Below are 115,343 nucleotides of genomic sequence, written 5' to 3'. Positions count from 1 at the left end.
AGAAACCGCCAGGGCGGGTGCCCAACAGGCGAAGCCGTAATTACTACCGCGGGTAATTTACCTGCAAAATATGTAATACACACCGTTGGGCCGGTTTATAACGGTGATAAAAAAGAAAAGGAACTCTTACTTGCTAACGCTTACCGCAACAGCCTTATAGTAGCAGTAGAAAATTCTATTAAAACCATAGCATTTCCTAATATCAGCACAGGGGTATATCATTTTCCTAAACAACGTGCTGCCGAGATAGCCATAACTACAGTAAAGGATTTTTTAAAAAACGATGCCCATATAGATCAGGTGCTGTTTGTTTGCTTTGATGAAGAAAATTACAGCTTATACCAAACGTTGCTTTAATTACCACCTGTTTACCAAATAATGTAGTATATACAATAAAAAAGGGACTCTGTTTGTGCAGAGTCCCTTCGTGTTTAGTTGTGTATTTTGAGGTTTAATTAATTTCACGGTTTATATAAACCCATCCGGTTTTAGATTCGTTATCAAATTCAATCACGTAAAAATATGTGCCGGTAGGTAATTCACCTTTATCGCTTTGTCCGTACCATTCGTTTTTGTAATTGGCTTTGGTGTATACCTGTTCGCCATAACGGTTAAAAATGCTTAGTTTTTTGGCATTCATATAAGAGATGTCAAAGTTGTCATTCATGCCGTCGTTGTTAGGTGATATACCCCTTGGGATGTCACAAAAACCGCTGTCAACACTAAAAGTATATGTGCCAGTACAGCCGCCAGAAGTTGTTACGGTAGCAGTAAAATCTACCGGGAAGTCTGATGCGGTGATGTTGTAATCCCTCATATATTGAGTAACATTAAACATTGTATCGCCTTCCAGTGTATTTCCAAACTGGTCTGTCCAGCTATAGGTTGCTGTAGCGGCATCAAATGAGCTTCCTGAAGCTGATATTTCAAGAATGTACCCATTACCGGTGCCAACCTCGCGGCAGCCTTCAGTACCTGTTAATGTAATGTCGCCTGTTGGTTCTGCTAAGGTAAAGCTAGCAGACTCTGATGTACAGCCTCCGGCACCAATTACGGTAACAATATATGTTCCTGGCGCTACATTATTGAATTCAGTCTCATCCTGATAACTTGCCCCATTATTAATACTGTACGAGTACTCATCTCCCAAAGGAGAAGTTATAATGATACTTCCGGTTCCTGTAGCACACGTAGGTTGTGTCAGGTTAAATTTAGCTACTTCAGGTGTTTCAGGAGCAGGGTTAATTATTATCGCCGGAGTAACAGAGGTACATCCGTTTAGATTTGTTACCGTTATAGTATGAGGGCCGGGAGTTACATTAATAAACATAGTGCCGTTTTGTTCCGGACCATCATCAAGGCTATAGGTAAAACCAGATCCTGTTGGCGAGGTAACCACAATAGTACCTGTTGCTGTAGAACAAGTAGGTTGTGTAACATCTGTAGCTGCTATGGCAGGCGCCGGAGAAGGATCAATAGTGTACGGTTGTGAGTCGGTAGTACAACCTGCCTCATTCTTTGTAGTTATTACATAAGTGGCTCCGGGTGCAAGTCCTGAAAATATAGGGCTTGACTGATAGTTTACTCCGTCAATACTATACGTGTATTCTGTACCTACAGGCGCTGTTATGGTTATTGTGCCTGTTTGTACAGTACAGGTAGGTTGTGTAAGTGTGGCAACTGCCATTATAGGCGCTGTTGGTATCGGGTTTATAGTTATTATACCTGATGTTGATGTACATCCGTTTGCATTTTTAACGGTTACGGTATAATCTCCGGGTGTTAGTCCGGCAAAAAGTGAATTACTCTGAAAGTTGGTGCCGTCTATGCTATAAGTTATACCAGTACCTGTAGGTGCGGTAACCTGTATATTACCCCATGACATAGTAGTACAGTTTGGTTGTGTAACTGTTACAGTAGGTGTATCAGGCGCATCATCAGCAGTGTTTATAGTGATTTCAGCTGTTTCTGAAGTACATCCTGATGTTGACATAACTGTAACAGTGTATGTGCCTGGTGCAAGGTTACTGAAAGTAGTTTCCGTTTGAAAGTTAGTACCATCAATACTATAAGTGTATCCTGTTCCTGTTGGAGCGGTAACTTCTATAGTTCCTGTTGGTGTAGCACAGGTAGGCTGTGTTACAGTAGTTGTTGCTACTGCTGGCGGAGCAGGTACTGCATTTATTGTTATGGTTCCGGTTACTGAAGTACAGCCGTCTGTATTTTGTACTGTTATGGTATAAGTACCTTCAGTTAAGTCAGCAAACGTAGTTCCTGTTTGGAAGTCAGTGCCATTGATGCTATACGTATAACCTGTTCCAGTTGGAGCTGTAATTTCTATAGTTCCTGTTGGTGTAGTACAGGTAGGCTGTGTCACTGTGGTGGTAGCTACTGCAGCTGTAGGAGCAGTGTTTATAGTTACAGTAGTTTGTGAAGTACAGCCATCAGCATTTTGTACCGTTACAGTATACCCCCCCTGACCAAGATCAGCAAAAGTAGTTTCTGACTGGAAGTCAGTTCCGTTAATGCTATACGTATATCCTGTTCCTGTTGGCGCAGTGATTTCTATAGTTCCTGTTGGTGTAGTACAAGTAGGTTGTGTTACTGTAGTTGTAGCTGCCACAGGTGGTGCCGGTGCGGCATCAATAGTTACAGTTCCTGTTACAGATGTACAACCGTCAGCATTTTGTGTGGTTATAGTATAATTGCCCTCGGCTAAACCGGAAAAAGTAGTTCCTGTTTGAAAATTAGTACCATCAATGCTATAGGTATATCCTGTTCCTGTTGGAGCGGTAACTTCTATAGTTCCTGTTGGTGTTGCACAGGTAGGCTGTGTTACTGTAGTTGTAGCTACTGCAACTGGAGCTACTGCATTAATTGCTATATTTCCTGATACTGATGTACATCCTTCGGTATTTTGTACTGTTAGGGTATAAGTACCTTCCGTTAAGTTAGCAAAAGTAGTTCCTGTTTGGAAGTCAGTTCCATTGATGCTATACGTGTAACCTGTTCCTGTTGGAGCGGTAATTTCTATAGTTCCTGTTGGTGTAGTACAGGTAGGTTGTGTTACTGTAGTTGTTGCTACTGCAACTGTAGGCGCAGTATTTATAGTTACAGTAGTTTGGGAAGTACAGCCATCAGCATTTTGTACGGTTACTGTATAGCTGCCTTGTCCAAGATCAGCAAAGGTAGTTTCTGACTGGAAGTCAGTTCCGTTAATGCTATACGTGTAACCTGTTCCTGTTGGAGCTGTAATTTCTATAGTTCCGGTTGGTGTAGTACAGGTAGGTTGCGTTACAGTAGTTGTAGCCGCCACAGGTGGTGCCGGTGCGGCATCAATAGTTACAGTTCCTGTTACTGAGGTACAACCGTCAGCATTTTGTGTGGTTATAGTATAATCGCCCTCGGCCAGACCTGTAAAAGTAGTTCCCGTTTGAAAGTTGGTACCATCAATGCTATATGTGTATCCTGTTCCTGTTGGAGCTGTAATTTCTATAGTTCCTGTTGGTGTAGCACAGGTAGGCTGCATTACAGTAGTTGTTGCTACTGCCGGCGGAGCAGGTACTGCATTTATTGTTATGGTTCCGGTTACTGAAGTACAACCATCAGCATTCTGTACGGTTATGGTATAGCTGCCTTCTGCTAAACCAGCAAAAGTAGTTCCTGTTTGGAAGTTAATGCCATCAATGCTATAGGTATATCCTAGTTCTAAAGGCGCAGTAATTTCTATAGTTCCTGTTGGTGTTATACAGGTAGGCTGTGTAACTATAGTTGTTGCTACTGTAATTGTAGGTATAGTATTTATGGTTACAGTAGTTTGAGAGGTACAGCCATCAGCATTTTGTACGGTTACCGTATAGCTACCCTGGCCTAAACCTGCAAAAATAGGTTCTGTTTGAAAGTTAGTTCCGTCGATACTATAGGTATATCCCAATCCTATTGGTGATGTAATTATAATAGTTCCTGTTGGTATTATACACGTAGGTTGTGTTACCGTTGTTATTGCAGTATCAGGAAGTACCGGTGCAGTATCTATAGTTATAGTTCCTGTTACTGAGGTACAACCTTCAGCATTTTGTACAGTTATAGTATAATCGCCCTCGGCCAGACCTGTAAAAGTAGTTCCCGTTTGAAAGTTGGTACCATCAATACTGTAGGTATATTCTGAGCCGATTGGAGCCGTAATTTCTATAGTTCCGGTTGGGGTGTCACAGGTAGGCTGTGTTACAGTAGTAGTTGCCACCGCTGGCGGAGCAGGCGCTGCATTTATAATTATGTTGCCTGATACAGAGGTACACTCTTCAACATTTTTTACAGTTATGGTATAATTGCCTTCTGCTAAACCTGCAAAAGTAGTTCCCATTTGAAAGTTAACACCGTCTATACTATAACTATAGGCACCGTTTATGGGAGCTGTTACCGTTATAGTACCTGTAGGCTCGCTACAGGTAGGTTGTGTAACTGTTACTTCAGGAGTTGCCGGTGGTGGCGGTACCTGGTTTATGGTTACGGTTGCTGCTGTAGATACACAACCTAATAGCGACATAACTGTTACCTGGTACGTTCCAGGGTTAAGGTTAGAAAATACAGGGCTGCTTTGGTAATCTACACCATTAATGCTGTAAGTAAAATCAACATTTAATGGGCTGTTTATTGTTATACTGCCTGTTGCGGTTGCACAGGTAGGCTGTGTAATGCTTATGTTAGCGGTTGAAGGTATTTCCGGTGCTTCATTTATAGTTACAGGAACTGTGGTAAAACATCCGGCAGATGTTTTTATGGTAAGGGTATAGCTACCCGGTACCAGGCTGCTAAAAATAGGCTCTGACTGAAAGTTAGTGCCATCAAGGCTATAGGTAAGCCCCTGCCCAACGGCTGGTACTATAATAAGGCTCCCGGTGGTAACCAAACATGTAGGCTGGGTAGGTATTACTATAGCCAATGGCAAAGGTGATACGGTAAGTTGTGCCGCATTTGTTACCAGTACACAGCCTGGTGAATTAATTTCACAATAAAACTGTGCTGAATTTAAACTTAGTGGAGCATCAGTAATAGTAAGTGTGGCTGTATTGGTACCCGAAAAATTTCCATTATCAGTTATATTACTCCAGTTTCCTGAACTGTTCAGCATTTTCCATTGGTAGGTGTAATCTACTTGATCACTTATTGCTACAGCAAATTGTGCCCCGCCCCCTTCGCAAATTGCCTCGCTTGCAGGCTGGGTTGCCACATAAGAATTGTTATCGGTGGTTATAGAATGTATGCCAAGGTTGGTGCATTCTTCAGTATTGCTAATAGTCCAGTCGGCACTGTTGTATGCTGCCGCAGGTACCGAAGCATTAGCATTACGTATCATTGTAAACCCTAAGTTTGACGGTGTATATACCCTGTCAATTACGGTTCCGTTTTTTTTGAGTTGTAATTCATCACTATCATTAAAACCTGTTGTAAGTGTTGCAGACGGAGTTCCGGACAGGCCACAAACAGGGGTGCTTGTACGTGCTATATAAACAGCATTAGGGGCAAGGGTTCCGCTTAAAGCAATATCATATGTGTTGCCGCCCCCTATTGAAGCGGAGCGTGCAATACTATATTGTGATAGATTTATGGGTGCGCCTGTTGCGTTATATAATTCAATAGCGCCACCTTCACCGGCTTCGTCATCATATACTTCAGATATAAAAAGTTCGGTAGGTGAAACAGCGCTTCCGCAATTTGATATTATTAAGTTAAAAGGAGTTGATGAATTTCCGCTACAACCATTGCTTACTACAGTTACAGTTCCTGAAGTTGCATTTTCGGGTACTATAGCCTTAATCTGGTTGTTAGAAATTACTGTGAAGCCAGGAGAAGCTACTCCATTAAATAATACAGAAGTAGTACCCGAACCAGTTTGAAAACCCGAACCATTTATTGTTATTAATGTATGTGCAGGCCCTGAAAGGGGAAAGAAAGAGCTTACTACTGTAGAGGCACAAGTACTTGTTACAATACCATTTAAGGTGAAGTCATCCAGCCTGAAAGTACCGCTGCCGGTAGCGCCGCTAAGGTTTAATTTCACAGTTACAGTACCTGTAAGGCCTGTAACTGCATTTGCTACCGGAGTAAGGCCAATTTCTTCTCCTGTAGTTTTTATATCTCCTGAGCCTACCATAATTCCGTTTATGGTCATGCTCCAGTTTTGTGCACCGGTATTACTCCTGCGTCTCCAGAAATTAAATGAGTTAATATCTAATTGTTTGCCCGGGGCAACCTGAAAATTAAATGTTATAGTAGGTGTTCCTCCACTATTTGATAACGCAATAGCTTCTCCACTTGCGCCGCTAAAACTTGTCCAGGCGTTGTTGCTATTTGTCCATGATGAGTTTGATAAAGCAGCATCTAAAACTGATGGAGTATCAGTATAAGGGTGAGTGGTAATACTACTGGTTCCAAAATCATGCATGTAAACCTGTGCATGACTTATTGTGTTTATTATAAATAAAAAAGACAGTAATAAGACATACCGTAAGGTAGTTTTTCTTTTCATAGAGTAAGGTGTTTTTTAGCTTTTAGTTGCAATTGGTGTCAAAATTATAATTCCTACTGTTTATGCCTTTATAATTAAGCTATGTTTAAGTAAAAATTAACAATTGTTTAACAAAAATAAGGCCATTATTTTAAATAAATGGTAATTTTTGAGTTTTTTATAGAGAAATAAATAAGGCACCGGAAATTTCCGGTGCCTTATTTATTAATTTCTGAAAAATCTGTATTCTAATTTATTTGACGGTTAACATAAATCCATCCGGTTTTATTTTCGCCTGCATTTGTCTCGATAGAGTAAAAATATGTACCTGTAGGAAGCTCATCACCGCTGGCAGTTTGTCCGTGCCACTCAGTTGTGTAATTAGATTTGCTGTATACTTCTTTACCATAACGGTTAAAAATAACAAGCTTTTTCACACCAAGGGCCATCAGGTCAAAATTATCATTATCACCATCGTTGTTTGGTGAAATACCGCGTTGTATGTTACAGCTTATATCGGCCACTTCGTATAACACAGAGTTTTCGCAATCGGCATATTGTACAGTAAGTACAAACTGTGCCGGTAGGGTAATGCCTGATGTTGCCGCATAATCGGTCACATTAAAAGTAGGGGAGTCATTACCTACCGGTACACCCTGGGCAGTAGTCCAGTTAAATGCTATACCCGTCTGATTAAAGGCATCGCCTGTTGGGGTTGCCGTTATAATATAAGCATTGTTTTCGCAATTGCCATTAAGGGTAAAGCTAAGGTCGTTACTAATGGTAAAGGTATCACTAAAAGTTGCCCCTTCATTACAGGTTGCTGCGTCGGCCGCTACAGTATAGGTTACTGTATATATACCAGCCGCACTGTCAGAAATATTAATTTCTCCCGTTGTTGCATTAATAGCCAATCCGTTGCTTGCTGTAAAAGTGCCTCCTGTTGTGAATCCTGGAGCAAGTGCAGGAGTATCACTGGCTGTGCCAAAGCAGTATGAATCGGCAAAGTCAAACTGTACTATAGGTACAAAAGCCGGAGATACGGTTACTATAAAAGTTGTGCTGCCCGAAGCAACGCAATTTGTACTATCTCCTCCATACGTGTATGTAATATCATATGCTCCAGGCTGGCTGGCTGAGGCGTTTATTTCACCTGTAGTTGCGTCTATAGACAGTCCTGCGGGGACAGCGGTAAAGGTGCCTCCTGCTGTAATATTTGCATCGAGTACCGGAACCTGATTTCCGCCGTTTTGGCAGAATACTGTAGGGTAGCTAAATCCGGTTACAGGCTGTACCGATGGTGATATAGTTATTGTATCAGATGTAGTGCTGGCAGGTATACAGTTATCAGGGTCGGCAGTTATGGTGTACGTTATGGTATAAGTACCCGGCAAGCTGTTTTCAACATCAATTTCTCCGGTTGCAGTATTAAATACAATCCCTGTTACATCGGACGTGAATGTTCCCCCTGTTGTAAATCCTGGTGCTTTATCAGGCATTAATGTAGGCACACCACAAATTTCTGAAGGTAATGTAAATGTTGTTACTACAGGAATGGAAGGGTTTATGGTAACGCTTACTGCTGTCCTGTCACTTTCGCAACCTTCGGCAGAAGTTTGGCTTACATAGTAAACAGTAGTACCGGTAACCGAAGTATCAGGTGTTATTGATGCTACTGCTGTGCCCCCATTTGCTACAGTGTACCAGTTAAGAGTATACCCTGGCTCTGCTGTAGCTGTTAAAGGCGTTGCTACTGTATTGGAACAATATTCAACATCATTAGCAAGTGGTGCATCTGGTGTTGGGTTTACAGTAACAGTAATTTCAGCCCTGTTGCTTTCGCAAATACTTAATGTCTGGCTAACATAATAGCTGGTTGTGCCTGCTACTGAAGTATCCGGAGTAGGGGCGCCTGCAAGAGGCGTTCCGCCTGTTGGGTCAGTATACCAATTTAGGGTATAGCCGGGCAAAGCCTGAGCGGTAAGTACCGCAGGTGCGTCATTCTGGCAATATGTTATGTCTGAGACAACTACCGGGCTGTCTACAGCAATACCGTCAAAAGTAATTTCCAGCGTACTGGTACAATAATCTGTTGTCCAGTCATAATAATAACTGCCTTCTTCTGTAAAGCCTGTAATAGTAGTGGTATTACTTACAGGGTTGGCAATTACTGTGGCGCTTGGATTATCAGTATGTGCAACCCACTCTCCGTTACCATTTGCGGCAACGTTTGCTATAACACTAGAGCAGTCTAATGCCAGCGGGCTTGGGGTGATAATACCATTGTTGGCTGTAAAGGTAATTGAATCAAGATAGTTACCTACACTTGCCCCGCCAACACTTGATACCGATTGAAATATAAATCGTGTAATAGGCTGGTTTGTAGGTACAATATAAGAACCTGTGTTAAAACTCCATGCAGTATTTCCGGTAGTTACAGGTGATCCAACATTTACATATGGTCCGCCGGGGGGGCCTGCAAGTAACTGGCAGGTATCTGTACCCTGCCTTCCGCGGTGTGCAAAACTGTAATTAAATACTGTTCCGGCAGCCGGAGTATCATAATCCTGATACACCCCGCTTACAAGGTTGGCGTTAAGTTCTATAAATTGCGAACCGCTGTATGATGGCACATTTTCGTAATTAGGCACAGGCCAAAATTCCATCATCTGGTCAGAAGCTGTAGTCCTCCAGCCCTGAACCGCATTGTGGTTAACAAATGTTGGAAAGGTACTATTGGTTACAGAAGGTAATTCAAAGTCATAATTTATAGTAGTGATAATACACTCATCCTGATTTTGGTTACTTGGGCCATTAAGTGTGTTTACACAAATATCAAATGACGTGGTAAGCGTAGGGCTGCTGTTGTTTATAGTAAGCCTTACGGTATACACAGTGCCGGGTGTAAGCCCGTTGGCATTTAATACATTGTTTACGCTACAGTCAACAAGAGAAAGGTTACCGCAGCTATCACCTTCATACAAACTTATTACTATAGGCTGTTGCGATGCTATGTTATTGAAGTTGGAAAGTGATATGCCGTGATAGGTAGAAGTAGCCTCAAAATTATACCATATATCCGAGCCGTTTATACCGCTACATGGCGCTGTTGCCGAGGCTGTTGCGCCGGTAAAGTTTGCTGTAGTAGTATCAATACAGTCTTCATCGGGATTTACAGTTAAAGCTACCGAACCAGAGCAGTCGTCATTTCCAATAGCTGTATGGAAAGCAAAAGGCCCTGCCCAGGTGCTGTTTCCGTCTTCGCCGCCACAAAGCGCGCGTACATAAAACACATAATTAGTATCGGGCGTAAGGTTAAGTGTTGAAGCATCAAACGATGTTGCAGATGCATCTTCCCCGTCTGTTGCAGCAGTTGGCGCAGCAGTACCTGCAGTTACTACATATACTTCCCAGTCAGAAGCGGAGCCCGCTTCTGTCCATCCCAATAAGGCACCCGTACTTGTAATACTAGTAGCTGTAAGTGTTATTGGTTTAGGGCATGTAGGTAGTGTAGTAAAGCTAAAAGGGCCTGCCCACGGGCTGGTGCTGTCTTCAGAACAAAGTGCCCTTACCCAAAACTGATAGGTAGTATCAGGGGTAAGTTCGTCTGCATTATAGGGGAGTGTAGTATTTTCTCCATCGGTAGCATCTGTTGGTGGTGTGCCGCCTGTTGGCTGCACTACCACTTCCCATTCGGTTGCTCCTACTGGGCCTGTCCAGCTAAGGTCTGCCGTAGTGGTATCTATATTGGCTGCTGCAAGTGCTGTTGGTGCTAAACATGCAGGGGTATCACAATCTACTGTTGTATTATATAATACAGTGTTTTGTGAACCGGTACCAGGGTTTTTGGTAAACAGGGTTTGGTCAAAACTATTTTTAATAGATACACCTACTTCTGAAGCAAAGCTACCACCAGAGTTCCAGAACAATTGAAGAGGAGCATCATTACATACCGAGAAAGTAAAGTTATTTGGTCCTGCACCGCTTGTCATGGTAAGGGTGCCAATGGTAGTGCCGTTTTGAGATACTGTCATGGTGTTGCCATTCCAGCCGTCACCCCATGAATCCCAAACTGTAAAGGTCCATATACATTGGTCTTCAGGGTTACATATAGTAGTATTAAAAGTTACCGGGGCAGACCACTGGCTTTCGTCAGTATCTTCGGTACATATTGCTTTTACATATACCTGGTAAATAGTGCCTGCAGTAAGGCCTGTGTTATATTCCAAAGGGTTATCGGTAGTAACCACGCCCTCGGTAGTAGCTGTTGGCGCCGGAGAGCCATTAGTTACCACATATACTTCCCACTGGGTAGCTGTACCGGTTTCCGTCCAGCCTATGGTAACTGTTTCCATTCCAATGGCAGTAGTAGTTATATTTATAGGTTTAGGGCAGGTAGGCAGGGTGGTAAAGCTAAAAGGGCCTGCCCATGTACTTGTACCATCAGTACAAATTAAACGTACATAAAACTGGTAGGTGGTATCTGGGTCAAGATCTTCCCCTGTGGTGGTTACTGTAGTTGCCGTTACCGGGTTGGTAGTAGTAACTACACCTGCAGTAGTAGCCGTTGGTGCGGGTGCACCTGTTGGTACCACATAATATTCCCAGTTACCTGTAGCTGGGCCTGTCCATCCCAGGTTGGCTGTGTAGGTGGTTATGCCGGTAACGGTTAAGCCGCTTGTAGGCAGGCACAACGGGGTATCACAATCAATGGTAGCATTGTAAAGTGAGGTGTTTTGAGAGCCCGTACCCGGGTTTTTGGTAAAGATTGTCTGTCCAAAATTGTTTATTATAGAAACCCCTACTTCTCCAGGAAAGCCACCACCAGAGTTCCAGAACAGCTGTAAAGGCTGGTCATCACACAAGGCGATAGAAATAGTGTTAGGGCCGGCACCACCGGTCATGGTAAGGGTACCCATGGTAATGCCGTTTTGGGATACCGTCATGGTGTTGCCGTTCCAGCCATCACCCCAGGAGTCCCATACTACAAAAGAGTAGGTACACTGGTCTTCAGCCTCACAAACACCTGTACAAAAATTTTCAGGGCCTATCCAGTCACTGGTACCACCGTCGCCACATACTGCACGTACATAAAATTTGTAGCAGGTACTGGCGGTAAGGTTTTCAACCGTTATAGGCAGGGTGCCGGTATACACAACCCCTTGCCCCACAGGTACATCGTCATCGGCTACAACCTCTACTTCCCAGCTGGTAGCCCCACTGGGGTTATCCCAGCTAAGGTCGGCTGTGGTAGCACCAAGGTTGGTGGCCGTAAGGCTGCTTTCGGTAGGGGCAAGGCATTCTGAAACTACTTTTACGTTGTCTATAAGCCAGCGGTCCATCTGGTCACCTTTCATGATAAAGGCAATGTAAACCTGGTCGCCGGCAGTGCCGGCTATATCAATTACTTTTTCAACATAATCCAGCTGAACCGGGTTTATTTCCAGTTCCGTCCACCCATCGCTGTCAATCAGGGATATAAATGTTGATGGGTCTGTAGGGTCGGTACCCATACGTACATCATAAACAGACCCCTGGTTGTTGTTAAGGGTAAGCCTTGAAAAAAAGTGCAGTTCAGCATTTTCAGGCAGTGTAAACTGTTTGGTTATCAACCAGTCTTCGGTCAGGTTGGTACCTGTACCAGGTGCATTATCACGGTCAAGGAAGGCTGCATGGCCTGAGCCTCCGTATGCAGGGTAATCTGAATTGCTTTCCTGCTGTGCCCAGAATTTTCCGGGCCCGTTGGGGGCCACATTCCTGATATACCATCCTGAAGGGCCGTAGTTGCCTTCGCCAAATCCTAAAGTAGCAGGATATGGGGTCCACGCACCTTCAAAATTCTCCTCGGCAAGCTGTGCAAAACTACATAGCGTTGATAGTAAGAAAAGAAATAGAAGAATAATTTTTTTCATAAACATTAGTTAGTTATATATTTAAATATTAGAGCAATTAGAAAATTTGTTAAAGATAATTATTATATTAAGTTTACTAAGAGTTTTCTTAAAAAAAAACAAATTGTGTTATAAACGTTAAAAATTTAAACAGTTAATGTAATTATATACCCTACCTGATTCTTTGAATTTGTTTTACAAACAGGTTTTTATTGTATTTTCGCTATAAATTTTCATCAATGTATACCCTGCTTAAAGCCTTTATTTTTACTGTTTATTTGTCTTCAGGAGTGCTGTTTGCCCAATCAGATAAAAAGCCAAACGTAATAATAATTTTAATGGATGATATGGGCTATGGAGATACCGAACCTTATGGTATGACCGGGATACCCACACCAAATTTTAATAAGATTGCTGCACAGGGTACACGCTTTACGCATTTTAATGTTGGCCAGCCTGTGTGTACTGCATCACGGGCATCATTACTTACAGGCAGCTATCCCAACCGCATAGGTATGGCAGGGGTATTATTGCCTGGAGCAGACAGGGCACTTAACCCTAAAGAAAAAACAATTGCAGCCATGCTAAAAGATGCCGGGTATGATACTGCTATGCTGGGTAAATGGCATTTGGGTAACAAACCGCCTTATATGCCTATACATTATGGCTTTGACTCTTTTTACGGTATTCCTTATTCTCATGATGTATGGCCTGTAACCTGGGACAGTATCAGGGTAACCAATCCTAAAGATATAAGGTATGACTGGCCTGCGGTACCCGTATATGATGGTGATAAAATAGTAGATTCAATTATTACGCATAAGCGTGCTTCGAGCCTTACAGCTGAGCTTACAGAAAAAGCTGTGAAGTTTATTAATGCTGAAAAGAAAAAACCGTTTTTTTTATACCTGGCGCACCCTATGCCGCATGCGCCGCTGGTGCCGTCGGATAGATTTAAAGGTAAGAGTGGCATGGGGCTTTTTGGTGATGTTATAATGGAGCTTGACTGGTCTTTAGGTGAAATTATGAAAGCACTTGATGAAAACGGTATTGCAGAAAATACTATACTTATTGTAACCAGCGATAACGGGCCCTGGCTTCATTTTGGTGATAATGCAGGATCGGCCGGTGGATTTAAGGAAGGCAAATCTACTGCTTTTGACGGTGGCACCCGGGTACCGTTTATTATCCGCTGGCCATCTAAAGTTACTGCAGGAGATGTTAACAGCAGCCTGATTACCAGTATGGACATATTACCTACTATTGCTGCTGCCACCGGGTCAAAATTGCCGGTAGAACGGATTGATGGCTTAAATTTTCTGCCTGCATGGACGGGTAATGATAAAACCGGCCCCAGAGAGTTATACTATTATTATTATGACGGTAACAGCCTGAGGGCTATACGCTATAAAAACTGGAAACTTGTTTTTGCACATACCAGTAATTCTTATACAGGGCCGCATGGCCGTGGCGGGGAGCCCGGTAAAATTATAAAAGAGGAAGAACCTATGGGGTTGTATGATATAGCTCATGACCCCGGCGAGCGTTATAATGTGTTGGACCTGTACCCCGTAGTTGTTGAAAAATTAAAAAAATATGCCCAGGAAGCACGTAATGACCTGGGAGATGGGTTACAGCACATAGAGCCTACCAATGTAAGACCTGCTGCCACAGTTAAATAATTCGTTTTAGGTTTTTATTAACTCATAAATGTATCTTAATCAACGTGATGCTTTTTTTTTGCTTAGTAATTTTATAATGAGATTATTACTAACAAAAAACAATTTATTATGCCTTTTATCAAAACAAACTCGGTTAGTTTATCAGGAAGTTATGAAGAAGTCAAATTATTTTACCAGGATATTGGCCGTGGCAAGCCTGTAGTGCTTATACATGGATGGCCCCTGAACAATGAAATGTGGGAATACCAGTATAACGAATTACCTAAACATAATATCAGGGTAATTTCTTATGACCGCCGTGGTTTCGGAAAATCGTCAAGGCCATGGGATGGTTATGATTATGACACCTTTGCACAAGACCTTAGACTTATAATTGAAGAGCTGGAGCTGACAGATGTAACCCTTGTTGGTTTTTCTATGGGTGGGGGAGAAGTAGCCCGTTACCTTTCTAAATATAATGCTGATGGACGTGTAACAAAGGCCGTGCTGGCAAGTGCAGTTACCCCCTACCTGTTACAAACGGATGATAACCCAACAGGGTTGCCACAGGATATGTTTGATGACATTAAAAACCAGCTGCAGGAAGACAGGCCGGCATTTTTGGCCGACTTTGCAAAAAAATTCTATGGGGTGCACCTGTTTAATAAACCGGTAAGTGATGCATTTTTACAACGAGACCTTATGCTTACACTTAACTCCGCAGGTTATGCTACCATCAAATCAATGGATGCCTGGGCTACAACCGATTTCAGGGCTGATGTTGACAGTATAAAAGTTCCGCTGCTTGTTATTCATGGCAAGTCTGATGAAACCGTACCTATCGATGCCTCGGCCGAAGAAACCGTAAAACGTGTTCCGCATGCAGAGTATATGATTTATGACGATGCCCCGCATGGCTTGTTTTATACCCATAAGGATAAGTTTAATGAGGATATCATCAACTTTATAAACTCTTAATTAGAAGAATTAGCTATATAGAAAAATAAAGCCGCCTGAATATTCAGGTGGCTCTCATTTTATACTTTGTTTTCTTCTTGCTCTTCTTCACAATCTTCGTCTGTATCATCACTTTTACAGTTATCAGGCGGTATATCGCCATGATATTCAACCTCTTTTTGCTCAATATATACTGCATATTCACTGGGACGTATGCGCCGGCCTTTAAAAATGGCATACATACGGGTAAATTCTGCCCCAAAATACATTATAGCAGCGGTATAATATACCCACAGCAATATAATGATAAGTGACCCTGCTGCACCATACGGAGACCCTGCACCCGTGGTACTTATATAAAGCCCTATCAGGTAACGGCCCAGCATAAAAAGGCAGGCCGTAAAGAAGGCACCGGCCCTCACATCTTTCCACTTTATGCGGGCATCGGGCAATACTTTAAATATTACGCCGAAAAGCGTCATAATAACCAAAAAGCCAATAATAATGTTTGCAGCATTAAAAATAACCAAAGTAACGTTTGGGAAATATTGTTTTAATATATCGTTAAGCGCTACCAGTGCCCCGTTAATAATAAGCGATACAATAAGTAAAAAGCCAAGTCCTATTATTATAGAACCAGACTGTAGCCTGTCTTTTAAAAGCTTTAGCCACCCTTTTTTAGGCTTAGCCCTTATTTTCCATATCATATTTATAGAATCCTGTATTTCCCCAAAAACTGTTGTGGCAAGTATTACCAGTGTAATAGCACCAATAATAAGAGAAATTGTTGTTTTGCCCGAAAGTTCCATGTTCCGTATAACTACCTGTATCTGGTCTGCCGCTTTATCTCCTAATAAATCATTTAACTCACTAAAAACCCGTCCTTCAATGGCATCACGCCCAAAAACCGCACTTGTTATAGATATTATTAATAATAATAATGGTGCAAGCGAGAAAACTGTGTAATATGACAGGGAGGCACTTAATTTTAACCCCTTATCCAGCATAAAGCCCGCACCGGCTTTCTTTAATATAGTAAACCCATTTTTGAGTGATTTTTTTGTAAAATAATTCTTCATATAACGTGTCAGCTTTATTTAAGTATAAAATTAAAATAAGGTATAAGTAAATACTATTATATTAACATAACTATACAATTTTCAGGCGCTAAAAAGTTTTATTTTATGCCAATGGCATTAGTTACAGGAATAAAGAGCCAATTATTTCATAAAATTAGCCTTACCTGCTTTTGCTGCTTTGCATGTTGCTGCTAAATACGTAATTTTATAAGGAAAATACAGTAAATTCTTAATATTATTAAAATGAAGATTGTAATTATAGGAGGTGGTTTTGCAGGTATCAACCTGGCTAATGAACTGGCAGATAATGAGCAATTTGATATTACGCTGGTAGATAAAAATAACTATAATTTTTTTCCTCCGCTTATTTATCAGGTAGCCACAGCATACCTTGAACCGTCGAGTATAAGCTATCCTTTCAGGAAATATTTCAGGGGAAAAGATAATATCCACTTTCGTTTAGGTGAATTTTTAGAAGTAAAACCCGAACAGAATATAGCGGTGCTTCATAACGGCGAAATAAGTTATGATGCCCTGGTGTTTGCCACAGGTGCCGAAACCAATTATTTTGGTATGGAGAATGTGCAAAAAAATGCCATACCTATGAAAACCCTTAATGATGCCATTGAAATGCGTAACAAGCTGTTGCAGCGTATGGAAAAGGCTACATTGCATAAAAACAGCCGTGAGCGCCGTAAATACCTAAACATTGTTGTAGCTGGGGGAGGCCCTACGGGTGTAGAAGTTTCGGGCATGTTTGCTGAAATGCGCCGCGGTGTGCTGCGGAAGGAATATCCTGAGCTGAAAACCAGTGTAAGTAACATATATCTGGTTGACGGTGGCGACGCCCTTTTAGCACCAATGAGTGAACAATCACAAAAAGATACGTATGAGGCACTTTCTAAACTGGGAGTGATTATTAAACTGAACAGCCGGGTAACCGATTATAAAGATGATACGGTACACCTGCATACCGGTGAAACCATACTTTCTAAAAACCTTATATGGGCAGCGGGGGTTTCAGCACGCGTATTTAATGGGCTGCCGGCTGAAAGCTATGGCCGGGGCAGGCGTATGAGTGTTGATGCTTATAATAAAGTTTTTAATACTAATAATATATATGCTATTGGTGATACCTGCATACAGCTAACTGATGAAGATTTTCCGCATGGGCACCCACAGGTGGCACAGGTTGCCATACAGCAGGGCAAGCACTTAGCCAAAAACTTTAAAAACACAGTGCAGAATGAGCCGCTGGTGCCTTTTAAGTATAATGATAAAGGCTCTATGGCTATAATAGGTAAAAACAAAGCTGTGGTAGACCTCCCCAAACCCAAAATGCATTTTAAAGGCTTTATTGCCTGGCTAATGTGGTTATTTATACACCTTATATCGCTTATTACCTACAGGAACAGGCTCACCACATTCTGGAACTGGATGACATCCTATTTTTCTATGGACCAGCCGCTGCGTATGATTATACGCCCTGAGAAAAAGCACAAAGAACCGATACATGAAAACAACTGATATACTTAATTGTATATGTGCAGAAAATGAGTCACTCCATTACATAAGGGTGGCTTTTTTTCTTTGTTTAAAATAAACGATATTTGCAACGTAAATTTGATTTAAATGATGAATAAAAATACAGTGCTGGCCTGGGCAACCTTTATAATGATTGTAATGGGAGTTTTGCTTATATGTATGGGAGCTTTTAAGTATGATGAAGTAGCCGGTTATGGCTTTGGAGCTGTAGGTATTGGTTTTTTGGCCATAGCCTGGGTTTTTAATGCACTCAAAGGGCGCGTATAATAAATGAAAAAGATTTAAAAACTGAAATAAATAATATGTCAGACGATAAAAAAGTAATATTCTCAATGTCCCGGGTAAATAAAACTTACCAGGGCAGCAACAAACCGGTGTTAAAAGATATTTACCTCAGTTTTTTCTATGGGGCTAAAATTGGTATACTGGGGCTTAACGGTTCGGGTAAATCTACCCTTTTAAAAATTATAGCCGGGGTAGAAAAAAGCTACCAGGGCGATGTAGTGTTTTCACCAGGTTACACTGTAGGTTATCTTGAGCAGGAGCCACAGCTTGACGAAAATAAAACCGTTATAGAAGTAGTGCGCGAAGGCGTGGCCGAAACAGTAGCTATACTGGATGAGTTTAATGCATTAAACGACCAGTTTATGCTCCCGGAGGTGTATGAAGACGCTGATAAAATGCAAAAGCTGATGGACCGCCAGGCCGAGCTTCAGGATAAAATTGATGCCAGTAATGCGTGGGAGCTTGATACCAAACTTGAAATAGCTATGGATGCCCTGCGTACACCGGAGCCTGATACCCCTATAAGTGTGCTTTCGGGTGGTGAAAAAAGGCGTGTGGCATTGTGCCGCCTGCTGCTTCAACAACCTGACGTATTATTGCTGGATGAGCCTACCAACCACCTTGATGCCGAGAGTGTGCTGTGGCTGGAACAGCACTTGCAGCAATATGCGGGTACGGTAATTGCCGTAACGCACGACCGTTATTTTCTTGATAACGTGGCAGGGTGGATTCTTGAATTAGATAGGGGCGAAGGTATACCCTGGAAAGGTAATTATTCCTCTTGGCTGGACCAGAAAGCCAAACGGTTGGAGCAGGAAGAAAAAACAGCGTCTAAGCGCAGGAAAACCCTGGAGCGTGAGCTGGACTGGGTACGCCAGGGCGCCAAAGGCCGCCAGACCAAACAAAAAGCCCGTTTACAAAACTATGACAGGCTACTTAATGAAGACCAGAAACAACTGGAAGAAAAACTGGAACTCTATATACCCAACGGCCCAAGGCTGGGTACCAATGTTATTGAGGCAAAAGGTGTTGCCAAGGCATTTGGGGATAAATTACTATATGATAATCTTAACTTTACGTTGCCGCAGGCTGGTATTGTAGGTATTATAGGGCCAAATGGTGCCGGTAAAACTACTATTTTCAGAATGGTAATGGGTGAAGAAACTCCCGATAAGGGCGAATTTGCAGTGGGTGATACTGTAAAAATTGCTTATGTAGACCAAAGCCACAGTAATATAGACCCTGAAAAATCTATATGGGAAAACTTTGCCGACGGGCAGGAACTTATAATGATGGGGGGCAGGCAGGTAAACAGCCGCGCTTACCTGAGCCGTTTTAATTTTGGAGGTAGCGATCAGAATAAAAAAGTAAATACCCTTTCAGGGGGGGAGCGCAACAGGCTGCACCTAGCCATGACGCTTAAAGAAGAAGGCAATGTATTGCTACTGGATGAGCCTACTAACGACCTTGATATTAACACACTTCGTGCCCTTGAAGAAGGCTTGGATAATTTTGCCGGTTGTGCGGTAATTATTAGCCACGACCGCTGGTTTTTAGACCGGGTGTGCACGCACATACTGGCATTTGAAAACGACTCTGAGGTATACTTTTTTGAAGGAAGTTTCTCTGAATATGAAGAAAACCGCAAAAAGCGCCTTGGTGGAGACCTTACCCCTAAGCGTATAAAATACAAAAAACTTATGAGGGGGTAATGATATTAAATATAAAATGGATGGCTATCCAGCCGGAAAATAAATAAGCCCGCTACAACATAGCGGGCTTATTTATATTATTCAGTAACGTTTAAAAATAGTAGGCCTCCATATCCTGGAGCAATGTAGGTCCTTTTGGCTGCCAGTTTAGTGTTTTTCTTGTCTTGTAGGATGATGATGAGCAATCCATCGTAGCAAAATGAGTGAGCCAGCCAAAATGGTTTTCGGCTTCTGTATTGTTTAAGCTCACAAGAGGGAGTTGCAGGTTATGGCTTATGGCTTTTGCAATTTCTATAAACGGTACGCCTTCTTCTCCCACAGCATGAAAAACTTTTTGCTCAGGCTGCTGTTCTGCAATCAGGCGGTAAAGCACGGCAGCATCAAAACGGCAAACCGCCGGCCAACGGTTAAGCCCTTCGTTAATATATGCCGACTGCCCATGTTCTTTAGCACTATTAATAATCATAGGCACAAAACCGTGGTCTCCTTTACCATGCACAGAGGGAGGAAGCCTCACTATATAGGTATTAACCCCCATCTCAGCTGCTTTGGCTGCTGCTGCTTCCGAAGCTGCCCGGGGTATAACGTCGGCACCTGCCGTAATGGTATCATCTTCGTTAACTAAACGGTCATAATGCAGTATACCAATAGCTGAGGTTATAATAAGTGGTTTATGCGTTCCAGATAAAGTTTTAGCAAAAATGTCAATAACCTTTCGGTCTGCCTCGCAGCTTGCTTTATATTGAGAGAAATCATGGTTAAAGGCGGTGTGTATAACAGCATCGCAACTAGTTGCGCCCTGTTTTATCGTGTCAGGGTCATTTACATCACCGCGAAGTACTGTGGCACCTGTTTCCTTTAATTTTTCAGCGGCACTCTCACACCGTACTAATCCCAGTACGGTGTGTCCGGCTGAAATTAACTCATTAACAATAGCGGAGCCAACAAAGCCTGAGGCTCCTGTAACAAATACATGCATAATATTAAGTTTTTTAAGTTTAGCAAAACAACTTAAAAACCGTTTTAAAAACATGGTCATCTGACCATATTTTGAACTTATGGGTGTAACTGTGCGTGACGGATACGGGTTAATGTTTTAACAGAAATACCCAGGTAAGAAGCAATTATGCGTAACGGTAAGCGGGAAAGGAGATGAGGGAACCTTTGCGTAAATTCTTCATATTTATCTTTTGGCGTGCCGCCAAGCGTAGTTAAGATTCTTTGCCGGCTGAAGTATATATTATTAGATATAACCTGTTCAGAATATTTTTTTAACAGGGGTAATTCATGCAGCAGTGTATTAAAATCAGCTTTACGCCATAATAAAACGTTGCTCGGTTCTATGGCGCCTATATTTATACGGGTAGGGGTTTCGCAATCGTAACTTTCAACATCAAGTGTCCAGCTTAATTCAGGTGAAAGCTGAAGTGTGTGTTCATTGCCGTCATCCCCGATGCTGAAGGTTCGGAGCAGACCAGTCTCAACAAAAATTTTATGGCGGCAAACCTCCCCGGGTTGTAACAGAAATTCATTTTTGTTTACTGTAAGCGGTATAGCAAGCCCTTTTATAGTATTTATTGCACTATCGGGCAGGGCTGTCTTTTCTTTCAGGTATTTTTCAAATGACAATTCCATATAGCAAAAGTATTAAAAGTCAGTAAAATCAAATTAAGCGGGAATAGAATATTTAGCTCTTTTAGTTTCTCATTTTTTTAAAAACCCAACAACTTGCTTAACTTCGCCACAGTAAATATAAATTATGGCAAAAGTTGTTTTTATTACCGGGGCATCAACCGGTATCGGCAGGGCTACCGGTGAATTTCTGGTTTCTAAAGGGTATAATGTATACGGTACCAGCCGTAACCCTGAAAAAATAAGCGATTCTCCCTTTCCGCTGGTGGCGCTTGATGTGCGTAATACCGATAGCATAAAAAGAGCAGTAGCGCAGGTAATTGATGAAGCAGGGGCTATAGATGTATTGGTGAACAATGCCGGTGTGGGCATTACGGGCCCTATTGAAGAAATTCCTTCCGAAGAAATAAAAAATAATTTTGAGGTAAACCTGTTTGGGCCTGTTGAGGTAATGAAAGCTGTGCTGCCCCAAATGCGTAAACAAAAAAATGGCCTGATTATAAATATAACTTCTATTGCAGGCTATATGGGGTTGCCCTACCGTGGTGTATACAGTGCCTCTAAAGGGGCACTGGAGCTGATTACCGAAGCCCTGCGTATGGAGGCTAGGCCTTTTGGTATTACCATAACCAGTGTGGCACCCGGTGATTTTGCCACCAATATAGCGGCAGGGCGTTACCATGCCCCTGTTGTAAAAGGATCTCCTTATGAGGCCACATACGGCGCCACGTTAAGTACTATGAACGACCATGTGGATGCCGGGAGCAACCCCCAGCAGATGGCTGAAGCTATTTATGCCGTTATGAAAGACCCTAACCCCGCTGTGCATTACCGGGTAGGGGCTTTTATGCAGAAATTTTCTATTACGCTTAAAAAGATTTTGCCGGATAAAGTGTATGAAAAAATGCTGATGAAACATTATAAATTGTAGTTTTGCACCTGTAAACTCAACAACAAACAACACATATGAAATTTTTTATTGATACAGCAAACCTTGCACAGATAAAAGAAGCACAGGAACTTGGCGTGCTTGATGGTGTTACTACCAACCCTTCGCTTATGGCTAAAGAGGGTATAACCGGTAAGAATAACATTTTAAAGCACTATGTGGATATTTGTAACATAACCGATGGTGATGTTAGCGCTGAAGTAATTGCTACTGATTTTGAAGGTATGATACGTGAGGGCGAAGAACTTGCCGACCTGCATGACCGTATTGTGGTAAAACTTCCGCTGATAAAAGATGGTATTAAAGCCTGTAAATATTTTACTGATAAAGGTATTAAAACCAATGTTACCCTTGTGTTTTCCGCAGGGCAGGCACTATTGGCTGCAAAAGCCGGTGCCACTTACGTTTCGCCATTTATAGGCAGGCTGGATGATATTTCTACCGATGGGCTTAACCTTATTGAGGAGATACGTGAAATTTATGACAATTATGCGTACGAAACGCAGATACTTGCTGCTTCGGTACGCCATACCATGCACATTGTAAACTGTGCTAAAATTGGCGCTGATGTAATAACCGGGCCACTTTCGGCTATTTCAGGTTTGTTAAAACACCCTTTAACTGATGCAGGACTGGCACAGTTTATTGCCGATTACGAAAAAGGGAATAAATAATATACCGATTTAATATATACTACGGCAGGCTATTAAGCCTGCCGTTCTTTTTTAGGCAAACTGCTCTTCTATCAGTTTTTTATTTATTATTGCCCCGGCTTTATTGCCGCTGGAAACCGCATGGGCAACTGACCGGAATAGGGAAAGGCAATCGCCTGCGGCATACACGCCCGGCAATGAGGTTTCCATATATTTTGATACATAAATAAAACCCTTATCAGTAAACTCTACCCCCAAATCTTCCGGTATACTGCACTGCTGTATAAATGGCAACTGGGTATAAATCACTTCAGGAAATTCCGGTGTTGCATCTTCAAATAGCACTTTTTTTACATACCCGTTTTCTTCTTCTATAGCACTTATAGTGTTTTCTACTACGGTAATATTAAAGGTATTTAACTTTAGTGTTTCTTCTGGTGTAAGGGTACTGGTTCCGTTGGTGAAAAGGGTGAGGTTTGCAGTCCACTGCCGTATGGTTTTTGCCATTTCATAGCCTGTATCTCCATTGCCTATAACGGCTGTTTTTTTGCCCTTGGCCTCATAGCCATGGCAATAGGGGCAGTGTAATATACTTTTACCCCAGCAGTCTGAAAATCCGGGAGTAATGGGCAGTGTATCGGTAATGCCTGTGGCAAAAAGTATTTTTCTTGAAATATAATTGTCACCACTTTCTGTGGCAACTATGAAGGTGTTATTTTTAGGCTCTACCGCAGTAGCCAGCCCTTCTATAAACGTTACGGAGGGGTAGGCAAGCACCTGCTCTTTAGCATGGTTATGTAATTCAGTGGGGGTTACGCCATCGTTAGTAATAAAATTATGCGAATGTGGGGCCAGCTTATTACAGGGGTTACCACTGTCTATGACCAGTACATAACGAAGGCTTCTGCCCAGGGCAAGCGCTGCCGAAAGGCCTGCATAGCTGCCGCCAATGATAATTACATCATAAAGGTCCTTTTCTTCCATGCTTTAAAGATACCAAACCGGATAAGCATGTCAGAATATTTTAACGTATTGTTATAAGGCTTATTCTATAACAATTTCTTTCAGTTTTTCGCGGTATGATTCCAGTATTTTGGCTTTGTAAATAAAGCCATAAAAGCGTTCATCTTTGAGTATAGGAAGATATTCGGCACCCGACTCATCAAACTTTTCCATAATCATTTCTATAGAGTCTTCAACTGATGCAATATGTAGCGGCACGGTCATAATCTCCTCCATAGTGGCATATTTTAATTTAAACGAGTTAAATACAATATGGCGGATATTATCAAAGTCAATAATACCTACAAGCCGTTTTTTCTCATTTATCACCCCAATATGGTTATAACGGTGTGCCGAGAGGAGCGAAACCACCTCTGCTGGTTTTTGGGTATCCAGTACTGTTGGCGCCCCGGTTGATACTACCTCCAGTATATCAATACTGGAAAGGATGTTTTTATCTTTATCTGAGGTAAATACCTGCCCTTTATCTGCCAGGTGTTTTACATCCATAGAATAGGTTTCAAACTGTTTTGATACGGCAAAACTTATAGAAGATACTATCATTAGCGGTACCATAAGGTTATAACCTCCTGTAATTTCACCTATAAGAAAGATAGCGGTAAGCGGTGCGTGGAAAAGCCCGCTCAAAATACCGGCCATACCTACAATGGTGAAATTACTAACCGGGAGTTCTTTACCCAGGTTAAGCAGGTTTATAAATTTTGCCATAAAAAAGCCAAGATAGGAGCCTACAAAAAGCGAAGGCGCAAAATTACCCCCGTTACCGCCACTGGCAAGTGTAAGCCCGGCTGCAAAAGCCTTAAATAACATGGTGAGACCAGTAAATATGAGCAATATCCAGCCACTGGTTTTAACATCTTCCAGCAGGGTGTTTTCTAAAAGCCCTGCGGGATTTGTAGAAAGTGTTTTAATACTCTCATATCCTTCACCAAATAGTGTTGGGAATAGGAAAATAAGCAGGGCTAACGGCAGTGCCCCATAAAGCGCCTTACGATAGCCTCCAATAGGCAGTTTTTCAAAATGTTCTTCAATACGCTGAAAAGCCCGTGCATGGTATAATGATACAAAACCGGCCAGTATGCCCAGCAAGATATAATACGGTATATTATGGTAATCGAAAAACTGGCGCTGGCTGAATGAGAGCAGCACTTCTTCATTTAGTACTATGGTGGATACTATGGCGCCCGTAGCTGCCGATATCATGATGGGAATAAAAGCGGTAATGCTTACATCGGTAAGTACAACTTCTATAGCAAATAGCACGCCTGCAATAGGGGCGTTAAATGCTGCGGCAATACCCGCGGCAACGCCACAGGCTAAAAGCAATATACGGTCTTTTTTAGAAAGCTTGTATTTTCGGGCAAAGTTAGAGCCAAATGCCGCCCCCGTTATGGTAATGGGCGATTCCAGCCCCGCAGAGCCGCCAAGACCCACAGTAAGTGAACTGGTTATAATTTGGGCATACATTTGCTTGCGTGGCATAATACCGCCTTTTTTGGCTACGGCCACCAATATGCGCGAGCTGCCTTTTTCCAGCTTGTTGTCCAGTACTTTTTTTATTACAAATACGGTAAGCAATATGCCTACTATCGGCAATATACTGTTAATGTAGGGTAGTTTAAGGTAGCCGTTTACATAGTTGGCAAACCTGAAAACATTGTGGGCAAAACTTTTTAGTATAATTACGGCAAAAGCTGTAGAGGCAGATACAAGTACACAGGAAAGATATATAAAATGCCTTTCAGACAAAAGGCTTTTAAGCAGAAACAAAAAAATATCTAACCGGCCCAAACTGTGTCGGAAATACAGCCTGGTTTTTGTAACAATGCGTCTTGGCATTTGTTTATTAAAATTTGAAGTTTTGCAATAGGTTGCAAAGGTACTTTATATTAAAGTTTTTTTGATACAATTTAGATATTTTTTAATGCCTCTCTGTTACTAAAGCAATTAGGGTAAGTAAGGCTAATAAATTGATGTACAGCTTGCGTTTGTGTTTTTTTATATACCTACCCAAGCCTATAATGCTTTTTTCTTTTCTTTTACAAAAGCGCTTATTTCTGTAAAAAAGGTATGAAATTCTTCTTCATATTCGTTGTAATATTCCTCAAGTTCATTTATGGCATTAGCCATTCCCGAATCATATTTTGTGCGGCGGTCCAACTGGCTCAGGGTACGTGCCACTCCTTCGGGCTTTGCATAGTTTACCAGCCAGTTATGCGCTATCATGTGTGGCAGCATGCTTTGGTTACGCGGGGGCAGTATGTCATAATTATCTTGTAGCAGGCTGTAGAATCCTGCTGCAAATTCTTCTAAAGGAGTAGTATGGTATCGGTGCCAGTTTTTCGCCAGGAAATGATCATAAAATATATCCATAATTACACTGGCATAATGGTGGTATACCGGGTGCAACCGTTTTGTACCCTGCCTGAAAACAGGGTGCACATCTGTAAAAGCATCAATGGCACGGTGCAGTACAATGCCTTTAATTATGCCAGGGCTAAAATCAAGCGGGTGCCCGTGTATGCCATCGGCTATAAAATTGCCGATTTTAATTTCTTCGTCATCTGCTGAAAGATATGCATGGGCAAGTATGTTCATACCCCGAAAATAGGCATTTTTTTTGGTTGGCCGGCATTTTTTAACGATGCATAAGCACAATGCTGTATCTTTGTTTTAATATAAAACAGGAATTATAATGACTTTAATAAAATCTATTTCCGGCATACGGGGAACCATCGGCGGTAAAACCGGGGATAACCTCACACCGGTAGATGCAGTAAAATTTGCTTCGGCTTATGGCACTTTACTCAAACAAAAATCCGATAAAAAAAATATAAAAGTAGTTATAGGCAGAGATGCCCGTATTAGCGGCCCCATGATACATAACCTGGTAATGAATACCCTTACAGGTTTAGGTATTGATGTTATAGACCTGGGCCTTAGCACTACCCCAACGGTAGAAATTGCCGTACCTATGGAAAAGGCAGACGGTGGTATTATACTAACTGCTAGCCATAACCCAAAACAATGGAATGCGCTGAAATTATTAAATGAAAAAGGTGAATTTTTAAGTGCTGCCGATGGTGCGGAAATACTTGAAATTGCAGATAATGAAAATTTTGATTTTGCCGATGTAGACCAGCTTGGTGAGGTAACAATTAATGATGCGTATATGGATATACACATTGATGAGGTGCTGAACCTGCCACTGGTAAATGCTGAAGCAGTTAAGCAAAAGCATTTTAAAGTAGTGGTAGACGGCGTTAATTCATCAGGTGGGATTATTATACCTATGCTCCTGGAGCAGATGGGGGTAGAAGTAGTGAAGTTGTATTGTGAGCCTACAGGGCATTTTCCGCATAACCCGGAGCCGTTAAAAGAGCATTTACAAGATATATGTAGCCTTGTGGTGAAAGAGAAGGCAGATTTTGGTATTGTGGTAGACCCTGATGTAGACCGCCTTGCTTTTATTAGTAATGATGGCGAAATGTTTGGTGAAGAATATACCCTTGTTGCCTGTGCCGACTATGTATTAAGCAAAACTCCGGGAAATACGGTTAGTAATATGTCTTCTTCGCGAGCGCTGTATGACATTACCAAAAAACACGGTGGCAGTTATGAGCCCAGCGCTGTAGGCGAGGTAAATGTGGTAGAGCTGATGAAAAAGAACAATGCCATAATAGGCGGCGAAGGAAATGGCGGAATTATTTACCCCGAACTGCACTACGGGCGCGATGCCGTTGTGGGTGTGGCGTTGTTTTTAACCTACCTGGCCGAAAATAATTATACTGATGTAGCTGCATTGCGCGCCTCATACCCGCAGTATTATATGAGCAAAAACAAAATTGAGCTTACCCCTCAGATAAATGTAGATGCCATACTGGAGGCCATGGCCGGGAAGTATATTGACATGAAAATTTCGCTTGTGGATGGTGTAAAAATTGATTTTCCGAGTGAGTGGGTACATTTACGAAAATCTAATACCGAACCTATTATACGAATTTATACCGAGGCACAAACACAGGAGAAAGCCGATGCCCTTGCCGAAAAAATTATTGGTGAAATTAAAGCCGTAGCAACCCTGTAAGTATGAAAAAATATATAATGCTGGGTGTTGCCTTACTTGTCTTTGCGTCTTTACAAGCGCAGAATATTACTGAAGCCGATAACCAACTTATAAATGAGGGTGGTGCCCAAACCCCTATGCGGGTACTGCAAACTACCAACCCGAAAGACAAGATGGTGTTGCAGACATTATCTGCCGATGTTAACTTAAAAGATGAAATGTTACCCTTGCTTATACAGCGTATGTACAGTACCGTAACCGATACGCTTAACCCCGGTGTGGGTATTGCCGCGCCACAGGTAGGTATTAATAAAAATGTTATATGGGTGCAACGCTTTGATAAACAGGGCGAACCTTTTGAGGTGTACCTTAACCCTAAAATTACGTGGCAATCTGCCTTATTGCGCAAGGGGCCTGAAGGATGCCTCAGTATTCCGGATATAAGGGGAGATGTATTGCGTAGCTATACCATACGGATTACGTATTATGATAAAGACGGAAAATATCATGATGAAATAGTTGAAGGTTTTACTGCAGTAATCTTTCAGCATGAAATTGATCACCTGCTGGGGATATTGTTTACTGACAGGCTGGAGCAGCAGGAACAAAAACACTATACACCGATAAATGGAGAGGTAAACCTTTTTCTTGAAAAACCACTGAAAAGGCAGTAAACCAAGTTGGTTTATAGAAAATATTCAAATTTCTTAAATCCCGAGTTACTTCGGGTGTTATAATAAAAAACGGCCTCAATGTCAGCAGACTATTTGAGGCCGTATAAATTTAACAGATAAGTTAAAGTATATCTTAATAACTATATCTTATTTAGTTGCTGTGGCAGCCTGATATTTTTCAGCTACAGCATTCCAGTTAATTACATTAAAAAAGGCATCTACATAATCAGGCCTTTTGTTTTGGTATTTAAGGTAATAAGCGTGTTCCCAAACATCAAGGCCAAGTATTGGTGTGCCGGATATATCTACGCCCGGCATAAGCGGGTTATCCTGGTTAGGAGTACTGCCTATGGCAAGGTTACCGGTTTTATCTACTACAAGCCATGCCCAGCCAGAACCGAATTGTGTTTTTGCAGCATCAGAAAATTTTTCTTTAAACTGGTCAAAAGAACCAAAGCTTTTGTTTATTGCTTCGGCAAGTGCCCCTGTTGGCGCCCCACCGGCATCAGGGCCCATTATTTGCCAATAAAGCGTGTGGTTATAGTAACCGCCACCGTTATTTCTAACTGCTTTATTTTGCATATCAAGCCCTTTTAAAATATCTTCTATGGATTTTTTTTCCATATCTGTGCCTTTAATGGCTGCATTAAGTTTATTGATATAGCCTGTATAATGTTTAGAGTAGTGTATCTCCATAGTACGGGCATCAATATAAGGCTCAAGCGCATCATAACCATATGGTAATTTTGCTACGCCAAAAGCGCCTTCTTCAGCTTTTACATCATCCGGGTTACCCACAGCAGGGGCTTCTTCCTTTTGAGGTTCGGGTATTTTTACTTCTTCAAGCTCTTTGTTCTCTTTGCATGATTGCATTGCGGCTATGGCAATAAATGCAGCAACATACACTTTGATTTTTTTCATAATTTATGATTTTATTTAATGAGTGAATTTATGGTTTCTATATACATTTTTTTAGCCTCATCTGCCGATAGGTGCCGTACCTGCATCCAGGCATTCATTTTAAATGCACTCCTCAGGTCCATCTCAGGCCAGTTTTTAAATCGTATATCACCTTGTGTAGCCTGCTTATAATAGGCATAAATACGCAGCATAACATCAGGCGGCAATGCCTTTTGCATTGCAGAAGCTTTTTCATAAGCTTCATTAAACAAAGTTTCTATATCTTTTTCGGGCATATCAGGCCTTAACAGCAATTATTGTTTTACCCCCAACAGCTTTTTGGTTGAGCGATACATTTATCTCTGTACCTAAAGGTAAAAATAAATCTACCCTTGAGCCAAATTTAATAAATCCGGCATCGGCACCCTGCACGGCCTGCATACCCTGCTGTGCATAGTTTACAATCCTGCGGGCAAGGGCACCGGCAATCTGGCGGTATAACACCTCGCCAAACACTACGTTTTCAATAACCACGGTAGTCCTTTCGTTTTCTTCGCTGGCTTTTGGGTGCCATGCTACCAGGTATTTACCAGCATGGTATTTGCTGAATTTTATAAGTCCGTTTAGCGGATAGCGGGTAACGTGCACATTAATGGGCGACATAAAGATGGATACCTGTAACCTTTTGTCTTTAAAATATTCAGACTCATATACTTCTTCTATTACTACCACTTTGCCGTCTACAGGTGCCAGTAATAAATGGTCTGCAGCGGTTACCGGCCTTTTTGGGTTCCTGAAAAATTGTAATATAAGTACTAAAAATACCAATACTACCAGTTGTATTATGAATTTTAACGTGGCACTGTCAATAAATTTTTCTGCTAATAAGGCTACAGCCACTGTAATAACAAGTGACACTAAAATTATGCGGGCTCCTTCTTTATGAAACATATAGTATGATTTGATAGTACAAAAATAAGAAAGGTATGGCAAATATAATACTATCTGTCCTGTCAAGTATACCTCCATGCCCCGGCATTATGGTACCGCTGTCTTTTACACCGGCATTGCGCTTCAGTTTAGATTCAACCAAATCGCCCAGTGTGCCAAACAATACCAGTATTACAGCAAAAATTATCCACTGAATGGGTGTTAAAAACTTTAAGTATAGCCCCAGTATATAAGCCGCTGCCATACTAAAAGCCAATCCCCCCAAAAAACCCTCTATGGTTTTTTTTGGTGAAATACGTTCAAATAGTTTATGTTTACCCATGCTTTTGCCCACTATATAAGCAAAAGTATCGTTAGTCCACATCAGGGCAAACATGCCCACTATTATATATGGGTTATAGGTGTTTTGTAAAAAGGGGAGTTTTATGATAAGCAAAAATGGAATAATAATGTAACCGGCTACCCGTGCCAGCTTAGCTGTAACATCTTTAGGTGCGGTAACAGTATTTTTTTTAAAAAGCTCAATAATAAGGTTTACAGAAATAAACAGCGCTGCAAAATTAAGGAGCAGGTTGGTGAGGTAGCCATTAGTTATAAAGTAGCCAAACAGTACCAGCCCTATGGAAGCCATAATTAACGGTATAGTATGTTTAAGGTTAGAGAGCCTGCAAAACTCCAGTACGGAAAGGAATAACAAAACTGAAAACAGGAGTGTAAAACTAAGAGGGGAAAAGAGGGTTGCGGCTAATAGCAGAACAATGTAAATTATGCCTGAAATTGTCCGGGTTACGTTTTCATTCATTCTTAAAGATCTTCTAAAAGCAAAAGGTACAGATTTTTTGCCACACTACCATAGTGCAGGAAATCTTCTTCTTTAGCTTTTTCAAAATATTTTATTGCTGTTATATTGGTAGGATAATCTTTATTATATTTTTGTTTTATTTGCCGTAAAGCATCGCTTTTATTGTGCAGTAACTGGCTGGTAGTGGCAAAAATCACCATGTTATCAGGCAGGTCATTAGGTTTATTTTGTTTTATCTGGTTAGATGAAAATAAAATAGCGCCTTCATCTGCAATAAGATTTTCGCACAGGGCCAGTAAAAATTTAGGATTTTTAGAGTTGGCATAGGTAAGCATGTTTTCTTCAAGCAGGGGTTGCAGGCGTGGCTCGAAACACAGGGCTTCGCACTCAAACCAGTCATTCTCTTCAAGAATATTTAAAAACTCTTCATGTACCTCTCCAAGGTTTTCGCAATATAAAAATTTACCGCCATTTTTCTTAAAATTTACGGTAAACAATTCATCGTCATATACTTGCTTGTTTTCGAGGGCAGCTCCGGCCTCATTGTTAATGTCATCATCATGTGCATCGCTGGCCGAGCCAAAAAGTTTTTTAAAAAGACTCATATGTTACTGTCCTCTTTTTGCATTTGTTAACTCAAAGATAAAAAAATCTTAATTCAATCCGGGAATTGAATTAAGATTTTAGATATTATTTAAGAAAAGGATTAAGCTTCAGTAACTACCTCAGATCCGGGTATCTCCGGTCTGTCATATGGCCTTTTGCCAAATATGCCTTCAAGGTCGTCTTTAAAGATCACTTCTTTTTCTATAAGTATGTCGGCAAGTTTTAAAAGCTTGTCTTTATTTTCATCCAGTATTTGTATAGCACGCTGGTACTGGGCCTCAATAAGTAGTGATATTTCTTTATCAATTACCTGTGCAGTATCTTCAGAATAAGGTTTGGAGAAATTATATTCGCTCTGCCCGCTTGAATCGTAATAGGTAACATTACCCAGTTTTTCATTAAGTCCATATATGGTAACCATGGCGCGTGCCTGTTTGGTCACTTTTTCAAGATCGCTCAGCGCACCGGTAGATATACGGTTAAAAATTACTTTTTCGGCAGCACGCCCTCCCATGGTAGCACACATTTCGTCCATCATCTGATCCGGCCTTACAATAAGGCGTTCTTCAGGCAGGTACCAGGCAGCACCAAGGCTTTGCCCGCGCGGCACTATAGTTACTTTAACCAGTGGTGCAGCGTGTTCCAGCATCCAGCTCACTGTTGCGTGGCCTGCCTCATGTATAGCAATGGCACGCTTTTCTTCGGGAGAAATAATTTTATTTTTCTTTTCAAGGCCACCCACAATACGGTCTACCGCATCAAGAAAATCCTGCTTGTCTACCGCTTTTTTATCCTTACGGGCAGCTACCAGTGCAGCCTCATTACATACATTGGCAATATCAGCCCCGCTAAAGCCGGGAGTTTGTTTGGCCAAAAATTCGGTATCCAGGTCCTCAGATTTTTTAAGAGGCTTAAGGTGTACCTCAAATATTTCTTTACGCTCGCGAATGTCCGGCAGGTCTACATAAATCTGCCTGTCAAAACGTCCGGCACGCATAAGTGCTTTATCCAGTACATCGGCACGGTTGGTAGCGGCAAGCACAATAACATTTGTATTGGTGCCAAAACCATCCATTTCGGTAAGTAGTTGGTTAAGTGTGTTTTCTCTTTCGTCGTTAGAACCCGAGAAATTATTTTTACCACGGGCGCGGCCCACGGCATCAATTTCATCAATAAATATAATAGCGGGCGATTTTTCTTTGGCCTGTTTAAACAGGTCGCGCACTCTTGAGGCACCCACCCCAACAAACATCTCTACAAAGTCTGAACCTGAAAGAGAAAAGAAAGGTACTTTTGCTTCGCCGGCAACGGCCTTTGCAAGCAGGGTTTTACCCGTACCCGGAGGGCCTACAAGCAATGCCCCTTTAGGAATTTTACCTCCAATGTTGGTGTATTTTTCCGGAGTTTTAAGAAATTCTACAATTTCCTGTATTTCTTCTTTGGCACCCTCAAGGCCAGCCACATCTTTAAAGGTAACTTTAATGTCGTTTTTCTCATCAAATAGGCGTGCTTTGCTCTTGCCGATGTTAAATATCTGGCCTCCGGCACCCCCGGCACCCCCACCGGCCATTCGCCGCATCATAAACAGCCACAAGGCCACCAGGATAAGTATAGGTAACAGGGTTATAAGTATATCGCCCCACATGCTTTCCGGCTCGGGGTCATAGTCGTTAAGTTTTCCTTCTTCTCGGGCTTCATCCAGCCTTTTCTGAAAAAGTTCTGAGTTACCTATTTCAAGGTTGTAGTGCGGGCCTTTGTTTTCTTCGCCAAACATATTATTACGCACCTTTTTATGTTCGGGCTTTTCGAGCGCTGTAGGTTTTAAGTATACCTGTGCCGTAGTTTTATTAAAAATAACTTTGTCTACCTGGCTGCTGTCTAAGTATTTATAAAAATTAGAAAGCGATATAGGTTTTGGGTCATGCCATGCAGAACCACCGGCCACCCAGTTTATAGCAAGGAAAATTAACAGGATTCCCCCGTAAATTAGCCACGGACTTACTTTGTATTTGTTTGGTTTATTATCTTTTGACATTGCTGTTTTTTCTCCTGTTTAGTAGTTGTTGCCTATTGAGGTTATGCGGGCATCGCCCCATAAACTCTCTATGTTATAATATTCGCGTACATGTTTTTGAAATACATGCACTACTATATTTACGTAATCCATGAGCACCCACTCTCCGTTGTCTGTACCTTCAACGTGCCATGGTTTATCTTTTAATGCTTTAGAAACTGTTTTTTGGATGGATTGAACTATAGCGTTCACCTGTGTGTTTGATGTACCGTTGCATATTACAAAATAATCGCATACGGTATTATCTATTGCCCTGAGGTCGAGAATATCTATATCATTGCCTTTAACTTCTTCAATACCTTTGATGATTTGTGTTAGTAGATCATCATTACTTACATTGTTTTTCGCCATTTAAAAAATTATATATTTCGCAAAGTTACCATTTTTTGTATTTATTTTTGAACCCAATCTTTTGTTAAAAATACAAAATACTGCGTATACTTTTATCATGAATGTTATCAAACTCAGTGCCATTAACTCTACTAATGATTATTTAAAGCAACTATGCACTACCCAATATGTTGAAAATTTTACACTGGTAGTGGCTGAAAACCAGATACAAGGCCGTGGACAAATGGGTGCAGAGTGGCAGGTAGAGCCGGGTAAAAACTTAACTTTTAGTGTTTTAGTAAAAGATTTGTTGCTGGGGATTGATGAAATTTTTAACCTTAATGCGGCTACTGCGGTTAGCATTGCCCAGGCGCTTGAAAATGAAAATATAAGCGGGATATCGATTAAATGGCCTAACGACATTTTGGCAGGCAATAAAAAAACCGGCGGCATACTTATAGAAAATAGTATTAAAAACAACGGCGAGATATTTTCTATAATAGGTATAGGACTTAATGTGAACCAGATGGGCTTTAACGGCCTGCCAAAGGCAACCTCTCTTTTTAACCATGCAGGCAGGCAATTTGACAAATATGACCTTATGGTAAAAATAGGGGAACAGCTAAAGCAAAATGTTTCACGGTTGAGAAATGATGACAGCAGCAGCATCTGGAAGTATTATGAGCAAAAGCTGTACCGCAAGGGCATACCCTCGGCCTTTGAGAAGAATAATGAACGGTTTATGGGCATTATAAAGGGTGTGGGTAAAACAGGGCTTTTACAGGTACAGCTTGAAGACGACACTATTGCCGAATACAAAATAAAAGAAGTACAGTTGCTGTATTAACAGCCTTACTGTACTTCTTTGCAATTATTAGCCGGAATATATAATACTTTTATTATTCGTCGTCACCCTCCTCATCATCTTCCTCCGGGGCATCAAATTCATTTAATAAAAAATCTACCACAAGCTCAACGGCATCGCCATCGGCATCAAGGCCCCAATAAGCAGGGTAGTACCCATCTCCCCAGCCTGATGCAAACATTATAGCATTGTTGTCTGAATCTTTGTCCGGGTGGTGGTCGTTCCAGTCGCCCAATTCGCGCGAAAAACTGTTTTTACCACTATATTGCCTAAACTCTTCTCCCAGCACTTCGTCATAATAATTGGCTTCGGGGTCGGCATCCTGCACTTCATCAATCCTTTGTGCCAGCCTTTCGCTGGTTTCTTCATCAATAAAGCAGGCTAAACCAGACTCTACAGGAAAACCATAAAATTCGTCATTGCCAAGTTCGTCCAGTTCTTTCGAGGTTAAATCTTCGGTTAGTGCCAGTATCCATCGGGTTGCCTGTTCGGGCCTGAATTTTATTTTTGCATAAGCAACACGGTGTTGCTTTCTTTCGGTTTCTGCCATGTAAATGTAAACCGGATATTTATCCGGTACAACTGTGCGGGCAAAAGGAGGCTGTTCATCAGTATAAAAAGGGTCTGCGGCTATAATTTTACCGGTAGGCAGATTTACATCGCCTACATGTATTTCTACAAACTCCTGTCCGTCCATTGCTTCTTCCAGATCGTAAGGCAACTCAAAGTTATTGATGTCTTTCATTTTTTATGAAGTATATATTGTAAGATTAAAGGTACTGAAAACCTTTTGTAAAGTTTGGGCACTTTATAAAATCTTTAACCTGATAAAAAAACTGCTATTCTTTTTCTTGGGGTGCAGGGTTGTCAGCTTCAAAAATAGGATCAGGCGCTTCGGGTATTTGCAAGTTAGGGCTAAGGCTGGGTATAAGGGTTTGCATTGCCTCAAGTGAATTGCCAGACGCATCAATAAAATACCAGTTTTTGCCTCCGTTTTCTGATAATGCTATAAGAGTAGTTATGGCAGTAAGCCTGCCACCGGGTACCTTCATTTCTATCATTTGCGGAAAGGTACACTGAAGTTCTTCTCCCGATGTTTCTATTTTTGAGAGTTCTCCAAAGTTTACAGAGAGAAATTTAACATTGGTTTCCTTTTCAAGTTCTTTTAATGATGCTATGGTTTCTTTCTTCATTTTTTCGGCACCACCCATAACCCGTATTACCGCCGGGTGGGTAAATTGAAAAAAAGTATCGTAATCTTTATCAATAAAGGCTTTTGCCATGCTATTTGCCTGCAGCATTATTGCCTTGTGTAAATCGGCATCGGGTTGTTGCGCCCGGCAGTACCAACCGGTAAATAATATAACAGATAACAAAAACCTGAATTTCATAGCAGCTATTTTGCGCTAATTTATAAAAAAAGCCTGAAAACAGGCTTTTACTAATTTTTTACGTGTGTTGCACGTGTGAGTGGTTTAATAAACAGGGTCGTCATCTGTGCCGGAGCCTGCTATAAGGGTAACAAATATTACCCCCCATGCCAAAAGGAAATTAGAAACTGTTTTCATAGCGGTTAAATTTTGGTTAGCAAAAGCTTTAATGCCCTGGCCGGGTAAGGGGCATTAAAAAAAAGCAGCACCCCCGTAAGGGAGTGCTGCTAAGTTAATTAAATTAACTATTTGGTAATAATAAAATTTAAAATTTTATTTAGAGTTTATGCATGTTGCCTGCAAGTGTTTCAATAAATTTTGTAATGGGCCCTTTTATCATCATGGCCATCATGGCATTAAATTCACCTTCAAAAAAAAGCTGTACCTGGGCAGATGTTTCAGTAATAGCATCTATATTACCTGTGAGTGTAAAAGGCAGTTTATCGCTTGCCGCCCCTAATACCAGTTTGCTAGCGGGCTGCTTTTCCTTAATCTTTAATTTAATTTCGGGCATGCCTTTAAGGGCAAAAATAAAAGAATCTTCTCCCGTTACCTCAAATTTTGCGGTGTTTTCGGGCATTAGTTTCTGAAAATTCTTTACATCACTCAGGGCATCAAAAATATATTGTGCAGGCTTATCAACGGTTACTTTCGGGCTTTCTAAATTCATAATGTGTCAGATTTTACCCCAAAAGTATTTATTTATCTTTTACCAAAAAGTTTTTCTATCTGTTTTTTGACAAACATGTTTGAAGTACCTTCATGCGTACCCTCTGCTTTAGTATTTGTATTTTAATTACAGATTACTCCTGCCCCCAAGTTGACGGGTTTTTGCGCCATGATTTTAGCAACTCTTCTTCTTTTTCAGTAATATATTGCTTTTCTACTGCTTTTTCTAAAAGCGTATCATAATTACCAAGTGTGTGTAGTGTAATATTGGCATTTTTAAAATTTTCAACCGATACATCAAAACCGTATGTAAATATGGCTACCATGCCTTTTACATTGGCCCCGGCGGCTTTTAGCGCCTCAACTGCCTGCAAACTGCTATTTCCGGTACTTATAAGGTCTTCTACCACAATTACATTTTGTCCTTTTTGCAAAAAACCTTCTATCTGGTTTTGGCGGCCGTGTTTTTTTGGCTCTGGTCGCACATACACAAAGGGTAGCCCCATATACTCTGCCACCAGCATGCCAATGCCAATAGCGCCTGTAGCTACGCCTGCAATAACCTCGGGCTTTCCAAATTCTTTTTCTATATGTTTAGAAAATTCTTCGCGAATGTAATTACGAATCGGGGGAAATGATAGCGTTACACGGTTATCACAATATATGGGAGATTTCCATCCGGAAGCCCATGTAAAAGGATTTTTTGGATTTAATTTAATTGCGTTTATTTGTAAAAGCAATTCGGCCGTTTTTTTAGCGATGTCTGTGTTGAAAATCATATTGCAAATGTATAAAGTTTTTGTGAACGATAAGCCACTTTTTTTGACCGACAGGGTTGAAAAGGAGACCGATTTCCAGATGTTTTTGTTGGAAAGTGTAGATATTGAGCAGCTTATTAAAAACATTTTTAATAATAAAGTAGGCAAGGCCTCTTTATATTATCCTGATGCCAGGGTGATATTAAAAAAGCTTAAGGAAAAAATACCGGCAGCAAAAGCGGGGGGTGGCCTTGTGCGCAACACCAAAGGTGAAGTGCTGTTTATTTTCAGGAATGGAAAGTGGGACCTGCCCAAAGGCGGGACCGAAAAAGGGGAGGATATTGAAGATACTGCGGTTAGGGAAGTAGAAGAAGAAACCGGATGCAAGGGGCTTAAAATAACCAAAAAACTGCAAAAAACATATCATATTTTTAAGCGCAATGGCCAGTATAAACTGAAAATTACCCACTGGTTTGAAATGAAAACCAGTTACGAGGGTAAATTAACAGGGCAGGCCAACGAAGGCATTGAGCAGGTAGCCTGGCTAAACCCTGAGCAGATAAAAGAAGCACTCACCAATTCTTACGAAAACATTAAGCTGCTGTTTGAAAAAGAAACTGTAGCAAAGCAGGGGCAACATCTATAATGCTTATAAATAACCGGGTGTTGGTTCAAACCAAATTTATTTTATTTTTCGGTATACCGGGTATTGCCTGTGTGCTTTTTCGTAATAGTCAGAGTGGGTATATATCCAGTCAAGCTGGGCATCGGGATTAGTGGCTAATGTTTTGTTTTGTTGTTTTTCTATTTCAAACTGTTTTTTAAGCTCCGGGTTGTCTCTGAGCAGTTGTACTGCCGTATCTTCAAAAACATAGGCTGAAAAATATTCTTTTTGCTGTAATATGCTGTCAAAAAAGTTCCAGTTAAAAAAAGAGTCAGACCCCTGTGGTTCCAGCGTTTCCATGAGATATTTTACACCGGGTTGGCGGGTGCTTACAATATAATCGCCTTTGTGAAACGTTATTTTTTGGGTAGCGGCAACAACCTGTGTGTTGTAATGCATGTAATGACCTTCATAAGGATAATCTACCGTTTCAAAATTTTCTATATGGTAGCTTTGCACTTCTATCACCGTATCTTTTTTAAGCTCATACATTTCAATATTGTTTAGCTTTAACAGTTCGGCAATATTCCACCAGGCTTTGGGCACAATATAGGCCTCCGGTATTTTTACCTGTACGGTAGGCTGGTATTCCTGGTAGTATTTAATTATTTTTTCAAATGGCCTGGCGCGGTCATAATATAACCGTGGCGCTGCGGATACTCCACTTTTTTTGTAGCCTGCTTCATAGCCTTTAAAGGGCAGGAGTGTAACCCGTGCCGAATCTGTTTTCCATTGCAGGGTATATTCATTCCCCGGTACAAAGGCATCCCTGTTTGCGGCCCGTATGTTTTTAATTGTTGTGCTGTGTGCATCCATATAGGCTATGGTTTCTGCCATATAGGTATAAGTTACGGCTACCCTGTCGGCATAGGGTTTCAGCATGTGGGTTTCGGGCATGGTTCCCGGTACATCAAACATTGAGGCATATCCGGTAGAGAAGCGGGGATAGTCCATAAACTGTGTAAATCCGTTATCCGGTTTTTCGTCATGGATGTTAACATAAGGCGTGGCATCAATGCCTTTTGCCTTCATGATGGCTAAAATTGCAGGCTGCATTTCATTTTTATAGTAATTGCCTAGGCTGCCCCCCAGTTTTTGATGTTGTGTAGCCACATAAGTAAATGTGTACTGATAATCGGCACCATTGCTTACATGGTTATCTATAAAAATATCGGGTTTAATAGTATGAAAAATCTCAGTAAAGCTGCGGGCATTTTTGGTGTCGCACTTTACAAAATCACGGTTAAGGTCATAATTACGGGCATTGCCCCTGAAACCATAACTTTCCGGCCCGTTCTGGTTGGCGCGGCTGTGGCTGTTGCGGTTTAGCGCGCCACCAATGTTATATACCGGTATGGCTACAATAACCGTATTTTTAGGCGGGGTTATTTTTCCGGTTGCTAAATCGCGAAACAACATCATAGAGGCATCTATGCCATCGGGTTCGCCGGGGTGTATGCCGTTATTAATAAGCAATATGCTTTTACTTTGGCGTAGCTTTGAAAAATCAAATTCTTTTTCGGGGTTATATATTATAATATGTAACGGTTCGCCACTATCCGTTTGCCCCATTTGTTTTAGCTGTACCGTTTCAAAATCTTTATCAAGTTTCTGACAAAACGTTATGGTCTCACTATAAGTAGCGGCCTGGTTGCCGTTACCTTTTTCAAAAGGGGTTTTATATAATAGTTTTTTCTGGCCGTGCAGCAATACCGGCAGTAATAGCAACAGTAAAAATTTCCTCATGCAAATACAATTACTTAACGCGTACCGAATCGGGTACTAAAATGGTATAATCGCCGCCATTACGCAATACATCGCGCACAATGCTTGAGCTGATGAACGATGTTTTTGCGGCTGTTAATAAAAATACAGTTTCAATTTTAGAAAGCTGGCGGTTGGTGTGGGCAATGGCCTTTTCAAATTCAAAGTCGGCCGGGTTGCGCAGCCCGCGCAATATAAATTTAGCCCCCACCTTTTTACAGAAGTCTATAGTAAGGCCTTCATACGTGGTAACTTCAACCTTTGGCTCATTGGCAAAGGCTTCTTCTATAAAACGTTTGCGTTCTTCCAGCGAAAACATATATTTTTTTTCGGAATTAACCCCAATGGCAATAATTATTTTATCAAACAGGTGAACCCCGCGTTTTATAATATCATAATGGCCTAGCGTAATAGGATCAAACGATCCTGGGAAAAGTGCTATTTTCATAACTAAAGTTAGTTTATTTCAAGACAGGCAATGTCTTTTTGTGAATTATCATGTAAAAAACTTTCAATAACAGAAGCTTTTGAAATTAAAAGTTGAGCCAAACCAGGTGTAGTTGTATTGCCACTGCGTATCCATATTATTTTTGGAGGATTTCCTTTTAAATTGCTTATATCAAAAAAGTCTGCGTCAAATGTAACTATTGTATAATTGTTTTGTTTTGCAAAATACCAGATGTCAATGTCAGTATCATTTTCAATACCTAACTCCCTTACTTGTGTTGTTTCCGGAATGATATGACTTATTTTAGCAATAAGTCTGAAAGAAATATTCTGGTCGAGCAATAACCTCACGAAGCAATACTGGTTTTGTGTTCTTTATCTGCTGCATAGGAAAGGCAGGCTTTGACTTGTTCTTCAGTCAGTTCTGGGAAATCGTTTAAAATATCGCTAATAGACATACCGTTTGCAAACCAGCTTAAAACATCATACACAGAAATTCGTGTACCGTTTACAACCGGCTTCCCAAAGCGCACATTTGCATTTATAGATAGATATTTTTTATAATCGATCATAATTCAAATATATGATATATTTTTCTAACTACTTCTTCCATAACACCTTTCTTTTCTGTGCCAGTTGTATTTCGCTTTCCAGCAATTCGGCAAACGGTATACCCGCATGCTGTGCCTGCTGCGGAAAAATACTTTGTGGCGAAAGTCCGGGGTTGGTATTCATTTCTATAAAATACGGTACGCCCTCCATAATGATAAATTCACTACGGGTAAAACCGCTCATGCCCAGGGCTTCATAAGCTTTAATGGCGGTTTGCCTAACGCGGTCTTCGGTAGTTTTGTCTATACGGGCAGGGGTAATTTCATCGCTCTTACCCTCATATTTAGCTTCGTAATCAAAAAAATCGTTGTGCGATATAATTTCGGTAATGCCCAAAACGGTAGTTTCACCTTTAAAATTCAATACCCCAACCGATACTTCAACTCCTTTAATGTATGCCTCAATAAGCACATCGCTGTCTTCTTTAAAGGCTTTTTGTAGTGCTGCATCAAACTCTTCGGGATTGTTTACCTTGCTAATACCCAGGCTGCTGCCGCTTTGGTTGGGTTTTACCATAAAAGGCAGGCCAAGTGTGGCAATTACTTCGGTAGCTGTAATAGCATCACCTTTAGAAAGGTATATGGATTTTGCCTTGGGTATGTCAAATTTATTGAGTACACTCAGCGTATCGCGCTTGTTAAAAGTAAGCGCACTCTGGTAAAAGCCACAACCTGTATAGTTAAGGCCTATGAGCTCCCAGTAGGCCTGTAGGTGGCCATCTTCTCCGGGGGTGCCGTGTATGGTGTTTATGGCTATATCGAATTGTATCTTTTTATCATCTTTTACAAAACTGAAATCAGATTTATCTATATCATACTTACTATCGTTAGCAAGTACATACCAGCCTTCGGGCAAAATACGTACTTCATAAACGGTATATTTATCGGGATCCAGGTTTTTGAGTATTAACTGGCCGCTACGTATGGAAATGACGGACTCATCGCTATATCCGCCTACAACTACTCCTATATTCATCCGGTTGCTTATTACTTAGGGCAAAAGCCTTGGCAAAAATATCATTATTTGTACAAACTTATAAAGTTTAGTATTTATATATTTGCGGAAACGTATTTATATGAGCCTAAAGGATTTTTTAAAGAGTAGGGTATTTCTTATCCAGATAGCTATAGCGCTGGGTATTGTAATAGTAGTGATTTTTATCACACTGAGGTGGATGGCGTTTACTACCAACCATGGTGAAGAAATTATAGTGCCCAACCTTAGTAAAATGACCGTTGAAAAGGCAGCGGAGACACTTGAAGGGCTTGACCTTGATTATGAAGTTATAGATACTGTTGATTTTAATGCTGATTTTGCCCCTTATACGGTAACCGAACAGGATCCGTTTCCGTCGGTTGGGGTAAAAGAAGGACGGAAAATTTACCTTAAAGTAAATGCCGGAAAGTATGCCAGCATACCGGTGCCCGATTTAATGCAAAAAACACACAGGCAGGCCATACTGATGCTTAAAAGCCGAGGACTGGAAGAAGGTGAAATTACTTATGAGCCTTATCTTGCCAAAGATGTAGTGCTGGAAATGAAATATAAAGGCAGGACCCTGAGGCCGGGCGATAAAGTGAGCAAAGCCAGTAAAATTGACCTGGTTTTGGGTGATGGTAAAACTGGGTACAGTGAGGACACTGAAACAGACCCTGCCACCGGTATAGATGAAAATAGTGACAAGGAAGGAGATACGGAGTAAATGACAACAAAACCTATAGTAGCGCAGGAGCCGGAAGATGATGAATTGTATGAGCACTACCGCTTTGAAGCAGGTAAAGGCCAACAACCCCTGCGGGTAGATAAGTTTTTGATGAACCTGGTGGAAAATGCCACCCGAAACAAAATACAGAAAGCTGCCGAAGCCGGTAATATTTATGTGAATGATGTTCCGGTAAAGAGCAACCATAAGGTGAAAAGTAACGATGTGGTGCGTGTGTTGTTAGAGCATCCGCCATATGAATACCTGCTGGAACCCGAGAATATTCCCCTGAATATAGTTTATGAGGACGACCAGCTTTTGGTTGTAAATAAAGAGCCCGGCATGGTGGTGCATCCCGGTCACGGCAATTATAGTGGTACGTTGGTAAATGCGCTGGCATACCATTTTGATAACCTGCCCATGAACAGCAGTGAGCGCCCGGGGCTTGTGCACCGTATAGATAAAGATACATCGGGGTTACTGGTTATTGCCAAGACCGAGCAGGCCATGACGTACCTTACCAAACAGTTTGCCGATAAAACCAGCGAGCGTGAGTATATTGCGTTGGTTTGGGGTAACGTTAAGGAAGATGAGGGTACCATTGAAGGCAATATAGACCGTCACCCTAAAGACCGTATGCAGATGTCGGTTTATCCTGATGGGGAGCAGGGCAAGCACGCGGTTACCCACTATAAAGTTTTAGAGCGTTTTGGCTATGTTACACTGGTAAGCTGCAGGCTGGAAACCGGGCGTACGCACCAGATACGTGTACACATGAAATATATTGGGCATACCCTTTTTAATGATGCCCGTTATGGTGGCGATATTATACTAAAAGGAACCACGTTTACTAAATATAAACAGTTTATAGATAACTGCTTTAAAATACTGCCCCGACAGGCACTGCATGCCAAAACATTAGGTTTTGAGCACCCCACTACAAAAGAGTTTATGCGTTTTGACAGCGACCTTCCTGCCGATATGGTAGAATGTATTGAAAAATGGCGTACCTATTCAAAATCACATACCGCAGAGGAAGAGGAATAATCTAGTCATTGCGGGGAGGTACGACGAAGCAATTTATGCCTGATTAATGATTAGATTTTTAATAGCATTACTCACCAATCAAATCAGTTGTAAAGTCAATACTCTTAATTAAGACTCCTTTCTTAACATCAATTTCTTCATGTTCTTGGATACCGGTAGGGTATTCCCAAATTTTGAAAACTATTGTAAACTCATTATTACAATTATAACATTCTTCATATTCATATAAATGATATTCATTCACTAATTCAATACCTTTTTGTAAAGTGCTTACACATTCAAATTCGTCAAAATTAAATATGCTCTGATCAAAGTAATTGGATTTTCCACAATTTGAACATTTAATAATTAATACTTCTTCTTCCAAAACAGCTTTTGATAAATTTTCTATATTCTTATCTTCAATTTTTGTTCTAAAAAAAGTATTAGATTTATAAAGAAATTCGGGTTGATCATATATCCAAAAATCAATATTAGCATAATCATAAATTTCTTTAATTAGCTCTTCTCTAGGGTTTTTAATTTTTTTTTGGAAATTATTTTTTTCAATTTTACACCAATCTTCTTTTATGTCATTACAGATAAAGATAATTGGTTTATTTTTAGTTTTAGCAATTTCTAATATTTGCTTCCAAATTATTAAATCTCCAAATACTTGTGTCCCTTTTTTTGTTTTAGCATCTTCGTAACCAGGGGGAATACTAAATTCATATCTGTGTTTTCCCTCTTTAGTAATTTCCATAATTTCATCGAAGCTATATTCTCTACCTATAAAAAATGAGTTTTCAATTATTGCTTTTAAATCATCATTATCTTTTAGAGAAGTAATTTCTTCTTCTATTAAGTTAATTTCTTGGGAAACCTTGTTTTCAAAATTTATAAAAGAATCTTTAAAATGTTGAGTAGTTAATTTGAAATCTTGTATTGATTCTGGGTTTAAATGTGGATGTTTATCATATCTTTTTGTTGTGTTATCCAATTCCTCAATTCTATTTATGATATTATCAACTGATTCTTTAATCTTTGTGAATATATTTTTTTTAAGAGGATTATATTTTTCAGATATAGGTTTTAATATAACTTCTTCACGATTTTTTTCATATTCATAAAGCACGTGGTGAGGTATCCAAATTCTATTTTTTAAATTTTTTGAGAATAAATCATAAATCTTAACTCTCTCTTTAAAAGGTAAATAATAAAAACCTAATAGAGCGGAGGAATCGAAAACAAATATGGCTTCATGCCACATTTTTAACTCCTTATCTGAATCTAGTCTGTACATGTCCATTTGATTTCAATAATTCCAGTAAAAATAATAATTCATTATCAGTTTTCACAGCTTTTAAATAAGCGGTGCCTATTATAACACCATCTACACTGGCAAATGCCTGTTCTTTCTTTTTGCGGCTGTCTATGCCAAAGCCTATAAACAGGGGTGTGTTGCCACAGAGGTTTTTTAGTTCGGTGTAGCGGGTAGTGAGTTCTTCATTTATCCGGAAGCCCTGCCCTGTAATACTGTTTTGCCCCACCAGGTACACAAAGCTATTTTGGCAGGCCTGCGCTATGCGCTGTACCCGCTCATTGGGCGTAAGTGGCGTAATGAGAAATGTTACCGGCACGCTGTATTTTTCAAACAAGGGTTTGTATTTCGTTTCGTAAAGTTCTAAAGACAGGTCGGGTAATATGAGCGAGGCTATACCTAACTTTTGGCATCGCTGTAAAAACTTTTCAAGTCCAAACTGTAATACAGGGTTGAGGTAGCCCATGAGTACCAGTGGAATAGTAATCTCCTCCTGCATTTCTTCTAATTGTTGTAGCAGCAGTTCCAGCTTCATGCCGTTTTGTAATGCAATAGCTGAGGTTTCCTGTATTACGGGGCCATCGGCCATGGGGTCGCTAAAGGGTATACCTACCTCGGCAAAGTCCACACCAAGCTCCTGCAACTGCAATAGCTGTGGTTTAAGGCTGTTTAACTGCGGATAGCCTGCGGTTACAAAAATACTGACCTGCTTTTTATCTTTTTTAAACGGATTTGTCATAAGTTCTGAAATTTCTGCATGTAGGTATTCATGTCTTTATCGCCGCGCCCGCTAAGGTTTACCACAATCACATCATCAGGTTTTAATGTCATTTTATCCAATGCCGAAAGCGCGTGCGCACTCTCCAGCGCAGGGATAATACCTTCTGTTTTACTGAGTTCTAATGCGGCTTCCAGGGCTTCTTCATCAGTTATGGCAATAGCTTTAACCCGCCCTGTGGCAATAGTATGCGCATGCAGTGGCCCGATACCGGGATAATCCAGCCCTGCCGAAATAGAGTGTGGTTCGGTTACCTGGCCGTCTTCGTCCTGCATTAGCAGCGTCAGGCTGCCGTGCAATACGCCCGGTGTGCCTAAAATACTTGTGGCGGCAGATTTGCCTGAATTTACCCCAAACCCTGCGGCTTCAACAGCTACCAGTTCCACTTGTTTATTATCATAAAACTGGTAAAATGCTCCGGCAGCGTTACTGCCCCCGCCTACGCAGGCAATTACTTTATCAGGATAACTTTTACCTGTTTTTTCTTTAAGTTGCTGTTCTGTTTCTTTGGAGATAACCGACTGGAAATAGGCTACAATTTTAGGATAAGGGTGCGGCCCTACCACACTACCAATGAGGTAATAGGAATCAGGGTGGTTTATCCAGTGGCGTATGGCTTCATTAGTAGCATCTTTAAGGGTTTTACTACCCGAGGTTGCCGCCCTTACTTCAGCGCCCAGCATCTTCATGCGCTGCACGTTGGGCGCCTGCCGTTCAATATCTTTTTCACCCATATACACAATGCAGTTGAGCCCCATAAGGGCACATACCGTTGCTGTAGCCACACCATGCTGCCCGGCGCCGGTTTCGGCAATTATGTCGGTCTTGCCCATATGTTTCGCTAACAATATCTGCCCGACAGTGTTGTTTACCTTATGAGCGCCCGTATGGCACAGGTCTTCCCGTTTAAGGTAAATGTGTGCGTTGTACTTTTTACTCAGCCTTTCAGCATAGTACAGTGGGGTAGGGCGGCCCACGAAATCCCGAAGCAGGTTGGCATATTCGGTTTCAAAAGCTTCTGTAAAGCAATAGCTGTTAAAAGCTGCTTCCAGTGCTTCTACGTTAGGGCGCAGCAGTTCCGGAACGTATGCCCCGCCAAATTCGCCATAAAACCCTAAGGCATCGGTATCTAAATACGATTTTGTCATAATTCCATATCTTTTAAAAATTGGGCAACCCGCCCTGCATTTTTTGTTTTAGGCTGTCTTTCAAAGCGGCTATTAAGGTCGTACCCTGCAAGTTTCGGGTGGCTGAATTTTTTCAGTTCTGTTACCGATTCAATTCCTATGCCCCCGCTTAACAGGAAAGGCGTTTCGCCTTTATAATGCTGTAATACATGCCAGTCAAAGGGGATACCTGTACCGCCATGCTGCGGACTTTTGGTATCGAATAAAAAATAATCTGTAAGTCCGCTATAGGCCTTGGTTGCTTCTAAATCTTTCTCTGTGGCAATACCAAATGCTTTTATAATTTCAACACCTTTTGGTAATTGCTGAATATAATCGGGCGACTCATTGCCATGTAATTGTACTGCATGTAGCCCGTGTTTTTCAATCATGTCCTTAACTATTGGCAGGGGAGCATCTACAAATACACCTGTCTTTTTTTTATGGGTTTGCAGGGTAGTTTCAGTAAACCGTTTAGAGCCTTCAAAAAAAATGAACCCCAGGTACTCTACCCCCGGCAACGCCGCCACTTCGGTGCTGCTCTGGTTATCGGTAAGGCCGCATACTTTTACAATCATGCTACAGGTTTTTAGTGAGTTCAGCCAAATGCCCTTCCCGTAAAATACTTTCGCCAATCAGCGCGCCATGGTAACCGGCGGCCTTTAGTTTTGCTATGTCTTCGGGTGTCTTTATGCCCGATGCCGAAATCAGCGGGACATCTTTAGGCAATATATTTATCAGGTCAAACGAATGCTGTAGTGACGTATGCTGCGCTTTAAGGTCGCGGTTGTTTACAGCCACCATATCTACTTCGGGCGGAATGTAGGTAACTTCTTCACGGGTATGGACTTCATACAACACTTCAAGGCCTAAATTACGTGCTACGTTAGTAAGGTAGTTGGCTTCTTCCGGCTGAAGTACCGCACCAATTAATAATACAGCATCGGCACCATAGATTTTCGACTCATAAAGCTGTAATATATCAATAATAAACTCCTTTCTGAGTATGGGTAAAGTTGTTGCCTTCCTGCATCCTATAATATCAATAACATTACCTCCGAAATATTTGTCATCCGTTAATATAGATATACCTGCGGCTCCATTTTTATCGTAAAAAGAAGTTTGTTCTTCTACATTTAAATCGGTTTTAATATTACCCCCACTTGGCGATTTACGCTTTATTTCTGCGATAATACCAAAGCCCTTGTCAAGTATCGATTGTTTAAGAGAAATAGTCTTCCTGTTATAATTTTTAGTTTTACTAAATCCCTCTATAATCTTCCGGGTCTTTAGTTTAGCTATTTCTTCTCGCTTATTGGCAATTATTTCGTTTAAAATATTCATGCCGTTATCATTTTAAGATGGTTTATGGCTTTGCCGCCTAATATAGTCTCATGGGCTTCTGCAAAAGCCGTTTCAAAACTTTTTTCAGGACTGAATGTTTGCAATGCCAGCGCCACATTACCCGCCAGTACTGTGTTTTGTGCCTGGGTACCTTTTCCGGAGAGCAGGTTGGTGAGTATTTCCGCCGCCTTAGTTACCGAGTCCCCCCCTGATATTTCTGCAAGGGATATAGCGGTATTTTTTGGACTGTTACCCAAAAGTTCGTCGCGCTGTTGCCCCAGTATGCGGGTTACCCCTATAAAGGTAAGTTCATCAAAACCATCCATGCCATGTAAAACCGTAAATTCTTTTCGCTCATTACGCAGGGTATGCTGGTACTGCCGCGCCAGTTCTAAAGAAAATGTGCCTGTAAGCTGGTGGGTAGGGTGTGCCGGGTTTACCAAAGGCCCCATACTGTTGAAGAACGTAGCAATACCCAATGCCTTACGCAGCGGCGCCACTGCCTTTAATGCAGGGTGAAACAGTGGGGCGTGCATAAAGCAGATATTGGCACTATCTAACTGTTTTTGCAGGGTATCTTTATTATTGGTAAAGGTATAACCGAGCGACTCTAATACATTGCTTGAGCCGCACATAGAGCTTACGCCATAGTTGCCATGCTTTACCACCTTATACCCCATAGCTGCCAGTATAAATGCCGTGCAGGTAGAGATATTAAAAGTGTTTTTACCATCGCCCCCGGTACCGCATACATCTATGCTGTCGCCTACTTCAAACTGCATAGGCAAAGCCAGCTCTAACAGCGCCTCACGGAAACCGATAAGCTCTTCAAGCTGTAGCCCACGCATTTGTATGCCGGTAATTAAGGCTACCGTCTGGGCATCGTTAACCTCGCCGTTTCCTATAGCCAGCATGCATTGCCGTGCTTCGGTACGTGTTAGATGGGCATGGTTTATTATTTTATCGAGTATTTTTTTCATTTTTTATTCCCTAAATCCTTCTATTTAGAGAAGGACTTTTTATTGTAAAACATTCAAAATCTAAAATTCAGCATTTAAAATTGGTGAGGCTCTTATCCAGTTCTCTATAATCTGCCTCCCCTGGGGGGTAAGTACCGATTCCGGGTGAAACTGCACGCCTGTAGTAGGGTGGCTGGTATGCCGCAATGCCATTACAATACCATCTTCGGTCTGGGCAGTAACCTGCAGATAAGGGCTGTCTCCCTTTATAATTTTCCAGCTATGGTAGCGGCCTACCGCTATGGTTTGGGGCAACCCCTTAAACAGAGGGTCTTCTGCAATAATATGCATGTCTGTAGCCTTACCGTGCACCGGGGCAGGGCATTGCTCTAAAGTACCGCCAAACGCTTCGGCTATGGCCTGGTGCCCCAGGCATACGCCCAGTATTTTCTTTTTTCCCGAATAGCGGCGGATAACATTAAGCAGTTCCCCTGCTTCGACCGGTATGCCCGGGCCGGGTGACAGTAACAGGGCATCGCAGGTGTCCAGCTCATCATAGTCCACCTCATTGTTGCGTTGCACAACTACCTGTACATCATCTGTTTCACGTACATAGCGCACCAGGTTATATACGAAAGAATCAAAATTATCTATTATACCTATTTTCATTTTTAAGTTGTAAAGTTGAATGTTGTGATGTTATAAAGTCATTAATGACTCATTTTTAATGATATGTCAGATGAGGAAGCAGCAATGGCGCGGCGCACGGCTCCCAGTTTGTTATTAACTTCCTGCAGCTCATTTTCGGGGACCGAATCGAGTACAATGCCGGCTCCGGCGCGGTAATGCAGGGTGTTGTTTTTACTAAGTATGCTACGAATAACAATAGCCAGGTTCATTTCGCCCTGCGGACTTATAAACCCTATGGCACCGCCGTAGTAACCGCGTGGAGTACTTTCGTATTTACTGATGAGTTCCAGCGCTTTGGGCTTTGGCGTTCCTGACAGTGTACCTGCGGGAAACGTACCCGTAAATAATGACAGGGTATCTTTACCGGGCTGCATTTCGCCCATTACCTTACTAACCAGGTGGATAACATGAGAAAAATGCTGAACCTCTTTATAAGAAGCTATATGCACATTGTCGCAAAATCGGCTGAGGTCATTACGGGCAAGGTCTACCAGCATGGTGTGCTCAGCATTTTCTTTTTCGTCATGTATCAGGTTTTCAGTATTTTGTCTGTCTTTTTCGGTATTACCGGTTTTTTTGACAGTCCCTGCAATTGGGTGTATGGCGGCATGGTTGTTGTTCAGGCTCACCTGTGTTTCGGGGCTGGAACCCATCAGGCGGTAGCTTTCCATGTCGGCATAGAATAGGTAAGGGGAGGGGTTCAGCCTTCGTAATTGCCGGTAGACTTCAAAGTCGTCTCCAAAAAAATGCTGTGAAAACGGACGCGACATTACGAGCTGGAAAACATCCCCCCGGCAGATGTGAAATTTAGCTTTTTCAACCAAAGCCAGAAAATCGGCATCGGTGTCCGGGCTTTCCTCGTCATTACTGGCCTCAAAGGGCAACCGGGTAAAATTTTGCTTGCGTAGCATGCCTTCAAAATCTTCCAGACCCAATGCGTCATTTTTGTACGAATTGTGAATGATTTGCCCTGAATCACGAAAATGATCGAGCACTATGAGGTACTCAAATAATATAAACTGCGCCAGCGGCAATTCGTTTTTATCTGTCCTGTTATCGTTAACCGGTTCTTCAAAATGCGCATATTCAAAGCTAAAATAACTCAGGAAATTATTGTGCTTCACCGGATTTTCAAATTCAAACCCGGCTAAAATTTCCTGTATCTGTCCGGTTATCTTCTTCGGGTTTTTGATGAGTTGTGTTTCTTTAACCCCTTGTTTTTCAACGGTTATATCTGTTTTGTTTACAGTAACTTCTACCAATGGGTTCAGCCCGATGTATGAGGTGCTGTCTGCCCTGGAGTGGTAGTCATTACCCTCTAAAAGGCAGGGTTTACGGTAGTGGTTACGCAAGCCAAGATACAGGCCTACAGGGGTATAGAGGTCTGCATTAAAGTTATAGGTACGGGTATATATTTTCATAAATTAAGACATAAAAAAACGGCTTGCCAAATGTGACAAGCCGTTGATGCGTTATATAAGTATATGCGTGTTTAGGCAACCGTCACTGTGTTGTGAAAGTGCCACCACCATATAGTGTTTACCGTATTATTGTTTTTAGAAATCATTGAACCAAAAGTAGGGAAGTTGCTTTTAATTGCCAAATTTTAAATTGAGAAAAATCTGTTAATTATTTTTAAGTTGAGATTTTAAATAAAAAAATCCCCGCCTTAACAGGCAGGGATTCAAGAATATATATAGATGTTGTGGGTGCTTGTATATAATTACTGCTTTACAAACTGGGCTTCTATATCCATTTTTACCTCGTCACTAACCAGTACGCCACCTGTTTCAAGGGCAGCATTCCAGGTAAGGCCGAAGTCTTTACGGTTAATTTTGCCTTTGGCGCTAAAGCCTGCTTTAACATTACCAAACGGGTCTTTACCAATACCACCAAAATCTACATCAAGGGTTACAGGTTTGGTAACGCCGCGCACGGTAAGGTCTCCGGTAAGTTTATAATCGCTCTCGCTTTCTTTAGTAAAAGCGGTTGATTTAAAAGAAATTTCAGGATGCTCTCCGGTTTTAAAGAAATCATCACTTTTCAGGTGGCCGTCACGGTCTGCACTGCCTGTATTTACTGATGCTGCATCGGCAGTAAAGCTGAAAGACGCATTGTTAAAATCATCGCCTTCGGTAGTAGCCTCTGCGCTGAATTTTTCAAATTTACCCGATACATTGGTAAACATCATGTGTTTTACTTTAAATGTAATTTCTGAATGTGAAGGGTCTATAACCCATTTTGTTGTTGCCATTGTTTAATTATTTTTTGTTATAAAATATTTGACTTTTGTATATACAAATGTCGTGATAAAAAACCGACCGGGCATTGAACTATGACAAGAAAAACCAATTTTTAAGAAAGTTTTATGAATTGCGTCTGGCAATTTTTGCGCGGGTTTTACTCAGAAACTCAGCCGATATGCCCAGATAAGAGGCTATATAGTGCTGTGCCACACGCTGGGGCAGGGTAGGGTAAAGCTCAAGAAAATCAAGGTATTTATCCAAGGCGGTTTTGCTTATGGTGTTAATAAGCCGGTTTTGTGTAACCCAAAGGTGGCGTTGCAGCAATATACGGAATGCCCTTTCAAAACGCGGTGCGCGGGCAAACAGCTCCTCTTTTGTTTCGGGGTTAAAAATAAGGAATTCGCTGTCTTCCAGGGTTTCTATAAAAAGTTTACTGGGTTTCTGCTCAAAGGCGCTGAATGAAATATCTCCCACCCAGGCATCTTCTATGGCAAATTGCAAAATCACCTCAAAGCCGTTTGGGTCTATATAATATTTACGCACACAACCTTTTAATACAAAAGCCTCAAAGGCGCACATTTCGCCCTCATGCAGCATAATGGTTTTTTTAGGCACCGTTTTATATTCTAATAGCGAATTGAATATTTTTAATTCTTCTGCCGTAAAAGCTACATAGCGGCTAATGCTTTGGTTTATTTGGTTGTAGGCACTTTGCATATTGCGGAGTTTCTTACAAATATATGAGTTTAACCCCGTATTATTCTCATACTAACCTGTGTTTGGTTGTTTGGAAAGGTATAATACGGGGGCTGATAAAATACGGTTTACAGTTACTCCCTTTCCGGGGTAGGCTCCCAAAGTTCCACCTTATTTCCGTCAGGGTCATAAATCCAGGCAAATTTACCGTAAGATTCTTCCATGCGCTCCTCATCTATGCGCACGCCAGCGGCTTTAAGCTGTTGCAGTAGTTCCTCAAGGCCTTCTACCCTAAAGTTCATCATAAACTGCTGCCCCGGGCTGCCAAAATAAGTAGTGTCCTGCTTAAAAGGGGCAAACACGGTTGGCCCGGCCTCCTGTTGCCATGCCATGCCGTTAATGCCCAAATGTTTTTCATACCACTGTGCCAGCGCCTTATTATCTTTTGAGCGGAAAAACAATCCGCCAAATCCTGTTACTTTTGCCATAATTATTGTAGGTTTATGTTTGGTTTACGCTTTAAAATTGCTGCACTTATTACTGATGCTATGAGCCCTATAGGAAGTATTTCTGCATAAGTGGTGGGTATTACATACCACAGTTTTTTATAATTGGCCACCATCTCGTCCATACTGGCGGTTTCGGCTGCTATCTCTGCTGCTGTTTTGCCGGACGATTTCAGCCCTTCCAGGTAGGCTTCGGCATAATGTTGGGCAAAGTCCGGGTATACGTTATAAAGGCAGTAGAGCCATATCAAAACATATATGGTAGAAGCAATAAGGGAAATATACAGCCCTATCTGAAATGCCTTACCAAAACCAATTGTCCCACCATGTTGTTTGCGGTAATTTACTGTGGCTACAAATATGAGCGAAAAAGCGGCCAGCATAGAGGCATAACCAATCATCATGCCCGTATTCATATCTATTTCTTCATAAAAAATAGAGATAAGGTACCCTATTGTAGAAATAAAACCGGCAAGTAACCCATAAACAAGTACTGTTTTTTTCATAGTTTTTATTTTATGTTTAATACTGCAAAATTGGGGTATTCAGATAAAAACAGACTCATACTTTTGGGTGATTTTGCTTTTAAGGAGGGTAACATCATACTTTTGTGTTAGGCCTTAGGGTATAAGCATCAGGCGTTTTGCCATTTCTACCGCCTGGGTGCGCCTTTTAACTTCGAGCTTACCAAAAATTTTAGACGAATGCGTTTTTACAGTATTGAGCGATACAAAAAGGCTTTCGGCAATTTCGGCATTGCTCATCCCTTCAGACATCAGTTGCAATACTTCCAGCTCTCTTTTACTAAGGCCAAGCCGTTCTGATTCGGCCTCGTTGCATACAAATTCTTTTTGCGGCGGCATGGGCACTTTACGCTCAATAACTATTATTTCTTTTTTTGGCTTTGCGAGTTTTTGCGACAGCCAGATGCCCAACCCCATAAACAATAATGCCGTGAGGCCTATGTACATATCAAGCGAATTATTAAGTACCACAAAACGAAACTCAAACCAGCGTAGCAATAATAGTAATATTGCCAGGCTTGCGCCATATAATAAAACTTCTTTATATTTTTTTAATGTAGAAACAAGGCTCATAGTAAGGCAAATATAAATATTCTGTTGCAGATATGTTTTTGTGTGATTACTTTTGAATGATAAACCAGATTTACATGAAACTTGTACTATCTCCCGCCAAGACGCTGGATTTTGAAACAAAATTACCTGTACGTAAATATACGCAGCCTGATTTTTTAAATGAGGCAAAAGTGGTGCACAATGCCGTAAAGGATATGTCGCCAAAAGATTTAAGCGAACTGATGCATATATCTGATAAACTGGCAGAATTAAACTGGCAGCGCAACCAGGACTGGCAAACGCCTTTTACCAACAAAAATGCCAGGCCTGCTATTTATGCTTTTAACGGTGATGTATATGTGGGGCTTGATGCGTATACCATCCCCCCGAAAAAAGTAAATAAGTTACAGGATACCGTACGGATATTATCGGGGTTATACGGATTGCTAAAGCCCCTTGATTTAATACAGCCTTACAGATTGGAAATGGGTACCCAGCTACAGGTAGATGAGCATAAAAACCTGTATGAATTTTGGAAAGAACAGGTTACCGCGGCGCTAAATGAGGAATTAAAAGATAATGAGTTATTTTTAAACCTTGCCAGCCAGGAATATTTTGGCGCCATAGATGAAAAGGCTTTAAAAGTACCGGTTATTACCCCGGAATTTAAAGATTATAAAGATGGCAACCTTCGTATGGTAAGCTTTTTTGCCAAAAAAGCGCGTGGCATGATGGCACGCTATATTGTTGATAATAATGTAAAAACCCTGAAGGCCCTGAAAGGTTTTAATTATGAAGGTTATGCCTTTGATGCTAAATTAAGCAAAGGCAACACGTTGGTATTTACAAGATAACAAAAAAGCCCAAACGGGCTTTTTTACGGTTGCTGTTCTATAGTAATATCGTATCCGTAAAATAATCCGGAACTGCCAATGTCAAAACGCAGCTCCAGTGCATTATACTCATCAAGGTAATCTACCATGTGTGCCTTGCCTTCCTGGCCTGCAATAGTTATAGTAAACACATTTCCGGTGGTTTGGTAGGTGCCAGTTGTAAGAGGTATTTGATTGTGTATATCCCCGTTATTGTCGCAATAATTATATACATCTACCGAGCCATCTGCGTTAAAACTATAGTAGTAATTAGCTTCTGCTATAATATCATTTTCACAATTACTTGTAATTATATAGTCAGAAGTGCTTATCTGTTTGGTTCTCCAATCCCCGTTTACCGTTCCGGTGTAGGGATTATGCAGGCCATTGTCAACATCATTATTGTCATCATCAGAGCAGGCGGTAAAACAGCCTAATGTAAGTAGTACTAAAAATATCTTTTTCATAGCAAATTTATAACCTCAAAAATACAGGCAGAAATCTTTAAAAATACCTAATAAAAATTTAAAAATTTGCTAAACTTAGTTTTGCATATACAGCTTCATGTTAATGCAAAAAAATACCGGTTGCAAGAACTATATTACATAGCCAAACAACCGGCAACCAAAACAATTAACACTTATTTAATGCATTGCATCAGACACATCTACTTTTGCCTTACCTTGTTTTACAAGTAGTATAAAAGGTATACAGATTAAAAATAGTATGCCCAGATACATAAATATATCCATATAAGAAAGTACTGTTGCCTGCTTCATCACCGCACCATTCATGGCGGCATAGGCTTTATCAAGCGCTTCGTTATAGGTAAAACCTCTGGACATAAAGCCGGAAGTTAGCTGCTTTACCCGTTGCTGTACTTCAAAGTCGGTTATGCTTTCGTGCGATACCAGGTTTACCCTGTGCATTTGAGAAAAACGTGTAATAAAGGTACTGATGATGGCAATACCAAACGATCCTCCCAACTGCCGCGTCATACCTGTAAATGCTGCACCTTCGCCAATACTTTTTCCCTGTAGGGTAGAGAGTGACATGGTGGTAATGGGCACAAACAACAACCCCAACCCAACACCGCGCAATATCAGCGGCCAGAAAAAATGTTCTGCGCCCGTATCCGGCGTCATTACATTATGCATCCAGTAGGCAAAGAAAAAGAACACAAGGAAACCTGCAGCTACCATATAAGTCTGTTTTACGCCACGCTGTATCATCTGCCCAATTATAGGCATCATAAAAGCAGTAGTAAGCGAGCTTGGTATAAGCAGCATACCGGCATCAAGGGCCGTCCATCCTAAAATAGACTGTGTATATATGGGTATGATAAAGGTTGAGCCATATAATCCGAAGCCCAGTATAAAAGTCATTATAGTACCAATACGCAGGTTACTGTCTTTTAAAACCCTAAGGTTTACAATTGGGTGTTCATATACCATTTCACGCCATATAAAGGCAATCAGGCCAAACAGGCTTACAACGCTTAATGTTATAATAGAAGAGTCTTCAAACCAGTCATCCTGTTGGCCATGTTCTAATACAAACTGTAGGGATCCGATGAATGAGGCGAGGAAAAGAATACCCCACCAGTCCACCTGGTCTGCCCGCATTTTTTCGCCATACTTTGGGCTTTTTACATAAATCAGTGTAAGCATGGTGGCAATAATACCCAGCGGCACATTAATATAAAATATATAAGGCCAGCTCCAGTTATCAACAATCCAGCCCCCAAGCGGCGGGCCAAGCGTTGGGCCAACAATTACCCCCATACCATAAATGGCCTGTGCCATACCGCGCTTTTCGGCAGGGTAACTCTCGGTAATAATGGTTTGTGCTGTTACCAACAGGGCACCACCACCCATACCCTGTATAAACCGGAAAATTACAAGCTCCCATATACCGGTGGCATTACCACACAAAAATGATGATACGGTAAAAATTATAATAGATGCCGCAAAGTAATTCCGCCGCCCAAACTGCTGGGAAAGCCAGCTTGTCATGGGTATAATTATTACGTTTGCAATGGCGTAGGCAGTAATAACCCATGCCACATCGGTTAGCGTGGCGCCAAGGCTGCCCCGCATTTCATTTAAGGCAACGTTTACTATGGTAGTATCTACAATTTCGAGCAGGGCACACAGTACCGCCGTTATCGTAATGATAACCCGCCTGAAGCCATATTCTACCAAGTCGTTGCTTACAGTTGCTGCTCCTGCCATAGTATTATTTTAAGTGCACATCCACATCCACGTTCATTCCCGGGCGAAGCAGTGCAATATTTTCTTTTTTGTTATTTTCAGTCAGGGTGATTTTTACAGGCACACGTTGTATGGTTTTTACAAAGTTACCCGTAGCATTATCCGGAGGCAGTAAAGAAAAGCGCGCCCCTGTTGCCGGGCTGAAAGAGCTTACCACACCCTCAAACTCAATGTCAGGGTATGCATCGGCTTCAATGGTTACTTTTTGGCCTTCCTGCATTTTTGCAAGCTGTGTTTCTTTAAAATTAGCCACTACCCAGGCTGATTCACTGCTTATAATATAAAACAACGCCTGCCCCGGTTGCACCAGTTGCCCCGGCTGCACATCAATTGCGCTTAGTTGCCCATCTACAGCAGCTGTAACCACAGTGTAGTCCAGGTTAAGTTTTGCTGCATCAAGCGCAGCCTGTGCTTTGCTTATATTAGCCTGCGCCACATCGGTTTGCTTTGCCGATACATTACTTCGGGAAACACTGGCATTGCGTTGCGACCTGCTGGCGGCTTCGGCCTGTTGCAGTGCGCTTAAGTCGGCCTGAGCTTCTTTCATGGTAGCCTCAGCCTGCTCAAACTGTTGTTTGGTTATCGACTTATTTTTATACAGGTTCTGGTAACGTTCAAAATCATTAGTAGCCCTCCACAACCTTACTTTTGCAGCCTCTATATTCTGTTTAGATGATGCAATGTTAGCATCGCTTACCGCTACTCCTGCCGATGCACCGCCTATATCGGCCTTGGCGGCCTCAAAACTGCTTTGTGCTGCGGCCAGTGCTGCTTTAGCTTCTTCAACCCTTACTACATAATCTTTATCATCTATTACAAAAAGGGTATCGCCTTTTTTTACCTGCTGGTTATCTTTTACATATATTTTGGTAATATACCCGGTAACACGCGGTATAATGGGCGACATGTTTTTTTCTATCTGGGCATCGTCTGTAGTTTCATGCGCCAGTGAGTGCAGGTATTTATACGTTCCGTACCCCGCACCCAAAACTACCAGTACGATAAGTATTATAAGAAACTTTTTATTTGTTTTTTTCTTTTCCATGATTATTAATTGTTTTTGGTAATGTTAAAAGAGTTAGTTAATGTGCCCGATGCATTAAGCAATTCATAATAGCGTTGTGTAATATCTGCCTTACTAAACGTTTCATCAAGCTTTGCCTGTAGCTGCTGCACATCGGCTTCAAGCAGGTCATTAGTATCTACCAGTCCGTTATCATATTTATCCTTTACTATACGGTAATTTTCAGCGGCCTGTTCTACAGCCTTTGTGTATACCCTGTTTTGTTTAATGGCAAAGGCATAGTTTTCTATAGCGGTTTTCACCTCTACCTTAACCTGTTCGGTTTGCAGGTCAAGTTGTTGTTGCACTTCATTCCTGCGGCTCTCTGCAGCTTTTACTTTTTTACCGTTTTTATACAGACTTGCCAGGTCATAAGAAAGGCCAACGCCCACATTGGCGGCATTATATACTTCAACAAAATTGGGTACATTAAGGTAAACATAACCGGCAGCTAAAGAAATGGCAGGATAATAATCTGCCTTTACGGCCTTAATATTATTCTCTGCCGCTTTTTCTGCATAACGCAATGCTTCAAGGTCGCTACGCTGAGCAATAGCACTGCTTTCATTAACAGGTATCTCGCTTGTATTGTTTATAAAATAATCTTCATCAATGGCTATTTGTGTGCCTTCAGGCAAATGAAGCAGGGTAACAAGCTGGTAGTTAATGGTAACTACATTTTTTTTAGCTTCTTCCATGCTTACTTCAATATTGCTGGCCTGTAGTTGTGCCTTCAATAAATCATTACGGGCAAGCAAGCCGTTTTCTTCCATAGCGCTAAAATCATTAACACGCTGGTTGGCGCTTTTAAGGTTCTCAGCTATAAGGCTAACCGATTGTTGTGCCTTATACAGGTTACTATAAAGCGCTATGGTTTGCAGGGCAATCTGCTCTTTGGTATTGGCAGCATTAAAGGTTTCGGCCTTATAATTATTTTCGCTTGCCGCAATGCCGTTTTTTATTTTACCCCCTGCAAAAACAGGAAGGCTTGCGTTAGCCAGCCCAAACATGGCACTGTTAACTGTTGGGGTAGAGGAACCGTTTCCGGAATCGCCGGAATCACCGCTGTCTCCGGAACTGCCGCCGCCTGTTTTAAGTTTAATGGTAGGGTCAGATACCCGTAAGTACTGCCCTGAAACGGTAAATGAGGGATAGGCATTGTTTTTTGAATTAGCCAATTCCATCTTAGAGGTTTCAACTCTTGTGTCGGCAAGGTTTGCCCCGGTGCTTTTAGCTACTGCCATGTTTACAGCCTCATCCAACGAAAGGGTTTGCTTTTGCTGTGCCTGCATCAGGGCACAGGCAAAAATAATGGCCAATTGCAGTAAATGTTTAATTTTCATGTAATAATAGCGCTTTAATTGTTTGTTTAATATGCTGTGTCAATTCATTTGTAACATAACTTTCAAAAGTCTCTTCGGTATCTAACTGCATGGTTTTTTCATAATACAGCCTGTTAGACCTAAAGTGTACAAGGGTGCCCAGTATAGTGGTAGGTATAAGGGCTATATTTACATTTTTGGTAAAAATGCCCTGTTCCTGGCCTTCTTCAATTATCTTTTTAAATATTTCACTGTTTTGTTTTTTTACCTCCATAAAGCTTTCCATATTCATAATCCTTTTTTTTGTAGAAAGCTCAAAATGCATAATCTGGTACATGCATTTGTTTTTATTAATACGTGAAATATAAAGGTCTACCAGCCTGTTCACTTTTTCAAGTGGCGAAAGGTCTTCCTTAAAAATAGTTTCAAGCTGCATCTTCATGCCCGATGTACGATACATTATCAAGGCTTCCAAAAGCTTCTCTTTAGACCCAAAGTAGTAGGATATCATAGCGATATTCACTCCGGCTTCTTTGGCTATACTTCTTATAGAGGTGCCATCAAAACCTTCTTCTGCAAACAGTTTCTCTGCAGTTTGTAATATATCGGTTTGCTTGTCATTAAATTCTGTCATAAACCACGTTCTTAAAAATCCGACACAAAATTAAACAAACGTTTAATTTAAACAATCGTTTAAATGTTTCCTTAACGTATTATTAACATATATCGGTTTCGCTGATGCGGATGGAATTAACAATTATTTAAGATGTAAAATCTACTGATTTAGTAGGGTAGTGCAAATAAATTTTTTAAATTTGATTTATTCAATTAAAATTATGGCCTGTGCACATATAGTAATAGCTTATATATGTTGTCCCTTATCGTAAAGGGGCAATGCAGGCGCTATATGGGACACTGCATAATAACATAAAGCTCCTCTGTTTGTAAAAGAGGGGCTTTTTTATTTTAATCTATGAAACATCCTGTATATACGGCAAATTATTTAAAGTCGGGTATTTTGCCCGATAAGGCTAAAACGGCCTATTGGGTAGAAGCTTTTTTTGAATGGCTGTTCTGCATTGGCCCACAATATGCCGACTATGATTATTTTATTAAAAAGGAAACTGAATTGCATACACTATTTGAGCAGTTGCTGATTCAGGCAGGGATGGGGGAGCACAAAGCTGGAGATATTGTTAAAGCCCTCAATGATAATGTGATGCACCTGCATCAAAAGCTTGAAGACGACCTGAAGGCGATTTTTGAGTTTGACCCGGCGGCTAAATCCCGCAATGAAGTTTTGGTATCTTATCCTGGTTTTTTTGCCATAGCCGTATACCGGCTGGCTCATGAACTCTGGATAAGGCAAGTGCCGTTATTGCCCCGCATGCTTAGCGAATATGTGCATGGCAAAACAGGTATAGATATTCATCCCGGGGCGCAAATTGGCACACGTTTTTTTATAGACCATGGCACAGGGGTGGTTATAGGCGAAACCTGTATAATTGGCAACGATGTAAAAATATACCAGGGAGTAACACTGGGGGCTTTAAGCGTAGCTAAAGAAGAAGCCTCTGTAAAGCGACACCCTACCATTAGCGATAATGTTACCATATATGCCAATGCTACCATACTTGGAGGCAGTACAGTAATTGGCAAAGGCAGTATAATTGGGGGTAATGTGTGGATAACACACGCAATACCCCAAAACTCTTTGGTATACCATAAAAGTGAAGCTACAATAAAAAGCAGGGATGTATTTCCTGAACCTATAAATTTTATAATATAAAATACTATTTACTTATGAAAGCAGGTAACATTTTAGAAACCATAGGCAACACGCCGCATGTAAAACTCGATACACTTTTTAAAGGCCATAACGTGTGGATTAAACTGGAACGCACTAACCCGGGCAGCAGCATTAAAGACAGGATTGCTCTGGCAATGGTAGAAGATGCCGAAGCCAAAGGCATATTAAAACCGGATAGTGTTATTATAGAGCCTACCAGCGGCAATACAGGTATTGGCCTGGCGCTTGTGGCAGCGGTAAAAGGCTATAAGCTAATACTGGTAATGCCGGAGAGTATGAGTGTGGAGCGCAGGAAACTGATGTCTATTTACGGGGCAGAATTTGAACTTACCCCGCGCGAAAAAGGTATGAAAGGCGCTATAGAAAAAGCGGCAGAGCTTACTGCCAATACACCCAATGCGTGGTCTCCCAGCCAGTTTGATAACCCAGCTAATGTTGATGTGCACAGGCTCACCACCGCACAGGAAATTATAGCTGATTTTCCTGAAGGGATAGATTACCTGATAACCGGTGTGGGTACCGGGGGGCACATAACAGGTGTTGCCGAAGTATTGAAAGAGAAATTTCCGGACATTAAAGTATTTGCCGTAGAGCCGGAGGCTTCTCCTGTATTAAGCGGCGGATCACCTGGGCCACACCCTATACAGGGCATAGGGGCTGGTTTTATACCGTCAATTTATAATAGTGATGTAATAGACGGCACCATACAGGTGGGCAAAGACGAGGCCTTTGAATTTTCGCGTAATCTTGCTAAGCAAGAAGGCATACTGGCCGGTATAAGTACCGGGGCTTCTTTAGCGGCGGTGAGTAAAAAGCTGTCTGAAATTCCCGAAGGCGCAACCGTGCTTACCTTTAATTATGATACCGGTGAGCGTTACCTTTCGGTAGAAGGGTACTTCTCTTAATGGAGTAGGAATTATTTGATTATATAACATAAAAAAGCCCCGCACTGCGGGGCTTTTATTGTTTACCTAAATCTAAAATTAAAACTTCAGTGTTACTGCAAGCTCAAACTCGTCATAAATAACTTTATCTCCAAGACCGTCAAAAATACTGCCTGAATTATACTCAATACCGTATTTTGTTCTGTCGATATTAAAGTTAGTGGTAGCAAAATCTTTACCAACAGTAAGGTCAAACGTTACGGGTTTAGTAATGTTTTTAATAGTAAGGTCGGCAGTAACGGCATATATACCGGCTGATTTTTCTTTAACTGACTTAAATACCAGTGTTGAGGTTTTATATTTGTCAGTACCAAAAAAGTCTTCTGCTTTAAGGTGGCCTTCCAGTTTGCCTTTATATTCGCCTTCAAGGTCTGTTACGTTAACAGATGTCATATCAACTGTAAAGCTCCCCCCTGTAAGTTTTCCGCCTTTAAAAGTAAGTGCACCATCTTTAAATTTCATAGTACCAGAATGCTGGCCTGTTACTTTTTTACCTACCCACTCAATAGTACTGGCAGAAGTATTTATTTTTTTAGTTTGTGCGGTAGTGGCAAAAGATGATAATACAGCCACAAATGCAATAGCAACAGTTTTTAGATTTTTCATTGTTTTTAAAATTTGAATAGGGTTTATTAAATAGTTATAAATAATTCTTGTTTAGGTTTACGCACCTTTTCAAGGTGTTGCATGGCATCTTCATCATGCCTGTAGCCAATAGCTGCTACTACAACGGCATTCAGGCCTTTTTTGTCAAGTTCCAGTATTTCATTAATTTTTACCGCATCAAAACCTTCCATAGGTGTGGCATCAATTTTCAGTACGGCAGCACTATTTATAAGTGTGCTTAGCGCTAAGTAAGTTTGTTTGGCAGTCCATATGTTTTTTTGCTCATCACTCTGGCCATCCAGGTACCCTTTAATATAGTCGCCAAAACCGGCTACTTCTTCGCGTGGCACACCGCGTGTTTCAATAATATTATTAATAAAATCATCTACCTGTTCAGCGCCAACATTTACTTCATTTGCAAAAATAAAAAGGTGCGATGCATCTTTAAAGATATTTTTATTGTTACCGCTTGCAGCTTCGGCCAGTTTTTCTTTAACATCCTGGCTTTCTATAACCACTATGCGGTAAGGCTGCAATCCTAATGATGATACACTTAACTGTACAGCATCTTTAAGTAATTCAAGTTCCTCTGCGGTAACTTTTTTATCATTGTATTTTTTTGTAGCATAACGCCACTGCAAACTTTCAATGTAATTTTTCATATATAAGGTTTAGTATTAATTGATAAATTATCCTCTTAGTTTTTCAAGCAGTATATTAAGCTGTTCTAATTCAGTATCGGTTAAGTTATCGGTAAAAAACTCATGGTTTTTGTTAACTTTCGGGTCAAGCTCTGTTAGTAAATCCAACCCTTTTTGTGTTATGCCAATTTCCATTTTGCGGCGGTTTGTAGGGCAAACTTCCCGGGTAACAAATCCTTTGAGCAGTAATTTATCTACCAGCCGTGTAGTGTTACTGGTACGGGCTATCATGCGCTCCTGTATAACGCACATGTTGGCAGGCTTGCCCTTTTGGCCCCTTAATATTCGTAACACGTTAAATTGCTCTGCAGAAAGGTCATACACTTTCAAAAGCTCATTAAAATTTTCTGCCAGCACATTTTGGGTATACATAAGGTTAAGCACGGTTTTTTGTGCCAATGGCATGGTATTAACCGATTTTAATACTTCTTCAATTTTCATTTGTACTTACAAAATTTGTTGTTACAAATGTATAACAATTATTTGTATATACAAATATTGAGGTTAAAAATTTTATTCTTAGTTCATAGTGCCCATATTTTACTTAATTTAGTAGCTCAATTACTTTTACAGTGAAAAATATTTTAAAAATATTGCTTATAGTACTGTTTATTGCCTTTTGTAGTTATACCGCAACAGATGCGCAACAGACCCAAACTAAAAATAGTATAGCGCTGCCCAAAATGCAGGGTGAACCCAAACCTCTTAAAATATACAGCAACGGAAAAACATCGGTTAAAGCATACGATTTTGAAGGATTAGAGTATTTTCTTAACCAAAAAAATGATACTACTTATGTAGTAAACTTCTGGGCTACGTGGTGTGTGCCCTGTGTAGAAGAACTACCGAATTTTGAAAAGGTAAATGCCGAACTCAAAAAGGATAAAGTAAAAGTAATACTGGTGAGTCTTGATATGGTAAAAATGATAGAGAGCAGGCTGTTGCCTTTTATAGAAAACAAACAGTTGCAAAGCCAGGTGCTTTTATTGCGCGACCCCGACTCTAACAGCTGGATACCCAAGATAAGCAAGAGTTGGAGCGGTGCCATACCTGCTACGGTTATTTATAATAAAACCAAGCGGAAATTTTATGAGCAGTCCTTTACCTATGAGGAGCTTAAAAATGAAATTATAAAATTTAAATAAATAAAACCATGAAAACCTTAAAAATTTTAGCCCTTGTAGTTGTTGCAGGGCTTGCCGCAGCATTTACCACCAATACTGCTGCCGGCGGATATAAAGTAGGCGATATTGCCACAGATTTCAGCCTTAAAAATGTTGATGGCAAAATGGTATCATTAAAAAATATGAAAGATGCCAAAGGCTATATTGTTATTTTTACCTGTAACCACTGCCCGTATGCCCAGGCTTATGAAGACCGCATAATAGCACTGGATAAAAAATATAAGGCTTTGGGATATCCCGTAGTGGCTATACAGCCCAATGACCCTGTTAAAATGGAGGCTGATAATTTTGCTAATATGCAAGCCCGCGCCAAAGAAAAAAAATATAGCTTTCCCTACCTTATCGATGAAGGACAGAAAGTATATCCGCAATATGGTGCTACCAAAACACCGCATGTTTTTATATTGCAAAAAACAGCTAAGGGCAATGTAGTGAAATATATTGGCGCTATTGATGATAACTACGAAGATGCTGCTGCCGTAAAGCAGAAATATGTTGAAAATGCAGTTGATGCCCTGCTTAGAGGCAAAGAGGTAACTGTAAAAGAAACAAAAGCTATTGGCTGTTCAATAAAAGCATAATACCTTTGCAAAAAAAACAGGTATGGATATTTCGCAAAAGCAGTGGTGGGAAGGCACCCAGGAAGATAATAACTCAGCAATATTAGATGTACGCACTCCCGAAGAATGGGAAGAAGGAATAATACCCGGTGCTTTACTTATAAATATTTATAGTGGGCAGGGTTTTGTAGATGCGCTGGAAGATCTGGATAAAGAAAAAAGCTATTATGTATATTGCCGCAGTGGCGCACGTAGCGCACAGGCCTGCAACGTAATGCAACAATTAGGTTTTAATACCGTATATAACCTTACAGGTGGTATTTTACAATGGGATGGCCCTGTAGTACAGCCTAAAGACGAATAAATTACTCGGATAAGGATAAAATAAAAAAACAGGGTTTTAACCCTGTTTTTTTATGCCTTTAGATGAAAAGGAGTGTATGTTTTCTTTCCAGTAATCTACAATGCCCTTTATTTTGTCTTTATATTTAGCATAATCACTACCTTTTTGTATATATCCCTGTACCTTAAGTTTATTAGCTTGTTTAACAGAGCTTTCATCGTGTGCGTTAGATACAAATATATACGGAATGTCTTTATCGCGTAAAATTTCTTCCTCCAGTATTATATTCCGTAATTCAAAACCTCCCAACTTTGGCATGTTAATATCAGAAATTATTATAAAAGGCGTTATTTCGGGCTGTCTTAAGTAGGTCAGCGCCTCAGTACTGTCAGAAAAAAAAATGATATTATTCTTGTAGCCCAGGTCCCTAAATATCTCTTCTAATATTTCCCTGTCATCTTCATCGTCTTCTATAACAAGTATATCCCTGTGCTTTTTCATGTGCATTTAGGTTTAATGGATAGGGTAAAACATTGTGCAAAATAAAATTATAATCACCTTTATGGTTATTTAATTTTACATTTTTTTTTCAACTTTTTACATTATTTTTAATCATATTTTATTTACATTGTTATAATGAAAATAGATTTTAAAAACTAAATAATGATAGAAAAAATGAAGAAAATAATGGCGATTTTGGCACTAGGCTTAGCACTTACAGGTTGTAAAAAAGAGCATGCTAAAAGTGCTGAACTAGTAGAACCCGCTGCTTTCTATACTGCTGTAAAACAAGATGGGGTGCAAGTGATAGATGTGCGCACCCCCGAAGAATATAATAGCGGCCATATAGCCAATGCTGTAAACATTGATATTAATGAAAATGATTTTGCACAACGCCTGGACAGCCTTGATAAAGATAAGGCTGTATATGTATACTGCCGGTCAGGTGGGCGCAGCGCAAAAGCTGTAGATATGCTAAAGGCTAAAAGCTTTACCAATATTATAGAGCTTAACGGCGGTATTGAAGCCTGGCAAAAAGCGGAAAAGCCTGTTGAAAATTAGGGTAATACCTCAAGCCATGAAAGTATGTACTGGGCTTCATCTTCCCATAACAAATGCCCGGTGATAAAATGGTTTTTATCTTTAAACTCTTTATAATCAGTTACAGAGTGCTCTTTGTTATACTTGGCATAGTTATTATAATTAAGCGTAGAGGTAACCAGGTTGTCATTACCCCCTGCTATAAATAAGAGGGGTGGATGCGTTTTCTGAAAGTCAATTTTAGAGGCATAGGTAAGTGTATCCCGCAATAATTTTTTAGATTCAGGCAGTATATATTTTTCGTACGCGGCAAACTGTTCTTCTTCTGGCATATCATTGGTAAAAGCGTATTGCCACTCTTTAAAACTCATGAGATATGTTTTTTTAGAAGCGGTAAAAATCCCGAGGGGTTTCCACATAGATTTTATTAAAGGCCATTCTAATGAAAACACACCCTGCGGGGGTACTGAGTGTATGGCTATGCCTGCCCTTACCAAATCGCGGTTTACAAGTATCTGTACAATAAGGCCTCCAATTGAATGGCCAATTACCACAGGTTTTTCGGGTAGCTTGCTTACAATATCTTCAAAGTAATCTACCAGCTTGTTAAAACGTAATGATGCAATTTTGCTTTTGGCATTTTCATCTTTTCGAAGTTCTTCAGGTTTTCCCTCTTTATAAGGCCAGGGCGGGGCTATACAATTAAAGCCTTTTGCCTGAAAATATTCCATCCAGGGTTTCCAGCTCAGGTGGCTTACAAAAGCCCCTGTAATAAATACAATAGTTACAGAATTTATCGGCATGTGTTCTTCAGATTGGTTAAAAATACCCGCCTCTATGCTAAAAATGCAGCGTATAATTTTTATGCATTTAAACATTTTTTACACAAGGCACTGAGGGATTTTTTTTAAAGTTATTATCCCGTGCATCCTATACAGCCTGCAGTAAGTTATTATGCATAGTGTTTACAGGTTACTGTGGCAGTAAATCAGCCTTCCGAACATTATTAGAATGCAGTATTTTCATTATCATTATTCTCTTTCTTCAATTTAAAGTTATTAAAATCTTCCGGCAACGGTATATAGCCGGTTTCTCCTGGTACTTTATCAAATTCCTGGTTCTTCCATCGTTCTTTGGCATTTTCAATCAGTTCCGGGGTTGTAGCCACAAAGTTCCAATATATACGTCGGGGCTCATCAAATGGTTTTCCCCCAAATATATAAACGGTAGAATTCTCAGCCATTTTAAAAGTGCACAGCTTACTGTTTTTTGCTACGAGTAATTGTTTTGGTAAAAAGGCCTGACCTTCGGTCTCAATCTTTCCATCAAGTATATACAGCCCTGCCTCTCCATACAGGTGTTCACCCAGGTTTATCTCGCAGGCCTCAACAGTTTTTATTTCCAAAAGGTAAAGAGGGCTATACACAGGCACAGCCGATTTTTTACCCATTATTTCTCCTGCTACCAACCGGTACATGGTATTGCCTTCTTTCCATGTAGGCAGTTGTGCTGCTTCAACATGGTGAAATGACGGTTCCATCTGCTCCAGCTCTTTAGGCAGTGCAACCCATATTTGTAAACCATGCATGTTTTTATCGCTATTGCGTAGCCTTTCTGGCGTACGCTCACTATGAACAATACCTTTTCCGGCCGTCATCCAGTTTACTTGTCCGGGCAGTATTTCTATTTCTGTCCCAAGGCTATCGCGGTGCATTACGGCACCTTCAAACAGATAGGTTAAGGTAGAGAGCCCAATATGTGGATGAGGACCAATATCAAAATTTTCTTTACTGCTTAACTGTACAGGCCCCATGTGGTCTATAAATACAAAAGGGCCAACAGAACGTTTATTTTTAAAGGGCAGCAGGCGCCCAACTAAAAAGTTACCAATATCGCTTGGCCGCTCCTCAATAATCTGGCTTACGTTTGACATTTGAATCTGAAATATTATGTGAAAGTAAGAAAAATTGGTAATAATACAAAACACGAAAACGTTTTAGGGTTATTGGCCGTTATTTGCTTACAGTTCAACTGATTTAAATTTATAATTATAAATATCCCGGTTTTATAACCGTTATATTTAACAGAAATGCCTTAAATTAATTGATGTGTGTGTTTTAATTTATAGGTACTAAATGGGCTTCAATATCTTCCCTGTGCGATTCATATTGTGGAGGGAGTTGCAGTGTTGTGCCCAATGTTTCAGCAGTTTCGTCAATTAAAAAACCAGGGTTATCTGTGGCTATTTCAAAAAGTACCCCGCCCGGTTCCCTAAAATACAGGCTGTGAAAATAACTCCTGTCAATTTGTGGGGTAATATTTAATCCGGCAGCGGCAATTTTATCTCTAAAATACATAAGTGTGGCATCATCTTTTACCCTAAATGCTACGTGGTGCACTGTACCGTTAGCAACATGGCCGCGTCTTTCGGTAGCCAGCTCAACAATATCTACTATTGCTGCACTTTCTACCGTATCGGTTGCATAGCGATACCGGTTGGCTTCCTGTGCAACAAGTTTGTAGCCAAAAATATCTGTAAGTATGGCAGCAGTAGCTGTTTTATTAGTCAGGGTAAGTGTAATGTTGTAAAAGCCCCTTGTGGCCACATCGGCTTTAATTTCATCAGTTTCCCAGGGAGTGCGGCTGTCATTGGTTTCAATAAGCTCCAGTTTAAGCCCATCATTATCTGTAAAAGCGAGGTAACGGGAGCCAAACCTTTTAGAGGGTTTGTTGTAAATAACATTATATTTATCAAGGCGTTGCTGCCAAAACTCAAGGCTGCCTTCGGGCACGGCATATCCAATTTCAGTAGCCATGCCAGATCCCCTCCGTCCCTGTGGTATTCCCGCTCCCCAGGGGAAAAAGGTTAAAATAGTACCGGCGCTGCCAATACTGTCGCCAAAATAAAAGTGGTAGGTGCCGGGGTCATCAAAATTTACTGTTTTTTTTATAAAATGTAATCCCAGTACATGGCTGTAAAAGTCAAAATTCTTTTTTGCATCACCTGCTATAGCTGTTATATGGTGAAGGCCTAAAATTTTATTTTCCATGATATTAAAATTTTAAAGTTTGATACTGATTTAATTATGATGTAAAATTAGCGCACTACACTATTAAAAACATTGAACTGGAACAAGAAGTTATGTTTTAAGATTTTTTATGTTTTATTTAATAGATGTAACATACAGTATCCATTTTTTATGAAGTATCTTTAATACATCAATATTATAAACAATGAAAAATTTACTGATTATATTAGGTATTGCTGTTACATTTGTTTCCTGTGGAGGCGGCAGAAATGCAGAAGGCACCGGTATTGTAAACAATACCCAAGACATACGCACATCCAGCGATATGGATATTTCACCCTCTAACCTTACTACACCGGCTCCAGCTGTTACTAAAGATACAATTGAGCAAAAAGAACAACCATAATTATAGTTTGTCTGCGGGTATTAATACAATATTAACAATATAAACTGTATATTTGAGGTTGTTGTTTGTTTTTAAGAGTGTTATAGTTGATAATAATTTAAATATTTAGCATTATGAAAACAGCCCTGAGAAATTCAATGTATGTTGCTTTTTTAGCAGCAACCTTGTGCGCAACGGTATCTTGTAAAGATAAGAATACTGAAATAGATGATAGTGAAATGGATACTGTAGCCCCAATGCCAGACAATACTATGGATAGCGATATGGATATGGACACAGAAACTGATACTACCATGACGGATACAGTAATGTAATAAACTACATTGCTTTGTAAACAGCCCAAAGGCTGTTTTTTTATACCTGTAATAACCGATAAATAATAAAATATGAAATTTAGATTTATTAAAAAAGCCCTTTTTGTTTCGTTATTTTTAACTGCCTTTAGTGTAACTTCCTGTAAGGATAATAAAGATGCTGAAGAGAATATGACAACTATGGATACTGTTGCACCGGATGAAAATGTTAACCAGACGCCAGCAGATACTATTATTACAGATAATGATACGGTTGTAGAAATGGGAACCGATACAGATCTTGATGATTTCCAGACCGGAAAACAGGTGCCGTAATTGTTGCATATAAATACTTTGGCTTTACGCTACTGTATAAATTAAAAAAGCTGCCCGAGAATTTCGGGCAGCTTTTTTAATTAGGTGTATGATGTGTTTATTTAAGTATTAGTTTAACGGTTTGGTGCATTGCTTCACTATCTGCGCTTAAAAAATACATGCCTTTGGCATTTCCTTCCAGTTCAATAGTATTAGCTGTTGCAGTTACATTAATACGCTGCCCAAGGCTGTTGTAAAGCGTATAGGTAGTGTTTTCCGGTGCGTTATTAACATACACGGTACCTTCGGTAACAGTGGGGTAAACAAAAAAGTTTTGGGCTACTGCCATTTGGGTAGCCAGGGTGCCCCATGTATCTTCTGCGGCAGGGCCATCCCATATAATAGTGGCTATATAAGGGTCATCAATAAAAGGGTTGCGGTTTCCCTGCATATCCTGTAAAATATCATTACGGTTTTTTTCATACTGGCTCACCGGGTCTTCAGCATTCCATTCTAAAAAAATATTAGGCATATCGCCTAGTGTACTGTAAGAACTACTGCCAGAACCTACTACATTGGCTTCGCATTGCTGGCCATAGCGTATGTACATATACATCATCATACGGGCAACATCGCCTCTCCATTCATCGCCCGGGTAAAAGAATCCTCCTGATATTGCTATAGAATGGCCTTCGCCATCTGCAAAACGGCGGTTACTTCTCATAGAGTTCCTTTCAGAGTCTATAGCCCTTAAATGGTGCGCATCAGATCCCGGCCCTTCAAACTCAAGGTTTGGGTTGCCTAATGACCGTGGAAAAACATGCTCGCGTACCCATAAACCGGCACAACTTGATGTATGGCAGCTAAGGTCTTTATCTCTGGACCTGTCAGTATCGTCTACGCCGTCAGTATCGTCATAGCCATAAATCAGCAGTACGTTTTCATTGTTTTCCGGGTCAAGGTCTGTTTGTTTTAAAGCGTCCCATACACCAGGCGTATAAATCAGTTCTGTAGTGTGGGTTTCTGTTACAAGTGTTGCAAGCTGCGCCTTTATTGCTTCACCGCTAAGGTTAAAATCTACCGATTCATAATATGTATAGTAATCGGGTAGTTGGGCAATACAATAAGCAGGTAGCAGTAATAGTAGTACTATTTTTTTCATGTCAATTATATTTCAAGTCAAAAAAAACTCCGTAAAAAGGACATCAAAGTTAAAAAATATTTATTATACCAGCCTGTTCTTTTCAATTGTTAATCAAAACACTACAGTTTGGTAATGGTTTGATGTTTCTTTTTGCCATTTAAAAAAAAGGAGTATCTCAAAATAACATTTTTGTGACAACCTCTTCTTATGGCCAAAATCAGGCTGGCACTGATAATAACGGAATATTTAGCCCCGATGCCATAAGGCGTGTCTTGCTGCGGTGTACCACCGAAGCCCAAAATCCATATTGGTGTGGGGTCATGATAAGGATGTCTGCGCCATATTTTTCTATTTCGCTTTTAATTTCGCTTATCACAGCATTAGACCTTACGTTTTTATAATAATAATTTATGCCCTGAAAATTATTGTCAACTGCATTTATGGTTAATGCCTCACTGTTTTCAGATTTTAATTTTGAAACCTTTTCATCTACACTAAAAATTTCTAACTCTGCATTAAGATGGTGAGCTGCTTCTTTAACATGCTCAACCACCGTTTGAGAAATTTCGACAGGGTTATCGCATGCAAAAAGTATTTTTTTCGGATTATTAAACTGTACCGAAACCGGTACTGCCAGTATAGGTATATTAATGTTTCTTATGGCAGCAGTAGTTGTATTTCCCATTATATCCTGCTCAAGAGAGCGCTCTGCCATACCCATAACTAACATATCGGCATTGTATTGCTTTATAAGTTCTGCCAGTTTATCTTCAATATAGGCATAAGAGCATTCGGTAACCACATCAATATCATAGGTTTCAAATAAAGATTTGGCATTTTCTTTTAACCGTATCACTTTATTGTTTAATAACTTCTGGAAGCTGTCTGCCGATACTATTGAGTTACCCGCATGCATAGGTAAGGTAAAGGCATGGTATAATACCAGCCTGGCGCCGGCTACTTTGGCTACAGCTGCGGCATATTGTACTGCATTAAAAGCAGTAGGAGAAAAATCGGTACATGCAATTATAGTTTTCATTTTGTGGTATTATATGGTTTAACTATTAAATTTCTCCTGTAAAAAGTATATTTTCCGGCTTACCGCTGTTTTTTAACAACCGGAAATGGCTGCGTACCGCTTTATAAAACGGATAGCAGGTGTAAGGTAAGCCATACTCATTGGCATATTTTTTTATAATAGGGGTAATATGCGGGTAATAGGTGTGTGCCACATCGGGAAAAAGGTGGTGTGCCACGTGGTGTGTAAAGCCACCGTATAAAAAGTTGGCTAAAGTGCTGTCTGCACTAAAATCTTTGGTAACCTGTAATTGATGCATGGCCCAGGTAACCGTCATTCGTCCGTTATCATCCGGCATGGGGAATTCTGCATCTTCATCTGCATGTGTAGATATAAGCGCTATTACCCCCAGCATACTGCCGCAAACGTGCATACATATCCATGCTGTAAGCACAATATACCACGGCTGTTGTAATACTATAGAGGGCAGCACTATTAGGTACAGTATATTAAATATTTTTGCAGCAAATAGTTTAAAGTATTCTATATGGGGTATGGTAGTTACCCGCTTTACATAATTATCCTTACTGCCAAAAAAATCTTTAAAATCTCTTATATATAACCAGTTAAGGCTATATAGCGGGTAAAGAAACCACATGTACAGGTGTTGATATTTGTGGTAATTAAAAAGCGGGCTCTGCGGAAAAATGCGCACCACATCACTTTGCTTAATATCAATATCCCAGTATTGTATGCTGGGGTAGGGGTGGTGCAGGCCAATATGCCTTTTAGACCACAGCCAGGTGTTGCTGCCAAATACTTCCAGTATATGGGTAAACCACACATTGTACTTTTTGCTTTTAAAAACGGCTCCATGCACGGCATCATGAAATGCATTTATAAACAACACTATCATTGTAAAACCGGTAAGTATGTAAAAAAGAAAAAGCAAATTGGTGTTGTTGCCAAAAAACAATATGCAACTGTAAAAACCAAAATACAGCAGCAGCAAGCCTACCGATTTAATTACATTTTGGCGGTAATACTTATCGTTTGTTAAAACAGTGTCATGTACTTCACGGTACATTTTTTTAAAAAAGTCTTCAGGTTCAGGTTTTTGATATTTTGGCCTTTTCAGGTTTTGCATCATTTATTGGTTATATGTTTAGTAAATACGGATTAGCTTTGTGTTTTACAGTGATCTAAGCATGTCGCCATGCATCTTTCGCATCATCTTTGTTACCGGGGCTACCTGCTCCGGCGAAAAATCATTTTGAAAAATTTCATAAAAACTATTCATCATAGGCTGTATTTTTTCTTTATAGGCATTGGCTTCGGGTGTTGCCTTAATTATTTTGTTCCTGCGGTCGTTTTTATCAATAGTGCGCACCACAAGGTTTCGGTTACTCAGGTTGTCAATTATAGAGGTTATTGTTGCTTTGTTTTTACGCAGCACATAGGCAATTTCCTGCTGGTTAAGGCCTTTTTCATTTTTAAATAGTATAATAAGTACTTCCAGCATTTCAAATGTTATATCAATATTACATTCTTTTATTCGGCACCGCACATATTGTTTCATGGTGTCGCGCACAGCCTGCATAGCATCGAGTAACTCTACAAAGTCGGACAGGTGGGGATGAATGCTGAATTTCATAAAGTAAAAGTATTAAATAATTTAGTTAGAAGTCTAACTAAATTAAATTTGTTAACAAATTTTTATACTCCAAAGGAAAAAATTCCCGGCAGTGTTTACTCAGCGTTATTGTGAATTTACAATATTGTAAAAATAATATTATGTAAGCATTATTTTTTTACCTCCCTCCCGGGCAGACTGATAGATAGCCGTAATTATTTTTAAATCACGAAGTCCCATCTCACCGGGGGTAATAGATTGTTTGTTTTTTTGAAAACTCTCTGCCTGTGCATCCATCTGGTAGGCCTGTTCAAAAATATCGGGCAGGTCTATTTTGCCATCGCTGGTTTCCCCTTTTTTGCCGTTATAGTTATAAGCCGGGTTTAATTTCCACCAGCCTTTTTCTGCCACAGCCGACAGCTCATTACCATTATCGGCATAGCTGGTTTCGCACTCGGCCACGGCACCGTCATCAAAATACATTTTCCATTTTATAGATTGTTCCACATCATGAAAAATGAGCGGTTTGGTTACCTCGCCAAATTGCGCCGTTACAGCTACCGGTGTTTTGCCTACCGTATAACAGGCACCCTGCAGGCAGTATACACCCAAATCCATAAGTGGGCCGCCACCGGCCATTTCTTTATTAAGCCTCCAAACATCCAGGCTGCCATTTGCAAAATTGCCGCTGAAATTTGCTTTTATAGTTTTTACCTTACCATACACCTGTTGCTGGCCCAGTTCCATAACCCGTTTATTAAACGGTTCATAGTGCAGGCGGTAGCCTACAGAAAGCTGAACGCCATTTTCTTTACAGGCCTGTACCATACGCTCGGCATCTTCTACACTGGTAGCCATAGGTTTTTCGCAAATCACATGTTTTTTAGCCTTTGCAGCCCGTATTACATATTCGGCATGCATGCTGTTTGGCAGTACCACATATACAATATCTATGTCTTTATTGTTTATTATATCGTCAAAATTTTCGTAGTTATAAATGTTACTGTCAGGAATATTATATTTTTTCTTCCATGCTTTGGCCTTAGTGGGTGTGCCGGTTACAATACCCGCCAGGTAAACATTTTTAGTCTCCTGCAGTGCCGGGGCCAGTTGGTGCGTACTGTATTGCCCAAGGCCAACAAGGGCTAGCCCAAGCTTGTCTTTATTAACTGTGGTGGCTGCGCCCGGAAGGGTGTCAGGTAAACTTGTTTGGTTTTGTGGGTTGGCATCATCAGGTATAAATGCGAAAGAAGGTGCAGTTATAGCAGAGGCGCCCAACGTTAGTGAAACGTTTTTTAAAAAATTTCTCCGGCTATATGGTAATGGTTTTTTCATGGTACAGTGTTTTGATATTGCTTAAGCAAGTTATAAAAATTAATTTTTAGTGCGGCAATTAGACCACTACATTGTTAAAATTTATTCGGTTGTTTTTGTAAAATCTTTATAGCTTATTTATAATGGAAATAAATAAAACTATATATTTGCATTAAATTAGATTAAATATAAATAAGGATGATAAGGTATTTTAAGGCTACACTGCTGGCAATAATTGTTTTAAATACAATTTCCTGTAAGAATGAAACTAGAATAACCGAGGATGCTACTATAAATGATACTATAGCAAAAGTTGATGCTTCAAGAATAATATCGCTCAATAGCGCCGTTACCGAGATTGTAAGTGCCCTTGGCTACCAGGGCAATATTGTTGGTGTAGATGTTACCAGTACGTATCCCGAAGATATAAAAACCAAAGCTAATGACCTGGGGCATACCAGCCAGGTTAATATTGAAAGCATGATGGAACTAAAGCCTACACTGGTTTTAGCCACGGATGCCGATATAAGCAATGACCTTGAAGAAAAACTGGCAACAGCCGGCGTAACCGTGAAAAAATTCACGCAGGATTTCTCAGTCAACGGTACTAAAAAACTTATTGAAGAAGTAGCTGTCACTATTAATGAAAAAGATTATAAACCGCTTCAGGATAAAATAGATGCAGATTTACAAAAAATAAAATTGGTTGAACCTGCCCCTAAAGTATTGTTTATCTATGCGCGTGGCGCTAATATGATGATGGTTTCGGGTACTGGTACTGCAGAAGAAAAAGTAATAAAACTGGCCGGCGGGCAAAATGCCGTAACCGAATTTGAAGATTTTAAGCCTCTTACACCCGAAGCGCTTATTAAAAATAATCCGGATGTATTATTAATGTATAACTCTGGCCTGCAAAGTTTGGGCGGTATAGAGGGTGTACTTAAAATACCGGGTGTAGATAAAACCAATGCAGGTAAAAACAAAAAAATTGTTGCTATGGATGGGGGGCTTGTGCATGCCTTTGGCCCTCGTGTTGGTGAGGCAGCGGCACAGCTTAATGCTTTATTATTAACCACCCAGCCTGCTGCAAGTGCAAAATAAACGTTTTGCATACCTGCTTATTAGTCTAACGGTATTGCTGCTGCTGGCAGTAGTATCATTATATAATGGAGTGTATGTGTTTGAAAAACATTCGTTCTCTGAAATTTTTACCGGGCTGTTTAGCCCTGACAGCACTATAGACCCTGCCGAGCGTTTTGTGTTGGTAGACCTTCGCCTGCCGCGCATTGTAATGGGCATACTTATAGGCAGCGCACTGGCCGTATCGGGTACCTGCCTGCAGGGCATGTTCCGCAACGCACTTGCCACCCCAGATTTGTTGGGCATAACAGCAGGTGCATCGCTTTTTGCTGCCATCACTATTGTATTAGGTAAGTATATAAAGCCTTATATACCAGAGGTAATGCATTATTCATTATTAAGTATAATGGCATTTGCCGGGGCACTTGTTACTATGGTGGCAGTGTACCGGGTATCTACCCAAAACGGGCGTACCAATGTAGTAATGATGTTGCTTACCGGGGTAGCCATTACCGCCCTGGGCTTTGCCGTAATGGGGCTGCTGATTTACTTTAGTAGTGAAGAAGAATTGCGTGATTTAACATTTTGGAACCTTGGAAGCCTTAGCGGGGCCTCATGGCAAAAAAACAGCATATTGGCAGTAATAATAACAGTAAGTTATGTTTTGCTGCTTAATAAAGGCAAGGCGTTAAATGCCATGATGCTGGGCGAAAAAGACGCACAGCATTTAGGGATACCGGTAGAAACGGTAAAAAAACAAATTGTACTGCTTACCGCATTAATGGTAGGCACAGCGGTTGCTTTTGCAGGCACCATTAGTTTTGTTGGGCTTATTGTGCCGTATATATTGCGGTTACTGTTTAAGTCTGACTATAACCTGATTTTGCCACTTGCCGCCGTGTGGGGCAGTACCTTACTGTTAGGGGCCGATACTATTAGCCGTACAATTGCCCCGCCGGGAGAAATACCCATAGGGGTACTTACTGCATTAATGGGTGCGCCCATTTTTATAATAATATTAATACGGAGCCGTAAACAAATGGTTTAATATGCTGCAAGCTCAAAACATATCATACGCACACCGCAACCATGCCATACTACAGGATATAGATGTGGCGGTGGTGCCGGGCGAGTTGCTGGTTATAGTAGGCCCCAACGGTGCGGGCAAAAGCACGCTGCTTAGCATGCTGGCCAATGAGCATGAAAAAAGCGGGCAGGCCATTTTGTTTAAAGAAAAAATCTTTGCAGCGTGGGAGGCTAAAGACCTACCACAACATAAAGCCAAATTTTCGCAAAGCCATAACCAGGACATACCGCTTTTGGTTAAAGATGTTGTGATGATGGGGCGTTACCCTTATTTTAAGGCAGCACCGGCTAAAACAGATATACTGGCAGCAGAGGGTGCCATGCAGCAAACCGATATAGCCCAGCTTTCAGCAAGGGATTATAATTCGCTTTCCGGTGGCGAAAAGCAAAGGGTGCATCTGGCACGTGTATTGGCGCAACTTGATAATAATGTGCAGGGCAAACTGGTGTTTTTAGATGAGCCGCTTAACAACCTTGATGTGTTGCACCAGCACCGTATACTGCATACTATTAAAAACTTTACTGAAAAAGGCAACACAGCTATAATGGTATTGCATGACCTGAACCTTGCCGCACAGTTTGCCGACACAGTAATGCTGCTTAAAAAGGGCAGGGTAGTAGCGCACGGCGAGCCGGGTGTGGTGTTTACTAAAGAAACCATTAGCCGTGTATATAATTTTCCGTGTATTGTTTGCCCCAACCCTGTAAATAAAAACCCCTTAATAATTTTTGGATCAATATAAAAAATCAAATCATGGATACTACTATTAATACCCTGAAAGAACAATGGCAGGCGCTTAAAGCCGAAAACCCGCACCTGCGTATACGCAATGCCGCTGATACACTTGGCATAAGTGAAGCCGAACTACTGGCTACACAGGTTGGAGAAGGTGTGGTGCGCCTGCGCCCGGAATTTTCAGCTATACTGCCCGAAGTGGAAAGCCTGGGCAGAGTAATGGCGCTAACCCGTAATGATGAGTGTGTACACGAACGAAAAGGGGTTTACGTTAACCCGGATTTCAGCAGCCCGTTTGCCAGTCTTTTTGTGGGTGAGGATATTGACCTTCGTATTTTTCTTTCACACTGGGAGAAAGCTTTTGCAGTAACCGAAAAAACAGAGCATGGCGAGCGTAAAAGCCTGCAGTTTTTTGGTAAGGACGGGCTTGCCATCCATAAAATATACCTGACTAAAGACAGCAACGATGCTGCTTTTGATACGCTGGTAGCCAAATACAAATCTGACAACCAAAGCAGGGAAGAAGAAACGGTTGAAGTGCCGTTTGTAATTAACGAAAAACCCGATACAGAAATTGATGTGGAAGGTTTTCAGAAGGCATGGAAAACCCTTGCCGATACCCATGCTTTTTTTGGTATGCTGAAAAAATATGGTGTAACCCGTACACAAGCGCTTCGCCTGGCGCCGGATGAGCATTTTGCAAAACAGGTTGCCAAAGAAAGTATTGTTAAAATGCTGGAAGGTGCCGCAGCGCAAAAACTGCCCATAATGTGCTTTGTAGGCAATAGGGGCAATATACAAATACATACCGGACAGGTACATAAAACCGTGTGGCATAACGAATGGTTTAATGTGCTGGACCCTGATTTTAACCTGCACCTTAATATGGATAAAGTGGCAAACGTGTGGATAGTGCGCAAGCCCACCGAAGACGGCGAAGTTACCGCTGTAGAAGTGTTTAACGAAATGGGAGAAATTATTGTACAGTTTTTTGGCAAACGTAAACCCGGAATACCTGAATTGCAGGAATGGAGGGATTTAGTTGCCGCTTTGTAGATTTTTTATAACCACCATGAAAAGAAAGCCGGTTCCATATGTATGGGCCGGCTTTCTGATTTATATACCCTGATTAGTTGTTGTATGCTGTAAAATAAAAATCCCCGTTGCTTTGACGGCAACGGGGAACAGCTTAAAAAACGAACTACTTACTATTTAACTTAACTTGTTTTTATTGTAATAAGGCATACTGAAATACAGGATAGCCTCTTTTGCCATCGGTGCCCAGCATAGAAATAAATTTAAGTTTATACACGTTGCCGCTGCCATCTTTTACTAGAAAAAATATGTTTTCGTCAACGGTATGTGTAAATACATCCCGCCACTCGCTGCCAATAACACTTTGGTTGTTACTAAATATAAAGTTTCCAGAATTAAAGTACTCTAACGAAAAAGCTTCATAAACTCCTGCATTTCCGTTAATTTTCAATGCGCTTACGCCTGCCCTGCTGTTAATAATCACAAAGTCAGAATAAAAATAGGCATAATCCTCTCCCGCATCATTTACAAGGTTGGTAAAGGTTGTAAAGGCTATATCCCATTTATCTTTTTGTGGTTCAACAGCTACGGTACTGCCGGTGGTTGTATTAAAAAAGGTAAAGTTATACCCGCTGTCTTTAGCAATGCTGGCTTCGGCGTGTGTTGCGGCATCAAGGGCGGCATACTGTATTTTGTAGCCGTTGCCGTCTTTCCATACTTTAACTTTCATCCAGCCCCTGTGGTCACCGGTTGTATTTACTGCGCCCGCTGCGGGTTCAGTAACCGGAACTTTATATCCCATATTTACAAGGTATACCTTTGCAGTAGCCTCACTGGTGGCTATGTCGCCAAAAACAGTTTCGTTTAAAGATCCGTCAGGGCTGTCTACATAGTTAAAGTTGTTTTCAATATACGGGCCAACTGACACTGTATTATCGGCTTCCTGCGGAAGTGAGATATCGGTTGTTTCCAGTTGTTTTGCAGCCATCATCATGGAGCTGTTTAAAATAACCCTGAAATCATTCCCGGCATAAAAGCCAAAGTCCCAACTATTGCGGGGTACTTCTACAGTACTTTCATCACTCAGGTCTACATATACCTGGTTAGGCTGGTTAGGGCCACCAACATTCAGTGGGTTTTCGGCAGTGCCAAAAACAGCGCCTTCAGATATTTGCTCAATAGGCGCTACATTACCATCGTCATCGCTGCAGGAAACAAGGGTTAACAGGGCGGTGGTTAATAAAAATATTTTTTTCATGTATGAGTTTGTATTTAAAAATTAAGACTATAAACAAGTTTTAAAAAATAAGATCGGCCATAGGCCATGGCTATATTGTTAGTGCCTGCCGTATGTACGCCACTGCCTGCCGGAATATTAGAACGTATGGTTACTACATCAAGCAGATTGCGTGCGCCAAAGGTGGTGTTTAACCTGCCGGAAAAGAAATCTTTACGGATGGAAGCGTCAAGCAAGCCAAACGATTGTATTTCCTGCAGGTCAAAACCGGGGTCGCTTACAGAGCCGTTATCTACATATTGTTGCTGTTTGCCGTTTAGCTTGTAATATACAGAAAGGAGCATGCCGGCTTTGGTTATGCTGTATGCTACATTGGCATTTAGCTGGTAAGTGGTCAAAAATTTATTGTCTGATGTGGTGTCAGCGGCATTTATTTTTCTTGAAATGCCCATAAAGCTAAGCCCGGCACGCGCCTGCCAGTTTTTATACTGAAAACTATTGGCCGTGGCTATATTCCACATTTTATAATCATTAATATTGATGTACTGGTATTGCAATGGCTGTGGGTTTACAATTGCCAATTCTATACGATCATCAACCATAATATAATTGGCCGAAAGGGAAGGGGAAAGGATGGCGCCCGATGCAAACATAAAATTCTTCTTCAGGCTGGCTTCTATAGAATGTGCCGATTCCGGATTTAATGCTGCGTTACCCTGTATGTTGTGGTTGGCATCTACCATATAGGTATACAACTCATCATAATTAGGCGTGCGGTAACTCCGCCCATATGAGGCGCGGGCTTCATAACCGTTTAAGAATAACTTTCTCACTCCAAAGGAACCCGACCATTGGTCTTCAAATTTTGACTGAAATGAATAACGGAAACCCGGGCGTATAGAAAAGCTTTCTGTTAGTTGTATTTCTGATGCGGCAAACACATCATAATTCTCAAGGCGCTTGTCTACATTTGTCCCCCCCTGTTCGTCATTATTAAAAATGCCGGAAAGTGATGAGCCATAACCTTTAGTGTTTACAGCCTCATAGCCTGCCTGCAAGCTTACACTGCTGCTTTTTATAATATTGCTCACAGTACCGGTTGAATATAGCACCTGTGTTTCCTGGTATACTTCATCAAGGCGTGGCACTTCCTGCCCGGTTTGTATATAATACTTAAACTCTTCTACATTACGCCGTTGTTTTTGCAACGATGCCGAAACATTATAATTTACCCCGCCCAATTTTCCGGAGGCATTAAGGTGGTGGTAAAATTTAGAGGTGTTATAAATCCTGTCAAAAGAATATTTAAGCAGCCCTGTGCCTGTTACCAGTTCCTGGCTTACCACAGGATTATAAAAATCAATATCTTCATTAAAAAATTCAAACTTATAAAATACCCTGTGGCTGTTTTTTTGAAAACGTATTAGGGCATTTGTGGTAAGTTGCTCTTTGGGTAGCCAGCTATACCCTCGCTGGTGGTCTAAATCATCCGGGTCATAACCGGTAAAATCACGTCCGCCGCGTTCATCTTTAAAACCTTCAAAATCGTTACGGTTAACCCCAACCGAAGCAAACCAGTTTTGGTTAATATTGTGTGCAGCACGCAACGCCTGTATATGGCGGCCTTTATTATAAAAAGGAGAGTATTCTTCACCCGCTGTTTCTTCCTGTGCTGTAACACTTAATTCCCATTTTTTTAACGCCCTTTTTTTGGTAATAATGTTTATAACCCCACTTACGGCATTTGCCCCGTGTGTTACCCCCATGGCGCCCTCAATAATTTCTATCCGTTCAATATCATTCAGGTTAATCTGTGTAAGGTCTACGTTATTACCGAGCCCTGTATCGCTTACCAGCGGAATGTTATCTACCAGTATTTTCAGGTACTGGCTGTCCAGCCCAAACATGGTTGCGGTTGACCTGCCTGCGCTGGTATTAGGGGTGACCATTATATTAAGGTACTGGTTAAGCACATCTGCCAGGTTATTGGCTGCCTGCCGCTGTATATCTGCCTGAGAAATGATTCTTACATTAAAAACAGATTTATTGATAGATTGTGGCTCTATCTGGCCGGTAATAACCACTTCATTAAGGTTATTAGCCAGTGTGTCCTGGTTTATGCCCTGAGCACTGGCATACAATCCTGTAAGAAAAATTATATAATAAAGCTTGTGTATGCGCTGCATTTGTTTTGTAGGTTAGAATCATTCTAAATACCGAGCAAAGCTAAACTACCTTGCTCTGAAATGCAAATTATTTTTATTAATTCTAAATAAACTCCAACATACTACTTAGGCATTTCTTTAAAAATTTAAGATAATATAGTGATATTGCTCGTTATATATCTTCTAATTTAGTCTTATGGTAGTAATAAAGCCATTTAATTATATGGAAGCAGGAATAAAGCGTATAGCAATAATAGGGGGAGGGCCAAGCGGCATGTTTATTTTAAAACAGCTGTTGGATGCGGATATAAAATTGAATATACACATATTTGAAAAAAGCAACCATTTTGGATGTGGTATGCCCTATAGCCAGGAAGGCAGTGGCAGGGAGCATGTTACCAATGTTTCGGGCAATGAAATACCGGTATTGGTTACGCCGGTAAAAGACTGGGTGCAAACCGTGCCCGAAGAAACCCTGCATAAAAACAATATAAGCCGCAACCATTTTAACGACTACAAAGTACTGCCACGCCTTTTTTTTGGCGAATACCTTTGCGGGCAGTTTGACCTGTTACTAAAAGAAGCAGAGAAAAAAAATATAAATGTTGTACTGCATGCCGAAACTACTGTTAACGATATTATAGACCTACCTGAGGAGAATAAGGTTATAGTTGAAACGCAACAGCATGCTGTCGAAAAATTTGACAGGGTTATAATTTGCACAGGGCACTCATGGCCAAAACGGTACGAAGGCAAAGTGCCGGGATATTATGACAGCCCCTATCCGCCGGATAAGCTTAAAATTAAATGCAACCACTCTGTAGCGTTAAAAGGAGCATCGCTCACAGCCATAGATGCATTGCGTACCCTATCTCGGGAGCATGGCTGGTATGAAGAAAAAGATGACCGACTGGTGTACCATTTGCACAGGGATTATCCGTACTTTAATATTGTGATGCACAGCCGCAACGGGCTAATGCCTGCGGTACGTTTCCATCTGGAAGACAGCCACCTTATGGGTGAGGGCTTGCTTACCGAAGCGGATATTGAAAAAAATATTGCTGAAAATAACGGGTTTTTATCATTAGACTATGTATTTAAAAAAGATTATGTAGATACCTTTAAAGATAAAGATCCTGATTTTTATAATGATATTAAAGACCTGAGCATTGAACAGTTTGTAGATAAAATGCTTGAATACAGGGAGGCAACCGATCCTTTTATGCTGTTGGAACGCGAATATAATGAGGCTGATGTATCTATCAAACTGCATGAATCGGTGTACTGGAAAGAAAAACTGGCCGTATTAAGCTTTGCCATGAACTACCCTGCAAAGCATTTTTCTGCCGAAGATATGCTACGCCTGCAGGAGGCCCTAAAGCCATTAATAGCTATTGTTATAGCGTTTATACCCCAAAGTTCGGCCAAAGAACTACTGGCCCTGCACGAGGCAGGCCTGCTGCAACTGGTAGAAGTGGGGCAGGACAGCAGGGTAACGCCGCACAATGAGGAGGGTGCCTGGTATTACCATACCAATGAAAACGGCAAAGAAGTGAAAATACATTACCAAACCTATATAGACTGTACCGGGCAGCCACATCTTATGTATGAAGATGTAGCATTTAAAAGCCTTTTGAGAGATGAGGTTGTAAGCCCGGCCTACCTGCCGTTCCGTTCCGGTCGCGAAGCCCGAAAAGTTATGGAAGAAGGCAAGCAGCACGTTAAGAAAAAAGGGGAAGATTATTTACTCAAAGTTCCCGGCATAGGCATTACTGATGATTTTCAGGTTATTGGCGGCGATGGTGCTGCTAACAGCCGTATTTATATGATGGCGGTGCCTTATATTGGGGGCTATAACCCGGATTATTCCGGGCTCGATTTCTGTGAGGAAGCATCAAAAAGAATTGTATCGTCATTTATTGAGGGTTTTAAAAAAGAGAAAACAGTGCCCATAAAATAATTTTATAATAATTTTTCTTAGTTTTACGCCAATGCAAAAATTAAGGAAAATACTAAACCTTTCTTTGTCAGTATACCTGCTCCTGCTTATGATGGTTCCGTGTAGCCACCATAAGCATGAACAGGCTTATAGTAATACACAGCACACCCTTATACAGGCCCAAGGGCAATCTGCCCATGAGGACATAGACCTTTGCACCCCTTTTTGCATTTGTGGCAATTGCATGGCAGCCATAGTATTACAACCTGTGCTGGATATCAAAACACTTCAGCCGCAACAGCCGGCAACTACCGTTAACTCTTTTTATAAACAGCAGGAATCTGCTTTTTACGGCGCTATCTGGCAGCCGCCCAAATTAGTATAATTGCATTTAGTACTGTTTTATCAGTAAAAAACTGTAGCCAAACCCAACCTTTGGCGCAATAATGTTCTCTATAATTATACTAATACCTTAACGCTGTATGTTAGACAAGGTTATCCATTTTAGCATCCATAATAAATTTATTATCGGTATAATAACACTGGTACTCGTACTTGCAGGTTACTATTCGGTCTCAACCCTGCCAATTGATGCCCTGCCCGATATTACCAACAACCAGGTGCAGATTATAACCAGCTCGCCTACGCTTGCCACACAAGAGGTTGAGCAGTTTATTACCTATCCGGTAGAGCAATCGGTAAAAACCATACCCAATATTGTAGAGCTGCGCTCCATAAGCCGTTTCGGGCTTAGTGTGGTTACGGTAGTATTTACTGAAGATACCGATGTATACTGGGCTCGCGCGCAGATATCTGAACGCATAAAAGAAGCTGAAAACCAAATACCCAAGCAATTTGGGGTGCCTGAAATGGCGCCTGTAAGTACCGGGCTTGGTGAAATTTACCAATATATAGTATATCCGGAAGAAGGCTATGAAGAGCAGTACAATGCCACAGAGCTGCGTACCATTCAGGACTGGATTATTAAGCCGCAGCTTACGGGTACACCCGGTGTTGCTGAGGTTAATACCCTTGGGGGCATGCTTAAGCAATATGAAATTGCAGTAGAGCCGGAAAGGCTCAGAAGCATGGATGTTACCCTGCCTGAAATTTTTGATGCCCTGGAGTCTAATAACGAAAATACTGGTGGCGCCTATATAGATAAAAAACCGTATGCCTATTTTATAAGGGGTGTGGGTATGGTAAGTAGCATACCCGATATTGAAAAAATTGTAATTAAAAACAAAGGAGGCGTACCTGTACTGGTGCGCGATGTAGCTACAGTTCAGATAGGTAGCAGCATACGCTACGGTGCGGTAACCAAAGACGGCAAGGGTGAAGAAGTAGGCGGTATGGTTATGATGCTGAAAGATGCCAACAGCAGCGAAGTAACTGATCTTGTAAAACAAAAAATTGAACAGATTAAAAAATCCCTGCCCAAAGGGGTAGCTATAGAGCCCTTTCTGGACCGCGATAAAATGGTAGGCAGCGCCATAAATACCGTGAAAAACAACCTGATAGAGGGCGCCCTTATTGTAATATTTATATTGGTGCTGTTACTGGGCAACTGGCGTGCAGGGCTGGTAGTAGCTTCGGTAATTCCGCTGGCATTGCTATTTGCCATTTGTATGATGCGCCTGTTTGATATAAGCGGTAACCTTATGAGCCTAGGTGCCATAGACTTTGGTATTATTGTAGATGGCGCGGTAATTATAGTAGAGGCTATAATCCACAGGTTGGAGCAAAGCAAAAAAGCCAAACTAACTCAAAACCAGATGAATGTAGAGGTGTTTCAGGCTGCTTCTACCATTAGGAGCAGCGCGGCTTTTGGCGAAATTATCATTCTTATTGTGTACTTGCCCATACTGGCTTTAACAGGTACCGAAGGCAAAATGTTTGGTCCTATGGCCTTTACGGTTTCGTTTGCTATATTGGGTGCCTTTATACTTTCGCTTACTTATGTACCCATGATGAGTGCTTTATTCCTGAAGAAAGAAACCGGAAAATCGTTCACATTTAGTGATAAAATAATCAATTTTGTGTATAAGATTTACCAGCCCCTGCTCAATGGTGCCCTGCGGATAAAATTTGCTGTAATTGCCCTGTCTGTGGCACTTTTCATTGCAGCCTTGTTCATTTTTAATTCTTTTGGAGGAGAATTTATTCCACAATTGGATGAAGGCGATATTGCCACTCACCTAATCATTTCAACTGGGAGTTCTCTCTCGCAGGAAATTGAATCAACTACCAAAGCCGAAGAACTTTTACGTAAGAATTTTCCTGAAATAAAAATGGTAGTTTCAAAAATTGGCGCTGCCGAAATTCCTACCGACCCAATGCCTATTGAAGCAGCCGATATGATGATTATACTAAAAGATAAAGACCAGTGGCGGCCGGGCTGGACCAAAGAGCGCTTGGTAGAGGAAATGGAAGAAACACTAAACCAGATTCCCGGTGCCATAACCGAGTTTAGCCAACCCGTTCAAATGCGTTTTAATGAGTTGATGACAGGCATACGCAGTGATGTAGCAGTTAAAATATATGGCGAAGACCTGGATATGCTGGTAGGTAAGGGAGACGAAGCCCTGCAGCTCATAAACCAGGTTGACGGTGTTAGTGATGCCCGGGCAGAGCGTGTGGCAGGCCTTCCGCAGATTACGGTGCGGTATAATAAAGACAGGCTCGCAGCTTATGGACTTAATACAGGTGATATTAACCGGATGATACGCATGGGCTTTGCAGGCGAGTCTGCCGGGCTGGTATATGAGGGCGAAAGGCGGTTTGACCTTGTGGTACGCCTTGCCGAAAGCAGCCGCCAGGATATTAACAACATTAAGGCGCTTTATGTGCCGTTACCTTCGGGTGGCCAGGTACCGCTGGGCCAGGTAGCCGAAATTGATTATGAAGAAGGCCCGGTACAAATAAGCCGCGATGACGGCCGCCGCCGCATTGTAGTAGGATTTAACGTGCGCGGTCGCGATATACAAAGCGTAGTAAAAGATATTCAGGATAAGCTGGATACTAGCTTAAACCTGCCCTCTGGGTATTATATAACCTACGGCGGCCAGTTTGAAAATCTTATTGCTGCAAAAGAGCGCCTTAGCCTCGCATTGCCGGCTGCCCTGCTGTTAATATTTATACTATTGTATTTTACGTTTAAGTCCATCAGGCAATCATTATTAATATTTACAGCCATACCGCTTGCTGCCATAGGGGGCGTTTTTGCACTCTGGTTCCGCGGCATGCCGTTTAGTATCTCGGCAGGTGTGGGCTTTATAGCCCTTTTTGGTGTTGCAGTGCTTAATGGCATTGTATTAATAGCCTGTTTTAACAGGTTAAAACAGGAAGGCATGCAAGATATTGAAGACCGTATTCGCGAAGGTACTAAAGTGCGCCTGCGCCCGGTACTCCTTACCGCATTAGTAGCCTCATTAGGTTTTTTACCCATGGCATTAAGTACCGGTGCCGGGGCAGAAGTGCAAAAACCCCTCGCTACGGTTGTAATTGGCGGGTTGGTAACTGCTACGCTGCTCACTCTTATAGTGCTGCCGGTATTGTACTATTATTTTGAAAAAGGCATCAGGTTTAACCAAAAAGCAATAGCGGTTATGGTAATTGGCCTGTTAGTGTGCAGTAGTGTTAAAGTGCAGGCACAACAGCCGCTTACACTTCAGGATGCTATTGCGCTGGGAATCAAAAACAACGGTTCGGTTAAGGCTTCTCATGTAGAGGTTACCCGGCAGGAGCAGTTGCGCGCTACAGCTTTTGATATTAATAAAACCCAGTTAAATGCTTCTTTCGGACAATTAAATACCTACGCGCAGGATAAAAATATTTCGGTTTTCCAAACCTTCAGCCCTTTTGTGTACGGCGCAAAAAGAAAACTGCTTACCGAAAATATAAACGAAAGCAGGCTAAATGCCGCCGTTACACAGCAGCAAATAACCTATAGCATCCGCCAGGGGTGGAATAATTTGTTGTACTACAGCGGGCTTAACCGCGTATTGCAGGAACAAAACGGTTATATGGAAAAATTTGCCCGTTCGGCAAGCCTGAAATTTGAAACCGGCGAAACCGGAAATCTGGAAAGCATTACAGCCATGGCTAAGTATCAGGAACTGCAACAGCAGATAAAGCAGAATGAAACCTTAATACGCATTGAAAAATCTAAACTAAATACCTTATTGGGTTTGCAAGGCGATTTTATAATTGCCGATACGGCTTTTGTGCCCCTGCCTTTTTTTATGGAAGCTGACAGCACTATGGTAAAACAAAATGCAAATTTGCAGCTGGCACTACAGCAGGTAAAAACAGCCCATGCCAACCGTAGGGCAGAGGGCGCGGCTTTATGGCCCGATGTATCGGCGGGGTACTTTATGCAATCTATTAAAGGGCCGCAGGAGGTAAACGGCGAAACACGGTATTATGATAGTGCCTTACGGTTTCAGGGGGTTACCGTAGGTATTACCATTCCTGTTTTTGCGGGCTCCCAGGCTGCTAAAATAAAGGCTGCCAAAATAAATGAACAGGTGCAGCAGCTTAATGCACAATACCTTGAAGAGCAGTTGCAAAACCAATATGTGCAACAGGTAGCACAGTGCGAAACCTACAGGGAACTCATAGAGTATTATAATGATACGGCATTGCCAAATGCCAATACTATTGCCGGTAATGCCTCTAAATCATACCATAACGGTTATATATCGTATACAGAATATGTGCAGGGGCTGGAAGCGGCTTTTACTATTAAAAAAAATTACCTCGATGCCCTCAATAATTACAACCAGTCGGTAATTAACCTGCAATACCTCATTAACCAATAATTAAAAAAATGAAAAAGAGTAATAAAAACCTATATATACTAGTTGTTTTTACGGCTTTATTGTTTAGCTGTAATGGCAATGATAAGCAAAATACAAAAACGGCTGTTGTGCCTCAAAAACAGGAAGAACACAGCGAAGCCCCCGGCATTAAGGAGGTTGAGTTGAATGAAGCGCAGTTTAACGCTGCGGGTATCACTTTGGGTACCTTTAGCATGCGTAACCTTAGCAATGTGGTAAGCGCCAGTGGCTATACTAAACTACCACCGCAAAACCAGGCCGAGGTTTCCGTGCACCTTGGGGGCATTGTTACTTCAATTAATGTTATAGAAGGGCAGTCGGTAAAAAAAGGCCAGGTACTTGCCATATTGCAAAGTCCTGAGTTTGCAAAGTTGCAGGAAGCTTATATTTCCAGCAAAAGCAACCTGGAGTATCTAAACAAAGAGTTTGAAAGGCAGCGTGTGCTCAGCGCCGAAAATGTAACATCTAAAAAGGTATTTGAGCGTACAAAGTCAGACCTTGATATTGAGCAGGCGCGGTTTACATCGTTGGATAAACAACTTTCATTACTCAACCTAAGTAAAAAATCGGTAACGTCTGCTATGGCGCTTACCGCGCCTATAGCAGGGCACATCTCACACGTAAACATAACTATTGGCGCCCACGCGCAGGAGGGCCAGCCCCTTGTAGGTATTGTAGACAATACCAAATTGCATGTAGACCTTATGGTGTATGAAAAAGACCTCAGCAAAGTAAAAGAGGGGCAAACCATTACCCTGGCCCTTACCAACCAGAATGGGGTGGAGCTTAAAGGTAAGGTTTTTAATGTGAGCCGTTCTTTTGAAGGCGATGCCAAGGCAGTAGCAGTACATGCCGATATTAATAATGCTAATGAATCGCTTATAGCGGGTATGTATGTAACGGCATTAATAGACGTAGGCAGCCGCGAAGTTGAGGCATTGCCAACCGAAGCCATTGTAAAGGCAGATGGGCGCGAGTTTATTTTTGTGCTGGAAGAACATGGCGATGATGAACATGAGCACAATGAGGCTGAAGAAAAAAATCATGATGAAGATAATTATGATAACGATGAGGGGCAACACCATGAAGAGGAAAGCGATATGCATCATTTTCAGCGGATTGAAGTTAAAACGGGTACATCGCAACTGGGTTATGTGCAGATAACACTGCTGCACGCTATAGACAAAGAGGCACAAATAGTGCTCAACGGCGCATACTACCTGCAAAGCCACCTTATAAAAAGCGAAGGCGGGGGCGGGCACCATCACCATTAAGTATAATGTTATCTAAAAGTTTTGTAATTGTGTTAATTTTTTGATAGGTATTAACTAAATTTATGCAGAACAAGACGAAACAAACCCATGAACAGTTATTACTTACTGGTTATCATCATCAGCCTTTCAGCCGGATTTGCCTACATAAATCACCGTTTTATAAAAATGCCCTTTGTAATAGGGCTGTTTTTTCTCTCAACGGTACTATCACTGGTTATCTTTACCGAAAAGTGGTGGGATTTTCAGCAATATGTAGAAATAAAGGCAGAGTTGGAAAAGGTGCATCTTGACAGCTTTATACTCGATATTATGCTGGGTTTCCTGCTCTTTGCGGCAGGGCTCCATACACGCTGGTCAGATATCCGTAAACAACTCACAACCATTTCGGTACTGGCAATATTGGGGGTAATTATATCTACCGTAACTGTTGCTGCAATGTTATATTGGGTATGTGGCCTGCTCAATGTGGAGATCAGTTTTTTATATTGCCTTATTTTCGGTGCGCTTATCTCTCCGGTAGATCCTATTGCCGTGCTGGGCATACTAACCAAGGCGGGGGTATCTAAAAAAGTGGAATCAACCATTGTGGGCGAATCGCTTTTTAATGATGGGGTAGGGGTTGTAATGTTTATTGCCTTACTCGAGACCCTTAAGGCGGGCAATAGTGGGTTTGATTTTGGTCATTTCGGGCTGCTGTTTGTGCAGGAAGCTATTGGCGGCCTGTTTTTTGGCCTGGGGCTGGGGTATGCCCTGTACTGGCTGCTTAAATCTATTGATAATTATGAAACCGAAGTACTGCTTACTATTGCCTTTGTAATGGCGGGCTATACTTTTTGTAATATGCTGCACTTATCCGGTGCGCTGGCTATGGTAATTATGGGCTTGTTTGTAGGCAATTTTAACCGCAATATGGCCATGAGCGATAAAACGCAGGAGTATGTACATAAATTCTGGGAGCTGGTAGATGTAATACTTAACGCCATATTATTTATAAGCATAGCTTTTGTATTGGTAGTAATAGATTTTGAATCTACCCACCTTATTATTGGCCTGTCTGCCATATTTATTGTACTGCTTTCGAGGGTTATTGTAGTGTATGTTCCAAGGTTTTTTATGCCGCGCATTGTAGATATAAGTAAAGATGAGGCTAAGATTATGGTATGGGGTAGCCTGCGTGGCGGACTATCTATTGCATTAGTGCTCTCTTTACCCAATAGTGAGTATAAGTTTATACTAATGATTGCCACCTATGCCTGTGTGGTATTTAGTATTATGGTGCAGGGATTAACTATTGGTAAAATGGCGCGTAATATATCTTTAAAACAAAAAAACAGGGAGAGTAAAGTAGCCGCTAATACCTGATTTTAAAACACAAGGCGTACTAAAGTCCCTTTTTTTTCTTCACTTTTCAGTTCAATTTCAATGTGCAGTAGTTGGCACAGTCTGTTTACTATAGAGAGCCCAAGCCCGGTACCTTTTATTTGTGGGTGCCCATCAGGCCTTGAGCGGTAAAAAGAACCGAAAATGCGCGATAAATCTTCGGGAGGTATGCCAATGCCATTATCTTTAATATCAATTACCAGTTTCGCGTTTTCCTTACTTGCTTTTATTATTATCTGGCCCTGCATCTCTGAATATTTTATGGCATTGCCTATAAGGTTATCAAATATAATCGACAGCAGGTAGATATCGGTATTAAAATAATATTCATCATCAAACTGGTAAGAAACCGTTAATTTCTTATTTTCTATAGCCGGCGAATATCGGGCTACTATATCAAGCAACAACGCATTAATATTTAAATTTTCAGTTTTTAAGGCTTGTTTCTGGCTTTCAAACCGGGCCAGTAATAAAAGCTGGTCTACCAGGTTATTAATGCGGTTAACCTCGGCAATGCAATAGTGTATTTTTTCTTCATATTCCTCACGGCTGCGGGGCTTGCGTATTAATACCTCCAGTGTGCCCTTTATTACTGCAAGTGGGGTACGTAGTTCATGCGAGGCATCCGATGTAAATTGTTTTTCGCGCACAATAGCATTTTCAATACGCTCTAAAAGGCTGTTTATGGTTTTAGCCAGTGTATATAGCTCATCTTTATTTTCAGGATAGGGTATCCTGTTGCCAAGGCTTTCACGTGATATTTCATCTGCTGCAAGAATAATTTCTTTTACAGGCTTTATGCTGCGCCCTGCCAGCAGCCTTGCTATGGTAAACAATAACAGCAAAATAAGCGGGTACGCAATAAAAAGTGTTTTTTGCAGGTTGGTTAAAACCACTATTGTGTCATCCAGCGGTGTAGCTACAATTATATATCCTACAGTTTGGTCGAGGTATTTTACAGGCACCTGCTTTTGCCTTACATACGCGCTGTCCAGAAGGCAATCATAATTTACAGGCTCTTCTGTGTTTCGGTATTGTAAATTAAGTTGCTTAAGGTTGGGAGATCTTTCGGTTATCCTGCCTGCCGTATCGGTAAATTGTATAAAAATAGGGTTGATATCCAGTGTATTGTGCTCCTTTTCTTCCCACTCTTCATCCATAACCGAAAAACCGCCAGCGTTTATAGAAATTTCTGTAAACAAGTCATCAATCTCGGTTTGTATGTCATTATCAAGGTCATTGTAAACCCCCGCTTTTACAATAAAAAATATAACCGCAAAAACCACAAATACCAGTAAGGCAGTGCTAATGCTAAAGTAAAGCGCTATGCGTGTCCTGAAAGAAAAGCGGTACATGGTTTGATTACTAAATTTCTTCTGCAATATAGCCTATTCCCCTGACAGTCTTAATAAAGTCTTCATCCTTTTTAAGGTCAAGTTTTTTACGTATTGCATTTATAAAAACATCTATAACACCGGTATCATAGTCAAAGTGTATATCCCACACATCCTCAATAATCTGTTTACGGTTGCATACAATTCCCTTGTTTTTTACCAGATAGGCCAGCAGGTCAAACTCACGCTGGGTAAATGATATTTCAACACCATCTTTTAAAACCTTATGTGCCGATACCGATATTTGCACATTGCCTATAGCAAGGTCATTATTTTCTGAATTTGTATAACGCAAATGTATCCTGATGCGCTCCAGCAATTCATCAAAACTAAAAGGCTTTTTTATATAATCGTTAGCGCCTGCCCGCAACCCCTCAATAGTTTCGGGTACGGTGTCTTTGGCCGTTAAAAAAATAATAGGTGCCTCAAAGCCTTTTTCACGCAATTTTATACATACTTCGAGCCCATGCATTACGGGCATCATCCAGTCAAGCAGCACAAGCGAAGGATTTTCTTCAAGGGCCATTTCCAGCCCTTTAGCGCCATTAGTGGCGCTTATGGTTTCATAATTTTCTTCCCGCAGGCCCTGTTCAAGAAAGTTAACAATGCCGGATTCATCTTCAACAATAAGTATTTTGGTCATATATCAGGCAGGTTATTGGTGTTAACTATTTAAATTTCAGGTTTATGCTGATAATGTTAGAGTTTAGTCCCGTGGTACGGGTATAGTGGGCATAGCGTATATCCAGCATGGCTAACTCTTTAACACCAAACAGGCCGTTAACCGGGTTAAGGTGTACGCCAAGGCCAACAAAATTGCTGTCAAATCCTGAAAGGTCATAATTGCTCGTATAATAATCATCCATAGCTGTATGCTGCTGGTAGGCATTAAAATACTTAATGGCAGTTTGTGTATAATACCTGTAAAAAGGACTGATTGAAAAGAATGGCGTAATTTTTACCGGTACCTCAATATTAGCGGTGTGCGATGTTAAATTCCAGTCGTCAGTATAATAACGGTAATAAGCCCTTATAATCACATTGTCGCCTAAAAAGTAACTGGCACGCAAGGCTATAGGAATTTTTAAGCGGCTATCGGGCAGGTTTTCCTGGTATACAGAGCCATCGTTAAAATATACCCGGTGAAAAGGCAGCGAAAGATATCCCTGTTGCTTTACAATGTCGGCCTCTACCATTACCTGGAAATTCTGGTTGATAACCTGGGCATAGCTTATTGCGCCTAAAAACGTGTTTCGCGCTGCGTTGCCCGAATAATCAGCACCGCTTACACCACGCAGCTCTATTGGGGCAAGCAGTTTAACCTGGTCTAAAAATACCTGTGCCCGCGCCGAAAACTCCCCGTTGCGGTCTTTGGTTTTTTGGGCAAAGCTAAGCGTGCCACCAAAAGACTGGTAATCATATTCGGTAGATGACGAAAGCCCCGCACCAATAGTAGTACCTTTTTCGGTATTTTCCTTGGTGTAGTTTAGCGAAGGGTAAAAACGCGTATCGGCAGAAGAAGCAGAGCTGTTAGCCTGTAAGTCAATTTTATCAGAAGATGCAGAGGTATAATGGTCAATACCGGCCTCTATATTAAAGTTGTGCTTAATGCCATTTTCACCAATCTTTACCAGGTTTACATCAATAACATTAGAGATGTCGGTAAGTTTTTGTGTACCAATACCCCCGGTTACCGATGCATTATTGCCGTCCTGGCTATAGTAGCTGGATACCAGGTTAATCTCTTCAATTTTTAATTTTTTAGTTTCGTATGCCGTGGTATCGGCAGTTTGTGCACACAGCCGCATAAGTCCTAATAGTGCTGCTCCCGTTATAAATATCCGTTTCATGTGTTCTGTTTAGTGTTAATCACCCGGGGTTTAGTTGCACCCGCAACCACCGCCGCTTTTACCTGCATTGGCGCCTGAAGACCCTTCGCGGTACGATTGAAAGTTAAGCTCTGTCTTTTCTATTTTCCTGTTAGAAAGCGCCATTTCAGAATCATTTATTTTATTCTTCTGGTATTCTTTTACGGGCTTGCACGAAACCAGCATGGCCAGCATTATGGCTAATAAAAAATATTTCATGATATTATGTTTTAAGGTTAATGCCCTTAGAGGTATACAGTTTATTATTGTCATCTATTATTATACAATGCAGGTTAGGCACCTGGTTTACCATATATAAGGCTGCCTTTATACCCATTACGGCAATAGGGGTTGCCATGGCATCGGCAAACTCTGCGTTGCCCGTTATTACAGTTACGCTTTTTATACTGGTTATGGGCAGTCCGGTTTTAGGGTCTATAGTATGCGAATATTTTTTTCCGCCAACCATAATATATTTTTCATAATTGCCCGATGTGGCCACGGCCTTGCCCGATATGTCCAGGTAAGAGAAAACATGTTCAGGGCTATCCGGGTTGGATATGCCAATCTTCCATGGCTTGCCGGTAGGCTGTAATCCCCAGGCGGTCAGGTCGCCACTGGCATTTATTATGCCTCCCACCACATTGTGCTGTACCAGCAGGTTTTTAGCCATTTCTGCCGCATATCCCTTGCCAATACCCCCAAAGCCAATACGCATACCCTTTTCTTTTAAAAATACCGTACCTTCTTCAGGGTTTAGCAGTATGTTTTTATAATTTATAAGGTGTACACTTTTCAGGGCTTCTTCCTTAGAGGGCAGGCTGGTCATAGACCGGTCAAAATTCCAAAGGCTTTTATCAATGCCGCCATATGTAATATCAAAAGCGCCCTGGGTTATTTTAGAAACCTGTATGCTGCGCTCAATAAGGTGGTACACTTCGGTATCAACCTTTACGGGCTGTATGCCTGCATTTTCATTAATGCTGCTGGTCTGGCTGGTGTTGCTAAAGGTGGTGAGCAATTGTTCAATACGCTTAATTTCATCTACTGCCAGGGCTATGTACTGCTGCCCTTCGGTTTCAGTTTCCGCCAAAACCGTTATGGTAAATATATTACCCATCAATTTAAGCGACTGAGAATAATCCTGCATATTATTTATTTATGGACTTTACAAACCGCTTCTACCCCGGCTATCCATTTTTCAACAGGCTCTTCCGGTTTCCCTACCCACGATTTTAATACATTTCCCTCGGCATCCAGCAATAGTGTGTACGGAAAGTTACCTTCTTTATTATATTTTTCTGCCAGGGCTTCATTTTTTTTAACCTGCTCCGGTGCGGGCTGGTTTTTCTTTCTCCGCGGAAAATCAGCATTTACCAATACAAGGTTTTTATCTGCCATTTTTATAAAGGCATCATTTTCAAAATACTCCTTTCGGGTAAGTATACAGGGCGCACACCAGTCTGATCCGGAAAAATTCAGTAAAATAAGTTTATGCTCCTGCCGGGCTGTTTTTTTTGCAGTTTCAAAATCGGTACCCCATTGCATGGCAATAACGGCGGTAAATAAAATGGCTAAAAATTTCATGCCTGTTCTTTTTATATATGTTATACAAAGTTAACGTATACATGCTTTGTACTAATATAGTAAAAACCTTAAGATTCGCTTAAAATTATTTGTTTTTTCAGTAATTTTACAGTTTATTAAAGAGGAGGCATAATGAAAGATACTCAACATAAAAAAGGGCCGCTTGTGGCCCGTATATCGTTCCACAAAGTATTAGAAAAGCTCGAAGAAATTGCCGAAAATGATATAGATTACCGTGCCGATTATGCCCGTGCCTTACTTAAGCACGCCAATAATTTTCCGGAACTGCGCGAGGGTATTGATGATGTAGAAACCCTGAAAAAGCATGAAGCCCTGATACGCAACCTCCTGGCGGATCTTTTCCCAACGGCGCTTACCCATAATGAAATTAAAGCGGCAGCTATACCTTTTTTTAATTTTACATTTAACCACACCGCACGTTTTGAAAAAATACTTGCCGATGCCGGGATGGATTTTGATATTACTATACGCAACTTTGATGATCAACAATTTTATATTTTTTGCTGCTGCCTGATACTTAATGATTATTATGGCTATCATTTTGATTTTTCCAAACCGCTTTTTTATGACATACCGGATAGTGAAGGCATAATGCACTATTACCGCATTATGTACAATGCCGATTTTATGGAAATTATACCCACAGATAAAGCTATAGTAGATATTACACCGGAAGATGTTAGTATGCTGATGGATAATTTTGATGATATAGCGGTGTGGAAAGAAAAATTTCCTGAAGGGAGCTGGCTGTCAAAAGGTTTTGGTATTGTATCACTCTATGATGCAACTACCGAAAGTGCCATATCAAACCTTAAAGGCAATTTATTAATTAATGAAGAGTTTGACGGGATTAATAAAGAAAATTTTGAAGGAATTTTTCGCTCTATTTTTAAAATATCCGATTTGCGGGTAGGATTTACAGAGGTAAATACTGAAGATAACCTTTTTAAACTGGCTCCTTTTGATGATATAAAAAGCCATATACTTAAAGATGTTAATGAAATAAACTGTAATGCTATGTTTTGCAGCGATTCGCTCGACGAGATATTGCAGGATAAAAAATATTTGATAGTAAGCGATGTAGAACGGTTTTTAAAGCAAAACCCTGAAGATGCCGGGTTTGCCAGCCATTTACTTAGCCAGAATATAAAGAGCTGTATTTTGGCGCCTATTATTAAAAACGGGCGTTTTTATGGTTTTATAGAGCTTGTTTCCTCACGTGCTAAAGAGCTGAACAGTATTAATGCCAACAAACTGGGCTATATAATGCCCTTTATTACCGATACTATAGAGCGCTATTATAGCGAACTACAAAATGAGATAGATGCCATCATTCAGAATGAATATACTGCAATACACCACAGTGTATACTGGAAGTTTAGGGAAGAGGCCATGGCACACCTGCACAACCGCAATAAAAATGAAGGCTTTAAAGAAATAGTTTTTCGTGAAATATATCCGCTCTATGGCCAGATTGATGTAAAAGGCAGTAGCAATGCGCGTAATATAACTACCGAAAAAGACCTTGCCCGGCAGGTGCAAAAGTTATTACAGTTGTTCCGTTATATTTTTGAGGAAGAAAAACTGCCTTTTATTGAACAACATATTTTTGAACTGGAAAATATTGAAGACCAGTTGCATGAGTCATTAAAAGCAGATACCGAAGCCAACATACAAAACTATATTATTGGTGAGGTGCACCCGGTATTAAAACATTTTGATACCACAAATACATCGGTACGCACGCGTATTAACAGTTATTTTGCGGCTCTTGACGAAAGGGTACAAATGGTATATGAAAGCCGGAAGGATTTTGATGAAACCCTTTCGGCAATAAATAAACAAATGGCCGCCCTGCTGGATGAAAAGCAGGAAGAGGCACAGGCCTATTTTCCGCACTATTACGAGCGTTTTAAAACTGATGGTGTAGAACACAACCTATATGTAGGCGCCAGTATTTCGCCAAAACACCCCTATAACCCATTATATCTTAGTAACCTGAGGCTTTGGCAGCTACAGGTAATGTGCGAAATGGAAAACGCCTACTACAATATTAAGCCTAACCTGCCGTATGAGCTGGATGTTACCTCACTTATACTGGTGTTTAGCTCTCCCATTTCCATCCGTTTCCGTATGGATGAAAAACGCTTTGATGTAGATGGTACTTATAATGCCAGGTATGAGGTGGTTAAAAAACGTATAGATAAAAGCCACATTAAAGGCACGCAGGAGCGTATTGCCCAAAAAGGTAAAATAACCATAGTATTTACCCAGAAAAAAGAGGAGCTGGAATACCGTCGTTACATTCAGTTTTTACAGCACAAAAATTTACTTGAAGCAGGTATCGAACTCTTGGATGTAGAAGACCTTCAGGGGGTTACCGGTCTTAAAGCATTGCGGGTACCCATAAGCTACAAAAACAGCCAAAATGCAAATAGCGCCTATACGTATGATGAACTTTTAAAAGAATTGCACCGCAAATAAGCTGTAACAAATAGTAGCAGGCTATCTAACACGATAATTAATAAGCTTATAATGTCCAGAAAGCATAAGCAAATGCCAGTACAGATACTATAATCTCAATCATAAAGATATTGTAGGTTATACGCAGCAGTTTATACTTGCGGTGCAGTACCAGCCCCAGGTAATACAGGTCTTTTATAAGTGAGCTGTACACATAATCGCGGCTTTCCATAATTTCTTTTACGGCAGCATCATATTCATCCAGTTGCATTTTATAAAAGTTGCCAAAAAACAACAGGTTTATCTTTCGGTCCTTTATATCCTGTGGAGTAAATACGGCACTGTTAACCTTTGGCCGGGTAGAAAGTATGGCAAAAACAATACTCACGGTACTAAAAGCCATCAGTATAAACGTTGGCGTAATAAGGTGCGTATTAGTGGGGCTATCCAGTTTTGGTATGAGGGTACTTAGCGCTATAGATATAATAATAGCATTAACCGAAAGCAATATGTTGGCCTTGCTGTCCGCAATATCGCTAAGGCGGGTATGGTTGCTCAGCGTTACCCTGAACATAGTATCAATACCCCTGTCTGGCCGTTCAGACTTTGCTTTTTTATTTTTCTTCTTCTCTTTTTTGCTTTTTTCAGTTACCTCATATATGGCTTCCTGCAAAGCAGCTATATTGGCATTTTTTTTAGGTTGCAGCACTTCTTTGGCATATTGGGTATAATAGCGGTGCTTGTGCAGCAATAGCATACGGTTGGCTACTATCCACTCAAGGTCGGTAAAATCTTTCCCTTCAAGTTTTTTCCATTCCTCGCGTAGCAATTCGCTTAGCTGTATATAATTCGGGTCGGCAAAGTGTGCATTATCGGCATCTTTAATAATATTTTCCAGTGTATCTCCTGGTTCACAATACATACGTGTAGCCTCAATAAGGCGTTGTACCTTGGCAATTTCTTTCGCATTGAAGCCTTCGGCAGTTAAAAATACACGAGCTTTTTCGCTACTGCGTGTTTCATGGTCTTGTGCACCTTCTACATAGCCGGTATCATGAAACCAAGCTGCAAGTAACAGTAAACGCGAGTCTTCGGGGCTAATCTTTTCGCCCTGGGATATTTCTTTTACCGCATTAACTACACGTAAAGTATGGTTAAAATTATGGTAAATATAATCAGGAGATAACTTATCTTTGAATAAGTGAAATACGTGTCTCTCGGCTTTTTCAATAATGTCCATTTATGAAGGTAAAATTAATACTACCAAGCTATAAAATTATGAAATTCTTTTGGTATGGCATCAGGCTGCCAAAAAATATACCCCTAACATTATTTATAATTGCTATAGTTACATCCTGTGCTACGTATCATCCGCAATATGGCGCTAAGGCAGCAATACCTTCAAAAGATAGTATAAGTGTAACCACACAAAAATTAGATCAGCGCTTTTATCTTATAGGCGATGCCGGCTATGCCAGCCAGCCCAACGGCCAGCGCCTGCTTGAGGCAGTTGCGGCGCACTTAAAAAACGAAGGTAAAAACACCACCCTGCTCTATATGGGCGATAACATTTACCCGTTGGGTATGCCGCCGGAAAAAGAAGATAAACACCGTGCCGAAGCCGAAGCCTCATTAAACAGCCAGCTAGATATGGCAAAGGTTTTTAAGGGCAACATCTATTTTATTCCTGGTAATCATGACTGGTACCACGGTTTAAAAGGTGTTCAGGAAGAAGAAAAACTGGTAGAAAAGGCGCTGGGCAAAAAAACTTTTTTACCGGGTAAAGGCTGTGGTATAGATGATATAAAAATAAACAGTGATATTACTTTAATAACCATAGACAGTGAGTGGTATATTGAAAATTGGGACGATTACCCAACCATGAACGATGATTGCGATATAAAAACACGTGCCGCCTTTTGGGAAGAATTACGGAGCCTGCTCAATAAAAACCAGGATAAAACCGTATTGCTTGCAATACACCACCCGGTTATGAGCAATGGCGCCCACGGGGGGCAGCTTTCTGCCCGCAAGGAGTTATACCCGTTAAAATATAAATTCCCCATGCCGGTACTGGGTTCTTTAATGAATTTTGTAAGGCGTACATCGGGCGGAAGCCCGCAAGATTTGCAAAGCGCTATTTACCGTGATATGACATCGCATATAAAAACCCTTATACAACCCTATGATAACGTACTGGTGCTTTCCGGGCACGACCATAACCTGCAATATATTGAAAAAGATAACATTCACCAGATAATAAGCGGGGCAGGCAGTAAAGAAGAAGAAGCCCGTGTTGTGGGCGATCATGATTTTTCTTATGGGGGCAGGGGCTATGCCGTATTAGATGTATATAAAAATGGCAATGCCAATATAAAATATTACCGGGTAACCGACACTGATGAAGATCTTGTTTTTGAAAAAAGCCTGCTTAGCAAACCGGTGCCGTTATTAGAAGAATATCCGGTATCCGGCTTTCCTAAAGATACCGCAGCAACAATATATACCAAACAGGAAACCACGTATAGCAGTCTGTACCGTTTTTTATTCGGCAATCATTACAGGAGTTATTACAGTACCTCTGTTAAAGCTCCCGTTGCAGAGCTTGATACCTTATATGGCGGTTTTACAGTTGGGCGTACCGGTGGCGGCCACCAGAGTAATTCACTCCGACTTATAGATAAAAACGGTCATGAGTATGTAATGCGTGCCCTGCGTAAAAGCGCTACCCGTTTTTTGCAGACTACGGCGTTTACCACAAGCTATATTGGCAACGATTATGAAAATACATTTGCAGAACATTTTCTGCTTGATTTTTACACTACGGCACACCCGTATACCCCATTTATTATTGGCGACCTTTCAGATGCAGTGGGTATTTACCATACCAACCCCAGGTTATTCTATGTGCCTAAGCAACATATATTGGGCAAACATAATGAAGATTACGGCGGTGCCTTGTATATGATTGAAGAGCACCCTGATGACGAATTTAGCAAACTGGATAGCTTTGGCAAAGCCGATGGTATTGATGGCACAGCAGATGTGTACGAAAAACTGCGCAAAAGCAAAACGAATGTTATTGATGAGCAGGCCTATATACGCGCAAGGCTTTTTGACCTGCTTATAGGCGACTGGGACAGGCATGGCGACCAGTGGCGGTGGAGCAAATTTAAAACACCGGACAGTACATATTACCGCCCTATACCGCGCGACCGCGACCAGGCTTTCCCAAAGCACGGCGGAGCATTGCTTTCACTCATTATGAAGATACCGCCATTGCGCTACATGAAACCGTACAGCGATGATATAAGCAGCGTAAAATGGCAGATAAAACAGGGCTACACACAAGATGTGGCTTTTATTACCAAAAGTGGCGCATCGGTATGGTATAAAGAAGCAGCCTACCTGCAACAGCACCTCACCGATGCAGTTATAGATTCGGCTTTTGCACAGTTGCCCCCCGAAGTAATTGACGGGAATACCGAAGAAATAAAAAGTGACCTGAAAAGCAGGAGGGATAAGTTGCTGAAATATATACCCAAATACCGTGATGTACTGTTAAAAACCGTAGTGCTTACCGGTACAGATGATAAAGATCGTTTTGTAATAACCCGCAGCCCTAATGGAAATACACAGGTAGCTATGTACCGCCATAAAAAAGAAGGCGATTCGCTTGTTTTTTCTCAGGTATACAATAAAAAGCAAACAAAAGAAATCTGGATATACGGGCTTGATGATGATGATGTTTATGAGGTAAAGGGTAAACCGGCAGGGGCAATTTTGCTCAGGCTTATCGGCGGACAGAACCATGATGAATACATAGCCGAAAATGCCCGCCGGGTAAAGATATATGATTTTAAAAGTAAAAATAACACCTACAAAGCCAAGGGCGCTGCCCTAAAGCTTACAGATGATTACGAAACCAACCTGTATAACCCTAAAAAACCCGATTATAATATTTTTGCAACCTATCCTATGGCAGGTTATAACCCGGACGATATGGTTAAACTGGGGGTTATAGCAGACTATACTGTAAACAGGTTTATCCGTAACCCGTATTCACAAAAACACACGTTAAAGGCTAATTTCTATTTTGCCACAAAAGGTTTTGAATTTATATACCGCGGCGCTTTTATGAATGTTGCCAGCAAATGGAATTTTGCACTGGATGCCCGCTATACCAGCCCTACCTTTAGCATTAACTATTTTGGGCAGGGTAACGACACAAAAAATAATGATGACGATTTGGGTATGGACTTTAACCGGGTAAAACTACAGGTCTTCCGCCTGTCGCCTTCATTTTTTAAAGAGGGCCGCAATGGCAGTTTTATGGAGCTAAAAACTGATTTTGAAACCATAGAGGTAGACGAATCTCATAACAGGTATGTAAATCAGCCGGGTATCTTACAGCCATACCTTTTTGAGCACCGCCAATTTGCAGGGATAAATGGCACTTACCGTTTTGAAAATTACGATAACAAATCATTACCGGCACTGGGCATGAAATTTTATGCAACAGGTGGATGGAAAGCCAGCCTTGATGTTTTTGAACGCAATTTTGCCCATGCCGAAACGGGTGTAACCTTTTACCATAAAATAACCCGTAACGAACGGCTGGTGTTTGGTACTACTTTTAAAGGCAAATTTATTTTTAATAATAACTATGAGTTTTACCAGGCGGCCACTCTTGGGGGGGATAATGACCTGCGCGGTTACCGCCGCGCGCGTTTTAACGGCCGTACTGCCTTTTATAACAGTAATGATGTGCGTTTTACAATAGGTAAGTGGAAAAGCAGTTTTATACCACTAACCTATGGTATACTGGGCGGTTATGATTATGGACGGGTATGGCTCCCGAGTGAAGAGTCTGATACATGGCATCAAAGTGTAGGTGGCGGTATGTGGCTTAATGGTGCCGATGCGGCCACAGCTATGGTTAGCTGCTTTTATGGCAGCGAAGGCCCCCGTATTTCCTTTCAGTTAGTTATTGGTTTTTAAGTCGTTAATTTTTAGTGTGTATAATTTACCGCCAATATTTTTCTCGCGTTCATCGGCAATGTATATGTTATCATTGTCAATAAAACAAATCCCCTCTTTTTGTGTAAGTTCTCCAATTTCATAAGGGGTTAGGGTGCCATGTGGAAAATCATCGCCTTTAAAGTTGGTGATAAGCCACACTTTATCGCCACTTATTAAAGCAACGGTTTTTCCGTCGGGGCTAATGTCTGCCCCGGCTATGGCGCATTTTCTGTAATTATTGTTACAGGTAATAAAACTGCCCATAAGTTGTGCCTTTTGGCTACCCCTTTTATTTTGTAACTTATATAGGTTCACAGAGCCGTCGCCTTTTATACTGCGGTTTTTACTAAACAGGTAAAAATAGCCTTGGTATTCAAAAAAAGCTTCACAGTCATAAACACGTTTACTTTTTTTAGGAGGAAATTCTGTCTGTTCCGGATAAGAAAAATGTATCGTATATTCAACCCTTTCAGGTTTTCCGGAATTTACTTTATAAATTACAAGGTCTTTCCGGTCATTATCATTATTACCAAAATCGCCAATATACAGGTTGCCTTCGGCATCAGAAGCAAGGCTTTCCCAGTCGTTATTTTTGCTGTTTTTAATGGTAAAGCTTTTATGCTCCCCGGTTTTTGGATCAAGTTGATACAATTTGTTTTTATTGCCGCTGTCCTGCAATGCCCACAAGGTACCGTTTACATATTCCAGCCCCGAAACCTCGTCAAGGTTAAGTGTAGCGGTTTCTTTCAGGGGGGAGTTTGTTTTGCATGAGCATCCGTATACTATAATACATACCAATACCAGTTTTAGCGCCTGTGCCATAATTGCTGTTTATGCGTTACCTTACAAAATTACTGATTTATTAAGCGGAAATACGATATAATAACATAGCCTTTACATTTCTGTTAAGGAAGGCATAAAGCATATATCAGTAAAAAAAATGTACTAAATTAGTGGGTTGATAATAAACCTGTGTTTTGCTGCCATTATTGCATGAATCAGGTTTTTTAAAATGTAATTTCCAAACCCAAAAACATAATGAAAAATAACTTCTTAAAAACTTCGGTTACCATAGCGGCGGCTTTTATAATCTGCGCTTTCTATTCTGTTTCGGATGAAAGTCAGAATCCGGTGGCTTTTTCTCCCTATACTGATAATGTAGGGCTAAAACTGCCTTTGGGTTTTAGCGCCACTGCCGTGGCAGAAAATGTAGGCCAGGCCAGGCATATAGCTGTTACCGATTATGGTGATATATATGTAAAGCTGGACCGTCCCGAAAATGGCAATGGTGTACTGATGCTCTCTGATACCAATGGCGATGGCAAAGCAGATAAAACCACGGGTTTTGGTGATTACCGGGGTACAGGTATTACCGTTGATAAAAATTATCTCTATACTTCATCAAATTCAGAGGTTTATCGCTATAAACTGGATGCTAAGCAACACGTTATTAACCCCAATGCTCCGGAAACTATTATTACAGGCTTAATAGACAGGCGCCAGCACAATGCCAAGCCTTTTACGTTAGATGGTAAAGGTAATATTTATGTAAATATTGGCGCTTTTTCTAATGCCTGCCAAGAGAAAGACCGTACCAAAGGTTCACCCGGTATGATGCCTTGCCCAGTGCTGGATTCTGCTGCCGGTATATGGCAGTTTAAAATAGATAAACCTAACCAGACTTATGGCGATGGAGTGCGTTATGCCACAGGGCTGCGAAATGTTATGGGGATAGACTGGAACAAACAAAATGATAAGCTTTTTGTAATGCAGCACGGGCGTGACCAGTTGCACGACCTTTTTCCGGATATGTATACTGTGAAACAATCGGCAGATTTGCCTGCAGAATGTATGTATATGCTGAATAAGGGAGATGATTGCGGCTGGCCGTATATTTATTATGACCAGAACCAGAAGAAAAAAATATTAGCACCGGAATATGGGGGCGATGGAAAAAAAACAGGAAAGCCCGAGGCTAATGACCCGGTAGTGGCTTTCCCCGGGCACATGGCGCCCAATGCTTTATTGTTTTATACGGGCACTATGTTTCCTGAAAAATATAAAAATGGCGCATTTATTGCCTTTCACGGATCATGGAACCGCGCCCCTGAAAAACAAATGGGTTATTTTGTGGCTTTTGTTCCGTTTAAAGACGGTAAGCCAAGCGGCGATTGGGAAATTTTTGCCGATAATTTTGCAGGTACCGATGAGGTTGTTTCTCCCGGCGATGCCGCCCACAGGCCCTGCGGCTTAGCCCAGGGGCCGGATGGCTCACTGTACGTTTCAGACGATGCAAAAGGCACCATTTATCGTATTACCTATAACAAAAAGTAAAGTATGCTAAACAAAGGTTATTTCTATAAAACCGCTATAGTGGCAGTAGTTTCTGTTATGCTGTATTCGTTTAACGGTTTTAATACAGTAAACCGGCAGGATGGGCTAAAGCAATCTATAGAGCGGGGTAAAAAAATATATACACAAACATGCGTGTCCTGCCACCAGGTAAACGGCACAGGGGTACCACACCTGGCACCACCTTTAAAAGGCACTGATTATGTGCTAAAAAACAAACCGCGCCTTATACATATTGTGCTTGATGGTTTTAATGAAGATGTAGAAATAGAAGGGGAGTATTATGTTAACCCCATGCCTGCTTTCAATACCTTAAATGACCAGCAGGTAGCCGATGTACTTACCTATATAAGAAACAGCTTTGGCAACAAAGCCGATGCAGTTACTGCTGCAGAAGTTAAAGCACAACGCAAAAAATAAAAAATATAATCAATATACTTACAGGCTTTACCACAAGGTATAGTTAAAGCCTGTAGATAGTAAAGACACTATATGAAAGCTATTATTTTAGACAAACCTGGTCAGGAAAACCCTTTTACATTTGCAGATATACCCGTGCCCGATATAAAACCTGATGAGGTTTTAATTCAGGTAAAAGCTATTAGTATTAACCCGGTAGATGTAAAAACAGCATCGGGCGGGGCTTTTTATAATAAATTACAGCAGGAATCCCCCGTAATAGCAGGGTGGGATGTATCAGGTATTATTACACAAACAGGTGCTGATGTTAAAACCTTTAAAACAGGCGATGAAGTTTTCGGGATGGTCAATTTTCCCGGAAGCGGCAAAGCCTATGCAGAATATGTAGCAGCACCCGCTGCCCACCTCGCACATAAACCCGCCAATATCTCTTTTGAGCAGGCCGCTGCCACAACACTGGCAGCTTTAACCGCATGGCAGGATTTACAACAGGCAGGCGTAACCAAAGGACATAAATTGCTGGTGCATGCCGCGTCCGGTGGGGTAGGGCACTTTGCCGTACAGTTAGCTAAACATTTAGGCGCTTATGTTATCGGTGTATCTTCCACAGAAAATAAAGATTTTGTACTGGCACTAGGAGCAGATGAGCATATAGATTATAAAGAGCAGGATTTTGAAAAAGAAGTTGGTGGTGTAGATGTAGCTATAGATATTGTTGGGGGCGATAACATACCCCGAAACCTTACCATAATAAAACCCGGTGGCACACTGGTGAGTAATCTTGGTATTAAAGACGAAGTAGCCGCAGCCGCCAAAGACAAAGAAATTAAAACAATAGCCTACCTGGTGCACTCCAGCGGGGATGATATGAAAACCCTTGCAGACCTTTTAGAAAAAGGTACCCTTACACCACATATATTTAAAACCTTTTCTTTTACTGATATTAATAACGCCCACAAACAGGTAGCCACATCGCATACCGTAGGCAAAGTAATAGTAACCTTTTAATACCATAGTAATTAAATTACACAACATAAATGGATTTACAATTAAAATATAAAACAGCCTTTGTGAGCGGTTCTACTGCCGGTATTGGTTTAGCTATAGCCGAATCGCTTTTAGCGGAAGGTACAACAGTAATAATTAACGGGAGAAAGCAGGCTGCTGTAGATGAAGCCGTCCAGAAACTCAAAAACTCCTTTCCTCAGGCAAAAGTATCAGGCATTGCCTCAGATTTTAGTAACGTTGAGGATATAAACCGTTTACTGGAACAACTACCGGAAATTGATATACTGGTTAACAATGTAGGTATTTTTGAACCGAAAGCTTTTGCAGATATACCCGATGAAGACTGGTTCCGCTTTTTTGATGTGAATGTGATGAGCGGGGTACGCCTTTCGCGTTATTTCCTGCCAAAGATGCTGGAAAAAAACTGGGGACGAATTATTTTCATTTCAAGCGAATCAGGCATTTTTATCCCGGATGAAATGATTCATTACGGTATGACAAAAACAGCGCAGATCTCTATAAGCCGCGGTATGGCTGAACTTACCAAAGGCACAAATGTTACGGTAAATACGGTACTGCCCGGCCCTACACGTTCGCGCGGCGTAGGCGATTTTGTACAGGCCATTGCCGACAATGAAAAAATATCTTTTGATGAAATGGAAAAGAAATTTTTTGAACAGATGAGGCCTACCTCTCTTATACAGCGTTTTGCCGAACCTAAAGAAGTAGCCAGTATGGTAACCTACCTGGCAAGCCCGCTGGCATCGGCCACTAATGGTGCAGCCATAAGGGCAGAGGGCGGCTTATTACGCTCTATATCGTAACTTACTAACTAAAAAATTAAAAATTAATGGAATACAGAAAATTAGGAAATACAGACTTAGAAGTATCAGTAATAACCTTTGGCGCATGGGCAGCCGGTGGTTGGATGTGGGGTAAAACGGAGCGTAGCGATGCTATTGAGGCCATACAGGCTGCTTATGATTTGGGCGTTACTGCTATAGATACCGCACCCATTTACGGACAGGGTACCAGCGAAGAAATTGTTGGCGAAGCCATTAAAGGATATGCCAGGGATAAGGTACAGATACTTACCAAATTTGGCATGCGCTGGGATCTTACCAAAGGTGATTTTGGTTTTTCGAGCAAGGATAATGATGGCAACCCTATTGATATTTATAAATATGCCGGTAAGGAAAGTATAATAAAAGAATGTGAGGACAGCCTGAAAAGGCTGGGTACTGATTATATTGACCTGTACCAGATTCACTGGCCCGACAGTACAACACCAATTTCGGAAACATTTGAAGCGGTAGAAAAACTTGTAAAAGAAGGAAAAGTACGCTATGCCGGGGTATGCAATTATTCGGCTGCACAAATGGCAGAAGCTGAAAAAACCATCAGGCTTGCTTCTAACCAGATTCCTTTCAGCATGGCAAAACGCGATGTTGAAAAAGAAACAGTACCCTACTGCATAGAACATAACAAATCGGTTTTGGCATATAGCCCCCTCGAGCGCGGCCTGCTTACAGGCAAAATGTCTGCAGGATATACGTTTCAGGAAGGCGACCACCGTGCCAATAACCCTTATTTTACCGATGAGAGCATTACAAAAACCAATGCTTTTCTAAGCAAGATAAAACCTATTGCAGACGATAAAGGTGCTACACTGGCACAACTGGTATTACGTTGGACGGTAGACCGCCCCGGCATTACTGTAGCATTGGCGGGCGCCAGGAATGCGCAACAGTCAATACAAAATGCTAAAGCTGCCGATATTTCGCTTACCTCGGAAGAAATATCTTTTATAAATAAGGAACTCGATAAAATGTAATTCCTTTAATTATATTGTAAATCTAATACAACAACAATCCCGGCACGTTTGTGCCGGGATTGTTGTTTAGTACTGTCATAACGCTTATAGGATTGGCAACCTTAACTAATTGTACAGCATAATTCTAAAAGGCATAAATAAAAATAGGCTGCCTGTTTAGGGCAACCTATTTGGGGTAAGTGATAAAAAGAGAAATTAATTCCAGCCGCCACCCAATGCACGGTAAATATTTACTGTGGCATTCATTTGTTTCAGCTTGGTTTCAATAAGTTCAAATTTTGATTCTAAGGCATCGCGCTGTGTTAACAATACTTCCATATAATCGGCACGTGCAGAGCGGAAGAGGGTGTTTGAAATATCAACCGATTCATTTAATGCATTTACCTGTTGCGACTTCAGATTATAAGTTTGTTGCAGGTTACTGATGTTAGAAATCTGGTTAGCTACTTCAATATAAGCATTTAGCAATGTACGTTCATAATCATAAACGGCCTGTACCTGTTGCGCATTGGCATTTTTATAAGAAGCTTTAATAGCATTCCTGTTAATCAGCGGTGCTGCCAGGTCTCCGGCCAGTGTGTATAATAAAGACTCCGGTTTAATCAGGTGAGTAGGGTCTAATGCCTGATAACCAATACCTGCCGAAATGCCCAGTGAAGGATAAAACTGTGCTTTAGCCGATTTTACATCCAGTTTTGCTGCGGCAAGCTTTAGTTCAGCCTGTTTTACATCAGGGCGGTTTTCTAATAACTGAGAAGGTATACCAGTAGCTACAGTATTAGGCACAAGCATGTTAAAATCATCATTACTTCTTTCAACATGCTGTGGATACCTGCCCACCAAAAAGTTAATGCGGTTTTCGGTCTCCACAATCTGCTGCTGTATATTGTACTGCAAGCTGCGGGTGTTAAGCACCTGCGCCTCAAACCGGCGCACAGCCAGTTCGGTTACACGGGCCGATTGCTTTTGCAGCCGTACAATTTCCAGTGCATTGGTTTGTATATCAATATTCTGCTGTACAATGGCCAGTTGGGTATCAAGGGCAAGCAGTTCATAATACGAATTGGCAATTTCGCCAACAAGGTTTGTTATTACAAAATTTTTACCCTCAACTGTAGAAAGGTACCTTTGTATAGCAGCCCTTTTAGCATTGTGCAATTTGCCCCAAATGTCGGCCTCCCAGTTAGCATAAGCGCCAAATGAATAATCCTGTAGTGGTTCGGGGTTTTCCTTTCCCGGTACAATATTAATGTTTTCTTCTAAGGCACCATTACGGGTAAAACGACCCACTTTATCAACACCGGCACCAGCCCTCAGGCCTGCAAAGGGTAAATATTCCCCTTTGCGTATCCTGATTTCATTTTGGCTTATCTGTATTTCCTGTAACGTAATGTTCAGCTCCTGGTTGTTTACCAGGGCAGTATCTATCAGCCTGGTAAGGTAAGGGTCTTTAAAGAAATCCTTCCACTTTAGTTTGGCTGAATTTACCGTATCCTGAGTAGCGCCGCTGTATGCTGCGGGTGTATTAGTGTTTTCTGTACGTTTTGCTACATCCGGCAGTTTACATGCCGAAACAGACAATATTAAACCGGTTATTACTATATATTTATATATTCTGCTTTTAAACATCATTTTCTTCTGTGTTTGAGAATTTATCTATTTGATGAACGAATTCTTCTGATAATGAGCTATCGTCTTCATCGCGTATTAACTTCCTGCCATCGGCTAGTGAACCAAATATGTAATACAGTCCGGGGACTATAAGCACACCGAAAACAGTACCGAAAAGCATACCGCCAAGTGCCGATGAACCCAGTGTGCGGTTACCAATAGCACCGGCACCGCTGGCAATCATTAACGGTATCAAACCGGCTATAAAAGCAAAAGAGGTCATCAAAATAGGGCGGAAACGCACTTTGGCACCTTCTATAGCCGCATCAAATATGGTAAAGCCTTCATGCCGCTTCTGGACGGCAAACTCCACAATAAGTACTGCGTTCTTACCCAGCAGCCCGACGAGCATGATAAGCCCGATTTGCGCATAGATGTTATTTTCAAGGCCCATAAGCTTAAGTAAAAGGAATGAACCAAATACACCCACAGGAAGAGATATGATTACTGCAAGTGGTATAATAAAGCTTTCATACTGTGCTGCCAGTACCAGATAAACAAACGCCAGTACTATAAGGAAGATATATATAGACTCATTGCCACGGTTAGCCTCATCATATGATAAGCCTTCCCAGGCAATATCATAACCTCTTGGCAGTGTTTTAGCGGCTACTTCCTTAATGGCCTGTATCGCATCGGCAGTGGTATAGCCAGAGGCAGGTAGCCCGCGTATGGCTGCAGAGTTATACATGTTATAACGGGTAATCTCATTAGGGCCCTGCTCTTTTTTAAGCGTCATAAACGCAGAGTAGGGCACCATTTCGCCATGGTCATTTTTAATATACAGGTTAAGTATGTCTGATGGCAGCCTCCTGAATTTAGGGTCAGACTGTACATATACTTTAAAGAAACGGCCAAACTTAATAAAGCCCTGCTCATAGGTACTACCAATCATAATATCAAGGTTTTCCATAGCTTTTCCTATAGATACGCCTTTCTGCATGGCCAAGTCATTATCTACTACCAGCTCATACTGTGGGTAGTTGGCAGCAAAGAAGGTAAACAGGCCGGTAAGTTCTTTACGTTTACCCAAATCATCCATGAATTGTTTGTTGATTTTATCAAAATCCTGGTAATCTGTTTCAGTATTTTTATCAAGAAGACGAAGTGAGAAACCACCCGATGCACCAAATCCGGGTATGGCAGGCGGTTCAAAAAATTCTATTTTCGCGCCCAGGTTCCTTGATTTTTCTTCAAGTTCTTCCATAATCTCGGTTACTTTATGCTTCCTTTCAGACCATGGTTTAAGGTTGATAAGACACGTACCCGCATTAGACCCCCTACCTTCGGTCATGATCTCATAACCTGCAAGTGATGATACCGATTCTATACCGTCTACTTTTTCGGCTATTTTTTGCAGCCTTTGAGAAACCTGGTTGGTTGCCTCAAGCGTAGAGCCCGGAGGCGTCTGGATGATGGCATATATAGTACCCTGGTCTTCACTTGGTATAAAGCCTCCCGGTAAAATTTTGTTTACAAAATAAATACCCGCACAAAATGCCAGCAATATACCCCAGGTTAACCACCTGCGGCTTACCATTCTTTTAAGTATGCCGGTATATCTTCCTGTAAGTTTATCAAACCCGCGGTTAAAGGTGTCAAGGCTCCTTGTCAGCACATTGCTTTTCTTTTCATGCCCGTGGTGATTTTTAAGCAGCATGGCACACAATACCGGGGTAAGTGTTAAGGCTATAATTGCCGAAATTACAATTGAGCTTGCCATAGTAATGGAGAACTGCCGGTAGAATGTACCAACCGGGCCTGACATGAAGGATATAGGCAGGAACACCGAAACCATTACTGCAGTAATTGCTATAACCGCACCACTAATTTCGCCCAATACTTTTTTAACGGCCAGGTATGGCGTTATGTTGGGGTACTCATCAAACTTGGCATGTACTGCCTCGACGACGACGATGGCATCATCCACCACAATACCAATGGCCAGTACCAATGCAAACAGGGTTACCAGGTTAATGGTTAGCCCAAAAAACTGCATAACAAAGAAGGCCCCAATCAAAGATACCGGTACGGCCAGAATA

At 41.1% G+C, this 115,343-nt stretch carries 106 protein-coding genes (2 of these 106 running past the window's edge); 40 read left to right on the top strand and 66 right to left on the bottom strand.

The genetic code is table 11. From position 1 onward, the window contains the following. A protein-coding gene (locus ABS766_RS01005; protein WP_408083217.1) for an O-acetyl-ADP-ribose deacetylase crosses the window boundary here: on the top strand, nucleotides 1–357 show its 3' portion. It extends 156 nt beyond the left edge of the window; 357 of the gene's 513 nt are visible here — the last part of the coding sequence; its start codon lies off the left edge, out of view; the stop codon is at nucleotides 355–357. 94 nt (nucleotides 358–451) lie between these two features. Here ABS766_RS01005 and ABS766_RS01000 read toward each other — a convergent pair whose 3' ends face one another. Together ABS766_RS01000 and ABS766_RS00995 are read right to left on the bottom strand one after the other, a co-directional pair. After that, nucleotides 452–6,529 (bottom strand): T9SS type B sorting domain-containing protein, encoded by a 6,078-nt coding sequence (locus ABS766_RS01000; RefSeq protein WP_408083216.1) that lies wholly within the window; start codon nucleotides 6,527–6,529, stop codon nucleotides 452–454. A 227-nt stretch (nucleotides 6,530–6,756) separates the two neighbouring features. Next, nucleotides 6,757–12,420 carry a fibronectin type III domain-containing protein gene (locus tag ABS766_RS00995; RefSeq protein ID WP_408083214.1) on the bottom strand — a complete coding sequence of 1,888 codons (5,664 nt, stop codon included), beginning with the start codon at nucleotides 12,418–12,420 and terminating at the stop codon, nucleotides 6,757–6,759. A 218-nt stretch (nucleotides 12,421–12,638) separates the two neighbouring features. Between ABS766_RS00995 and ABS766_RS00990 the strand changes: the two genes are divergently transcribed. Both ABS766_RS00990 and ABS766_RS00985 read left to right on the top strand, forming a co-directional pair. After that, on the top strand, nucleotides 12,639–14,081 hold the full coding sequence (locus ABS766_RS00990) for a sulfatase family protein (protein WP_408083213.1): 1,443 nt from the start codon (nucleotides 12,639–12,641) through the stop codon (nucleotides 14,079–14,081). A gap of 108 nt (nucleotides 14,082–14,189) precedes the next feature. Continuing rightward, nucleotides 14,190–15,038, top strand: coding sequence for an alpha/beta fold hydrolase (locus ABS766_RS00985; RefSeq protein ID WP_408083212.1), 849 nt, complete (start codon nucleotides 14,190–14,192; stop codon nucleotides 15,036–15,038). A 59-nt stretch (nucleotides 15,039–15,097) separates the two neighbouring features. Here the strand turns inward: ABS766_RS00985 and ABS766_RS00980 are convergent, their stop codons facing one another. Beyond that, complete coding sequence (locus ABS766_RS00980; protein WP_408083211.1) at nucleotides 15,098–16,096, bottom strand: YihY/virulence factor BrkB family protein; 999 nt, start codon at nucleotides 16,094–16,096, stop codon at nucleotides 15,098–15,100. Between the two features lie 243 nt (nucleotides 16,097–16,339). Between ABS766_RS00980 and ABS766_RS00975 the strand changes: the two genes are divergently transcribed. The 3 genes from ABS766_RS00975 to ettA all read left to right on the top strand — a co-directional run bounded on the left by ABS766_RS00975 (nucleotide 16,340) and on the right by ettA (nucleotide 19,638). Then, the gene (locus ABS766_RS00975) at nucleotides 16,340–17,623 is read left to right on the top strand and encodes an NAD(P)/FAD-dependent oxidoreductase (RefSeq protein ID WP_408083210.1); all 1,284 of its coding nucleotides are present in this window, start codon (nucleotides 16,340–16,342) and stop codon (nucleotides 17,621–17,623) included. 108 nt (nucleotides 17,624–17,731) lie between these two features. Further along, on the top strand, nucleotides 17,732–17,908 hold the full coding sequence (locus ABS766_RS00970; protein WP_408083493.1) for a CAL67264 family membrane protein: 177 nt from the start codon (nucleotides 17,732–17,734) through the stop codon (nucleotides 17,906–17,908). Nucleotides 17,909–17,943: 35 nt separating this feature from the next. Beyond that, nucleotides 17,944–19,638 (top strand): energy-dependent translational throttle protein EttA, encoded by a 1,695-nt coding sequence (gene ettA, locus ABS766_RS00965; RefSeq protein WP_408083209.1) that lies wholly within the window; start codon nucleotides 17,944–17,946, stop codon nucleotides 19,636–19,638. 91 nt (nucleotides 19,639–19,729) lie between these two features. Here ettA and ABS766_RS00960 read toward each other — a convergent pair whose 3' ends face one another. Both ABS766_RS00960 and ABS766_RS00955 read right to left on the bottom strand, forming a co-directional pair. Further along, nucleotides 19,730–20,617: an SDR family oxidoreductase gene (locus tag ABS766_RS00960; protein WP_408083208.1), complete on the bottom strand. Its 888-nt coding sequence runs from the start codon at nucleotides 20,615–20,617 to the stop codon at nucleotides 19,730–19,732. 77 nt (nucleotides 20,618–20,694) lie between these two features. Continuing rightward, the gene (locus ABS766_RS00955) at nucleotides 20,695–21,273 is read right to left on the bottom strand and encodes a Crp/Fnr family transcriptional regulator (protein WP_408083207.1); all 579 of its coding nucleotides are present in this window, start codon (nucleotides 21,271–21,273) and stop codon (nucleotides 20,695–20,697) included. Between the two features lie 124 nt (nucleotides 21,274–21,397). Here ABS766_RS00955 and ABS766_RS00950 point away from each other — a divergent pair, with 124 nt between their 5' ends. Continuing rightward, complete coding sequence (locus ABS766_RS00950; RefSeq protein WP_408083206.1) at nucleotides 21,398–22,201, top strand: SDR family oxidoreductase; 804 nt, start codon at nucleotides 21,398–21,400, stop codon at nucleotides 22,199–22,201. Between the two features lie 35 nt (nucleotides 22,202–22,236). Continuing rightward, entirely contained in the window at nucleotides 22,237–22,893 is a 657-nt protein-coding gene (fsa, locus tag ABS766_RS00945) for a fructose-6-phosphate aldolase (RefSeq protein ID WP_408083204.1), read from the top strand. A gap of 51 nt (nucleotides 22,894–22,944) precedes the next feature. Here fsa and ABS766_RS00940 read toward each other — a convergent pair whose 3' ends face one another. The 3 genes from ABS766_RS00940 to ABS766_RS00930 form a co-directional block, all read right to left on the bottom strand. Beyond that, a complete protein-coding gene (locus ABS766_RS00940) occupies nucleotides 22,945–23,856 on the bottom strand; it encodes an NAD(P)/FAD-dependent oxidoreductase (protein ID WP_408083203.1) in 912 nt (303 codons plus the stop codon). A 60-nt stretch (nucleotides 23,857–23,916) separates the two neighbouring features. Beyond that, nucleotides 23,917–25,734, bottom strand: a complete 1,818-nt coding sequence (locus ABS766_RS00935; RefSeq protein WP_408083202.1) for a chloride channel protein — start codon at nucleotides 25,732–25,734, stop codon at nucleotides 23,917–23,919. Between the two features lie 177 nt (nucleotides 25,735–25,911). After that, on the bottom strand, nucleotides 25,912–26,493 hold the full coding sequence (locus tag ABS766_RS00930; protein WP_408083201.1) for an acyl carrier protein phosphodiesterase: 582 nt from the start codon (nucleotides 26,491–26,493) through the stop codon (nucleotides 25,912–25,914). 97 nt (nucleotides 26,494–26,590) lie between these two features. Between ABS766_RS00930 and glmM the strand changes: the two genes are divergently transcribed. Both glmM and def read left to right on the top strand, forming a co-directional pair. Next, nucleotides 26,591–27,982, top strand: coding sequence for a phosphoglucosamine mutase (glmM, locus tag ABS766_RS00925; protein ID WP_408083200.1), 1,392 nt, complete (start codon nucleotides 26,591–26,593; stop codon nucleotides 27,980–27,982). Between the two features lie 2 nt (nucleotides 27,983–27,984). After that, nucleotides 27,985–28,635 carry a peptide deformylase gene (gene def, locus ABS766_RS00920; protein ID WP_408083199.1) on the top strand — a complete coding sequence of 217 codons (651 nt, stop codon included), beginning with the start codon at nucleotides 27,985–27,987 and terminating at the stop codon, nucleotides 28,633–28,635. Nucleotides 28,636–28,782: 147 nt separating this feature from the next. On the opposite strand, the gene ABS766_RS00915 is transcribed toward def, so the two are convergent. The 7 genes from ABS766_RS00915 to rsfS form a co-directional block, all read right to left on the bottom strand. Continuing rightward, nucleotides 28,783–29,508, bottom strand: coding sequence for a superoxide dismutase (locus ABS766_RS00915; RefSeq protein ID WP_408083492.1), 726 nt, complete (start codon nucleotides 29,506–29,508; stop codon nucleotides 28,783–28,785). Between the two features lie 59 nt (nucleotides 29,509–29,567). Beyond that, entirely contained in the window at nucleotides 29,568–29,831 is a 264-nt protein-coding gene (locus ABS766_RS00910; RefSeq protein ID WP_408083198.1) for an acyl-CoA-binding protein, read from the bottom strand. Between the two features lies 1 nt (nucleotide 29,832). Next, a complete protein-coding gene (locus ABS766_RS00905; RefSeq protein ID WP_408083197.1) occupies nucleotides 29,833–30,486 on the bottom strand; it encodes a phosphatidylserine decarboxylase family protein in 654 nt (217 codons plus the stop codon). Next, on the bottom strand, nucleotides 30,476–31,288 hold the full coding sequence (locus ABS766_RS00900) for a phosphatidate cytidylyltransferase (RefSeq protein WP_408083196.1): 813 nt from the start codon (nucleotides 31,286–31,288) through the stop codon (nucleotides 30,476–30,478). The genes ABS766_RS00905 and ABS766_RS00900 overlap by 11 nt, the downstream gene beginning before the upstream one ends. A 2-nt stretch (nucleotides 31,289–31,290) precedes the next feature. Then, nucleotides 31,291–31,893, bottom strand: coding sequence for a lactate utilization protein B/C (locus tag ABS766_RS00895; protein WP_408083194.1), 603 nt, complete (start codon nucleotides 31,891–31,893; stop codon nucleotides 31,291–31,293). A gap of 101 nt (nucleotides 31,894–31,994) precedes the next feature. Next, nucleotides 31,995–33,929, bottom strand: a complete 1,935-nt coding sequence (gene ftsH, locus ABS766_RS00890) for an ATP-dependent zinc metalloprotease FtsH (RefSeq protein WP_408083192.1) — start codon at nucleotides 33,927–33,929, stop codon at nucleotides 31,995–31,997. Nucleotides 33,930–33,947: 18 nt separating this feature from the next. Then, the gene (gene rsfS / locus ABS766_RS00885; protein ID WP_408083190.1) at nucleotides 33,948–34,319 is read right to left on the bottom strand and encodes a ribosome silencing factor; all 372 of its coding nucleotides are present in this window, start codon (nucleotides 34,317–34,319) and stop codon (nucleotides 33,948–33,950) included. A 97-nt stretch (nucleotides 34,320–34,416) separates the two neighbouring features. Between rsfS and ABS766_RS00880 the strand changes: the two genes are divergently transcribed. Then, complete coding sequence (locus tag ABS766_RS00880) at nucleotides 34,417–35,145, top strand: biotin--[acetyl-CoA-carboxylase] ligase (protein WP_408083188.1); 729 nt, start codon at nucleotides 34,417–34,419, stop codon at nucleotides 35,143–35,145. 52 nt (nucleotides 35,146–35,197) lie between these two features. Here ABS766_RS00880 and ABS766_RS00875 read toward each other — a convergent pair whose 3' ends face one another. From ABS766_RS00875 to pyrE, 4 genes are all read right to left on the bottom strand, one after another. Beyond that, a complete protein-coding gene (locus ABS766_RS00875) occupies nucleotides 35,198–35,908 on the bottom strand; it encodes a DUF4241 domain-containing protein (RefSeq protein WP_408083187.1) in 711 nt (236 codons plus the stop codon). 94 nt (nucleotides 35,909–36,002) lie between these two features. Further along, nucleotides 36,003–36,554: a hypothetical protein gene (locus ABS766_RS00870; protein WP_408083186.1), complete on the bottom strand. Its 552-nt coding sequence runs from the start codon at nucleotides 36,552–36,554 to the stop codon at nucleotides 36,003–36,005. 316 nt (nucleotides 36,555–36,870) lie between these two features. Continuing rightward, nucleotides 36,871–37,263: an SRPBCC family protein gene (locus tag ABS766_RS00865; RefSeq protein WP_408083185.1), complete on the bottom strand. Its 393-nt coding sequence runs from the start codon at nucleotides 37,261–37,263 to the stop codon at nucleotides 36,871–36,873. Between the two features lie 133 nt (nucleotides 37,264–37,396). Continuing rightward, nucleotides 37,397–38,041, bottom strand: coding sequence for an orotate phosphoribosyltransferase (gene pyrE / locus ABS766_RS00860; protein ID WP_408083184.1), 645 nt, complete (start codon nucleotides 38,039–38,041; stop codon nucleotides 37,397–37,399). Nucleotides 38,042–38,048: 7 nt separating this feature from the next. On the opposite strand from pyrE, the gene ABS766_RS00855 reads away from it, so the two are divergent. Next, on the top strand, nucleotides 38,049–38,666 hold the full coding sequence (locus ABS766_RS00855; protein WP_408083183.1) for an NUDIX hydrolase: 618 nt from the start codon (nucleotides 38,049–38,051) through the stop codon (nucleotides 38,664–38,666). A 36-nt stretch (nucleotides 38,667–38,702) separates the two neighbouring features. Here the strand turns inward: ABS766_RS00855 and ABS766_RS00850 are convergent, their stop codons facing one another. The 5 genes from ABS766_RS00850 to ABS766_RS00830 are packed head-to-tail and all read right to left on the bottom strand — an operon-like array spanning nucleotide 38,703 to nucleotide 42,482. Next, nucleotides 38,703–40,430, bottom strand: a complete 1,728-nt coding sequence (locus ABS766_RS00850) for a M14 family metallopeptidase (protein ID WP_408083182.1) — start codon at nucleotides 40,428–40,430, stop codon at nucleotides 38,703–38,705. 10 nt (nucleotides 40,431–40,440) lie between these two features. After that, nucleotides 40,441–40,896, bottom strand: a complete 456-nt coding sequence (coaD, locus tag ABS766_RS00845) for a pantetheine-phosphate adenylyltransferase (protein WP_408083181.1) — start codon at nucleotides 40,894–40,896, stop codon at nucleotides 40,441–40,443. Between the two features lie 8 nt (nucleotides 40,897–40,904). Further along, nucleotides 40,905–41,246: a DUF5615 family PIN-like protein gene (locus ABS766_RS00840; protein ID WP_408083180.1), complete on the bottom strand. Its 342-nt coding sequence runs from the start codon at nucleotides 41,244–41,246 to the stop codon at nucleotides 40,905–40,907. Next, nucleotides 41,243–41,467, bottom strand: coding sequence for a DUF433 domain-containing protein (locus ABS766_RS00835; protein ID WP_408083179.1), 225 nt, complete (start codon nucleotides 41,465–41,467; stop codon nucleotides 41,243–41,245). The genes ABS766_RS00840 and ABS766_RS00835 overlap by 4 nt, the downstream gene beginning before the upstream one ends. 28 nt (nucleotides 41,468–41,495) lie before the next feature. Beyond that, on the bottom strand, nucleotides 41,496–42,482 hold the full coding sequence (locus tag ABS766_RS00830; protein WP_408083178.1) for a D-alanine--D-alanine ligase: 987 nt from the start codon (nucleotides 42,480–42,482) through the stop codon (nucleotides 41,496–41,498). 100 nt (nucleotides 42,483–42,582) lie between these two features. Between ABS766_RS00830 and ABS766_RS00825 the strand changes: the two genes are divergently transcribed. Together ABS766_RS00825 and ABS766_RS00820 are read left to right on the top strand one after the other, a co-directional pair. After that, nucleotides 42,583–43,209 (top strand): PASTA domain-containing protein, encoded by a 627-nt coding sequence (locus ABS766_RS00825; RefSeq protein WP_408083177.1) that lies wholly within the window; start codon nucleotides 42,583–42,585, stop codon nucleotides 43,207–43,209. After that, nucleotides 43,210–44,256, top strand: a complete 1,047-nt coding sequence (locus ABS766_RS00820) for an RluA family pseudouridine synthase (RefSeq protein WP_408083176.1) — start codon at nucleotides 43,210–43,212, stop codon at nucleotides 44,254–44,256. Nucleotides 44,257–44,323: 67 nt separating this feature from the next. On the opposite strand, the gene ABS766_RS00815 is transcribed toward ABS766_RS00820, so the two are convergent. The 13 genes from ABS766_RS00815 to ABS766_RS00755 all read right to left on the bottom strand — a co-directional run bounded on the left by ABS766_RS00815 (nucleotide 44,324) and on the right by ABS766_RS00755 (nucleotide 55,038). After that, nucleotides 44,324–45,538, bottom strand: coding sequence for a PIN-like domain-containing protein (locus ABS766_RS00815; RefSeq protein ID WP_408083175.1), 1,215 nt, complete (start codon nucleotides 45,536–45,538; stop codon nucleotides 44,324–44,326). Beyond that, nucleotides 45,516–46,295: a tryptophan synthase subunit alpha gene (gene trpA / locus ABS766_RS00810; protein ID WP_408083174.1), complete on the bottom strand. Its 780-nt coding sequence runs from the start codon at nucleotides 46,293–46,295 to the stop codon at nucleotides 45,516–45,518. Before trpA ends, ABS766_RS00815 begins: the two co-directional genes overlap by 23 nt. Continuing rightward, the gene (trpB, locus tag ABS766_RS00805) at nucleotides 46,292–47,482 is read right to left on the bottom strand and encodes a tryptophan synthase subunit beta (RefSeq protein WP_408083173.1); all 1,191 of its coding nucleotides are present in this window, start codon (nucleotides 47,480–47,482) and stop codon (nucleotides 46,292–46,294) included. Before trpB ends, trpA begins: the two co-directional genes overlap by 4 nt. Next, nucleotides 47,479–48,078, bottom strand: a complete 600-nt coding sequence (locus ABS766_RS00800) for a phosphoribosylanthranilate isomerase (protein ID WP_408083172.1) — start codon at nucleotides 48,076–48,078, stop codon at nucleotides 47,479–47,481. Before ABS766_RS00800 ends, trpB begins: the two co-directional genes overlap by 4 nt. A 1-nt stretch (nucleotide 48,079) precedes the next feature. Continuing rightward, nucleotides 48,080–48,844, bottom strand: a complete 765-nt coding sequence (locus ABS766_RS00795; RefSeq protein WP_408083171.1) for an indole-3-glycerol phosphate synthase TrpC — start codon at nucleotides 48,842–48,844, stop codon at nucleotides 48,080–48,082. Continuing rightward, entirely contained in the window at nucleotides 48,841–49,824 is a 984-nt protein-coding gene (gene trpD / locus ABS766_RS00790) for an anthranilate phosphoribosyltransferase (protein WP_408083170.1), read from the bottom strand. Before trpD ends, ABS766_RS00795 begins: the two co-directional genes overlap by 4 nt. A gap of 60 nt (nucleotides 49,825–49,884) precedes the next feature. Beyond that, nucleotides 49,885–50,472 carry an anthranilate synthase component II gene (locus tag ABS766_RS00785; protein WP_408083169.1) on the bottom strand — a complete coding sequence of 196 codons (588 nt, stop codon included), beginning with the start codon at nucleotides 50,470–50,472 and terminating at the stop codon, nucleotides 49,885–49,887. A 41-nt stretch (nucleotides 50,473–50,513) separates the two neighbouring features. Then, nucleotides 50,514–51,914 (bottom strand): anthranilate synthase component I family protein, encoded by a 1,401-nt coding sequence (locus tag ABS766_RS00780; protein ID WP_408083168.1) that lies wholly within the window; start codon nucleotides 51,912–51,914, stop codon nucleotides 50,514–50,516. Nucleotides 51,915–52,216: 302 nt separating this feature from the next. Beyond that, nucleotides 52,217–52,747, bottom strand: coding sequence for a YceI family protein (locus ABS766_RS00775; RefSeq protein ID WP_408083167.1), 531 nt, complete (start codon nucleotides 52,745–52,747; stop codon nucleotides 52,217–52,219). A gap of 112 nt (nucleotides 52,748–52,859) precedes the next feature. Then, nucleotides 52,860–53,456 carry a Crp/Fnr family transcriptional regulator gene (locus ABS766_RS00770; protein ID WP_408083166.1) on the bottom strand — a complete coding sequence of 199 codons (597 nt, stop codon included), beginning with the start codon at nucleotides 53,454–53,456 and terminating at the stop codon, nucleotides 52,860–52,862. A gap of 113 nt (nucleotides 53,457–53,569) precedes the next feature. Beyond that, nucleotides 53,570–53,923 (bottom strand): VOC family protein, encoded by a 354-nt coding sequence (locus ABS766_RS00765; protein WP_408083165.1) that lies wholly within the window; start codon nucleotides 53,921–53,923, stop codon nucleotides 53,570–53,572. A gap of 2 nt (nucleotides 53,924–53,925) precedes the next feature. Next, on the bottom strand, nucleotides 53,926–54,447 hold the full coding sequence (locus ABS766_RS00760) for a DUF4199 domain-containing protein (RefSeq protein WP_408083164.1): 522 nt from the start codon (nucleotides 54,445–54,447) through the stop codon (nucleotides 53,926–53,928). A gap of 114 nt (nucleotides 54,448–54,561) precedes the next feature. Then, the gene (locus ABS766_RS00755) at nucleotides 54,562–55,038 is read right to left on the bottom strand and encodes a response regulator transcription factor (RefSeq protein WP_408083163.1); all 477 of its coding nucleotides are present in this window, start codon (nucleotides 55,036–55,038) and stop codon (nucleotides 54,562–54,564) included. Between the two features lie 74 nt (nucleotides 55,039–55,112). Between ABS766_RS00755 and yaaA the strand changes: the two genes are divergently transcribed. Next, a complete protein-coding gene (yaaA, locus tag ABS766_RS00750) occupies nucleotides 55,113–55,871 on the top strand; it encodes a peroxide stress protein YaaA (protein ID WP_408083162.1) in 759 nt (252 codons plus the stop codon). Between the two features lie 23 nt (nucleotides 55,872–55,894). Here yaaA and ABS766_RS00745 read toward each other — a convergent pair whose 3' ends face one another. The 5 genes from ABS766_RS00745 to ABS766_RS00725 form a co-directional block, all read right to left on the bottom strand. Further along, entirely contained in the window at nucleotides 55,895–56,356 is a 462-nt protein-coding gene (locus tag ABS766_RS00745) for a hypothetical protein (protein WP_408083161.1), read from the bottom strand. A 177-nt stretch (nucleotides 56,357–56,533) separates the two neighbouring features. Next, nucleotides 56,534–58,123 (bottom strand): DHA2 family efflux MFS transporter permease subunit, encoded by a 1,590-nt coding sequence (locus tag ABS766_RS00740; protein ID WP_408083160.1) that lies wholly within the window; start codon nucleotides 58,121–58,123, stop codon nucleotides 56,534–56,536. 4 nt (nucleotides 58,124–58,127) lie between these two features. Then, nucleotides 58,128–59,207 (bottom strand): HlyD family secretion protein, encoded by a 1,080-nt coding sequence (locus ABS766_RS00735; RefSeq protein WP_408083159.1) that lies wholly within the window; start codon nucleotides 59,205–59,207, stop codon nucleotides 58,128–58,130. Between the two features lie 5 nt (nucleotides 59,208–59,212). Beyond that, nucleotides 59,213–60,568, bottom strand: a complete 1,356-nt coding sequence (locus tag ABS766_RS00730) for a TolC family protein (protein WP_408083158.1) — start codon at nucleotides 60,566–60,568, stop codon at nucleotides 59,213–59,215. Further along, entirely contained in the window at nucleotides 60,558–61,181 is a 624-nt protein-coding gene (locus tag ABS766_RS00725; protein WP_408083157.1) for a TetR/AcrR family transcriptional regulator, read from the bottom strand. The genes ABS766_RS00730 and ABS766_RS00725 overlap by 11 nt, the downstream gene beginning before the upstream one ends. Nucleotides 61,182–61,520: 339 nt before the next feature. Between ABS766_RS00725 and epsC the strand changes: the two genes are divergently transcribed. Both epsC and cysK read left to right on the top strand, forming a co-directional pair. Beyond that, entirely contained in the window at nucleotides 61,521–62,336 is an 816-nt protein-coding gene (epsC, locus tag ABS766_RS00720; protein WP_408083156.1) for a serine O-acetyltransferase EpsC, read from the top strand. A 14-nt stretch (nucleotides 62,337–62,350) separates the two neighbouring features. After that, entirely contained in the window at nucleotides 62,351–63,262 is a 912-nt protein-coding gene (gene cysK / locus ABS766_RS00715) for a cysteine synthase A (protein WP_408083155.1), read from the top strand. 78 nt (nucleotides 63,263–63,340) lie between these two features. Here cysK and ABS766_RS00710 read toward each other — a convergent pair whose 3' ends face one another. From ABS766_RS00710 to ABS766_RS00700, 3 genes are read right to left on the bottom strand one after another with little or no spacing between them, the layout of a single operon-like run. Further along, on the bottom strand, nucleotides 63,341–63,907 hold the full coding sequence (locus ABS766_RS00710) for a YceI family protein (RefSeq protein WP_408083154.1): 567 nt from the start codon (nucleotides 63,905–63,907) through the stop codon (nucleotides 63,341–63,343). Nucleotides 63,908–63,933: 26 nt separating this feature from the next. Beyond that, nucleotides 63,934–64,569, bottom strand: a complete 636-nt coding sequence (locus ABS766_RS00705) for an NAD(P)H-dependent oxidoreductase (protein WP_408083153.1) — start codon at nucleotides 64,567–64,569, stop codon at nucleotides 63,934–63,936. Between the two features lie 27 nt (nucleotides 64,570–64,596). Next, nucleotides 64,597–65,049, bottom strand: a complete 453-nt coding sequence (locus ABS766_RS00700; RefSeq protein ID WP_408083152.1) for a MarR family winged helix-turn-helix transcriptional regulator — start codon at nucleotides 65,047–65,049, stop codon at nucleotides 64,597–64,599. Nucleotides 65,050–65,180: 131 nt separating this feature from the next. Between ABS766_RS00700 and ABS766_RS00695 the strand changes: the two genes are divergently transcribed. Genes ABS766_RS00695 through ABS766_RS00685 form a run of 3 tightly spaced genes read left to right on the top strand, consistent with a single transcriptional unit; the run spans nucleotide 65,181 to nucleotide 66,716 of the window. Next, nucleotides 65,181–65,753, top strand: a complete 573-nt coding sequence (locus ABS766_RS00695) for a TlpA family protein disulfide reductase (RefSeq protein WP_408083151.1) — start codon at nucleotides 65,181–65,183, stop codon at nucleotides 65,751–65,753. Between the two features lie 8 nt (nucleotides 65,754–65,761). Then, on the top strand, nucleotides 65,762–66,373 hold the full coding sequence (locus ABS766_RS00690; protein ID WP_408083150.1) for a thioredoxin family protein: 612 nt from the start codon (nucleotides 65,762–65,764) through the stop codon (nucleotides 66,371–66,373). 22 nt (nucleotides 66,374–66,395) lie between these two features. Next, entirely contained in the window at nucleotides 66,396–66,716 is a 321-nt protein-coding gene (locus ABS766_RS00685) for a rhodanese-like domain-containing protein (protein WP_408083149.1), read from the top strand. Nucleotides 66,717–66,752: 36 nt separating this feature from the next. Here the strand turns inward: ABS766_RS00685 and ABS766_RS00680 are convergent, their stop codons facing one another. Beyond that, nucleotides 66,753–67,196, bottom strand: a complete 444-nt coding sequence (locus tag ABS766_RS00680; RefSeq protein ID WP_408083148.1) for a response regulator — start codon at nucleotides 67,194–67,196, stop codon at nucleotides 66,753–66,755. A 174-nt stretch (nucleotides 67,197–67,370) separates the two neighbouring features. Between ABS766_RS00680 and ABS766_RS00675 the strand changes: the two genes are divergently transcribed. Then, nucleotides 67,371–67,757, top strand: a complete 387-nt coding sequence (locus ABS766_RS00675) for a rhodanese-like domain-containing protein (protein WP_408083147.1) — start codon at nucleotides 67,371–67,373, stop codon at nucleotides 67,755–67,757. On the opposite strand, the gene ABS766_RS00670 is transcribed toward ABS766_RS00675, so the two are convergent. The 3 genes from ABS766_RS00670 to ABS766_RS00660 form a co-directional block, all read right to left on the bottom strand. Next, complete coding sequence (locus ABS766_RS00670) at nucleotides 67,754–68,614, bottom strand: alpha/beta hydrolase (protein WP_408083146.1); 861 nt, start codon at nucleotides 68,612–68,614, stop codon at nucleotides 67,754–67,756. The genes ABS766_RS00675 and ABS766_RS00670 overlap by 4 nt on opposite strands. A 128-nt stretch (nucleotides 68,615–68,742) precedes the next feature. Then, nucleotides 68,743–69,669, bottom strand: coding sequence for a pirin family protein (locus ABS766_RS00665; protein WP_408083145.1), 927 nt, complete (start codon nucleotides 69,667–69,669; stop codon nucleotides 68,743–68,745). 184 nt (nucleotides 69,670–69,853) lie between these two features. Further along, nucleotides 69,854–70,786, bottom strand: a complete 933-nt coding sequence (locus tag ABS766_RS00660; protein WP_408083144.1) for a ring-cleaving dioxygenase — start codon at nucleotides 70,784–70,786, stop codon at nucleotides 69,854–69,856. Nucleotides 70,787–70,970: 184 nt separating this feature from the next. Here ABS766_RS00660 and ABS766_RS00655 point away from each other — a divergent pair, with 184 nt between their 5' ends. The 3 genes from ABS766_RS00655 to ABS766_RS00645 all read left to right on the top strand — a co-directional run bounded on the left by ABS766_RS00655 (nucleotide 70,971) and on the right by ABS766_RS00645 (nucleotide 71,800). Beyond that, nucleotides 70,971–71,171, top strand: coding sequence for a hypothetical protein (locus tag ABS766_RS00655; protein WP_408083143.1), 201 nt, complete (start codon nucleotides 70,971–70,973; stop codon nucleotides 71,169–71,171). 113 nt (nucleotides 71,172–71,284) lie between these two features. After that, a complete protein-coding gene (locus tag ABS766_RS00650) occupies nucleotides 71,285–71,485 on the top strand; it encodes a hypothetical protein (RefSeq protein WP_408083142.1) in 201 nt (66 codons plus the stop codon). A 72-nt stretch (nucleotides 71,486–71,557) separates the two neighbouring features. Continuing rightward, the gene (locus ABS766_RS00645) at nucleotides 71,558–71,800 is read left to right on the top strand and encodes a hypothetical protein (RefSeq protein ID WP_408083141.1); all 243 of its coding nucleotides are present in this window, start codon (nucleotides 71,558–71,560) and stop codon (nucleotides 71,798–71,800) included. A 97-nt stretch (nucleotides 71,801–71,897) separates the two neighbouring features. Here ABS766_RS00645 and ABS766_RS00640 read toward each other — a convergent pair whose 3' ends face one another. The 5 genes from ABS766_RS00640 to ABS766_RS00620 all read right to left on the bottom strand — a co-directional run bounded on the left by ABS766_RS00640 (nucleotide 71,898) and on the right by ABS766_RS00620 (nucleotide 76,909). Beyond that, entirely contained in the window at nucleotides 71,898–72,941 is a 1,044-nt protein-coding gene (locus ABS766_RS00640) for an endonuclease (RefSeq protein WP_408083139.1), read from the bottom strand. Nucleotides 72,942–73,140: 199 nt separating this feature from the next. Beyond that, nucleotides 73,141–73,962 carry a universal stress protein gene (locus ABS766_RS00635; protein WP_408083138.1) on the bottom strand — a complete coding sequence of 274 codons (822 nt, stop codon included), beginning with the start codon at nucleotides 73,960–73,962 and terminating at the stop codon, nucleotides 73,141–73,143. Nucleotides 73,963–73,987: 25 nt separating this feature from the next. Next, nucleotides 73,988–75,091, bottom strand: a complete 1,104-nt coding sequence (locus tag ABS766_RS00630; protein ID WP_408083137.1) for a fatty acid desaturase family protein — start codon at nucleotides 75,089–75,091, stop codon at nucleotides 73,988–73,990. Between the two features lie 42 nt (nucleotides 75,092–75,133). Then, the gene (locus tag ABS766_RS00625) at nucleotides 75,134–75,595 is read right to left on the bottom strand and encodes a MarR family winged helix-turn-helix transcriptional regulator (RefSeq protein ID WP_408083136.1); all 462 of its coding nucleotides are present in this window, start codon (nucleotides 75,593–75,595) and stop codon (nucleotides 75,134–75,136) included. A gap of 138 nt (nucleotides 75,596–75,733) precedes the next feature. Continuing rightward, entirely contained in the window at nucleotides 75,734–76,909 is a 1,176-nt protein-coding gene (locus ABS766_RS00620; protein WP_408083135.1) for a Gfo/Idh/MocA family protein, read from the bottom strand. Between the two features lie 177 nt (nucleotides 76,910–77,086). Here ABS766_RS00620 and ABS766_RS00615 point away from each other — a divergent pair, with 177 nt between their 5' ends. From ABS766_RS00615 to ABS766_RS00600, 4 genes are read left to right on the top strand one after another with little or no spacing between them, the layout of a single operon-like run. Next, nucleotides 77,087–77,989, top strand: a complete 903-nt coding sequence (locus ABS766_RS00615) for a heme/hemin ABC transporter substrate-binding protein (protein WP_408083134.1) — start codon at nucleotides 77,087–77,089, stop codon at nucleotides 77,987–77,989. Beyond that, a complete protein-coding gene (locus ABS766_RS00610) occupies nucleotides 77,973–79,016 on the top strand; it encodes a FecCD family ABC transporter permease (RefSeq protein WP_408083491.1) in 1,044 nt (347 codons plus the stop codon). Before ABS766_RS00615 ends, ABS766_RS00610 begins: the two co-directional genes overlap by 17 nt. 1 nt (nucleotide 79,017) lies before the next feature. Further along, a complete protein-coding gene (locus ABS766_RS00605; protein ID WP_408083133.1) occupies nucleotides 79,018–79,797 on the top strand; it encodes a heme ABC transporter ATP-binding protein in 780 nt (259 codons plus the stop codon). Nucleotides 79,798–79,808: 11 nt separating this feature from the next. Next, nucleotides 79,809–80,846, top strand: coding sequence for a hemin-degrading factor (locus tag ABS766_RS00600; protein WP_408083132.1), 1,038 nt, complete (start codon nucleotides 79,809–79,811; stop codon nucleotides 80,844–80,846). Nucleotides 80,847–81,018: 172 nt separating this feature from the next. Here ABS766_RS00600 and ABS766_RS00595 read toward each other — a convergent pair whose 3' ends face one another. Continuing rightward, nucleotides 81,019–82,083, bottom strand: a complete 1,065-nt coding sequence (locus ABS766_RS00595) for an HmuY family protein (protein ID WP_408083131.1) — start codon at nucleotides 82,081–82,083, stop codon at nucleotides 81,019–81,021. Between the two features lie 14 nt (nucleotides 82,084–82,097). Then, nucleotides 82,098–84,248 carry a TonB-dependent receptor plug domain-containing protein gene (locus ABS766_RS00590; RefSeq protein WP_408083130.1) on the bottom strand — a complete coding sequence of 717 codons (2,151 nt, stop codon included), beginning with the start codon at nucleotides 84,246–84,248 and terminating at the stop codon, nucleotides 82,098–82,100. A gap of 202 nt (nucleotides 84,249–84,450) precedes the next feature. Between ABS766_RS00590 and ABS766_RS00585 the strand changes: the two genes are divergently transcribed. The 5 genes from ABS766_RS00585 (at nucleotide 84,451) to ABS766_RS00565 (ending at nucleotide 93,643) form a co-directional block, all read left to right on the top strand. Next, a complete protein-coding gene (locus ABS766_RS00585) occupies nucleotides 84,451–86,187 on the top strand; it encodes an FAD/NAD(P)-binding protein (RefSeq protein ID WP_408083129.1) in 1,737 nt (578 codons plus the stop codon). Between the two features lie 31 nt (nucleotides 86,188–86,218). Then, nucleotides 86,219–86,551, top strand: a complete 333-nt coding sequence (locus ABS766_RS00580; RefSeq protein ID WP_408083128.1) for a DUF6660 family protein — start codon at nucleotides 86,219–86,221, stop codon at nucleotides 86,549–86,551. A 97-nt stretch (nucleotides 86,552–86,648) separates the two neighbouring features. Continuing rightward, complete coding sequence (locus ABS766_RS00575; protein ID WP_408083127.1) at nucleotides 86,649–90,989, top strand: CusA/CzcA family heavy metal efflux RND transporter; 4,341 nt, start codon at nucleotides 86,649–86,651, stop codon at nucleotides 90,987–90,989. 8 nt (nucleotides 90,990–90,997) lie between these two features. Next, complete coding sequence (locus ABS766_RS00570; protein WP_408083126.1) at nucleotides 90,998–92,281, top strand: efflux RND transporter periplasmic adaptor subunit; 1,284 nt, start codon at nucleotides 90,998–91,000, stop codon at nucleotides 92,279–92,281. A gap of 87 nt (nucleotides 92,282–92,368) precedes the next feature. After that, entirely contained in the window at nucleotides 92,369–93,643 is a 1,275-nt protein-coding gene (locus ABS766_RS00565; RefSeq protein WP_408083124.1) for a cation:proton antiporter, read from the top strand. Between the two features lie 2 nt (nucleotides 93,644–93,645). Here the strand turns inward: ABS766_RS00565 and ABS766_RS00560 are convergent, their stop codons facing one another. From ABS766_RS00560 to ABS766_RS00535, 6 genes are read right to left on the bottom strand one after another with little or no spacing between them, the layout of a single operon-like run. After that, nucleotides 93,646–95,016 carry a sensor histidine kinase gene (locus tag ABS766_RS00560; protein WP_408083123.1) on the bottom strand — a complete coding sequence of 457 codons (1,371 nt, stop codon included), beginning with the start codon at nucleotides 95,014–95,016 and terminating at the stop codon, nucleotides 93,646–93,648. Nucleotides 95,017–95,026: 10 nt separating this feature from the next. After that, entirely contained in the window at nucleotides 95,027–95,698 is a 672-nt protein-coding gene (locus ABS766_RS00555; protein WP_408083122.1) for a response regulator transcription factor, read from the bottom strand. A 25-nt stretch (nucleotides 95,699–95,723) separates the two neighbouring features. Continuing rightward, nucleotides 95,724–96,905 carry a DUF3570 domain-containing protein gene (locus ABS766_RS00550; RefSeq protein WP_408083121.1) on the bottom strand — a complete coding sequence of 394 codons (1,182 nt, stop codon included), beginning with the start codon at nucleotides 96,903–96,905 and terminating at the stop codon, nucleotides 95,724–95,726. 30 nt (nucleotides 96,906–96,935) lie between these two features. Beyond that, the gene (locus tag ABS766_RS00545) at nucleotides 96,936–97,142 is read right to left on the bottom strand and encodes a DUF4266 domain-containing protein (RefSeq protein WP_408083120.1); all 207 of its coding nucleotides are present in this window, start codon (nucleotides 97,140–97,142) and stop codon (nucleotides 96,936–96,938) included. Between the two features lie 4 nt (nucleotides 97,143–97,146). Then, nucleotides 97,147–98,073: an FAD:protein FMN transferase gene (locus ABS766_RS00540; RefSeq protein WP_408083119.1), complete on the bottom strand. Its 927-nt coding sequence runs from the start codon at nucleotides 98,071–98,073 to the stop codon at nucleotides 97,147–97,149. Nucleotides 98,074–98,078: 5 nt separating this feature from the next. Beyond that, complete coding sequence (locus ABS766_RS00535; protein WP_408083118.1) at nucleotides 98,079–98,510, bottom strand: thioredoxin family protein; 432 nt, start codon at nucleotides 98,508–98,510, stop codon at nucleotides 98,079–98,081. Nucleotides 98,511–98,642: 132 nt separating this feature from the next. On the opposite strand from ABS766_RS00535, the gene ABS766_RS00530 reads away from it, so the two are divergent. Continuing rightward, nucleotides 98,643–101,015, top strand: a complete 2,373-nt coding sequence (locus tag ABS766_RS00530) for a GAF domain-containing protein (RefSeq protein ID WP_408083117.1) — start codon at nucleotides 98,643–98,645, stop codon at nucleotides 101,013–101,015. Between the two features lie 46 nt (nucleotides 101,016–101,061). On the opposite strand, the gene ABS766_RS00525 is transcribed toward ABS766_RS00530, so the two are convergent. Next, nucleotides 101,062–102,234: a Pycsar system effector family protein gene (locus ABS766_RS00525; protein WP_408083116.1), complete on the bottom strand. Its 1,173-nt coding sequence runs from the start codon at nucleotides 102,232–102,234 to the stop codon at nucleotides 101,062–101,064. A 2-nt stretch (nucleotides 102,235–102,236) separates the two neighbouring features. Here ABS766_RS00525 and ABS766_RS00520 point away from each other — a divergent pair, with 2 nt between their 5' ends. Continuing rightward, nucleotides 102,237–105,995: a metallophosphoesterase gene (locus tag ABS766_RS00520; protein WP_408083115.1), complete on the top strand. Its 3,759-nt coding sequence runs from the start codon at nucleotides 102,237–102,239 to the stop codon at nucleotides 105,993–105,995. Here the strand turns inward: ABS766_RS00520 and ABS766_RS00515 are convergent. Next, nucleotides 105,978–106,838 carry a hypothetical protein gene (locus tag ABS766_RS00515; RefSeq protein ID WP_408083114.1) on the bottom strand — a complete coding sequence of 287 codons (861 nt, stop codon included), beginning with the start codon at nucleotides 106,836–106,838 and terminating at the stop codon, nucleotides 105,978–105,980. The two genes, ABS766_RS00520 and ABS766_RS00515, sit on opposite strands and share 18 nt — an antisense overlap. A 216-nt stretch (nucleotides 106,839–107,054) precedes the next feature. Between ABS766_RS00515 and ABS766_RS00510 the strand changes: the two genes are divergently transcribed. From ABS766_RS00510 to ABS766_RS00490, 5 genes are all read left to right on the top strand, one after another. Continuing rightward, complete coding sequence (locus ABS766_RS00510) at nucleotides 107,055–108,350, top strand: PQQ-dependent sugar dehydrogenase (protein ID WP_408083113.1); 1,296 nt, start codon at nucleotides 107,055–107,057, stop codon at nucleotides 108,348–108,350. A 3-nt stretch (nucleotides 108,351–108,353) separates the two neighbouring features. After that, on the top strand, nucleotides 108,354–108,788 hold the full coding sequence (locus tag ABS766_RS00505) for a c-type cytochrome (protein WP_408083112.1): 435 nt from the start codon (nucleotides 108,354–108,356) through the stop codon (nucleotides 108,786–108,788). Between the two features lie 72 nt (nucleotides 108,789–108,860). Then, nucleotides 108,861–109,796: an NADP-dependent oxidoreductase gene (locus tag ABS766_RS00500; RefSeq protein WP_408083111.1), complete on the top strand. Its 936-nt coding sequence runs from the start codon at nucleotides 108,861–108,863 to the stop codon at nucleotides 109,794–109,796. Between the two features lie 29 nt (nucleotides 109,797–109,825). After that, on the top strand, nucleotides 109,826–110,620 hold the full coding sequence (locus tag ABS766_RS00495) for an SDR family NAD(P)-dependent oxidoreductase (protein WP_408083110.1): 795 nt from the start codon (nucleotides 109,826–109,828) through the stop codon (nucleotides 110,618–110,620). 26 nt (nucleotides 110,621–110,646) lie between these two features. Beyond that, the gene (locus ABS766_RS00490; protein ID WP_408083109.1) at nucleotides 110,647–111,630 is read left to right on the top strand and encodes an aldo/keto reductase; all 984 of its coding nucleotides are present in this window, start codon (nucleotides 110,647–110,649) and stop codon (nucleotides 111,628–111,630) included. Nucleotides 111,631–111,825: 195 nt separating this feature from the next. On the opposite strand, the gene ABS766_RS00485 is transcribed toward ABS766_RS00490, so the two are convergent. After that, nucleotides 111,826–113,262 (bottom strand): TolC family protein, encoded by a 1,437-nt coding sequence (locus tag ABS766_RS00485; protein WP_408083108.1) that lies wholly within the window; start codon nucleotides 113,260–113,262, stop codon nucleotides 111,826–111,828. Continuing rightward, on the bottom strand, nucleotides 113,252–115,343 hold the 3' portion of the coding sequence (locus ABS766_RS00480) for an efflux RND transporter permease subunit (RefSeq protein ID WP_408083107.1). The gene runs 1,106 nt beyond the window's last position; only the last 2,092 of its 3,198 coding nucleotides appear in the window; the start codon falls outside the window, past its right edge; its stop codon occupies nucleotides 113,252–113,254. Before ABS766_RS00480 ends, ABS766_RS00485 begins: the two co-directional genes overlap by 11 nt.

Source organism: Flavobacterium rhizosphaerae (assembly GCF_046000445.1).
GTDB classification, from domain to species: Bacteria; Bacteroidota; Bacteroidia; order Flavobacteriales; family Flavobacteriaceae; genus Flavobacterium; species Flavobacterium rhizosphaerae.
Note: the sequence above shows the minus strand (reverse complement) of the source record. Positions and strands in the feature narration are given on the sequence as shown.

Excerpts from the sequence above, each read along its gene's own strand:
- ABS766_RS00910 (WP_408083198.1), bottom strand. The coding sequence starts at position 29,831 with ATGCCCGAAAAAGATATAGAAACTTTGTTTAATGAAGCTTATGAAAAA.
- glmM (WP_408083200.1), top strand. The coding sequence starts at position 26,591 with ATGACTTTAATAAAATCTATTTCCGGCATACGGGGAACCATCGGCGGT.
- ABS766_RS00735 (WP_408083159.1), bottom strand. The coding sequence starts at position 59,207 with ATGGAAAAGAAAAAAACAAATAAAAAGTTTCTTATAATACTTATCGTA.
- ABS766_RS00500 (WP_408083111.1), top strand. The coding sequence starts at position 108,861 with ATGAAAGCTATTATTTTAGACAAACCTGGTCAGGAAAACCCTTTTACA.
- ABS766_RS00530 (WP_408083117.1), top strand. The coding sequence starts at position 98,643 with ATGAAAGATACTCAACATAAAAAAGGGCCGCTTGTGGCCCGTATATCG.
- ABS766_RS00595 (WP_408083131.1), bottom strand. The coding sequence starts at position 82,083 with ATGAAAAAAATATTTTTATTAACCACCGCCCTGTTAACCCTTGTTTCC.
- ABS766_RS00570 (WP_408083126.1), top strand. The coding sequence starts at position 90,998 with ATGAAAAAGAGTAATAAAAACCTATATATACTAGTTGTTTTTACGGCT.
- ABS766_RS00660 (WP_408083144.1), bottom strand. The coding sequence starts at position 70,786 with ATGGAAAATAAAATTTTAGGCCTTCACCATATAACAGCTATAGCAGGT.
- ABS766_RS00625 (WP_408083136.1), bottom strand. The coding sequence starts at position 75,595 with ATGAAATTCAGCATTCATCCCCACCTGTCCGACTTTGTAGAGTTACTC.
- ABS766_RS00555 (WP_408083122.1), bottom strand. The coding sequence starts at position 95,698 with ATGACCAAAATACTTATTGTTGAAGATGAATCCGGCATTGTTAACTTT.
- ABS766_RS00880 (WP_408083188.1), top strand. The coding sequence starts at position 34,417 with ATGAATGTTATCAAACTCAGTGCCATTAACTCTACTAATGATTATTTA.
- ABS766_RS00635 (WP_408083138.1), bottom strand. The coding sequence starts at position 73,962 with ATGAAAACTATAATTGCATGTACCGATTTTTCTCCTACTGCTTTTAAT.
- ABS766_RS00575 (WP_408083127.1), top strand. The coding sequence starts at position 86,649 with ATGTTAGACAAGGTTATCCATTTTAGCATCCATAATAAATTTATTATC.
- ABS766_RS00510 (WP_408083113.1), top strand. The coding sequence starts at position 107,055 with ATGAAAAATAACTTCTTAAAAACTTCGGTTACCATAGCGGCGGCTTTT.
- ftsH (WP_408083192.1), bottom strand. The coding sequence starts at position 33,929 with ATGTCAAAAGATAATAAACCAAACAAATACAAAGTAAGTCCGTGGCTA.
- ABS766_RS00485 (WP_408083108.1), bottom strand. The coding sequence starts at position 113,262 with ATGATGTTTAAAAGCAGAATATATAAATATATAGTAATAACCGGTTTA.
- ABS766_RS00905 (WP_408083197.1), bottom strand. The coding sequence starts at position 30,486 with ATGTTTCATAAAGAAGGAGCCCGCATAATTTTAGTGTCACTTGTTATT.
- ABS766_RS00875 (WP_408083187.1), bottom strand. The coding sequence starts at position 35,908 with ATGAAAGACATCAATAACTTTGAGTTGCCTTACGATCTGGAAGAAGCA.
- trpD (WP_408083170.1), bottom strand. The coding sequence starts at position 49,824 with ATGAAAAAAATACTCGATAAAATAATAAACCATGCCCATCTAACACGT.
- ABS766_RS00935 (WP_408083202.1), bottom strand. The coding sequence starts at position 25,734 with ATGCCAAGACGCATTGTTACAAAAACCAGGCTGTATTTCCGACACAGT.
- ABS766_RS00785 (WP_408083169.1), bottom strand. The coding sequence starts at position 50,472 with ATGAAAATAGGTATAATAGATAATTTTGATTCTTTCGTATATAACCTG.
- ABS766_RS00705 (WP_408083153.1), bottom strand. The coding sequence starts at position 64,569 with ATGAAAAATTACATTGAAAGTTTGCAGTGGCGTTATGCTACAAAAAAA.
- ABS766_RS00915 (WP_408083492.1), bottom strand. The coding sequence starts at position 29,508 with ATGCAATCATGCAAAGAGAACAAAGAGCTTGAAGAAGTAAAAATACCC.
- ABS766_RS00895 (WP_408083194.1), bottom strand. The coding sequence starts at position 31,893 with ATGAGTCTTTTTAAAAAACTTTTTGGCTCGGCCAGCGATGCACATGAT.
- ABS766_RS00775 (WP_408083167.1), bottom strand. The coding sequence starts at position 52,747 with ATGGCAACAACAAAATGGGTTATAGACCCTTCACATTCAGAAATTACA.
- ABS766_RS00495 (WP_408083110.1), top strand. The coding sequence starts at position 109,826 with ATGGATTTACAATTAAAATATAAAACAGCCTTTGTGAGCGGTTCTACT.
- cysK (WP_408083155.1), top strand. The coding sequence starts at position 62,351 with ATGAAAGCAGGTAACATTTTAGAAACCATAGGCAACACGCCGCATGTA.
- ABS766_RS00710 (WP_408083154.1), bottom strand. The coding sequence starts at position 63,907 with ATGAAAAATCTAAAAACTGTTGCTATTGCATTTGTGGCTGTATTATCA.
- ABS766_RS00590 (WP_408083130.1), bottom strand. The coding sequence starts at position 84,248 with ATGCAGCGCATACACAAGCTTTATTATATAATTTTTCTTACAGGATTG.
- ABS766_RS00950 (WP_408083206.1), top strand. The coding sequence starts at position 21,398 with ATGGCAAAAGTTGTTTTTATTACCGGGGCATCAACCGGTATCGGCAGG.
- def (WP_408083199.1), top strand. The coding sequence starts at position 27,985 with ATGAAAAAATATATAATGCTGGGTGTTGCCTTACTTGTCTTTGCGTCT.
- ABS766_RS00740 (WP_408083160.1), bottom strand. The coding sequence starts at position 58,123 with ATGGCAGGAGCAGCAACTGTAAGCAACGACTTGGTAGAATATGGCTTC.
- ABS766_RS00940 (WP_408083203.1), bottom strand. The coding sequence starts at position 23,856 with ATGGAAGAAAAGGACCTTTATGATGTAATTATCATTGGCGGCAGCTAT.
- ABS766_RS00985 (WP_408083212.1), top strand. The coding sequence starts at position 14,190 with ATGCCTTTTATCAAAACAAACTCGGTTAGTTTATCAGGAAGTTATGAA.
- ABS766_RS00870 (WP_408083186.1), bottom strand. The coding sequence starts at position 36,554 with ATGAAATTCAGGTTTTTGTTATCTGTTATATTATTTACCGGTTGGTAC.
- ABS766_RS00815 (WP_408083175.1), bottom strand. The coding sequence starts at position 45,538 with ATGTACAGACTAGATTCAGATAAGGAGTTAAAAATGTGGCATGAAGCC.
- ABS766_RS00540 (WP_408083119.1), bottom strand. The coding sequence starts at position 98,073 with ATGCAGGATTATTCTCAGTCGCTTAAATTGATGGGTAATATATTTACC.
- ABS766_RS00560 (WP_408083123.1), bottom strand. The coding sequence starts at position 95,016 with ATGTACCGCTTTTCTTTCAGGACACGCATAGCGCTTTACTTTAGCATT.
- ABS766_RS00975 (WP_408083210.1), top strand. The coding sequence starts at position 16,340 with ATGAAGATTGTAATTATAGGAGGTGGTTTTGCAGGTATCAACCTGGCT.
- ABS766_RS00820 (WP_408083176.1), top strand. The coding sequence starts at position 43,210 with ATGACAACAAAACCTATAGTAGCGCAGGAGCCGGAAGATGATGAATTG.
- ABS766_RS00755 (WP_408083163.1), bottom strand. The coding sequence starts at position 55,038 with ATGAGCCTTGTTTCTACATTAAAAAAATATAAAGAAGTTTTATTATAT.
- ABS766_RS00970 (WP_408083493.1), top strand. The coding sequence starts at position 17,732 with ATGAATAAAAATACAGTGCTGGCCTGGGCAACCTTTATAATGATTGTA.
- ABS766_RS00700 (WP_408083152.1), bottom strand. The coding sequence starts at position 65,049 with ATGAAAATTGAAGAAGTATTAAAATCGGTTAATACCATGCCATTGGCA.
- trpB (WP_408083173.1), bottom strand. The coding sequence starts at position 47,482 with ATGACAAAATCGTATTTAGATACCGATGCCTTAGGGTTTTATGGCGAA.
- ABS766_RS00505 (WP_408083112.1), top strand. The coding sequence starts at position 108,354 with ATGCTAAACAAAGGTTATTTCTATAAAACCGCTATAGTGGCAGTAGTT.
- ABS766_RS00650 (WP_408083142.1), top strand. The coding sequence starts at position 71,285 with ATGAAAACAGCCCTGAGAAATTCAATGTATGTTGCTTTTTTAGCAGCA.
- ABS766_RS00490 (WP_408083109.1), top strand. The coding sequence starts at position 110,647 with ATGGAATACAGAAAATTAGGAAATACAGACTTAGAAGTATCAGTAATA.
- ABS766_RS00645 (WP_408083141.1), top strand. The coding sequence starts at position 71,558 with ATGAAATTTAGATTTATTAAAAAAGCCCTTTTTGTTTCGTTATTTTTA.
- ABS766_RS00830 (WP_408083178.1), bottom strand. The coding sequence starts at position 42,482 with ATGAATATAGGAGTAGTTGTAGGCGGATATAGCGATGAGTCCGTCATT.
- ABS766_RS00855 (WP_408083183.1), top strand. The coding sequence starts at position 38,049 with ATGTATAAAGTTTTTGTGAACGATAAGCCACTTTTTTTGACCGACAGG.
- ABS766_RS00515 (WP_408083114.1), bottom strand. The coding sequence starts at position 106,838 with ATGGCACAGGCGCTAAAACTGGTATTGGTATGTATTATAGTATACGGA.
- ABS766_RS00690 (WP_408083150.1), top strand. The coding sequence starts at position 65,762 with ATGAAAACCTTAAAAATTTTAGCCCTTGTAGTTGTTGCAGGGCTTGCC.
- rsfS (WP_408083190.1), bottom strand. The coding sequence starts at position 34,319 with ATGGCGAAAAACAATGTAAGTAATGATGATCTACTAACACAAATCATC.
- ABS766_RS00795 (WP_408083171.1), bottom strand. The coding sequence starts at position 48,844 with ATGAATATTTTAAACGAAATAATTGCCAATAAGCGAGAAGAAATAGCT.
- ABS766_RS00865 (WP_408083185.1), bottom strand. The coding sequence starts at position 37,263 with ATGAATTTAGAAAGCCCGAAAGTAACCGTTGATAAGCCTGCACAATAT.
- ABS766_RS00765 (WP_408083165.1), bottom strand. The coding sequence starts at position 53,923 with ATGGCAAAAGTAACAGGATTTGGCGGATTGTTTTTCCGCTCAAAAGAT.
- ABS766_RS00990 (WP_408083213.1), top strand. The coding sequence starts at position 12,639 with ATGTATACCCTGCTTAAAGCCTTTATTTTTACTGTTTATTTGTCTTCA.
- ABS766_RS00955 (WP_408083207.1), bottom strand. The coding sequence starts at position 21,273 with ATGGAATTGTCATTTGAAAAATACCTGAAAGAAAAGACAGCCCTGCCC.
- ABS766_RS00520 (WP_408083115.1), top strand. The coding sequence starts at position 102,237 with ATGAAGGTAAAATTAATACTACCAAGCTATAAAATTATGAAATTCTTT.
- ABS766_RS00835 (WP_408083179.1), bottom strand. The coding sequence starts at position 41,467 with ATGATCGATTATAAAAAATATCTATCTATAAATGCAAATGTGCGCTTT.
- ABS766_RS00640 (WP_408083139.1), bottom strand. The coding sequence starts at position 72,941 with ATGAAAAAAATAGTACTACTATTACTGCTACCTGCTTATTGTATTGCC.
- ABS766_RS00655 (WP_408083143.1), top strand. The coding sequence starts at position 70,971 with ATGAAAAATTTACTGATTATATTAGGTATTGCTGTTACATTTGTTTCC.
- ABS766_RS00545 (WP_408083120.1), bottom strand. The coding sequence starts at position 97,142 with ATGAAATATTTTTTATTAGCCATAATGCTGGCCATGCTGGTTTCGTGC.
- ABS766_RS00605 (WP_408083133.1), top strand. The coding sequence starts at position 79,018 with ATGCTGCAAGCTCAAAACATATCATACGCACACCGCAACCATGCCATA.
- ABS766_RS00850 (WP_408083182.1), bottom strand. The coding sequence starts at position 40,430 with ATGAGGAAATTTTTACTGTTGCTATTACTGCCGGTATTGCTGCACGGC.
- ABS766_RS00525 (WP_408083116.1), bottom strand. The coding sequence starts at position 102,234 with ATGGACATTATTGAAAAAGCCGAGAGACACGTATTTCACTTATTCAAA.
- trpA (WP_408083174.1), bottom strand. The coding sequence starts at position 46,295 with ATGACAAATCCGTTTAAAAAAGATAAAAAGCAGGTCAGTATTTTTGTA.
- ABS766_RS00585 (WP_408083129.1), top strand. The coding sequence starts at position 84,451 with ATGGAAGCAGGAATAAAGCGTATAGCAATAATAGGGGGAGGGCCAAGC.
- fsa (WP_408083204.1), top strand. The coding sequence starts at position 22,237 with ATGAAATTTTTTATTGATACAGCAAACCTTGCACAGATAAAAGAAGCA.
- ABS766_RS00900 (WP_408083196.1), bottom strand. The coding sequence starts at position 31,288 with ATGAATGAAAACGTAACCCGGACAATTTCAGGCATAATTTACATTGTT.
- ABS766_RS00745 (WP_408083161.1), bottom strand. The coding sequence starts at position 56,356 with ATGAAAAAGATATTTTTAGTACTACTTACATTAGGCTGTTTTACCGCC.
- ABS766_RS00580 (WP_408083128.1), top strand. The coding sequence starts at position 86,219 with ATGCAAAAATTAAGGAAAATACTAAACCTTTCTTTGTCAGTATACCTG.
- ABS766_RS00565 (WP_408083124.1), top strand. The coding sequence starts at position 92,369 with ATGAACAGTTATTACTTACTGGTTATCATCATCAGCCTTTCAGCCGGA.
- ABS766_RS00960 (WP_408083208.1), bottom strand. The coding sequence starts at position 20,617 with ATGCATGTATTTGTTACAGGAGCCTCAGGCTTTGTTGGCTCCGCTATT.
- ABS766_RS00665 (WP_408083145.1), bottom strand. The coding sequence starts at position 69,669 with ATGTCAAACGTAAGCCAGATTATTGAGGAGCGGCCAAGCGATATTGGT.
- ABS766_RS00780 (WP_408083168.1), bottom strand. The coding sequence starts at position 51,914 with ATGAAAATATATACCCGTACCTATAACTTTAATGCAGACCTCTATACC.
- ABS766_RS00685 (WP_408083149.1), top strand. The coding sequence starts at position 66,396 with ATGGATATTTCGCAAAAGCAGTGGTGGGAAGGCACCCAGGAAGATAAT.
- ABS766_RS00680 (WP_408083148.1), bottom strand. The coding sequence starts at position 67,196 with ATGAAAAAGCACAGGGATATACTTGTTATAGAAGACGATGAAGATGAC.
- ABS766_RS00600 (WP_408083132.1), top strand. The coding sequence starts at position 79,809 with ATGGATACTACTATTAATACCCTGAAAGAACAATGGCAGGCGCTTAAA.
- ABS766_RS00670 (WP_408083146.1), bottom strand. The coding sequence starts at position 68,614 with ATGTTTAAATGCATAAAAATTATACGCTGCATTTTTAGCATAGAGGCG.
- ABS766_RS00630 (WP_408083137.1), bottom strand. The coding sequence starts at position 75,091 with ATGATGCAAAACCTGAAAAGGCCAAAATATCAAAAACCTGAACCTGAA.
- ABS766_RS00770 (WP_408083166.1), bottom strand. The coding sequence starts at position 53,456 with ATGCAAAGTGCCTACAACCAAATAAACCAAAGCATTAGCCGCTATGTA.
- ABS766_RS00615 (WP_408083134.1), top strand. The coding sequence starts at position 77,087 with ATGATAAGGTATTTTAAGGCTACACTGCTGGCAATAATTGTTTTAAAT.
- ABS766_RS00995 (WP_408083214.1), bottom strand. The coding sequence starts at position 12,420 with ATGAAAAAAATTATTCTTCTATTTCTTTTCTTACTATCAACGCTATGT.
- epsC (WP_408083156.1), top strand. The coding sequence starts at position 61,521 with ATGAAACATCCTGTATATACGGCAAATTATTTAAAGTCGGGTATTTTG.
- yaaA (WP_408083162.1), top strand. The coding sequence starts at position 55,113 with ATGAAACTTGTACTATCTCCCGCCAAGACGCTGGATTTTGAAACAAAA.
- ABS766_RS00800 (WP_408083172.1), bottom strand. The coding sequence starts at position 48,078 with ATGATTGTAAAAGTATGCGGCCTTACCGATAACCAGAGCAGCACCGAA.
- coaD (WP_408083181.1), bottom strand. The coding sequence starts at position 40,896 with ATGAAAATAGCACTTTTCCCAGGATCGTTTGATCCTATTACGCTAGGC.
- ABS766_RS00550 (WP_408083121.1), bottom strand. The coding sequence starts at position 96,905 with ATGAAACGGATATTTATAACGGGAGCAGCACTATTAGGACTTATGCGG.
- ABS766_RS00980 (WP_408083211.1), bottom strand. The coding sequence starts at position 16,096 with ATGAAGAATTATTTTACAAAAAAATCACTCAAAAATGGGTTTACTATA.
- ABS766_RS00760 (WP_408083164.1), bottom strand. The coding sequence starts at position 54,447 with ATGAAAAAAACAGTACTTGTTTATGGGTTACTTGCCGGTTTTATTTCT.
- ettA (WP_408083209.1), top strand. The coding sequence starts at position 17,944 with ATGTCAGACGATAAAAAAGTAATATTCTCAATGTCCCGGGTAAATAAA.
- ABS766_RS00535 (WP_408083118.1), bottom strand. The coding sequence starts at position 98,510 with ATGAAATTTTTAGCCATTTTATTTACCGCCGTTATTGCCATGCAATGG.
- ABS766_RS00730 (WP_408083158.1), bottom strand. The coding sequence starts at position 60,568 with ATGAAAATTAAACATTTACTGCAATTGGCCATTATTTTTGCCTGTGCC.
- ABS766_RS00620 (WP_408083135.1), bottom strand. The coding sequence starts at position 76,909 with ATGAAAAAACCATTACCATATAGCCGGAGAAATTTTTTAAAAAACGTT.
- ABS766_RS00825 (WP_408083177.1), top strand. The coding sequence starts at position 42,583 with ATGAGCCTAAAGGATTTTTTAAAGAGTAGGGTATTTCTTATCCAGATA.
- ABS766_RS01000 (WP_408083216.1), bottom strand. The coding sequence starts at position 6,529 with ATGAAAAGAAAAACTACCTTACGGTATGTCTTATTACTGTCTTTTTTA.
- ABS766_RS00675 (WP_408083147.1), top strand. The coding sequence starts at position 67,371 with ATGAAGAAAATAATGGCGATTTTGGCACTAGGCTTAGCACTTACAGGT.
- ABS766_RS00725 (WP_408083157.1), bottom strand. The coding sequence starts at position 61,181 with ATGACAGAATTTAATGACAAGCAAACCGATATATTACAAACTGCAGAG.
- pyrE (WP_408083184.1), bottom strand. The coding sequence starts at position 38,041 with ATGATTTTCAACACAGACATCGCTAAAAAAACGGCCGAATTGCTTTTA.
- ABS766_RS00930 (WP_408083201.1), bottom strand. The coding sequence starts at position 26,493 with ATGAACATACTTGCCCATGCATATCTTTCAGCAGATGACGAAGAAATT.